This is a genomic window from Streptomyces sp. NPDC057702 (assembly GCF_042799315.1).
GTDB lineage: Bacteria > Actinomycetota > Actinomycetes > Streptomycetales > Streptomycetaceae > Streptomyces.
In genome coordinates, this window is the sequence record NZ_JBHVJC010000006.1 from 1 (window position 1) to 115,343 (window position 115,343).

75 protein-coding genes, 1 tRNA gene and 1 rRNA gene (1 of these 77 running past the window's edge) are annotated in these 115,343 nt (G+C 72.8%); 51 read left to right on the forward strand and 26 right to left on the reverse strand.

Going from position 1 to position 115,343, the window contains the following annotated elements:
• Window positions 1–140 precede the first annotated feature (140 nt).
• The 3 genes from rrf to ACFVFR_RS05795 all read left to right on the forward strand — a co-directional run bounded on the left by rrf (window position 141) and on the right by ACFVFR_RS05795 (window position 1,205).
• Window positions 141–257 (forward strand): 5S ribosomal RNA (gene rrf / locus ACFVFR_RS05785).
• 105 nt (window positions 258–362) lie between these two features.
• The gene (locus ACFVFR_RS05790; RefSeq protein ID WP_383698415.1) at window positions 363–1,061 is read left to right on the forward strand and encodes a DegT/DnrJ/EryC1/StrS family aminotransferase; all 699 of its coding nucleotides are present in this window, start codon (window positions 363–365) and stop codon (window positions 1,059–1,061) included.
• A gap of 71 nt (window positions 1,062–1,132) precedes the next feature.
• Window positions 1,133–1,205 (forward strand) — tRNA-Thr (locus ACFVFR_RS05795).
• A gap of 91 nt (window positions 1,206–1,296) precedes the next feature.
• Here ACFVFR_RS05795 and ACFVFR_RS05800 read toward each other — a convergent pair.
• Window positions 1,297–3,972 (reverse strand): SpoIIE family protein phosphatase, encoded by a 2,676-nt coding sequence (locus ACFVFR_RS05800; protein ID WP_383698416.1) that lies wholly within the window; start codon window positions 3,970–3,972, stop codon window positions 1,297–1,299.
• Window positions 3,973–4,184: 212 nt separating this feature from the next.
• Between ACFVFR_RS05800 and ACFVFR_RS05805 the strand changes: the two genes are divergently transcribed.
• The 9 genes from ACFVFR_RS05805 to ACFVFR_RS05845 all read left to right on the forward strand — a co-directional run bounded on the left by ACFVFR_RS05805 (window position 4,185) and on the right by ACFVFR_RS05845 (window position 19,184).
• On the forward strand, window positions 4,185–9,719 hold the full coding sequence (locus ACFVFR_RS05805; RefSeq protein WP_383698417.1) for a HAMP domain-containing protein: 5,535 nt from the start codon (window positions 4,185–4,187) through the stop codon (window positions 9,717–9,719).
• Between the two features lie 284 nt (window positions 9,720–10,003).
• Window positions 10,004–10,678 (forward strand): two-component system response regulator, encoded by a 675-nt coding sequence (locus ACFVFR_RS05810; protein ID WP_383698418.1) that lies wholly within the window; start codon window positions 10,004–10,006, stop codon window positions 10,676–10,678.
• A gap of 443 nt (window positions 10,679–11,121) precedes the next feature.
• Window positions 11,122–13,953 carry a DNA translocase FtsK gene (locus ACFVFR_RS05815; RefSeq protein ID WP_383698419.1) on the forward strand — a complete coding sequence of 944 codons (2,832 nt, stop codon included), beginning with the start codon at window positions 11,122–11,124 and terminating at the stop codon, window positions 13,951–13,953.
• A gap of 186 nt (window positions 13,954–14,139) precedes the next feature.
• Entirely contained in the window at window positions 14,140–14,937 is a 798-nt protein-coding gene (locus ACFVFR_RS05820) for a helix-turn-helix domain-containing protein (RefSeq protein ID WP_383698589.1), read from the forward strand.
• Between the two features lie 126 nt (window positions 14,938–15,063).
• The gene (gene rimO, locus ACFVFR_RS05825; RefSeq protein ID WP_383698420.1) at window positions 15,064–16,563 is read left to right on the forward strand and encodes a 30S ribosomal protein S12 methylthiotransferase RimO; all 1,500 of its coding nucleotides are present in this window, start codon (window positions 15,064–15,066) and stop codon (window positions 16,561–16,563) included.
• Complete coding sequence (gene pgsA / locus ACFVFR_RS05830; RefSeq protein ID WP_383698421.1) at window positions 16,560–17,222, forward strand: CDP-diacylglycerol--glycerol-3-phosphate 3-phosphatidyltransferase; 663 nt, start codon at window positions 16,560–16,562, stop codon at window positions 17,220–17,222. Before rimO ends, pgsA begins: the two co-directional genes overlap by 4 nt.
• A gap of 215 nt (window positions 17,223–17,437) precedes the next feature.
• Window positions 17,438–17,965 (forward strand): CinA family protein, encoded by a 528-nt coding sequence (locus ACFVFR_RS05835; RefSeq protein WP_383698590.1) that lies wholly within the window; start codon window positions 17,438–17,440, stop codon window positions 17,963–17,965.
• Window positions 17,966–18,074: 109 nt separating this feature from the next.
• Window positions 18,075–18,446, forward strand: coding sequence for a helix-turn-helix domain-containing protein (locus ACFVFR_RS05840; RefSeq protein WP_383698422.1), 372 nt, complete (start codon window positions 18,075–18,077; stop codon window positions 18,444–18,446).
• Between the two features lie 267 nt (window positions 18,447–18,713).
• On the forward strand, window positions 18,714–19,184 hold the full coding sequence (locus ACFVFR_RS05845; RefSeq protein ID WP_383698423.1) for a Dps family protein: 471 nt from the start codon (window positions 18,714–18,716) through the stop codon (window positions 19,182–19,184).
• A gap of 1,778 nt (window positions 19,185–20,962) precedes the next feature.
• Here the strand turns inward: ACFVFR_RS05845 and ACFVFR_RS05850 are convergent.
• Window positions 20,963–21,835 (reverse strand): Fpg/Nei family DNA glycosylase, encoded by an 873-nt coding sequence (locus ACFVFR_RS05850; RefSeq protein WP_383698424.1) that lies wholly within the window; start codon window positions 21,833–21,835, stop codon window positions 20,963–20,965.
• A 1,135-nt stretch (window positions 21,836–22,970) separates the two neighbouring features.
• A complete protein-coding gene (locus ACFVFR_RS05855) occupies window positions 22,971–27,929 on the reverse strand; it encodes a DEAD/DEAH box helicase (protein WP_383698425.1) in 4,959 nt (1,652 codons plus the stop codon).
• A gap of 116 nt (window positions 27,930–28,045) precedes the next feature.
• On the opposite strand from ACFVFR_RS05855, the gene ACFVFR_RS05860 reads away from it, so the two are divergent.
• The 3 genes from ACFVFR_RS05860 to ACFVFR_RS05870 all read left to right on the forward strand — a co-directional run bounded on the left by ACFVFR_RS05860 (window position 28,046) and on the right by ACFVFR_RS05870 (window position 30,308).
• Window positions 28,046–28,882, forward strand: coding sequence for an AraC family transcriptional regulator (locus ACFVFR_RS05860; protein ID WP_383698426.1), 837 nt, complete (start codon window positions 28,046–28,048; stop codon window positions 28,880–28,882).
• A 356-nt stretch (window positions 28,883–29,238) separates the two neighbouring features.
• Window positions 29,239–30,000, forward strand: a complete 762-nt coding sequence (locus ACFVFR_RS05865) for an AzlC family ABC transporter permease (protein WP_383698591.1) — start codon at window positions 29,239–29,241, stop codon at window positions 29,998–30,000.
• Window positions 29,997–30,308: an AzlD domain-containing protein gene (locus tag ACFVFR_RS05870; RefSeq protein WP_383698427.1), complete on the forward strand. Its 312-nt coding sequence runs from the start codon at window positions 29,997–29,999 to the stop codon at window positions 30,306–30,308. The genes ACFVFR_RS05865 and ACFVFR_RS05870 overlap by 4 nt, the downstream gene beginning before the upstream one ends.
• 360 nt (window positions 30,309–30,668) lie before the next feature.
• On the opposite strand, the gene ACFVFR_RS05875 is transcribed toward ACFVFR_RS05870, so the two are convergent.
• Window positions 30,669–31,610, reverse strand: a complete 942-nt coding sequence (locus ACFVFR_RS05875) for a hypothetical protein (RefSeq protein ID WP_383698428.1) — start codon at window positions 31,608–31,610, stop codon at window positions 30,669–30,671.
• A gap of 80 nt (window positions 31,611–31,690) precedes the next feature.
• Between ACFVFR_RS05875 and ACFVFR_RS05880 the strand changes: the two genes are divergently transcribed.
• The 4 genes from ACFVFR_RS05880 (at window position 31,691) to recX (ending at window position 35,454) form a co-directional block, all read left to right on the forward strand.
• The gene (locus ACFVFR_RS05880) at window positions 31,691–31,885 is read left to right on the forward strand and encodes a DUF3046 domain-containing protein (RefSeq protein WP_383698429.1); all 195 of its coding nucleotides are present in this window, start codon (window positions 31,691–31,693) and stop codon (window positions 31,883–31,885) included.
• Window positions 31,886–32,073: 188 nt separating this feature from the next.
• Window positions 32,074–33,366: an AI-2E family transporter gene (locus ACFVFR_RS05885; RefSeq protein ID WP_383698592.1), complete on the forward strand. Its 1,293-nt coding sequence runs from the start codon at window positions 32,074–32,076 to the stop codon at window positions 33,364–33,366.
• A gap of 324 nt (window positions 33,367–33,690) precedes the next feature.
• The gene (gene recA, locus ACFVFR_RS05890; RefSeq protein WP_383698430.1) at window positions 33,691–34,821 is read left to right on the forward strand and encodes a recombinase RecA; all 1,131 of its coding nucleotides are present in this window, start codon (window positions 33,691–33,693) and stop codon (window positions 34,819–34,821) included.
• A 3-nt stretch (window positions 34,822–34,824) separates the two neighbouring features.
• Window positions 34,825–35,454: a recombination regulator RecX gene (recX, locus tag ACFVFR_RS05895; RefSeq protein WP_383698431.1), complete on the forward strand. Its 630-nt coding sequence runs from the start codon at window positions 34,825–34,827 to the stop codon at window positions 35,452–35,454.
• A 151-nt stretch (window positions 35,455–35,605) separates the two neighbouring features.
• Here recX and ACFVFR_RS05900 read toward each other — a convergent pair whose 3' ends face one another.
• The 8 genes from ACFVFR_RS05900 to ACFVFR_RS05935 all read right to left on the reverse strand — a co-directional run bounded on the left by ACFVFR_RS05900 (window position 35,606) and on the right by ACFVFR_RS05935 (window position 43,866).
• A complete protein-coding gene (locus ACFVFR_RS05900) occupies window positions 35,606–36,037 on the reverse strand; it encodes a rhodanese-like domain-containing protein (protein WP_383698432.1) in 432 nt (143 codons plus the stop codon).
• Window positions 36,034–36,573 (reverse strand): cysteine dioxygenase, encoded by a 540-nt coding sequence (locus ACFVFR_RS05905; protein WP_383698593.1) that lies wholly within the window; start codon window positions 36,571–36,573, stop codon window positions 36,034–36,036. The genes ACFVFR_RS05900 and ACFVFR_RS05905 overlap by 4 nt, the downstream gene beginning before the upstream one ends.
• A gap of 228 nt (window positions 36,574–36,801) precedes the next feature.
• Window positions 36,802–36,918, reverse strand: coding sequence for a putative leader peptide (locus ACFVFR_RS05910; protein WP_383698594.1), 117 nt, complete (start codon window positions 36,916–36,918; stop codon window positions 36,802–36,804).
• Between the two features lie 399 nt (window positions 36,919–37,317).
• A complete protein-coding gene (locus ACFVFR_RS05915; RefSeq protein ID WP_383698433.1) occupies window positions 37,318–39,102 on the reverse strand; it encodes an FAD-dependent monooxygenase in 1,785 nt (594 codons plus the stop codon).
• Window positions 39,103–40,465: 1,363 nt separating this feature from the next.
• Entirely contained in the window at window positions 40,466–41,389 is a 924-nt protein-coding gene (locus ACFVFR_RS05920) for an amino acid ABC transporter permease (RefSeq protein ID WP_383698434.1), read from the reverse strand.
• A complete protein-coding gene (locus tag ACFVFR_RS05925; protein WP_383698435.1) occupies window positions 41,386–42,036 on the reverse strand; it encodes an amino acid ABC transporter permease in 651 nt (216 codons plus the stop codon). The genes ACFVFR_RS05920 and ACFVFR_RS05925 overlap by 4 nt, the downstream gene beginning before the upstream one ends.
• Window positions 42,037–42,151: 115 nt before the next feature.
• Complete coding sequence (locus ACFVFR_RS05930; protein ID WP_383698436.1) at window positions 42,152–43,054, reverse strand: glutamate ABC transporter substrate-binding protein; 903 nt, start codon at window positions 43,052–43,054, stop codon at window positions 42,152–42,154.
• A gap of 35 nt (window positions 43,055–43,089) precedes the next feature.
• Window positions 43,090–43,866, reverse strand: a complete 777-nt coding sequence (locus ACFVFR_RS05935) for an amino acid ABC transporter ATP-binding protein (RefSeq protein WP_383698437.1) — start codon at window positions 43,864–43,866, stop codon at window positions 43,090–43,092.
• Window positions 43,867–44,686: 820 nt separating this feature from the next.
• Here ACFVFR_RS05935 and ACFVFR_RS05940 point away from each other — a divergent pair.
• The gene (locus ACFVFR_RS05940; protein WP_383698438.1) at window positions 44,687–45,391 is read left to right on the forward strand and encodes a response regulator transcription factor; all 705 of its coding nucleotides are present in this window, start codon (window positions 44,687–44,689) and stop codon (window positions 45,389–45,391) included.
• 24 nt (window positions 45,392–45,415) lie between these two features.
• Entirely contained in the window at window positions 45,416–46,831 is a 1,416-nt protein-coding gene (locus ACFVFR_RS05945; RefSeq protein WP_383698439.1) for a sensor histidine kinase, read from the forward strand.
• A gap of 13 nt (window positions 46,832–46,844) precedes the next feature.
• Here ACFVFR_RS05945 and ACFVFR_RS05950 read toward each other — a convergent pair whose 3' ends face one another.
• Window positions 46,845–49,880, reverse strand: coding sequence for an alpha-mannosidase (locus tag ACFVFR_RS05950; RefSeq protein ID WP_383698440.1), 3,036 nt, complete (start codon window positions 49,878–49,880; stop codon window positions 46,845–46,847).
• 1,204 nt (window positions 49,881–51,084) lie between these two features.
• Between ACFVFR_RS05950 and ACFVFR_RS05955 the strand changes: the two genes are divergently transcribed.
• Window positions 51,085–52,224 carry an ROK family protein gene (locus tag ACFVFR_RS05955; protein WP_383698441.1) on the forward strand — a complete coding sequence of 380 codons (1,140 nt, stop codon included), beginning with the start codon at window positions 51,085–51,087 and terminating at the stop codon, window positions 52,222–52,224.
• Between the two features lie 61 nt (window positions 52,225–52,285).
• Here ACFVFR_RS05955 and ACFVFR_RS05960 read toward each other — a convergent pair whose 3' ends face one another.
• Entirely contained in the window at window positions 52,286–53,341 is a 1,056-nt protein-coding gene (locus ACFVFR_RS05960) for a TAXI family TRAP transporter solute-binding subunit (RefSeq protein WP_383698442.1), read from the reverse strand.
• Between the two features lie 78 nt (window positions 53,342–53,419).
• Between ACFVFR_RS05960 and miaB the strand changes: the two genes are divergently transcribed.
• A complete protein-coding gene (gene miaB, locus ACFVFR_RS05965; protein ID WP_383698443.1) occupies window positions 53,420–54,910 on the forward strand; it encodes a tRNA (N6-isopentenyl adenosine(37)-C2)-methylthiotransferase MiaB in 1,491 nt (496 codons plus the stop codon).
• A 572-nt stretch (window positions 54,911–55,482) separates the two neighbouring features.
• Entirely contained in the window at window positions 55,483–56,349 is an 867-nt protein-coding gene (locus ACFVFR_RS05970) for a class III extradiol dioxygenase subunit B-like domain-containing protein (protein ID WP_383698444.1), read from the forward strand.
• A gap of 433 nt (window positions 56,350–56,782) precedes the next feature.
• Here ACFVFR_RS05970 and ACFVFR_RS05975 read toward each other — a convergent pair whose 3' ends face one another.
• Window positions 56,783–57,025, reverse strand: coding sequence for an antitoxin (locus tag ACFVFR_RS05975; protein ID WP_383698445.1), 243 nt, complete (start codon window positions 57,023–57,025; stop codon window positions 56,783–56,785).
• A gap of 489 nt (window positions 57,026–57,514) precedes the next feature.
• Here ACFVFR_RS05975 and miaA point away from each other — a divergent pair, with 489 nt between their 5' ends.
• The 5 genes from miaA (at window position 57,515) to hflX (ending at window position 65,883) form a co-directional block, all read left to right on the forward strand.
• Window positions 57,515–58,465, forward strand: a complete 951-nt coding sequence (gene miaA / locus ACFVFR_RS05980) for a tRNA (adenosine(37)-N6)-dimethylallyltransferase MiaA (protein ID WP_383698446.1) — start codon at window positions 57,515–57,517, stop codon at window positions 58,463–58,465.
• A 108-nt stretch (window positions 58,466–58,573) separates the two neighbouring features.
• Complete coding sequence (locus ACFVFR_RS05985; protein WP_383698447.1) at window positions 58,574–59,047, forward strand: hypothetical protein; 474 nt, start codon at window positions 58,574–58,576, stop codon at window positions 59,045–59,047.
• 295 nt (window positions 59,048–59,342) lie between these two features.
• Window positions 59,343–60,278: a diaminopimelate epimerase gene (gene dapF, locus ACFVFR_RS05990; protein ID WP_383698448.1), complete on the forward strand. Its 936-nt coding sequence runs from the start codon at window positions 59,343–59,345 to the stop codon at window positions 60,276–60,278.
• 281 nt (window positions 60,279–60,559) lie between these two features.
• The gene (locus tag ACFVFR_RS05995) at window positions 60,560–63,550 is read left to right on the forward strand and encodes an HD domain-containing protein (protein WP_383698449.1); all 2,991 of its coding nucleotides are present in this window, start codon (window positions 60,560–60,562) and stop codon (window positions 63,548–63,550) included.
• Window positions 63,551–64,359: 809 nt separating this feature from the next.
• Complete coding sequence (hflX, locus tag ACFVFR_RS06000) at window positions 64,360–65,883, forward strand: GTPase HflX (protein ID WP_383698450.1); 1,524 nt, start codon at window positions 64,360–64,362, stop codon at window positions 65,881–65,883.
• 323 nt (window positions 65,884–66,206) lie between these two features.
• Here the strand turns inward: hflX and ACFVFR_RS06005 are convergent, their stop codons facing one another.
• A complete protein-coding gene (locus ACFVFR_RS06005; RefSeq protein WP_383698451.1) occupies window positions 66,207–67,424 on the reverse strand; it encodes a trypsin-like serine peptidase in 1,218 nt (405 codons plus the stop codon).
• A gap of 909 nt (window positions 67,425–68,333) precedes the next feature.
• Here ACFVFR_RS06005 and ACFVFR_RS06010 point away from each other — a divergent pair.
• The 4 genes from ACFVFR_RS06010 to ACFVFR_RS06025 all read left to right on the forward strand — a co-directional run bounded on the left by ACFVFR_RS06010 (window position 68,334) and on the right by ACFVFR_RS06025 (window position 75,922).
• On the forward strand, window positions 68,334–70,808 hold the full coding sequence (locus tag ACFVFR_RS06010) for an IucA/IucC family protein (protein WP_383698452.1): 2,475 nt from the start codon (window positions 68,334–68,336) through the stop codon (window positions 70,806–70,808).
• A 251-nt stretch (window positions 70,809–71,059) separates the two neighbouring features.
• A complete protein-coding gene (locus tag ACFVFR_RS06015; protein ID WP_383698453.1) occupies window positions 71,060–71,926 on the forward strand; it encodes a GNAT family N-acetyltransferase in 867 nt (288 codons plus the stop codon).
• Between the two features lie 181 nt (window positions 71,927–72,107).
• On the forward strand, window positions 72,108–73,826 hold the full coding sequence (locus tag ACFVFR_RS06020) for an IucA/IucC family protein (RefSeq protein ID WP_383698454.1): 1,719 nt from the start codon (window positions 72,108–72,110) through the stop codon (window positions 73,824–73,826).
• Between the two features lie 38 nt (window positions 73,827–73,864).
• Entirely contained in the window at window positions 73,865–75,922 is a 2,058-nt protein-coding gene (locus tag ACFVFR_RS06025) for an ATP-dependent DNA helicase (protein WP_383698455.1), read from the forward strand.
• Window positions 75,923–76,187: 265 nt separating this feature from the next.
• On the opposite strand, the gene lexA is transcribed toward ACFVFR_RS06025, so the two are convergent.
• On the reverse strand, window positions 76,188–76,976 hold the full coding sequence (lexA, locus tag ACFVFR_RS06030; RefSeq protein WP_383698456.1) for a transcriptional repressor LexA: 789 nt from the start codon (window positions 76,974–76,976) through the stop codon (window positions 76,188–76,190).
• Window positions 76,977–77,593: 617 nt separating this feature from the next.
• Between lexA and nrdR the strand changes: the two genes are divergently transcribed.
• The 4 genes from nrdR to ACFVFR_RS06050 all read left to right on the forward strand — a co-directional run bounded on the left by nrdR (window position 77,594) and on the right by ACFVFR_RS06050 (window position 82,735).
• Window positions 77,594–78,055, forward strand: coding sequence for a transcriptional regulator NrdR (gene nrdR / locus ACFVFR_RS06035; protein ID WP_383698457.1), 462 nt, complete (start codon window positions 77,594–77,596; stop codon window positions 78,053–78,055).
• Window positions 78,056–78,167: 112 nt separating this feature from the next.
• Window positions 78,168–81,032, forward strand: coding sequence for a vitamin B12-dependent ribonucleotide reductase (locus ACFVFR_RS06040; protein WP_383698458.1), 2,865 nt, complete (start codon window positions 78,168–78,170; stop codon window positions 81,030–81,032).
• Between the two features lie 227 nt (window positions 81,033–81,259).
• On the forward strand, window positions 81,260–82,096 hold the full coding sequence (locus ACFVFR_RS06045; protein WP_383698459.1) for an arylamine N-acetyltransferase: 837 nt from the start codon (window positions 81,260–81,262) through the stop codon (window positions 82,094–82,096).
• Window positions 82,097–82,129: 33 nt separating this feature from the next.
• On the forward strand, window positions 82,130–82,735 hold the full coding sequence (locus ACFVFR_RS06050; RefSeq protein ID WP_383698460.1) for a YdbC family protein: 606 nt from the start codon (window positions 82,130–82,132) through the stop codon (window positions 82,733–82,735).
• 95 nt (window positions 82,736–82,830) lie between these two features.
• On the opposite strand, the gene ACFVFR_RS06055 is transcribed toward ACFVFR_RS06050, so the two are convergent.
• A complete protein-coding gene (locus ACFVFR_RS06055) occupies window positions 82,831–83,526 on the reverse strand; it encodes a TetR/AcrR family transcriptional regulator C-terminal ligand-binding domain-containing protein (protein ID WP_383698461.1) in 696 nt (231 codons plus the stop codon).
• 110 nt (window positions 83,527–83,636) lie between these two features.
• Between ACFVFR_RS06055 and ACFVFR_RS06060 the strand changes: the two genes are divergently transcribed.
• The 5 genes from ACFVFR_RS06060 to ACFVFR_RS06080 all read left to right on the forward strand — a co-directional run bounded on the left by ACFVFR_RS06060 (window position 83,637) and on the right by ACFVFR_RS06080 (window position 88,815).
• The gene (locus tag ACFVFR_RS06060; RefSeq protein WP_383698462.1) at window positions 83,637–85,250 is read left to right on the forward strand and encodes an ABC-F family ATP-binding cassette domain-containing protein; all 1,614 of its coding nucleotides are present in this window, start codon (window positions 83,637–83,639) and stop codon (window positions 85,248–85,250) included.
• Window positions 85,251–85,328: 78 nt separating this feature from the next.
• Window positions 85,329–86,009 carry a histidine phosphatase family protein gene (locus tag ACFVFR_RS06065; RefSeq protein WP_383698463.1) on the forward strand — a complete coding sequence of 227 codons (681 nt, stop codon included), beginning with the start codon at window positions 85,329–85,331 and terminating at the stop codon, window positions 86,007–86,009.
• Window positions 85,999–86,892: an ADP-ribosylglycohydrolase family protein gene (locus tag ACFVFR_RS06070; RefSeq protein WP_383698464.1), complete on the forward strand. Its 894-nt coding sequence runs from the start codon at window positions 85,999–86,001 to the stop codon at window positions 86,890–86,892. The genes ACFVFR_RS06065 and ACFVFR_RS06070 overlap by 11 nt, the downstream gene beginning before the upstream one ends.
• 523 nt (window positions 86,893–87,415) lie before the next feature.
• Complete coding sequence (locus ACFVFR_RS06075; RefSeq protein ID WP_383698465.1) at window positions 87,416–88,126, forward strand: ribonuclease HII; 711 nt, start codon at window positions 87,416–87,418, stop codon at window positions 88,124–88,126.
• 59 nt (window positions 88,127–88,185) lie between these two features.
• The gene (locus ACFVFR_RS06080; RefSeq protein ID WP_383698466.1) at window positions 88,186–88,815 is read left to right on the forward strand and encodes a hypothetical protein; all 630 of its coding nucleotides are present in this window, start codon (window positions 88,186–88,188) and stop codon (window positions 88,813–88,815) included.
• 189 nt (window positions 88,816–89,004) lie between these two features.
• On the opposite strand, the gene ACFVFR_RS06085 is transcribed toward ACFVFR_RS06080, so the two are convergent.
• Both ACFVFR_RS06085 and ACFVFR_RS06090 read right to left on the reverse strand, forming a co-directional pair.
• Window positions 89,005–89,619 (reverse strand): hypothetical protein, encoded by a 615-nt coding sequence (locus ACFVFR_RS06085; protein WP_383698467.1) that lies wholly within the window; start codon window positions 89,617–89,619, stop codon window positions 89,005–89,007.
• 209 nt (window positions 89,620–89,828) lie between these two features.
• Entirely contained in the window at window positions 89,829–91,994 is a 2,166-nt protein-coding gene (locus tag ACFVFR_RS06090) for a RecQ family ATP-dependent DNA helicase (protein ID WP_383698468.1), read from the reverse strand.
• Window positions 91,995–92,147: 153 nt separating this feature from the next.
• Here ACFVFR_RS06090 and ACFVFR_RS06095 point away from each other — a divergent pair, with 153 nt between their 5' ends.
• The 6 genes from ACFVFR_RS06095 (at window position 92,148) to ACFVFR_RS06120 (ending at window position 101,244) form a co-directional block, all read left to right on the forward strand.
• Window positions 92,148–93,737, forward strand: a complete 1,590-nt coding sequence (locus ACFVFR_RS06095) for a DUF4192 domain-containing protein (RefSeq protein ID WP_383698469.1) — start codon at window positions 92,148–92,150, stop codon at window positions 93,735–93,737.
• Window positions 93,738–94,383: 646 nt separating this feature from the next.
• Window positions 94,384–95,145, forward strand: coding sequence for an NUDIX domain-containing protein (locus ACFVFR_RS06100; protein WP_383698470.1), 762 nt, complete (start codon window positions 94,384–94,386; stop codon window positions 95,143–95,145).
• Between the two features lie 118 nt (window positions 95,146–95,263).
• A complete protein-coding gene (locus ACFVFR_RS06105; RefSeq protein ID WP_383698471.1) occupies window positions 95,264–97,285 on the forward strand; it encodes an ATP-binding cassette domain-containing protein in 2,022 nt (673 codons plus the stop codon).
• 153 nt (window positions 97,286–97,438) lie between these two features.
• The gene (locus tag ACFVFR_RS06110) at window positions 97,439–98,377 is read left to right on the forward strand and encodes a FadR/GntR family transcriptional regulator (protein ID WP_383698472.1); all 939 of its coding nucleotides are present in this window, start codon (window positions 97,439–97,441) and stop codon (window positions 98,375–98,377) included.
• Between the two features lie 352 nt (window positions 98,378–98,729).
• A complete protein-coding gene (locus tag ACFVFR_RS06115) occupies window positions 98,730–100,289 on the forward strand; it encodes an RNA polymerase sigma factor (protein ID WP_383698473.1) in 1,560 nt (519 codons plus the stop codon).
• Between the two features lie 136 nt (window positions 100,290–100,425).
• A complete protein-coding gene (locus ACFVFR_RS06120; protein ID WP_383698474.1) occupies window positions 100,426–101,244 on the forward strand; it encodes a S1 family peptidase in 819 nt (272 codons plus the stop codon).
• Between the two features lie 111 nt (window positions 101,245–101,355).
• On the opposite strand, the gene ACFVFR_RS06125 is transcribed toward ACFVFR_RS06120, so the two are convergent.
• Window positions 101,356–101,586: a hypothetical protein gene (locus tag ACFVFR_RS06125; RefSeq protein ID WP_383698475.1), complete on the reverse strand. Its 231-nt coding sequence runs from the start codon at window positions 101,584–101,586 to the stop codon at window positions 101,356–101,358.
• A 431-nt stretch (window positions 101,587–102,017) separates the two neighbouring features.
• Here ACFVFR_RS06125 and ACFVFR_RS06130 point away from each other — a divergent pair, with 431 nt between their 5' ends.
• A complete protein-coding gene (locus tag ACFVFR_RS06130) occupies window positions 102,018–104,138 on the forward strand; it encodes a type IIA DNA topoisomerase subunit B (protein WP_383698476.1) in 2,121 nt (706 codons plus the stop codon).
• Between the two features lie 246 nt (window positions 104,139–104,384).
• Here the strand turns inward: ACFVFR_RS06130 and ACFVFR_RS06135 are convergent, their stop codons facing one another.
• From ACFVFR_RS06135 to ACFVFR_RS06150, 4 genes are all read right to left on the reverse strand, one after another.
• Window positions 104,385–105,065: a response regulator gene (locus ACFVFR_RS06135; RefSeq protein ID WP_383698477.1), complete on the reverse strand. Its 681-nt coding sequence runs from the start codon at window positions 105,063–105,065 to the stop codon at window positions 104,385–104,387.
• Window positions 105,062–106,654 (reverse strand): ATP-binding protein, encoded by a 1,593-nt coding sequence (locus tag ACFVFR_RS06140; RefSeq protein ID WP_383698478.1) that lies wholly within the window; start codon window positions 106,652–106,654, stop codon window positions 105,062–105,064. Before ACFVFR_RS06140 ends, ACFVFR_RS06135 begins: the two co-directional genes overlap by 4 nt.
• A 254-nt stretch (window positions 106,655–106,908) precedes the next feature.
• The gene (locus ACFVFR_RS06145; RefSeq protein WP_383698479.1) at window positions 106,909–107,967 is read right to left on the reverse strand and encodes a sucrase ferredoxin; all 1,059 of its coding nucleotides are present in this window, start codon (window positions 107,965–107,967) and stop codon (window positions 106,909–106,911) included.
• 255 nt (window positions 107,968–108,222) lie between these two features.
• Window positions 108,223–109,632 carry a citrate/2-methylcitrate synthase gene (locus ACFVFR_RS06150; protein ID WP_383698480.1) on the reverse strand — a complete coding sequence of 470 codons (1,410 nt, stop codon included), beginning with the start codon at window positions 109,630–109,632 and terminating at the stop codon, window positions 108,223–108,225.
• A 126-nt stretch (window positions 109,633–109,758) separates the two neighbouring features.
• Between ACFVFR_RS06150 and ACFVFR_RS06155 the strand changes: the two genes are divergently transcribed.
• Window positions 109,759–110,994: a citrate synthase gene (locus ACFVFR_RS06155; RefSeq protein ID WP_383698481.1), complete on the forward strand. Its 1,236-nt coding sequence runs from the start codon at window positions 109,759–109,761 to the stop codon at window positions 110,992–110,994.
• An 11-nt stretch (window positions 110,995–111,005) separates the two neighbouring features.
• Window positions 111,006–112,217 (forward strand): CobW family GTP-binding protein, encoded by a 1,212-nt coding sequence (locus tag ACFVFR_RS06160; protein ID WP_383698482.1) that lies wholly within the window; start codon window positions 111,006–111,008, stop codon window positions 112,215–112,217.
• 673 nt (window positions 112,218–112,890) lie between these two features.
• Here the strand turns inward: ACFVFR_RS06160 and ACFVFR_RS06165 are convergent.
• Window positions 112,891–115,343, reverse strand: the 3' portion of a protein-coding gene (locus ACFVFR_RS06165) for a DNA topoisomerase (ATP-hydrolyzing) subunit A (RefSeq protein WP_383698483.1). Its footprint extends 1 nt past the window's final position; the window shows 2,453 of its 2,454 coding nt (coding positions 2–2,454); only part of the start codon is in view: it crosses the right edge, with 2 bases visible at window positions 115,342–115,343; the stop codon is at window positions 112,891–112,893.

The window sequence follows — 115,343 nt, forward strand, 5'->3', positions numbered from 1 at the left end:
ATAGGCCAGATATGGAAGCCTCGTGAGGGGTGGAGTTGACTGGTACTAATAGGCCGAGGGCTTGTCCTCAGTTGCTCGCGTTCACTGTGTTGTTCTGAAGTAACGACTGTGTCATGTGTCCGGTTGTTGTTTCGTAGTGTTTCGGTGGTTATTGCGTTAGGGAAACGCCCGGTCTCATTCCGAACCCGGAAGCTAAGCCTTTCAGCGCCGATGGTACTGCAGGGGGGACCCTGTGGGAGAGTAGGACGCCGCCGAACTCCTCTTGTCAGAAGAGCCTTGTTGAGACCCTGGTCTCGACAAGGCTCTTCTGCGTTGTGTTCCAGGCCACTCTGCGTTCATATTTACTGGGCACTATCCCGCGTATGGGGACTCCAGCGGATGAGCTGCGACACGAGTTGACGCGGGTGGGCGTACAGCCCGGCGACGAGGTGATCGTGCCCTCGTACGACGTGTGTGGGACCGCTCACGTGGTGCAGGCCGCCGGGGCGGAGCCAGTGTTCGCCGACATAGATCCGGTGACCTTCTGCCTCGCGCCGGGCGCCGTGGAAGCCGTGGTGAGCGACCGGACCGTCGCCGTCGTGGCCGTTCACACCTTCGGGCACCCGGCCGACATGGCCCGGCTCACCGAACTCGGGCGGCGGCGCGAGATCGCGGTCATCGGACACGGCATGCGCGCGGAGCCGGCCGCCGACATCGCGCGGCGCCAGGACCACGCCCGCTATCTGAGCGCGCGGCTCAAGGGCGTCCTCGCGCCCCAGCCGGCGCGGGCCGTCGCGCACGGGTTCCAGCGGTACGTGGTCCGCGTGCCGGGCAACGGCAGGCCGGATCGGGACGCGTTCGCGCGCGCTCTGCGGGCCCGCGGAATCGAGTGCGACATTCCCGTGCAGACCCCGGTGCACCGTAGTGCCGCCTTTCGCCGTGGCATCTGGCTCGCCGAGACCGAACGGGCCTCGGACGAGTCGCTGGCGCTGCCCGTCGCGGCCGGAATGTCCCGGCGCGAGTTGCAGCGCGTGGTGACCGCCTGCAACGCTCTCGGCGGACTGCTGAGCTCGGCGGTGTGAACCGGGTTCCGGCCTCGCTCACCATGGTCAAAAGCGCTCGTGAGTTCGGGTAAGCTTTTCTCCGTTGCCGCGCCCCAATAGCTCAGTCGGCAGAGCGTCTCCATGGTAAGGAGAAGGTCTACGGTTCGATTCCGTATTGGGGCTCAGAAAAGAGAAGGCCTCCACCTCGCGGTGGGGGCCTTCTCGTGTTTCCGGGCTCGGGACGGGCCGGATGTCCAACGGTTGGTCGCCCGGGTCAGAGGGCGTGGGTTTCGCGTGGGGGCTCGGGGACCCGCATCGCGAGAATGGCCATGTCGTCCGAGGCCGGCTGCGCGGCGAAACGCTCGACCGCGCGCAACACCCGGGCGGCGACCGCACCGGCCGTCAGGCCCGTACACGTGGTGAGGACGTCGATCAGGCCGTCGTCGCCGAGCATGCGGGTGCCCTCGCGGCGTTCGGTGACGCCGTCGGTCACGCACAGCAGCACGTCGCCGGGGTCCAGCGACACCGTCTGCTCGTACAGCTCCAGGTCGTCCATGACGCCGAGGAGCGGCTGTGGCTCCGCCGCGGCCTCCACGTCGCCGCTCTGCCGCAGCCGCAGGGGCAGCGGATGCCCGGCGCAGACCACCTTGAGGGTCGCGCTGCCGTCCTCCTGCGGCCACAACTCGCCGTAGAGCAGGGTCAGGAAGCGGCTACGAGCCCCCTCGTCGAGGATGGCGGCGTTCAGGCGCTCCAGCACGGCGGGGCCGCCGAAGCCCTCGCGAGCCAGCAGGCGCAGCGCGTGACGGGCCAGCCCGGTGACGGCGGCGGCCTCCGGGCCCGTGCCGCACACGTCGCCGATGGCGAAGCCGTAGGCGCCGTCGCGGATGGGGAAGAGGTCGTAGAAGTCGCCGCCGACCTCGTTGCCCTCCCCGGCCGCGCGGTAGATGACCTCCACTTCGACGCCCGGTACGTCGGGCAGCTCCGGGGGCAGCAGGCTGCGCTGGAGGGACTGGCTGATGGCGGTGCGTTCGGAGTACAGGCGGGCGTTGTCCAGGGCGAGGGCCGCGCGCCGGGAGAGGTCCTCGGCCAGCTCCAGGATCTCCTGGCGGAAGTGCTCGTCGGTGGGCTTGCCCAGGGTCAGCATGCCGATGACGCGGTTACGGGCCACCAGCGGCAGGACCACGGTCTCTCCGCCGACCGCGGAGGCGGTGGCCAGGGACGTGCCGGGCCCGGTGGCCGGGCGTACCGAGTCGCCGAGGCCGAGGCTGCGCAGCGAGGTGCGCAGCGCGGCGGCGTGAGCGGCCTCCGCCGGCGCGGTCCACACGCGGGCGCCGGGCGTGGTCACCGGCTCGGGCGGGTCGACCTTGGCCAGCAGTGCCTTGAGGCCGTCGATGCGGTCCTCGTCCTCGTGCAGGACGTACGACAGCTCGGGCTCGGACGCGGGGTCGGCGATGGTGTAGACGGCACACCAGGTGGCCAGGGTGGGGACCGTCATCTGGGCCATCAAGGCCAGCGTCTGGTCGCGGTCCAGGGTCCCGGCGAGCAGGTCGGACGCCTCGACCAGGAAGGAGAGCGAACCGCGACGCAGCCGCTCCAGCTCGGTCAGGCGGGCGGACTCGACGGCCAGGGCGATGCGGTCGGCGGCGAACTGGAGCCGCAGCGCCTCCTCGTTGCTGTACCGGCCGGGGGCCTCGGCGGCGACGCCGAGCGAGCCGGTCAGACGCCCCTCGACCTTGAGCGGGACCGTGACGACCGAGCGCATGCCGGTGTTGCTCAGCAGCGGCACGGCGCCGGGTACGGCGCTGAGGTCCTCGTGGACGGCGGGCATGCGGGCCGAGCCGTAGCGCCCCGAGCCGGCCTCGACGGGCACGCGGGCGAAGCGCTGGCGGGAGGAGGGCAGGCCGGTGGAGGCGCGGACCTCCAGTTCGGTCTCGTCGTCGGTGGCCAGCAGGAGGTAGGCGCTGTCGCCGTCGAGCATGTCCCGGGCCCGCTCCACGGTGCGCTGCAGCAGCCCGTCCAGGTCGTCCGGGGCCGGGGAGCCGATGAACACCTCGAACGCGTCGGTCGCGGTGCCCCGCTCGGAGGCGCTCTGGCGGTCGGAGGCGGCGGCGCGCAGCGGGGTCTGGAGGACGGCGCGCTCGTGGTCGCGCACGAGCAGGCAGACGGTGGAGGGGGCGCCGGCGGTGTCGCGGACGCGCAGGTGCGAGGCGTAGACGGGGATGACGCGGCCGTCGGCGCCCCGGATGCCGTACGAGCCCTCCCAGCGGGAGAGCTGGAGGGCCTCGACGATGCCGGTGCTGGTGCCGGGGGTGTGCGGCCAGGCCGCGAAGTCCGTGAGCTGCTTGCCGGTGACCTGCGCGGGGCCGAAGCCGAAGAGGTCCTGCGCGTCCTCGTTCCAGGAGCTGATGCCGCCCAGGTGATCGATCTGGATGACCGCGACCCGGACTCGGGCGTCGGTGACCGGCAGGGCGCCGATGGGCAGCGCGGGGCCGGCGGAGCGGGTGCCGGCGGGCCGGTCGGGCAGGTCGAGCTGGAACCAGACCTGCTTGTGCGTCGCCGTGTACTCCACGCCCCAACGGGAGGCGAGGGCGGCGCACAACAGGAGCCCGCGCCCGCCCTCGCGATCCGGGCTGCCGAAGTGGACGCCGGCGCTTTGGAGCGGAACCTCGCGCTCGGGGTAGCGATCGCCGACCTCGACGCGGACGCCGGTGTCGGTGCGCATGCACGCGACGTCGGCCGCCGTGCCGGCGTGGACGACCGCGTTGGTCACGAGTTCGCTGGTCAGGACCACGGCGTCGTCGACGACGTCGATGAACCCCCAGCCCTGGAGCGTGTCGCGGACGAAGGCGCGGGCGGAGGCGACCGAGCGGCCGACGGGGTCGAAGCTGGCGGCTGCCCGCGCGGTGATCACAGGTCTCCTCATACGTGTCTCGGCGATCTGCTCACCCATGTCGCAGCGCCCCTCCGATGCCCTAGCCGAATGCCAGGTTACTTACCTTCGCCGTGCGCGCGGATGCCGGTCGCCTGTGATTCCACCCCGAGCGCGTCCCCCACGGTGTGCGATGCTGCCGAACTGTTATGGCCTGGTTGGGCCATGGTGAAACACTGGGAAGGCTCAAAAGAGAGCCCGACGAGGACGGTCGACCCTGCGGGAGGCATACGGTGGAGTCTGGCGCAGCCGCGCGGGGCACGAACACGCGCGCAAAAAGCGGACGTACCCGTGCGAACGGGACGACCGAGGTGGATACGGCAGCCCTGAATCGGCTGCTGACGGCGCTGACCGCCATGCGGGACGGTAACTTCCGCAAGCGTCTGACGGTCTCGGGCGATGGCGTGATGTCCGAGATCGCCGCGGTGTTCAACGAGGTCGCCGACCGCAATCTGCAGCTCACCGGGGAGCTGGCGCGGGTGCGCCGGGTCGTCGGGCGGGAGGGGAAGCTCACCGAGCGGCTGGAGGCGGGCGCCTGCGAGGGCTCCTGGGCGGCGGCGATCGACGCCTCCAACGCCCTGGTCGACGATCTCGTCCGACCGGTGTCCGAGGTGGGGCGGGTGTTGTCCGCGGTCGCCGAGGGCGATCTCCAGCAGCGCATGGACCTGCGTTCGCGGGGCGCGGACGGGTCGGCGCACCCGCTGCGCGGTGAGTTCCTCAAGGTCGGGCGGACCGTCAACGGGCTCGTGGACCAGCTCTCGGCGTTCACCGACGAGGTCACGCGCGTGGCCAGCGAGGTCGGCACGGAGGGCAAGCTCGGCGGTCAGGCCCGGGTGCGCGGCATGTCGGGGTCGTGGAAGGACCTGACCGACTCCGTCAACACGATGGCCTCCCGGCTGACGGCCCAGGTGCGCGACATCGCGCTGGTGACCACGGCGGTCGCCAAGGGCGACCTGTCGCGCAAGGTCACGGTGCACGTGGCCGGGGAGATGCTGGAGCTGAAGAACACCGTCAACACGATGGTGGACCAGCTCTCGTCGTTCGCGTCCGAGGTGACGCGGGTGGCCCGTGAGGTGGGGACGGAAGGGGAGCTCGGCGGCCAGGCCAAGGTGCCGGGCGTGGCCGGGGTCTGGAAGGACCTGACGGACTCCGTCAACCTCATGGCGGGCAACCTGACCGCGCAGGTGCGCGGCATCGCCCAGGTGACCACGGCGGTGGCCAACGGTGACCTGTCGCAGAAGGTCACGGTGAGCGCGCGCGGGGAGATCGCCCAGCTCGCGGACACCATCAACACGATGACCGAGACGCTGCGTACCTTCGCGGGTGAGGTGACCCGGGTGGCCAGCGAGGTCGGCGCCGAGGGGGTGCTGGGCGGTCAGGCGCAGGTGCCGGGCGCGGCGGGGACCTGGAAGGACCTCACCGACTCGGTGAACACCGCCTTCCGCAACGTCACCACGCAGGTGCGGGACATCGCGCAGGTCACGACGGCGGTGGCCAACGGTGACCTGGGGCAGAAGGTCACCGTCGACGTGTACGGCGAGATGCTGGAGCTCAAGAACACCGTCAACACGATGGTCGACCAGCTCTCCTCGTTCGGCGCCGAGGTGACCCGGGTGGCCCGGGAAGTGGGCGTCGAGGGCGAGCTGGGCGGCCAGGCGCAGGTGCCGGGCGCGGCGGGGACCTGGAAGGACCTCACCGACTCGGTCAACACGGCCTTCCGTAACCTCACCGGCCAGGTCCGTAACATCGCGCAGGTCACGACGGCGGTGGCCAACGGCGACCTGTCGCAGAAGATCACGGTCGACGTCTCCGGCGAGATGCTCCAGCTCAAGAACACCGTGAACACCATGGTGGACCAGCTGTCGCTCTTCGCCGACCAGGTCACGCGGATGGCGCGGGACGTGGGTACCGAGGGGCGGCTCGGCGGGCAGGCCCAGGTGGACGGGGTGAGCGGCACCTGGAAGGAGCTGACGGACTCCGTCAACTTCATGGCCGGCAACCTGACGTCGCAGGTGCGCCAGATCGCCCAGGTGACCACGGCGGTGGCGCGCGGTGACCTCTCGCAGAAGATCGACGTGGACGCGCGCGGGGAGATCCTGGAGCTGAAGAACACCATCAACACGATGGTCGACCAGCTCTCGGCCTTCGCCGAGCAGGTGACGCGCGTGGCCCGTGAGGTGGGTACGGACGGCAGGCTGGGCGGCCAGGCGCAGGTGCCGGGCGTGGCCGGGGTCTGGCGTGACCTGACCGACTCGGTGAACGGGATGGCCGGGAACCTGACCGCGCAGGTCCGCAACATCGCGCAGGTGGCCACGGCGGTGGCGCGCGGCGATCTCTCGCAGAAGATCGACGTGGACGCGCGCGGGGAGATCCTGGAGCTGAAGAACACCCTGAACACGATGGTCGACCAGCTCTCCTCGTTCGCCGGGGAGGTCACGCGGGTGGCCCGCGAGGTCGGCACCGAGGGCCGGCTGGGTGGTCAGGCCGAGGTGCAGGGCGTCTCGGGCACGTGGAAGGACCTGACGCAGTCGGTCAACTTCATGGCGAACAACCTGACCTCCCAGGTCCGTAACATCGCCGAGGTGACCACCGCGGTCGCCGAGGGCGACCTGTCGAAGAAGATCACGGTGGACGCCAAGGGCGAGATCCTGGCGCTGGTTACCACGGTCAACACGATGGTGGACCAGCTCTCCTCCTTCGCCGACCAGGTCACCCGGGTGGCGCGCGAGGTGGGTACCGAGGGACAGCTCGGCGGCCAGGCGCGCGTACCGGGTGTGACCGGTATCTGGAAGGACCTGAGCAACAACGTCAACCTGATGGCCAACAACCTGACGATTCAGGTGCGCAACATCTCGCAGGTCTCGGCCGCGGTGGCCAACGGTGACCTGACCAAGAAGGTGACCGTCGAGGCGCGCGGCGAGGTCGCCCAGCTCGCCGACACGGTGAACACCATGGTCACGACGTTGTCCTCGTTCGCGGACGAGGTCACCCGGGTGGCCCGGGAGGTGGGCACCGAGGGTCGGCTCGGGGAGCAGGCACGGGTGCCCGGTGTGGCGGGGACGTGGAAGGACCTGACCGACTCGGTGAACGGGATGGCCGGGAACCTGACCGCGCAGGTCCGCAATATCGCGCAGGTGACCACCGCGATCGCCAAGGGTGACCTGACCAAGAAGATCGACATCGACGCGCGCGGCGAGATCCTGGAACTGAAGACGACCATCAACACGATGGTCGACCAGCTCTCCTCGTTCGCCGAGCAGGTGACGCGGGTGGCCCGCGAGGTGGGAACGGACGGGCAGCTCGGCGGCCAGGCCCGGGTGGACGGCGTCAGCGGCACCTGGCAGGACCTGACCGTCTCGGTGAACGAGATGGCCGGCAACCTCACCCGTCACGTACGGGCCATCGCCGAGGTGGCCACCGCCGTGACCCGCGGTGACCTCAGTCTCAAGATCGACGCTGACGCGGCGGGCGAGATCCTGGAACTCCAGGACAACATCAACACGATGATCGCCAACCTGCGCGAGACCACGCTGGCCAACAAGGAGCAGGACTGGCTCAAGGGCAACCTCGCCCGGATCTCCGGGCTCATGCAGGGCCGGCGGGACATGGAGGACGTGGCGCGGCTCATCATGAGCGAGCTGACGCCGGTCGTGACGGCCCAGCACGGGGCGTTCTTCCTGGCCACGCCCACCGGTGACGCCATCGACGCCACCCAGGACACCGCGGACGGGCCGGGCGCCGGCGCGTACGAGCTGCGGATGATCGGCGGGTACGGCTACGCCAAACACGACATGCCCACCACCTTCGAACCCGGCGACGGGCTGATCGGGACGGCCGCCGAGGAGAAGCGCACCATCCTGATCGAGAACGTCCCGGCCGGGTACCTCAAGATCGGCTCGGGTCTGGGGGAGGCGCCCCCGGCGCAGGTGATCGTGTTGCCGGTGCTCTTCGAGGGACAGGTGCTCGGCGTGATCGAGCTGGCCTCCTTCCAGCCGTTCACCCAGATCCAGAAGGACTTCCTCAACCAGATCGCCGAGATGATCGGCACCAGCGTCAACACCATCAGCGTCAACACCAAGACCGAGGTGCTGCTCAAGCAGTCGCAGGAGCTGACCGAGCAGCTGCGCGAGCGCTCGGCCGAACTGGAGAACCGGCAGAAGGCGCTCCAGTCCTCCAACGCCGAACTGGAGGAGAAGTCGGACCGGTTGGCGCGCCAGAACCGCGACATCGAGGTCAAGAACACCGAGATCGAGGAGGCCCGGCAGGTGCTGGAGGAGCGGGCCGGTCAGCTCGCGGTCTCGATGCGCTACAAGTCCGAGTTCCTGGCCAACATGTCGCACGAGTTGCGTACGCCGCTGAACTCGCTGCTCATCCTGGCCAAGCTGCTGGCCGACAACGCGGACGGCAACCTCTCCCCGAAGCAGGTGGAGTTCGCCGAGACCATCCACGGGGCCGGCTCCGACCTGCTCCAGCTCATCAACGACATCCTCGACCTGTCGAAGGTCGAGGCCGGCAAGATGGACGTGAGCCCCACACGGATCGCGGTGGTCCAGCTCGTGGACTACGTGGAGGCCACCTTCCGCCCGCTCACCGCCGAGAAGGGCCTGGACTTCTCGGTGCGGGTCTCGCCGGAGCTGCCCGCCACGCTCAACACCGACGAGCAGCGCCTGCTCCAGGTGCTGCGCAACCTGCTCTCCAACGCGGTGAAGTTCACCGACAGCGGGGCGGTGGAGCTGGTCATCAGGTCGGCCGGCGCGGAGGTGCCCGACGCCATCCGGGAGCAGCTCCTGGAGCACGGGGCGCTGCGTGACGCCGACGCCGAGATGATCGCCTTCTCCGTGACCGACACCGGCATCGGCATCGCCGCCAGCAAGATGCGGGTCATCTTCGAGGCGTTCAAGCAGGCGGACGGCACGACCAGCCGCAAGTACGGCGGCACCGGCCTCGGACTGTCCATCAGCCGGGAGATCGCCAGGCTGCTCGGCGGCGAGATCCACGCCGACAGCCAGCCCAGCCGAGGCTCCACGTTCACCCTCTACCTGCCGCTGCACCCGGGCGAGCTGCCGCCACAGGGCTACCCGGAGCCGGCGGCCAGCGACATCGCCGCGCTGCCCGCCGAGGTCGCCGCGCCGCTGGCGCTGGAGGCACCGGCCAGCGACGCCGACGTGCCGGGCGAGCAGGGCGCCCAGCGGCCGGCGGGCTCGGCCGGGGACCCGGAGCGGCGCGCGACGGCGCGCCGGGGCGAGCCCGCACAGGCGTCGCGGGGGGCGGATCGGGGCGTGAGGTCGCGGTCACCGCGCCTGGCGCGCGGGGGCGCGAGCCGGCCACCGGCGGAGCCGTGGCTGCTCTCCGGACAGGACCTGGTGGCCGACCCGGGGGGCGGCAACGGGTTCGACGGCGAGAAGGTCCTCATCGTGGACGACGACATCCGCAACGTCTTCGCGCTGACCAGCGTGCTGGAACAGCACGGGCTCCAGGTGCTGTACGCGGAGAACGGGCGCGAGGGCATCGAGGTCCTGGAGCAGCACGACGACGTGGTGCTGGTCCTGATGGACATCATGATGCCCGAGATGGACGGGTACGCCACGACGGCGGCGATCCGTCGGATGCCGCAGTTCGCCGGTCTGCCCATCGTCGCGCTGACCGCGAAGGCGATGAAGGGCGACCGGGAGAAGAGCATCGAGGCCGGTGCGTCCGATTACGTCACGAAGCCGGTGGACACCGATCACTTGCTGACGGTGATGAAGCACTGGATGCGTGTGGAGTGACGGAGAGTACGCGGTAGGGGGCGGCTCCCCGCCGGTTCGTTGACGGACCGTGGCCACATGCGTGGGGAAACGCGGCATTCGGGGAACCTTCTCGTCCTCCGCCGCGTTTCCGCTATGTGCACAGTGACATCGTGGTGACAGGGTGTGGCGAACCGCGGGGTGCGGCTACCATGACCGGCACAAGGGCGGGCGGCGTAAGGGAGTCGTCCCCTGGGGCGGCGCCCGGTGCATCCCCCGGCACTTCGAGCTGGGGGGACCCCATGCCGGGGCGAGGAGGGCGAGGCATGGTGCAGAAGGCCAAGATCCTCCTGGTCGATGACCGGCCGGAGAATCTGCTGGCGTTGGAGGCCATTCTCTCCGCGCTGGACCAGACGCTGGTGCGGGCATCGTCCGGGGAGGAAGCGCTCAAGGCGCTGTTGACGGACGACTTCGCGGTCATCCTGCTGGACGTTCAGATGCCCGGGATGGACGGCTTCGAGACGGCGGCGCACATCAAGCGTCGGGAGCGGACCCGGGACATCCCGATCATCTTCCTCACGGCGATCAACCACGGTCCGCACCACACCTTCCGTGGGTACGCGGCGGGCGCCGTGGACTACATCTCCAAGCCCTTCGATCCGTGGGTGCTGCGCGCGAAGGTCTCGGTCTTCGTCGAGCTGTACATGAAGAACTGTCAGCTGCGTGAGCAGGCGGCCCTGCTGCGGCTCCAGTTGGAGGGCGGCCAGCCGGTCGCCGAGGCCAAGGAGCCGGTGGGCCTGCTCGCCGAGCTCTCCGCGCGGCTGGCGGCCGTCGAGGAGCAGGCCGAGGCGCTGTCCAAGCAGCTCGACGAGTCGGCGGACGCGGCGGCCGTGGCCACGGCCGCCCACCTGGAGCGCAAGCTCACCGGGCTGCGCAGAGCGCTGGACGCCCTGGAGCCGGGCACGGGCAACGGCGCCAGCGCCCTGCCCTCCCCGAGCTGAGCGAGCGACACCCGCCCGGCGCCGTACGCACCGGTCCGGCCTCGCCCACCCGGCGCGCGGCCCGTGGCGTAGAGCGCCTCGCCCGGTGCCCGTCGCCGACACGCCCGCACGCGGCGTAGTCGTCAGGGCGCGTCCCGGCCCCTCGGCGCGCGAGGCCACCTCGGCCGCGCTGTCGCACGCGGCCCCGGGCGAAGTGTGGGAATCCGGCGCGCCGGCCGGCCACCTCGCGTGCGCGCGGAGCACGCAGGAGCTGGCCTCCCCTCAGCTTCGGCCCGCCACGCCGGCTCTGACGCTCCCTCGCCGCCGACCCCCAGGTGCCGCTCCGCCGCCCGGGGCCACCCCGACCCGCCGTCCGGCCCGCTCCGTCGTCCGACGCCCCATCCGTCGCAGGCGAAACCACGGGCGTGCGTGCCCCATACGGCCGACGCGGGTAATCTCGGCGCATGGCTTCTCGTACGTCCGGCAAGGGTTCCCCGAGCGCGGCGGGCACCTCGAAGCAGCCCGCCGGACGCGCCGCGGGAGCCGCGAAGAAGGCGGCTGCCAAACCCGCGAAGAAGGCCGCGCCCAAGAAGGCGCCGGCCAGGAAGTCCACCGCGCCCGCCAAGAAGGCCGCGGCCAAGAAGGTCGCGCCCAAGCCGGCGCCCGCCAACGGACTGCTGCGCATGCTGCGCGCGATCTGGCGGGGGCTGGCGCGCACGGTGGGGGCGATGTTCCGGGGGATAGGGCAGGGCGCGCGCGGCCTCGATCCGGCGCACCGCAAGGACGGGCTGGCGCTGCTGCTGTTCGGGGTGGCGCTCGTGGTGGCGGCGGGCACCTGGTCGAATCTGGACGGGCCGGTCGGCGACCTCGTCGAGATGCTGGTGACGGTCACGTTCGGGCGCCTGGACCTGGTGGTGCCGCTGCTGTTCGCGGTCATGGCCATGCGGCTGTTCCGGCATCCGGAGAAGCCCGAGGCCAACGGGCGCATCGTGATCGGCCTCTCGGCGCTGGTCCTGGGCATCCTGGGACAGGTGCACATCGCGTGCGGCGCGCCGGGCCGGGACGAGGGCACCGAGGCCATGCAGGACGCCGGCGGGCTGATCGGCTGGGCCGCGTCGAAACCGCTGATCTTCACGGTGCGCGAGGCGCTCGCCGTGGCGCTGCTGGTGCTCATCACGATCTTCGGCCTGCTCGTGGTCACCGCGACGCCGGTGAACACGATCCCGCAGCGGGTGCGGCAGCTCATGGTCCGGCTCGGCCTCATCGAGGACCCCGGACCGGGCGCCCACGAGCGGTTCGACCACGCCGAGGGCTTCGACGACGAGGAGTACGACCAGGAGTGGCGGCAGGCGCCCGCGCGGCGCTCGCGGCGGGCGGCGCGCGAGGACGAGGAGGGCGCCTTCGCGGCCGACCCGGAGCGCGCGGAGGAGGTCGCGCTCAGCAAGCGGCGCAAGCCGCGCCGAGCCGCCGCCGTCGCGGACACCGACGCGGTGGAGCCGCCGCAGAGCAGGCCGATGGACGCTGTGGACGTCGCGGCCGCGGCCGCCGCCGCGCTGGACGGGGCGGTGCTGCACGGGGTGCAGCCCTCACCGTTGGTCGCCGGGCTCAGCAGCGGCATCAGTACGGACTCCGGTGCGGACCTGCCGGCCGCGCGGGGCGCCGGCGGCAAGGGCGCCGGCCGAGCGAGCGGGGTCGGGCAGTCGGGCCAGGCCGTGGAGCAGGTGCCCGACCTGACCCGGGCCACGCCCGAACCGACCGACCTGCCCGACCGTCCGGGGGGTCTTCAGCCGCGGGCCGAGCAGTTGCAGCTCTCGGGCGACATCACCTACGCGCTGCCCTCGCTGGACCTGCTGGAGCGGGGCGGCCCCGGCAAGACGCGCAGCGCGGCCAACGACGCCGTGGTGACGTCGCTGACGACGGTGTTCACCGAGTTCAAGGTGGACGCGTCGGTCACCGGCTTCACCCGTGGCCCCACGGTCACCCGCTACGAGGTGGAGCTCGGTCCGGCCGTCAAGGTCGAGCGGATCACGGCGCTGACCAAGAACATCGCGTACGCCGTCGCCAGCCCCGACGTGCGCATCATCAGCCCCATCCCCGGCAAGTCCGCGGTCGGCATCGAGATCCCCAACACCGACCGCGAGATGGTCAACGTCGGTGACGTGCTGCGACTGGCCGACTCCGCCGGGGACGATCACCCGATGCTGGTGGCGCTCGGCAAGGACGTCGAGGGCGGCTACGTCATGGCCAACCTGGCGAAGATGCCGCACGTGCTGGTGGCGGGCGCGACCGGCTCCGGCAAGTCCTCGTGCATCAACTGTCTGATCACCTCGATCATGATGCGGGCCACGCCGGAGGACGTGCGGATGGTGTTGGTGGACCCCAAGCGCGTCGAGCTGACCGCGTACGAGGGCATCCCGCACCTGATCACGCCGATCATCACCAACCCGAAGCGGGCGGCCGAGGCGCTGCAGTGGGTGGTGCGCGAGATGGACCTGCGCTACGACGACCTGGCCGCGTACGGCTTCCGGCACATCGACGACTTCAACGCCGCGGTGCGCTCGGGCAAGGTCAGCCCGCCGGACGGCAGCGAGCGCGAGCTGACGCCCTACCCGTACCTGCTGGTCATCGTGGACGAGCTGGCCGACCTGATGATGGTGGCGCCGCGCGACGTGGAGGACGCGATCGTGCGCATCACCCAGCTCGCGCGGGCGGCGGGCATCCACCTGGTGCTGGCTACCCAGCGGCCGTCGGTGGACGTCGTCACCGGTCTGATCAAGGCGAACGTGCCCTCGCGTCTGGCGTTCGCCACCTCCTCGCTGGCCGACAGCCGGGTCATCCTCGACCAGCCCGGCGCGGAGAAGCTCATCGGCAAGGGCGACGGGCTGTTCCTGCCGATGGGGGCGAACAAGCCGACCCGGATGCAGGGCGCCTTCGTCACGGAGGAGGAGGTGAGCGCCGTCGTCCAGCACTGCAAGGACCAGATGGCGCCGGTCTTTAGGGATGACGTGACCGTGGGCACGGCCAAGAAGAAGGAGATCGACGAGGACATCGGCGACGATCTCGACCTGCTGTGCCAGGCCGCCGAACTGGTGGTCTCCACACAGTTCGGCTCCACCTCGATGTTGCAGCGCAAGCTGCGGGTGGGCTTCGCGAAGGCGGGTCGGCTGATGGACCTGATGGAGTCGCGGAACATCGTGGGCCCCAGCGAGGGCTCCAAGGCGCGCGACGTACTCGTCAAACCGGATGAACTGGACGGAGTGCTGGCGGTGATCCGTGGCGAGGAACACTCGTCATGAGGTTGCGGGCAACCGTTTCCTCTGCTGATACGTCAAGTTGAGGGGGGTGCCGGAAACTCCGCACCGTCGGGACCCGTGCGGCCATTCCGATGGCGTACAAAGTCCGGCCTCCCGCTTGCCCGACCCTTTCGTACCACCCCTAGACTGAACATCCAGCAGGTGGCTACACGCTCGAAAGGCACCCTCGTGTCCATCGGCAACTCCCCCGCAGACGACCGCCCTTCCATCGGACGCGTCCTCCAGCAGGCCCGCATCGGCGCCAAACTGACCGTCGACGAGGTCAGCACCGCCACCCGGGTGCGCATTCCCATCGTGCACGGCATCGAGCAGGACGACTTCTCGCGCTGTGGTGGCGACGTCTACGCCAGGGGGCACATCCGTTCGCTCGCGCGTGCCGTCGGCGTCGACCCGGGCCCGCTGGTCGCCCAGTACGACGAGGAACACGGCGGTCGACCCGAGCCCACCGCCGCCGCGCCGCTCTTCGAGGCCGAGCGCATCCGCTCTGAGCCGCGCCGCCCGAACTGGACCGCGGCGATGGTCGCCGCGATCGTGGCCGTCGTCGGGTTCGTCGGCTTCACGCTGTTCAGCGGGGGCGACGACGGGGCGGGCAGCACCGCGGCCGACGCCACCAAGCCGGCTCCCTCGGGTGACAAGCCCACCCCGACCAAGCCGGCCGACCCCAAGCCCGACCCGTCCGAGAGCGCCGTGGCCGGGGTGCCCGCCAACAAGGTCACGGTCAAGCTCACCGCCGCCGACCGGCAGGCGTGGATCTCCGCCAAGGACCACAACGGGCGGCTGCTGCACGTCGGCGTGCTGGAGCGGGGTGTCTCCAAGACGTTCACCGACGCCAAGCGGATCGACCTGGTGCTCGGTGACGCCGGCGCCGTCAAGCTCTTCGTCAACGGCAAGGAGGTCAGGGACGTCGGCGAGGACGGCCAGGTCCAGCGCCTGAGCTACACCAAGGGAGACCCCGAGGCGGGCTGATCCGGCGGGGTTCGTTTCCGGCATACCCGGAATCGGGGCGAACGGACGCCGCCCCGCGCACATCGGGTGGGTGTCCCGGGTGCCCTTGGCGCGGGGGCAGGCGCCGGAACAAAGTAGTCTGAGCGTATGCCCGAACGCCGTACCGTCGCTCTCGTCACTCTTGGCTGCGCCCGTAACGAGGTGGACTCGGAGGAGCTCGCAGGCCGCTTGGCGGCGGATGGCTGGGAGCTCGTCGAGGAAGCCGCCGAAGCCGATGTCGCCGTCGTCAACACCTGCGGATTCGTCGAAGCCGCCAAGAAGGACTCGGTTGACGCCCTCCTGGAAGCCAACGACCTGAAGGACCACGGCCGCACCCAGGCCGTCGTCGCGGTCGGCTGCATGGCCGAGAGATACGGAAAAGAGCTGGCCGACGCGCTGCCGGAGGCCGACGGCGTACTCGGGTTCGACGACTACGCCGACATCTCCGACCGCCTGCGCACCATCCTGTCCGGCGGCGTCCACGCCTCGCACACCCCCCGCGACCGGCGCAAGCTGCTGCCGATCAGCCCCGCCGAGCGACAGGGCGCCGGGGTCGCGCTGCCCGGACACGGCGCCACCGGAGCCCTAGGCGAGGCGGGACCCCAGGCCGACCTGGCGGACCTGCCCGCGGGCGTGGCCCCCGCCTCCGGGCCGCGCGCCCCCCTCCGCCGCCGCCTGGGCACCAGCCCGGTGGCCTCGGTGAAGCTCGCCTCCGGCTGCGACCGGCGCTGCTCCTTCTGCGCCATCCCCTCCTTCCGTGGCTCGTTCATCTCCCGCCGCCCCGCCGACGTGCTCACCGAGACCCGCTGGCTCGGCGAGCAGGGCGTGAAGGAGATCATGCTGGTCTCCGAGAACAACACCTCCTACGGCAAGGACCTCGGCGACATCCGGCTGCTGGAGACGCTGCTGCCCGAGCTCGCCGCGGTGGACGGCATCGAGCGGGTGCGGGTGAGCTACCTCCAGCCCGCCGAGCTGCGGCCCGGCCTGGTCGACGTCCTCACCTCCACCGACAAGGTCGCGCCCTACTTCGACCTCTCCTTCCAGCACTCCGCGCCCGACGTGCTGCGCGCCATGCGCCGGTTCGGCGACACGGACCGCTTCCTGGAGCTGCTCGGCCAGATCCGGGCCAAGGACCCGCAGGCCGGCGCGCGCTCCAACTTCATCGTCGGCTTCCCCGGCGAGAGCGAGGCCGACCTGGCGGAGCTGGAGCGCTTCATCACCGAGGCCCGCCTGGATGCCATCGGCGTCTTCGGGTACTCGGACGAGGACGGCACCGAGGCGGCCACCTACGACGACAAGCTCGACCCCGAGGTGGTCGCCGAGCGCCTGGAGCACATCTCGCGGCTGGCCGAGGAACTGACGGCGCAGCGCGCCGAGGAGCGCCTGGGCGAGACCGTCCGCGTGCTCGTGGACCGGATCGACGAGCACGACGGCACCGTGGGTCGCGGCGCGCACCAGGCGCCGGAGACCGACGGTCAGACGACCCTGCTCACCGACCGGGAGCTGGTGCCCGGCCAACTGGTGGAGGCCAAGGTGGTCGCGACGGAGGGTGTGGACCTCGTCGCCGAGCCATTGGCCGACGCGTGTTCCGAGGGGGCGGCCAGATGACCGGAGTCCCAGCCTCCGCAACGGGAGGCGCTCGCGCGGCGACGCTCTCCGTCCGCACCGCCGGGCTGTGGAACATCGCCAACATCCTGACCATGGTGCGGCTGGTCCTGGTGCCCGGCTTCGTGCTGCTCATGCTGCACGGCGACGGGTACGACCCGGCCTGGCGCTCCTTCGCCTGGGCGGCGTTCTCGGTGGCGATGATCACCGATCTGTTCGACGGGCAGCTCGCGCGGCGCTACAACCTGGTCACCGACTTCGGGAAGATCGCCGACCCGATAGCGGACAAGGCGATCATGGGCGCGGCGCTGATCTGCCTGTCGGTGCTGTCCGACCTGCCGTGGTGGGTCACCGGCGTGATCCTCTTCCGGGAGATCGGCATCACCCTGATGCGCTTCTGGGTGATCAAGCACGGTGTCATTCCGGCCAGCCGCGGCGGCAAGATGAAGACGCTGGCGCAGGGCACGGCCGTGGGCATGTACATCCTCGCGCTGACCGGCCCGCTGGCCACGCTGCGCTTCTGGGTGATGGCACTGGCCGTGCTGCTCACCGTGGTGACCGGCCTGGACTACGTACGCCAGGCCGTCGTGTTGCGTCGCGCGGGCCTGGCGGCCGAGCGCGCGCGGACGCGGTCGGGGGCGGACCGGGAGACGGTGCGGTGAACCGCGCGGCAAGCCGACCGTGATGATCGCCCGGGGCGGTGACCGCGGTGAGCCAGGCGCGTACGGCGGGCGGTGGGACCTCCACCGCCCGCCGCGCTGTGAAGGGGGAGGGGATCGCTGTGACTGAGGGGGACGCGACGCCGGAGGGGAGCGCGCCACCCGAGGGCGTCGCTCCCGGCGGCGGGGGGTCGTCCGGAGGCGCCGGTGGCGCGGCCGTGGACGGCCCGCGACCGGCGGTGCCCGCGGCCGAGGTGCTGGCCACGCTCGCGGCCCGGGGGCAGAGCGTGGCGGTGGCCGAATCGCTCACCGGTGGGCTGCTCGCCGCGGCCCTGACCGAGGTGCCCGGGGCGTCGCGCTGTTTCCGGGGTGCGATCACGGCCTACGCCACCGAGGTGAAGGCCGCCGTGTTGGGAGTGGACGCGGGGCTGCTGGCCGCGCGGGGAGCGGTGGACGCGGAGGTCGCGGCCCAGATGGCGCGGGGCGTACGGCGCGTCGTCGGCGCCGACTGGGCGCTCGCCACCACCGGCGTCGCCGGGCCCACGCCCCAGGACGGCCAGCCGGTTGGCACCGTCCACATCGCGGTCGCCGGCCCCGACGGGGCGTCGGCGGCGCGGTGTCTCGGGTTGGCTGGAACGCGTGCCGAGATTCGGGCACGCAGCGTCACATCCGCCCTGGAACTGCTGCAGAGCGAATTGATCGAGAATGCGAGGGCACAGGATACGGAACAGGGCGGGGGCATTTGATGTTTGCAGCCCTGAGTGAACACGACATCGCCCCCCGCACGGGCGGAGCCCGAGGCGGTACGGTGGGGCGAGAAGGAACCGGATACGCGGTCCGAGGAGGGAGCCAGCGATGATTCTGCTCCGTCGCCTGCTGGGTGACGTGCTGCGCCGACAGCGTCAGCGCCAGGGCCGGACGCTGCGCGAGGTCTCCTCGTCCGCCCGGGTGTCCCTGGGGTATCTCTCAGAGGTCGAACGAGGACAGAAGGAAGCGTCCTCCGAACTGCTCTCCGCCATCTGTGACGCCTTGGACGTACGGATGTCCCAGGTGATGCGCGAGGTGAGCGACGAGCTGGCGCTGGCCGAGCTCGCGCGGTCCGCCGCGGCGAGCGAGCCCGTGCCGCCGATGCGGCCACGTCTGAACTCCGTTTCGGTGACGTCCGTTCCCGAGGAACGCGTGACCATCAAGGCGCCCACCGAGGCCGTCAACGTGGTCGCCGCCTAGAGGGCCGTCCGTCGGCCGCGCGGTCGCCGCGCACCCGCTGTTCCGTAAGCCCCGTCCGGATCGCCGGACGGGGCTTACGGCGTTCCGCCTCGCGGGCGGGGTGTGGCGCCACGGGGTGGTGGGGCGGGTGTGTGGCAGCGGAGGGGGCGGGTAGACGGGCGTTCCGTTGAAAGAACGGCTCATCGAGGCCATATGCGGCGTATGTCTGGGTACGCGGGAGTGTGGCAGGGTGAGGGAAGGGACCTATCCGTCAAACAGGAGGAATACATGACTGTCGTCAAGAGCTCGTTGCCCGAGACGGACCGCAAGACCGTTGGTGACGCGTTGCAGGGCGCGCTGGTGGACCTGGTGGATCTGTCCCTGGTCGCCAAGCAGGTGCACTGGAACGTGGTGGGCCCCCGGTTCCGCTCCATCCACCTCCAGCTCGACGAGGTGGTGGACACCGCGCGCACGCACACCGACACGGTGGCCGAGCGCGCCTCGGCGATCGGCGTGAGCCCCGACGGCCGGGCGGAGACCGTCGCCAAGACGAGCGGCATCGACACCGTGAAGGACGGTTGGATCAAGGACACCGAGGCCGTGCAGGTCCTGGTGGGGGCGCTGAACGCGGTCATCGCCCGGATGCGCGAGCGCATCGCGGCGACCGACAAGCCGGACCCGGTCTCGCAGGACATCCTGATCGCCGTGACCGCCGACCTGGAGAAGCACGCGTGGATGTTCCAGGCGGAAGCGGGCTGAGCGGGTCGCGTCCAGCCGACTCCGCTGGTCGGCTCGCGTCCGCCGGTCCCCGCGCTGGGGCGAGAGTCCCGGGCGGCGGCCGATGGCCCACTCGACGGGTGGGTGCCGCCCGGGCCGCACCGTCGCCGGTACGGCGTACGTCACGAGGGGTGGGCCGGTGAGGCCCGCGTCCGGCACCGACCGAGGCGTGCGCTCCGCGTGTGATGGGAGAGCGTTGGTGTGGCGGAGGTGACGGGTACGCGACGGTGGGCACATGCCCCGCCCGTACACCGGGCCCCGTGCTCCGCCCCGTGCTCGCTGTGAACCGAAGGCCCCGGTACCGCTCCGTAGCGGTGCCGGGGCCGGCGTGCGTGCGCGAGGAGGCACGGGCGGGCAGGCCCCTCGGGCGAGGGAGCGGGCCGCGCTGACGGGCCGGCGCCGTGTCGGCGGGAGCACGTGATGACGCGGGCAAGGTGATGGGCGGGACGGGGGCCCGGGTGGGGGAACGGCGCGCGGTTTCCGCATGGGACGGGGCCTTCGCGCGAGTGGGTGGCGCCCGTCGGGCGAGTGCGGGCTCTGTGCGGGTGTGGGGCGTCTGGGGGAGCGCGGGGCTTACGGGGTGCGGGTCTGTGAGGGTGCCGTGTGGTGCGGTGTCGTGGGTTCGTTGTGGATGCGGTGGGTGGGGCGGCGGGGGAGACTGGCGCGACAGGACCAGTACGGGAGCGGGACGGGGCGTGGGCCCCGAGCCCGCCGGCGGAAGGTGTCCCGCATGCGAGACGAGGCGATACGCGCCCGACAGGAGCATCCGGCGGCGCGGCCGTACGGGGGATGCCTGACGACGGCCGGTGGCAGCCGGGGGAGCGGGGGCAGTGGGGCGGCGCGGCGGGCGTACGACGCGCTCCCGGGGCGCCGGCATCATCCGTCGGGGAGACAGCGCGGGATCGGGGAGTCGGCGCCGGCCGACGGTGCGTGACCTCGGGCGGCGCGTGGTCGCGCTGCTGCTGAGCGGGGCGTGGGGCTGCGCCGCACTGCACACGGCCGCCGGGCCCGCTTCGACGGGGCCGGTCGAGGCGCTGCTGGTCGCGGGCGGGTGGGGCCTGAGCCTGCTGCCGGTGCACTGTGCTTCGGTGGCCGACCGGTGTGCTTCGGTGGCCGACCGGCGCGGGGGTGGTCAGTCGCGACGGGCGTTTGGCGCCAGGGGGTTCCGCACGATGATGTCGGCCCCAGCGGTGCCACCCACGGAGCCGTCCGTGGAGCTGCCGGTGGAGCCGCCAGGGCAGCCGGCACGGCACGGGGAGGCGGCGGACTTCGTGCGTGGTGGCGCGCGGGTGGATGGTGCGGGTGGTGGGCGAGGCCGCTGGCGGTCGGCGCGCGGGCGTGCGCGGGGTGCGCGGCGGCCCTTCGGGTAGCGGCCGGCGGCGGCACGGGCGCGAGGGGTCTGCCGGGGTGGCCGTGTGCGCGGTGGCGGGCGGCGGCGCTTGGGGTGCCGAGCTTGTGGTGGTCGACGTGCGAGGGGATCGAGGGGTTGGGCTCGTGCGGGTTGGCGGGTTGGCGGGTTGAGGGGTGGGGGCGGTGGGGCCTGGGCTCATCGGTTGTGAGAGGAGGGAGTACGCGGGGCTGCCGTGGAGGCGTGGGCTGGTGGGGATGTGGTGCGGGTGGCCGGCGGGGCGCGGTGGCGGTGGCACGAGGCGGGCATGCCGGCACGCGGTGCGTCGGTGGGCTGGCTGGGTGGCTCCGTCGCCTCGGCCCGGTCCGGCCCGGGGCGGTTGGTGACGGGGCGGGGTGTGGGTGCTGGGGCTTCACCGTGTGGGTTCGGGGGCGGGGCCCGGCTGGCAGCGGGGGCACCAGTAGGTGATACGGGGCACGGCGCCGTCGGAGGCGCGGGGGTCGCCCTGTTCGGCCGCGCGGAGCAGGGTGCCGCAGCGCAGACAGGGGCGGCCCGCGCGGCCGTAGACCCAGAGCCGGCGGTCGGGGTGGTGCTCGGCGGTGGTGATCCGGGCGGGGCGTGACTTGTTGACCTCCAGCAGCTTCTTGGCCAGCGTCATCAGTCGTTGACCGGCGGACGCGTCGAGGTCGGCCACCGGCAGCCACGGGCTCACCCGGAGCAGGAAGCACAGCTCCGCCTTGTACACGTTGCCGATGCCCGCCAGGTTGCGCTGGTCGAGCAGGGCCTCGCCGAGTGGGCGGTGCGGTGTGGCGAGCACGCGCCGCAGGGCCTCGTCCGGGTCCCAGTCCGGGCCCAGCAGGTCGGGGCCGAGGTGGCCGACCACAGTGTCCTCGTCGGCGGTGGCCAGCAGGGCGAGGACGGGCAACCGGTAGCCGACGGCGGTACGGTCGGCCACTCCGAGCACCGCCCTGATCTGGTGCCCCGGGCCGCCCCGCCAGCGCTCCGTGGGGTCGTAGACGTGCCAGGCACCGTCCATCCGCAGGTGCGAATGGAGCGTGAGGCCCCCTTCGACGCGGGCCAGCAGGTGTTTGCCGCGCGGTACGACCTCGCGCACGTGCCGGCCTGTGAGGTCGGTCTCGGGCAGCCGGGGCCGTCGCTGTCCGCGCGCGTCGGGGCGCTGACTGGCACCGGTCGGCGCGCGCAGCTCCCAACGGGTCAGCGGCTTGCCGGCCAGCGCGGCGTGCAGGCGGTGCGCGGTGCGCCAGACGGTGTCTCCCTCGGGCATGAGCCCATGATGCCGCCACGGTGCGGGCGCCGACGCGGCCGGGCGGTGTGTGGACCGGGGCCAGCGGGGTGTGGATGCCAGCGGTGACACCTGGCCCAGGACCGTCGGGCGCGCGCCGCCGGCGCGTCGTACCGTGTGCCCCGCGTCCTTCTCGGGCGACGGTTCGTCGCGACGGGCCTCCTGGCTCCTTCGTGAGGTGAGCGGCGGCCGTACGCCGTGGGCGGGCGTGAGCGCGCGGACGGCATGTGCCGGGCGCGGCTCACGGGGCGCGGGCCGTCGGTGTCGCGCCAGGTACTCGCACGGGCCGCGCCGGCCCGAACCCGGTGTGCGTCCGGACGGGGGCGCCTTCGCGTGAGTGGGCCGGCCGTGAGGTGCCTGCCCCCGCGTACGCCCACGGATGGTTCTGGATCGGGGGTACGGGTGGGCGGGGGCGCGCACCGGGCGGGCCGGGTCCGGCGCATGCGCACGGGTCGGCGGTACGGCGCGGCGCGCAGGGCGCCTGGCCTACGGCGAGGCCGCCGTCGGGCGGCCTCGCCGGCGCCCGGGATACGTGGTGGCCGGTGCTCCGGACGCGTGGTGCTGGCCGCATCGACGTGGGGCCGTCGCCTGGCCCCGTGCTTGCCCCGCTCCGCCTGGCGCCCGTGTCGGCTTCGTGTCCGCTTCCGCCCCCGTGCCCGCTCCCGATCCCGCTCCGTGCTCGTTTCCGAGGCGGTCCGGCGTGCGCGGTCGGGGCCGGGAGCGGGGGCCCGGGGGCCGAGGGGCGGCACGCCGAGTGGGCCGCGTCGGTCGACCCGGGGGTGCGTGGGGCAGCGAACATCGGCGGACGCGGGGCAGCGGCGGGCGCGCGCCTCACCCCATGTCGAGACGTCCCGCGTACCGGGGCGGCCCGTGCCGAGGTAGCGCGTGCGGAGCCGTCCGCTGTCCCCCACCCCTGGCCGAAGTGGCACGCGGCGCCACGCCGTTCGCGGAACGGCGCCCACGGGCAGAGGTCGCGCCCGGCGGCGGGGCCGTCCCCGCTCGCCGGGGACGCGGCCACAGGTGAGGGCGATCGGTCGCCCTGTGGGGGCCGCCGCCCCGCGGGCCCTCCGGTCGCCGACGCCTTCGGGCCGGTCGGGCGGCGCGAGGCACGCGACGGTCAGCGTGGGGAGCGCAGGCGCAGCCCTCGGGGCGTGGCGTGGAAGCCGGCGGCCTCCAGCGCGGCCCCGAACGGCGAGGTCAGCGCGGTGACGCCGTTGACCCGTTCCACCGTGATGGTGCCCAGCGCGCCGGCGCGGGCCGCGGCGGCCAGGGCTTCGAACGCCGGTATCAGCCGGGGGTCGGCGTTCGCCGCGAGATCGTCGGGCGACGCCTCCGCCGCGCGCGGGGGTGGAGCGGAGCGCTCGGGGGAGGGCGCGGGGGCGTCGGCCGTGGTGGGCCACGCGAGGAGGGTCTTGCCGCCGCGCTCCAGGTAGAGCACCAGCGCGCCGTCGACCAGGACGACCATCGAGCCGGCCTTGCGGCCCGGCTTGTGCGTGGCGCCGGGGGGCGGGTCGGGCCAGCCGAGCGCGGCACCGTACGCGTTGGCGGGGTCGGCGGCGGCGAGGACCAGGGCCCGTGGCGCGGCACCCGCCCCCGTTGCGCGCCCCCTGGCGTCGCCGAAGTCCTGACGGAAGGCCGGGTCCAGGGCCGCCCCCTCCGCGCGATCGCGCGCTGTGCCGACCGCGCGGAGCCGGTCCACCGCCCCGTCCATCGCGAACTGCGCGGCCCCCAGCCCCTCCACGACGTAACCACGGCGCGCCTGACCGCTCTCCTCGAAGGCGGCCAACACCCGGTAGGCGGCGGCGAACCCGCCCTCGACGCCCTCCGCCGCCACGGCCCCGCGCGTCACCACGCCGTGCCGGTCGAGCAGCGTGCTGGCCAGCGCGTGGGCCCGGTGCGTGGGCTCGCCCACCCGCTCGGGGACCAGCGACCAGCGCCCCGCCACCGTCGGCGGTCCGCCGAGCGAGGCGGTGGGCCGCGCCACCCGCCCGTACCCGCGCGGGGCCGCCAGCGAGCCGTACCGGCCACGCGGAACCGCGCGCTTGGCGCGGTGCGCGGTGGCCCCCGCCGTGCGTCCGGAGCCGAGGAGGGAGCGCAACGGGGCCACGGTGTCGTTGGTGACACGCCCCGACCACGCGAGGTCCCAGAGCGCGTCGGCGATCTCGGCGTCGGCGCCGGGCGTCGTGGCGGCCAGCCCGGCCGCGCGCACCTGGTCCGCGATCTGCCGGAAGAACAACCCGTACCCGCCAGCGAGGGCGCCGAGCACCGCCTCGTGCAGCGCGGTCAGCTCCAGCGGGCGCGGCTCCGGCAGCAGCAGGGGCGCGGCCTCCGCCAGATAGAGCGTGACCCAACCGTCCTTGCCGGGCAGCGCGCCCGCCCCGGCCCACACCACCTCGCCGGACACGGTCAACTCGTCCAGCAGCGCCGGCGCGTACCCCGCCACCCGGGACGGCAGCACCAGCTTCTCCAGCGCGGAGGCGGGCACGGCGGCGCCCTGCAACTGCTCGATGGCGCGGACCAGGCCGTCCACCCCTCGCAGTCCGGAGCCGCCCACGTGCTGCCACTGCGGCAGGAACGCGGCGAGCGTGGCGGGCGCGACGGGCTCCAGCTCGTGGCGCAGCGCGGCCAGCGACCGGCGCCGCAGGCGGCGCAGGACCGTCGTGTCACACCACTCCTGGCCGATGCCCGACGGGTGGAACTCGCCCCGTACGACCCGGTTGTCGGCGGCCAGCCGGTGCAGCGCGCCGTCCGTGACGGCCGTGCCCAGGCCGAAGCGCGTCGCGGCGTCGGCGGAGGTGAACGGCCCGCGCGTGCGCGCGTACCGGGCCAGGAGGTCGCCCAGCGGGTCCCGAACCGGCTCGGTGAACGCCTCCGGGACGCCGACCGGCAGCGCCGTGCCCAGCGCGTCCCGCAGCCGCCCCGCGTCCTCGACCGCCGCCCAGTGCCACTCGCCCGCGATCCGCACCCGGATGGCGCGGCGGGCGGCCTCCAGGCGCTCCGGCCACGCGGGCTCCGCGCCCCGCTGACGCAACTCCTCGTCGGTGAGCGGCCCCAGCACGCGCAGGGCGTCGGCCACGGCCTCGGCGTCCTTGATCCGCCGGTCGTCGCTGAGCCAGGCCAGCTCGCGCTCCAGCTCGGCCAGCACCTCGGCGTCCAGCAGCTCCCGCAGCTCCGCCTGGCCGAGCAGCTCGGCCAGCAGCCGGGAGTCCAGCGAGAGCGCGGCGGCCCTGCGCTCGGCGAGCGGTGAGTCCCCCTCGTACAGGAACTGCGCGACGTAGCCGAACAGCAGGGAGCGCGCGAACGGGGAGGGTTCGGGCGTGGTCACCTCCACGAGCCGCACCCGGCGCGCCTCGACGTCGCCCATCAGCTCGGTCAGCCCGGGGACGTCGAACACGTCCCGCAGGCACTCGCGCACGGCTTCCAGAACGATCGGGAACGACCCGAACTCGCTGGCCACCTGGAGCAGTTGCGAAGCCCGCTGACGCTGCTGCCACAGCGGCGTGCGCTTGCCGGGACTGCGGCGCGGTAGCAGCAGCGCGCGGGCGGCGCACTCCCGGAAGCGGGCGGCGAACAGCGCCGAGCCCCCCACCTCGTCGGTCACCAGCTGGGCCACCTCACCCTGGTCGAAGGTGACGTCGGCGGCGCCGACGGGGGACTGCTCGCTGTCGAAGGCCGTGCCGTGGTCGGGCGCCGGTCGGGTGCCGGCCGACGGTGCCGTGCCGTCCGCGTCCGCGCCCGCCGGTACCGGCACGTCCAGCAGGTCCAGGCCGAGCAGGTCCGCGTCGGGCAGTCGCAGCACGATGCCGTCGTCGGCGTGCATCACCTGCGCGTCCATGCCGTACCGCTCGGTCAGCCGGGCGCCGAGGGCCAGCGCCCACGGGGCGTGCACCTGCGCGCCGAAGGGGGAGTGGATGACCACGCGCCAGTCGCCCAACTCGTCCCGGAACCGCTCGACCACGATCGTGCGGTCGTCGGGGACGTGACCGCACGCGGCGCGCTGCTCCGCCACGTACGACAGCACGTTGTCCGCCGCCCAGCGGTCCAGGCCGGCGGCGGACAGGCGGTCCCGGGCGGCCTCCGGGGCCAGCGCGCCGACCTCCCGCAGGAAGGCGCCCAGCGCGCGGCCGAGCTCCAGTGGACGCCCGAGCTGGTCGCCCTTCCAGAACGGCAGTCGCCCCGGCACGCCGGGCGCGGGCGTCACCAGCACCCGGTCGCGGGTGATGTCCTCGATCCGCCACGAGGTGGTGCCCAGCGTGAACACGTCGCCCACCCGCGACTCGTACACCATCTCCTCGTCCAGCTCGCCGACCCGCCGCCCGCCGCCCCGGCCCCCCGTACCGCCGGACGGTTCGGCGCCGGCGAGGAAGACCCCGAACAGGCCACGGTCGGGAATCGTGCCGCCGGAGGTGACGGCGAGCCGCTGCGCGCCGGGGCGACCGGTGACCGTGCCGGCGACGCGGTCCCACACCACCCGGGGTCGCAACTCGGCGAAGGCGTCCGACGGATAGCGCCCGGCGAGCATGTCGAGCACCGCCGTGTACGCCGACTCGGGCAACGTCGCGAAGGGCGCCGCCCGGCGCACCACGGCCAGCAGCTCGTCGACGTCCCAGGTGTCCATCGCCGTCATGGCCACCAGCTGCTGCGCCAGGACGTCGAGCGGGTTGGCCGGCACGCGCAGCGCCTCGATCGCGCCCGCCCGCATGCGCTCGGTCACCACCGCCGCCTGTACCAGGTCGCCCCGGTACTTGGGGAAGACGACACCCGTGGAGACGGCGCCCACCTGGTGACCCGCGCGCCCCACCCGCTGGAGCCCGGAGGCGACCGAGGGCGGCGACTCGACCTGCACGACCAGGTCGACGGCGCCCATGTCGATGCCCAGCTCCAGGCTTGAGGTGGCCACCACGGCGGGCAGCCGGCCCGCCTTGAGATCCTCCTCGACCAGGGCCCGCTGCTCCTTGGAGACCGAGCCGTGGTGCGCGCGGGCCAGCACCGGGGGCGCGCCCCTGGCCGCGCCGGACTCGGCCATCACCTCGGCGGGCGCGTGGTGCTCGGGCAGCGGGTCACCGGTGGCCCGCTCGTACGCGATCTCGTTGAGCCGGTTGCACAGTCGCTCGGCCAGCCGGCGGGAGTTGGCGAAGACGATCGTCGAACGGTGCGCCTGCACCAGGTCGACGATCCGCTCCTCCACGTGCGGCCAGATGGAGGGCCGCTCACCCTCCTGCTCCGGCCCCTCGCGCGCGGGCGAGGGGCCCAACTCGCCCAGGTCCTCGACCGGGACGACCACCGACAGGTCGAACTCCTTGCCAGACGGCGGCTGGACGATCTCCACGCGCCGGCTCGGCGACAGGTAGCGCGCGACCTCCTCCACCGGCCGCACGGTCGCGGACAGGCCGATCCGACGCGCCGGGCGCGCCCGTCCGCCCTCGCCCGCCCCGCGCAGGGCGTCCAGCCGCTCCAGGGACAGCGCCAGGTGCGCGCCCCGCTTGGTGCCGGCCACCGCGTGCACCTCGTCGAGGATCACCGTCTCGACGCCGGCCAGCGCCTCCCGCGCGGCGGAGGTCAGCATCAGGAACAGCGACTCGGGCGTGGTGATGAGGATGTCCGGCGGCCGGGTGGCCAGCGCCCGGCGCTCCGCGGCCGGCGTGTCACCGGACCGGATGCCCACCCGGACGTCCGGCTCGGGCAGGCCGCGCCGCACCGCCTCCTGCCGGATGCCGGTCAGCGGGCTGCGCAGGTTCCGCTCCACGTCCACCGCCAGCGCCTTCAGCGGCGACACGTACAGCACACGGCAGCGCTTCTTCGCCTCCGCCGGCGGGGGAGCGCTGGTGAGCTGGTCGATCGCGGCCAGGAAGGCCGCGAGGGTCTTGCCCGAACCCGTCGGCGCGACCACCAACACGTCCGAACCCTCGTGGATGGCCCGCCAGGCACCGGCCTGGGCGGCCGTCGGCGCCGTGAACGCCCCGGTGAACCAGCCCCGGGTGGCCGCCGAGAAACCCTCCAGCGCCGAGCCGCGCGCATGGGCGCCGCCCGGGACCCCGTCCCCCGCCGGCTCACCGCGTCGCTCGTTCCGCACCATGACCCCATCGTGCACCGTACCTCTGACAATCGGCCGAAGTCCCAGGTCACCCGACGTACACAAGAGGGCGGGTGGCCCGCTCGGCGCCCTGAGCGGCCGGTACGCACAATGGGGGCATGAGCGAGCGGGAGCGGGCACGGCACTGGCAGTACGCGGACCTGCCGGGCGTGGACCTGCTCAGTGCCCGCTACATCCGGCACGCGTTCCCCCAGCACGCCCACGACGGCTACGTCATCGGTGCCATCACCGGTGGGATCGAGGAGATGCGGCTGGCCGGCGGCGTGCAGCGGGTCGGCCCCGGCGGCGTCGTCATGATCAACCCCGACGTGGCGCACACGGCGCGCGCGGGCGTCCCCGAGGGCTGGACCTACCACGTGCTCTACCCGGACGCCGACACGGTGGGTGAGATCGCCGCGGAGGTGTCCACCTCACCGGGGGCGACCTGGTTCCGCGAGACGGTCGTGCACGACCCGGAGGGCATGCGGCTCGTCATGGCCGTGCACCGCGCCGCGGAACGGGGCAACGCGCTGGCCGCCGACACACTGCTGCGCGAGGCCGTCGCGCGGCTGCTGCGCGGCCACGGCGGGGCGCTGCCCGCGCGCACCCAGCGCGGGGCCGGCGCCCGGACCGCCGCCCGCGCCAGGGAGATCCTGCAGGCCCGGATGTCCGCCCCGCCCAGCCTCGCGAGCCTGGCCGCGGAACTGGGCACCGGCCCCTTCGCCCTGCTCCGCGCCTTCCGCACCGCGTACGGGATGCCCCCGCACACCTGGCTGACCGACGCCCGCGTACGGCGCGCCCGTCGCCTCCTGGAGGCCGGCACGCCCCCGGCCGAGGCCGCCACCCTGGTCGGCTTCACCGACCAACCACATCTGAGCCGCCACTTCACCCGCATCGTCGGCGTGCCGCCGGGCGCCTACCGAAGAGAGCGATCGGCTCCGCGCGAACCCGCCTGACCGCGACCGCAAGAACGTACAAGACCTCGCCGGTGACCAGCCCGTACGGTGCCGACGTGGTCGAACAAGCAGCACGCGAGGAATGGCGGCCCCCCACGGGGCGCGCGCACCGTACGAGCGACGTGGCCGGCGCCGCGTCCCGACACGCCGACGACGGGGGACGGGGCACGGGGCACGGAGCCCCGGCTACCGCGACGCACGGGGCACGGGGCACGGAGCCCGACGGGGGCACGGGGCCGGACGGGGGGACGAGGCGCCCTGGCACGGAGCACGGGGCGCCCGACCTGGAGCCCGGTGGGGAGGAGACGGGGCCGGCGGGCGCCGACGACCCGGCGACCGACACGGGGCGCGGGGCCGTGGTGCGGGACGCCCTCGGAGTGGGCGTCGCGGTCGGACTGTCCGGCTTCGCCTTCGGGGTGACGTCCGCCGGGGCCGGACTCAGCCTGCCGCAGACGTGCGTCCTCAGCCTGCTGGTGTTCACCGGTGCCTCACAGTTCGCACTCGTCGGAGCCCTGGCCGCCGGCGGGAACCCGCTGACGGCCGCGGCCGGCGCGTTCTTTCTCGGCGTACGCAACGCCTTCTACGGGCTGCGCCTGTCGCAACTCCTGCGGCTGCCCGGCCCCCTGCGGCCCCTGGCCGCGCACTGGGTCATCGACGAGACCGCCGTCGTCGCGCTCGCCCAACGGGACCGACGAGCGGCCCGGCTGGGCTTCGTCGTGACCGGAGCCAGCCTGTACGTGCTGTGGAACCTCACCACGCTGATCGGCGCGCTCGGAGCCGCCGCGCTGGGTGACCCCAACGACTGGGGCCTCGACGCCGCGGGACCAGCGGTCTTCCTCGCCCTGCTCGCCCCGATGCTGCACAGCGCCCTGGAACGGGCCGTGGCCGGCCTCGGGGCCGTTCTCGTCCTGGTCTGCGTGCCGCTGCTGCCCGCCGGAGTGCCGGTGCTGGTGGCGGCGCTCGCCGCACCGATCGTCCTGGCCGTCCACGGCCGCCGCACCGCCCCGGGCGCCCGGCACGACGCTCCGCCGCCGAAGGCCGCCGTCCCCGGGGGCACGCCCGCGACGGCGACAGAAGCCACGGAGCGCCAGGAGACCGTCGAGAAGGAGAGCCGGTGAACACCTGGATCGCCATCGCCGCCACGGCCGCCGGCTGCTACCTGGTCAAGCTGCTTGGCCTCTCCGTGCCCTCGGGCGCCCTGGAGCGCCCCGCCGTCAAGCGGCTGGCCGCCCTGCTGCCCGTGGCGCTGCTGGCCGCCCTGATCGCGCAGCAGACGTTCAGCACGGGGCACGCCCTGGTCGTCGACGCCCGCGCGGCGGGCCTGGGCGCCGCGGCCCTCGCCCTGGTGCTGCGCGCCCCGTTCCTGCTCGTCGTGGCGGTGGCCGTGGCGGTGACGGCACTGGTTCGCGCCGTGGGCGTCGGCTAGGAACCCGCCCGCGTGGCGCGCTCCCGCCCGCACCCGGTCGTGCGCGCCGTGTCCCGGCGCGGCGTGCGAGGGCCGGGGCCGTGCGCCGCGCGGGGTGGGCCCTTCCGTGGCGGCCCCGTGGACCGTGCCGGTGCCGCCTGGCACCCCGTACGCGTGTCGCGTGGACCAGGTCGCGTACGGTCCACGGCCCCGTGTGGCACGCTCCGTGGACCGTGCCGCGCGCGAGCCACCGCTCCGGTCCCGCTGGCCTGCGCGCGCGTCCGCGAGGGGCGCGGGACGACCGTCGCCCCGTATCCGCCCCGCTCCGCCCTGTCGGCCTCGCATGCGGGGCGGCTGTCCTCGCTGCCCGCCGCCCCGCCGTCAGCCGAGTACGCGCCCGTACGCGCGCAGCGTCAGCAGGGCCTCGATGGTCACCATGGGGCGACACTCCAGCGCCGTGCCGGGCGCCCACGGGCGCCAGTTGACGGGCCAGCCACCGTCCTCCTCCTGCGTCGCCGCGAGATGGTCCAGGGAGGCCGACATCTCCGCGTCGGAGAACCACGGGCGGGCGACGGAGCCGGGGCGGCGCGCGAAGTCGTGCGCGAAGTGGTGCTCCCGTGGGGCGTATCCCTCGGGCACCGGATGGTCGGCCGCGGTGTGCGGAGCGAGCACGACCAGGCGCTGCTCGCGGACGCGGGTGCCGATCCGCTCCGCCACCACCGCGGCGCGCTCCCGGTCCGGCACACAGTCCAGGAAGGTGATCGCGGCGGTGACCTCGTACGGGTGCGTGGGCGCCCCGTCCGCCAGCCGCTCCACGGCCGACCAGCAGAAGTCCGTCGCCCGGAACAACCAGGCGTGCCACACGCCGCCCCGGTGCAGGAGCCCGGTGACGGGCCCGGTGGCGAGCAGGTCGCTCGGCGGGTCGTCCACCACGGGAACCCACGGGGCGGCCGGGTACCCGCGCAGCGAGGGGTGCAGCGCGGGCAGGGCGCCGGCCGGAGTGGAGATCTCGGTCAGATACCGGCAGACCTGCTCCATCCGCTGTCCGCCGCACCGACCGATCTCGTCGAGCACCCGCAGGGCGTGCGCGGTGTGCAGGGGCTGGCTGACGGGGCCGCGCAGGTCCGGTTCCAGGGCGTGGCCGTAGCCCCCGTCGTCGTTCAGGTACGCGGCCAGCGCCCGCTCCACGCCGTCGACGGAGCGCTCCAGATCGTGGCGCGTGGACAGGAAGTGGTACGCGAACCTGCGCTGCTCCAGGACGCGGGCGGTGAGCCAGATGAAGCGTTCGGCGCGGGTGAGAGGTGCGGTCGGTGCTGGGTCCATCCCCCGACCGTAGGACCGGAACGAGGAGCCCGGCGCGGGATGCCGTACGGCTGCACTCTCAGGGGCGCGATACTGGGCCTATGCGGTTGACGGTCTTCTGGCAGCGAATGGCGGATCACTTCGGGGCGGGGTACGCCGACTCGTTCGCGCGCGATCACGTGATGTCCGAGTTGGGCGGCCGGACCGTCCACGAGGCCCTGGACGCCGGCTGGAGCGCCAAGGACGTGTGGCGCGGGGTCTGTGTCGCCGTCGACGTCCCGCCCGACAGGCGCTGACGGAGCACGCCGCACGGCTCCGTGAGGGTCCCGGCCCGCTCCCACGGCATCCTCCCGCCGGAGCCACGGAGCCACGGAGCGCGCCTGCTGGTCGCGGACATGACAGGGTCTCGCGAGGGCGCTCCCACCACATGCGCCACACTTGCTCCGTGACAGCGAGAGAAGACACCGTCCAGGACGACGCCCCCATGGGGCCACGCGATGCGGCGGGCGCGCGCATGCCCCGCTGGCTGCCGCGCGCCATGGTGCTCGCCCTGGCCCTGGTGGCCGGTTTCCAGCTCGCGAGCTGGGCCTTCCACGAGCTGACGTCGCTGCTGCTCAACATCCTGATCGCGTTCTTCCTCGCGTTGGCCATCGAGCCCGCGGTGGACTGGATGGCGGCTCGCGGGGTACGTCGCGGGTTGGCCACCGGCCTGGTCTTCCTCGGCATCCTCGTCGGCGCGGCGGGATTCGTCACACTGCTCGGGTCGATGCTCGCCGACCAGGTCGTCACCATGGTCGAGGACTTCCCGAAGTACCTGGACAAGGTGATCAGCTGGGTCAACGGCACCTTCCACACGGAGCTGTCCCGGGTCGAGATACAGGACAGCCTCCTGCACTCCGACTGGCTCCAGAAGTACGTACAGGACAGCGCCAACAACGTGCTGGACGTCTCCGCGCAGGTGCTCGGCGGACTGTTCAAGGTGCTGACCGTGACGCTCTTCGCGTTCTACTTCGCCGCCGACGGCCCGCGCCTGCGCCGCACCCTGTGCTCCGTCCTGCCGCCCCACCGTCAGTCCGAGGTGCTGCGTGCCTGGGAGATCGCGGTGGCCAAGACGGGCGGCTACCTGTACTCCCGTGGCCTGATGGCCCTGATCTCCGCCGTCGCCCACTACGTCCTGCTGGAGATACTGGGCGTGCCCTACGCGCCCGCGCTGGCTCTGTGGGTGGGGCTGATCTCGCAGTTCATCCCCACCATCGGCACCTATCTGGCCGGCGGGTTGCCGATGCTGGTCGCCTTCACCGTCGACCCCTGGTACGCGGTGTGGGTGCTCGGTTTCGTCGTGGTCTACCAGCAGTTCGAGAACTACCTGCTCCAGCCGCGCATCACGGCCAAGACGGTGGACATCCACCCGGCCGTCGCCTTCGGCTCCGTGATCGCCGGGACGGCGCTGCTGGGTGCGGTGGGCGCGCTCATCGCGATCCCGGCGACGGCGACGCTCCAGGCGTTCCTCGGCACGTACATCAAGCGGTACGAGGTGACGGACGAGGCCCGGGTACGGGGCGGCGTCCGCAGGCCACGGAGCGAGTCGCGGCTCGCCCGGGCACGGCGCGCGCTCCGGCGCGCGGACGATCGGCCGGCCCCCGGCGGGTCGGCACCGACCGGGGCGGCTGTCACTCCGGCCACGGAGCCGGCGGGGGTGCCCTCAGGTGCCGCGCCGGCCCCCCGGTCTCCCGAGGCCACGGCGCCCGCGGCGGGCGAGCCCGCACCGGAGGGCTGACCACGGGCGACGCGCGGCGGGGCGAGTGAGGCTGGCCCGCGCCGGCCCGTGGACGGCGCCGTGCCCCGGGTCGAGGCGCTTCCCCTGCCGGGGGCGCGCCCCCGGCCGTACGTCGTTCCGATGTCGCGCATGGCATGCGAAGGCGGGCGGCGCGCAAGGGACGCGCTTGACACCAAAATCGAACATCCATTCTCATGGGGGTGCTGGCTGGCGGTTCTACCCCCGGTTATCCACAGGCGGAGAGGGTGTCCGGGCCGATTGTCAGTGGCAGGCGTTAGCGTCGTGGACGTGAAGCGATCGACTCAAGCAAACCGGGTGGAGCCCATGGCGGCAGGAACTGACCGCGAGAAGGCGTTGGACGCCGCACTCGCACAGATTGAACGGCAATTCGGCAAGGGCGCCGTGATGCGGATGGGCGACCGGCCCAACGACCCCATCGAGGTCATCTCCACCGGGTCGACCGCCCTCGACGTCGCCCTGGGCGTCGGCGGCCTGCCGCGCGGCCGCGTGGTCGAGGTGTACGGACCGGAGTCCTCCGGTAAGACCACGCTCACGCTGCACGCGGTGGCCAACGCCCAGCGGGCGGGTGGCACCGTCGCCTTCGTGGACGCCGAGCACGCCCTGGACCCCGACTACGCGCAGAAGCTCGGCGTGGACACGGACTCCCTGATCCTGTCCCAGCCGGACAACGGCGAGCAGGCGCTGGAGATCGTGGACATGCTGGTCCGCTCCGGCGCGCTCGACCTCATCGTCATCGACTCCGTGGCGGCGCTCGTCCCGCGCGCGGAAATCGAGGGGGAGATGGGTGACTCGCACGTCGGCCTCCAGGCCCGCCTGATGAGCCAGGCCCTCCGTAAGATCACCAGCGCGCTGAACCAGTCCAAGACCACGGCGATCTTCATCAACCAGCTCCGCGAGAAGATCGGCGTCATGTTCGGCTCGCCGGAGACCACGACCGGTGGTCGGGCGCTCAAGTTCTACGCCTCGGTCCGTATCGACATCCGCCGGATCGAGACCCTCAAGGACGGCACCGAGGCGGTCGGTAACCGCACTCGCTGCAAGGTGGTCAAGAACAAGGTCGCCCCGCCCTTCAAGCAGGCCGAGTTCGACATCCTCTACGGCCAGGGCATCAGCCGTGAGGGCGGCCTGATCGACATGGGCGTCGAGCACGGCTTCGTCCGCAAGTCCGGCGCCTGGTACACGTACGAGGGCGACCAGCTCGGCCAGGGCAAGGAGAACGCCCGCAACTTCCTCAAGGACAACCCGGACCTCGCCGACGAGATCGAGAAGAAGATCATGGAGAAGCTCGGTATCGGGGTGAAGCCGGCCGAGCAGAGCCCGGAGCCGGGCGCCGCGCCGGTGACCGCCGCCGAGCCCGCGACCGCCGCGAAGACGGTCGCGCCGCCGGCCGCCAAGACGGCCAAGACCACCAAGGCCGCCGCGGCCAAGAGCTAGCCCATGACCCGGCGAACCGACTGGCCGGACAGCGACGACGCGGGACGACCGGACGGCGACACCCTCAGCCCGTCGAGGGCCGGGCGGAGGGCGTCGCGTGGGGGCCAGCAAGACGCCCCCAGCACCATGGATCCCGGTGAGCAGGCGCGGGCGATCTGCCTTCGCCTGCTCACCGGGACGCCACGCACCCGCGAGCAACTCGCCCAGGCCCTACGCCAGCGCGACATCCCCGACGACGTGGCGGAGGAGGTGCTGTCCCGCTTCGAGGACGTCGGGTTGATCAACGACGCGGCGTTCGCCGAGGCGTGGGTGGAGTCCCGACACCACAGCCGGGGGCTGGCTCGCCGAGCCCTGGCCCGGGAACTGCGCACCAAGGGCGTGGACGCCGCGCTCATCGAGGAGGCGGTGGGCCAGCTCGATCGGGACCAGGAAGAGCGCACCGCCCGCGAGCTGGTGGAGCGCAAGCTGCGCGCCACCCGGGGGCTCGACCGGGACAAGCGCGTCCGACGTCTGGCCGCGATGCTGGCCCGCAAGGGCTACTCCGAGGGCGTGGCTCTCAGGACGGTCCGACGGGTCCTGGAGGAGGAGGGTGAGGACCCGGAGTCGCTGGAGCACCACCTGGCCGACGAGTGACCTGGCGGCACCGGGGCGTACGCCACGCGGCGACCGGGCCGCGAAGCGAGGGACGGCGCCGCGCGGGGTCCCTCTCGGCTTAGACCACGTGGCGAGCCCGGCCAGTAGTCGGTGCGGAGCGGGTAGGTCGCTTGTGCTGGCGGGGTCGGCCCTAGCCCGCGATGGATCGGGCCGGAACCGACGGCTCGTCGACGGGGCGTACGGGCAGGCCCGCCGCGCGCCAGGCCTGGAAGCCGCCGACGACATCGGTGGCCCGGGCCAGCCCGAGCTGTTGGAGGGAGACCGCCGCCAGGCTGGAGGCGTACCCCTCGTTGCAGAGGATCACCGCGTGCAGGTCGTGCCCGGTGACGTCGGGCAGCCGGTGGTCGCCGTGGGGGTCGAGGCGCCACTCCAACTCGTTGCGTTCCACGATCAACGCGCCGGGAATCAGCCCGTCCCGGTCGCGGAGCGTGGCGTACCGGATGTCGATCAGTACGGCGCCGTCCCGCGCCGCCGTGGCGGCCTCATGCGGGGCGAGCCGGTGGAGCTGGGACCGTGCCCGGTCGAGCAGGGTGCCCACGCGCGTGGGCGGGTGTGTGCTCATGCCCACTCCCCGGGGTGCTCGACCTGCTCCAACCGCAGGACGGGGCCCGTGCGGCTGTAGCGCCGCATCAGCGGCAGCGGGGGGTAGTAGGCGTGCACGGAGATCGCGTGCCGCTGGGGCGACAGGTTGAGTACCTGGTGGACGTGGTGCGGACCGAAGGCCCGGCCGTTGCCCTCGGACAGGGTCCGCTGTCGGTCCACGCCTTCGGTGAGTTCCAGCGTCTTCCAGCCCTCGGTGGGCAACTGGGCGGCCAGCGACTGCTCGATCAACTCGCCTTCCGCGGTGGCGAAGGCCCCGTGCGAGCCCCCGTGGTCGTGCCACCCCGTGCCGGTGCCCGGCGGCCAGCCGATCAGCCAGGCCTCACTGCCGCCCGGCCCCTCCAGCCGAGCCCAGGTACGGCCCTCCGGATCGAGCGGGAGGCTGGCGACGAGTTCCGTGTCGGCCGCGACGCGGCGGACGTAGTCGAGGAGTTCGGTGAGCGAGGCGCCGCCGGCGCGGCCCGAGCCGGCCGGCTCCGGGGGCTCGGCCGCGATCAGCGGTGTCGTGGCGGGCGCCGGCGCGACAGCTGGCGGTGTGGCGACGGTCGCGGTGTGCGCGGATGCGGAGCGGGGGCCCGAAGTGGCGGGCGAGGGGCTGACCGTGGCCGGAGCCGCGGTGGTGGGGTGCGCGGCGGTGGCGGGGCCGACTGAGCTGGTTGTCACGGAGACCGTCCTGAGGGCTCGCAAGGGCGCGCGGCGGGCCAGCCACGCGGAAGGGGATGCGGATCAACAGGACGGGCGACACACGCAGCCTGCGTAGCGGAGGAGGTCCATGTGGACCCTCCGCCAAAGGCGCAGGTTGGTGTCAGACATGATTCGGAGTAGACCATTTCCCCCGCCCATGGTCAACAGCGACCGGTTGTGCGACCGCGCACGTCCAGACCGTCGGCCACGCCCGGACGCCGCCGCCCCCGCGCGCCCCCCGACGCGCCTCCCGAGCGATCACGTGGGGCCCTCGCCGCCGTCACCCAGGCACGAACGGTGCGATGCCCGGAGCGCACGGGCGGGGCGGCGACGGCCCCGCCGACGGACAGGGGGTGCGGAGTGGGCGCCGGCGCGTAGACCGCCACACCCGACCCGGGCGCCCCAGACGACGCGCGGGCCTAGGTCGGTGCGCACCCTGCCGAGTGGACACCCGGCAAACCCGGCCCCGGGCCGTGGTACGGCTGTCTCCCGGCGGACCCGTCGGGCCGCGTACGACGTACGGTCACGGGGCCGGTCCGCTCGGGGCCGGGTCCGGTCTCAGGTGGGGCTGGGGGCGGGGGCCTGGAGCAGCCCGCCTCGCGCCGCGTCCGCGCACGCGTACAACTCGGCGGGGCGGACCCCCGCCAGCGCGGCCACCAGGTGACCATCGGGGCGTACCACCAGCACGGTGTGCGCCGCGGCCCCCGGGTAGCCCTCCGTGACCAGGATCTCGGCCCGCATCGGCAGTGCCGCGACGGCCTCGGCGAGGCGGGGCATCAGGCCGGCGCCCACCCAGTGCCGGCGCTCCCACACGCCCGTGCCCGGGGCGACCAGGACCACGAGGAGCGCGCCCCCCAGCCGGTCACGGAGCCGCGCGGGCTGGCCGTCGGGCGCGGTCACCGGTATGTCGGCCACCGGGGCGCCGGGCGCCGTGCCCACCGCCTCGGCGCCCTCCGGGGGCGCCGGCAGCAGGGGACTGCGCGGGTAGGTCGGAGGGGCGCCGAGCTGGCCCAGGCCCGCGTGGCCGTCGGTGAGCAGTGCGTCGTGGTGGCGCACGGAGCCCGGCAACACCGAGCGCCGCACGGCGGACCAGCCGCCCGCCGAGCGGACCTGGGCCAGCGACTGGTCGGCCGCGCGCAGCCGGAGCCCGACGGCCTCGCGTCGCTCGGTCTGGTAGCTGTCCAGCAGCGCGTCGGTCGCTCCGTGGTGCCAGGTGAGGGCCAGCTTCCAGGCGAGGTTGTCGACGTCACGCAGCCCCTCGTCGAGCCCCTGCGTGCCGAGCGCCCCGACCAGGTGCGCGGCGTCCCCGGCGAGGAAGGCCCGACCCACCCGCCAGCGCCTGGCGAGGCGGTGGTGCGCCACGTACACGCCGGTGTCCAGGAGTTCGTAGGGAGGGACAGCGCCACACCAGCCGGCCAGGGTGTCCCGTACTCGGCCGAGCAGGGCCTCGGGCGTGACCAGCTCCCCGCCCGGCGGCAACAGCCAGTCGAGCCGCCAGGCGCCGCCCGGCAACGGACGGGCCGTCACCTCCGCGTCGGCGCCGCGCCACGGTGGCGCCCGGTGCAGCAACCCCTCGCCGGGGTGCGGGAGGTCGGCGCGGAGCGCCGCCACGGCGTGTCGCTCCACCGCCGTCCGGCCGGGGAAGCGCACTCGGAGCAGCTTGCGGACGGTGGAGCGGGGCCCGTCGCAGCCGATGACGTAACTCCCGCGCCACCAGATGCCCTTGCCCGCCGCCCCGGCCTTGGGGTCGGGAGCGCCCGTGGCCGGGCCGTCGGCGGGATCGGCGGGGTCCGTCTCGTCGGCCGGCTCGGTGTCCAGTACGGGGCGGGTGTGGACGCTGACCCCGGTCGCGTCCTGTTCTATGGCGTCCAGCCGACCGCCCGTGGCGATCCGCACCAGGCCGCCCCCGGGCTGCTGGCAGAACGAGGCCAGCGCGGCGCGCAACGAGCGGGTGAGGACGTGCTGGGGGAGGTGCAGCGGCGAGGCGACGCCCGGTGTCTCGCCGAGACCGGTCGCGTCGCGGGGCGGCGCGGGTGGCACCGCTCCGGCGCCGCGCGGGGTCCGAGGGCCGTCGAACGTGACCTGACGCACCGTCTGGCGGCGGCGCACGGTGCGCCACCCGGTCCAGCGCGTCCCGTCGTCGGTGGCGACGGCGCAGCCCAGACGGCTCAGCATCTGGGCGGTGTCGGGCCGCAGCACGGTGGTGCGGGCGGGGCGTTGCTCGTCTATGCGGGGTCGCCCGGTCCCCTCGTCGAGCAGGACGACGGGAACGTCACGACGGGCGAGGGCCAGTGTCAGGGCGAGTCCCACCGGGCCCGCACCGACGACGATCACCGGGTCCACGGCGCGCTTCCCCCGTCCTTGCGGCAGGTAGGAGAACTGACAAGAGGAGCCCGGTACGCGATCACAGAACGTATGCAACCCACTGCGGGTGCCCCCGTCAAGTGACGGCCGGGAGCACGCGGGAGCACGTACGTCCTCGACCCGGCCGAGGATATACGCCCAGTACAGGGCCGGATACGCCAGCGTGCCGACCGGTCGCCGCCCGACCTCACCGGCCCGTCGGGGCGGCGTGCGGCCCCGCCACACGGTGACCGGGCCCAGCGCTCCCCGCCGCTCCGCGTCCCGGTATCGGCTACCCGTCCGCCACGCTCCGTCCGCTCCGTGGCCCCCGCCCGCCGGTCCCCGTCCCGTGACCCCCTGCCCGCTGGTCGCGGCTCGCTGCCACGCTCCGTGCCCGTCACCGCGCGTACCGCCCGCCCGCTCCGTCCTGGCCGGCCCCGTGGCGGGCCGGCCCCGGCTGAGGCCCCGTCGGCGCGGAGCCGGCCGCCCCGCCGGTACTCCGCGCTCCGTATCTCGCGCCCCGTGGCCCCGTACCCGATAGCCCCGCACCCGTTCGACGGGCCTCGCCTCCCGCGCGCCCCAGTTCCGGTCGAACGGATACTCGCCCGTGCCCCGTGCCCCGTGCCCCGTGCCCCGTGCGCGCGGCGTCCCGCGCCCCCGTCCCGCTCGGCACGCTCCGTGTTCTCGTGCCCCGTCTTCCGCGCGGGAGGTGGTGGGGTGCCCGTCTGTCGGGCGGGACGAGGGCTCGCCCGGGCGGGGACAGTCTCGGGGCGCCGCCGTGCTCCCCGCCCCGTTCCACGGGGCGTCGGCAGACTCGCTCCACGAGGCGCCGGCGCTCCGGCTCCGGCCGCCCGCTGACGCGCTTTCCTCGGCCCGGTTCCGCCGCCGTGGCGCCCTCGCTTCGCCCCGTGCGGCCCGCGTGCGCCCGCGTGCCTCCGTGCTTCCACGCTCGCCCGCATGATCGGGCGCCGCCGGCGTGGACAGCCGGGGCGCGGTGGCGAGACCGGCGCCCGCCCCGCCCCGTGGGCCACCCGCGGTGCGCCAACTCCGGTGCGCACCCCGTGGGTCGGCCCCGGCGCTGGCGCGTACGGCCGGCGTGGGCTTCGTGTGTCCGCTTCCACTCCCGGTAGGCGGTTCCCTTCCCCCGGGTCACGCCCGCCCCGCAGCGTCGCACGCCGCTCCGGGGCACCGGCCGCCCGCCCCGTGGCATCTGCCACGGGGCGGGCCGTGGCGCCGTGTCCACATCCCGGACACGGCACCAGCTCCCGGACATGCGCGCGCCCCGTACCCGCCGCCGCTGGGGCGGGGGTACGGGGCGTGACGAGTGCCGCGCGGCGGGCGCCGAACGGGGCCCGCGCGGGGGTCAGTCGGACTTCGGGCCGCTTCCGGGGCCGGAGCCGTCCCGGGGGCCGGGCCCCGCGCCGTGCGAGGGGTCGACGAGGGCGGCGGCACCGCCGGCCGGTACGGCCGCCGGGGCGCCCTTGCGGCTGCGCTTGGTGCTCCGTTCGATCCAGGTGGCCAGCGACGACAGGGCCAGGCACAGCAGGATGTAAATGGAGCCGAAGACGATGACCATCGGGATGAAGGCGTAGACGCCGTTCTCCGGCGGGGTCCGCTCGGCGAACGCCTTGCCGACGTACAGCAACTCCTCGTAGAGGATGATGAAGCCGAGCGAGGTGTCCTTGAGGGTGACCACGAGCTGGCTGATGATCGAGGGCAGCATGGAGCGCACGGCCTGCGGGATCAGGACGCTCGTCATCACCTGGGTCTTGCGCAGCCCGATCGCGTAGGCGGCCTCGCTCTGCCCCTTGGGGACGGCGTTGATGCCGGCGCGGAAGATCTCCGACTGCACCGACCCGTTGTACAGCGTCAGCCCGATGACCAGCGCCCACATCGGCTGGGTGTCGAAGTACGCGTAGTACAACAGGAAGATCATGATCAGCAGGGGCATGGCCCGGAAGAACTCCACGAGCACCGTGGTGGGCCAGCGCACCCACTGGTGGTCGGAGAGGCGCCCGGCGGCCAGCACCGCGCCCAGGACCAGTGAGAAGACCGCCGCGAGCGCGAAGGTCTTCAGCGTGGTGAGCAGACCTTCGAGGATGCGGTCCTGGGTGTTGGCGTACTGGTAGTCGTCCCACAGCCCGGCCTGGAACTGCCCCGTCTCGTCCAGCCGGTAGATGACGAAGCCGATGAGGCCGAGGAGGGCGAGCGTGGAGACGACGCCGTAGAGGCGGTTGCGCCGGCGGGCCTTGGGGCCGGGTACGTCGTAGAGGACACTGGCACTCATCGGGCCACCGCCAACCGGTTCTCCAGCAGCCGGAACAGGCCGCTGAGCGTGAGCGTGATGATCAGGTAGCAGACCGCGATCCAGAGGAAGATCACCAGGATGTCGTAGCCCGCGTCCGCGTTGAGCTCCTTCTGCAGCGCGCCGAGCTCCATGACGTCGAAGCCCGAGGCGATGGCGGAGTTCTTGGTGAGGGCGATGATCAGGCTCCCGACCGGGGGTATCGCCGTGCGCGCCGCCTGCGGCAGCACGATCTGGCTCAGCGTCTGCGTGAAGGTCATGCCGATGCTGCGCGCCGCCTCGGCCTGGCCCACCGGCACCGTGTTGATGCCCGAGCGGACGGCCTCGCAGATGAAGGCGGAGGTGTAGCAGCCGAGGGCCATCACCGCGAGCCAGAAGGAGTCCCAGCCCTTGAGGCCGAGCGCGGGCAGGCCCAGCGTCACGATGAGGAACAGCAGGACCAGGGGCGTGTTGCGCAGCAGCGTCACCCACACGGTGCCGAAGACGCGCAGCGCGGGCACCGGAGACACCCGGAAGCCCGCGATCACGACGCCGAGCACGAGGGCCAACAGGGTGCTGTAGGCCGTCAGTTCGACGGTCTTGAGGAAGCCGTCGCGAAAGGCCGCGAAGTTGTCCGTCAGTACGTTCAAGTCAAGTCTCCGGTGGTCAGCATGGCGGCCGGGGCGTCCGCGCGGCGGGCCCCCGCCCGGGGCCCGGGGCGCGCCGTGGACGCCCGGCCGCTCAGGCGTCAGCCGTCGTGGCGGCTCAGTAGCGGTCGACCTTCGGCGGCGTGGGGGCCGGGATCCCGGACTTGCCCAGCGTGGCGTCGTACGCCTTCTTCCAGTTGCCGTTCTTCTGGCTTGTCTCGATGGCGTTGTTGATCGCCTCGCGCAGCGCCTTGTCGCCCTTCTTGAGGCCGACGCCGTACGGCTCCTCGGAGAACGGCTTGCCGAGCACGCGCAGCCCGTCGTTCTGGGCGGCGTACCCCTTCAGGATGGTGTCGTCGGTGGTGACCGCGTCGACCTGGCCGTTGTTCAGGTCCTGCACGCACAACTGGTAGCCCTGCTGGGCCTTGGCCTTGGCGACCCCGTACTTCTTCTCCTTGATCCGCTTCAGCGGCGTGGAGCCGGTGACGGAGCAGACCTTCTTGCCCTTGATGTCCTCGGGGCTCTTGATGTCGCTGTCCTTGTCGACCAGGAGGTCCTGGCCGGCGAGGTAGTACGGGCCGCCGAAGTCGACCTGCTTCTTGCGCTCGTCGTTGATCGTGTAGGTGCCGACGTAGAAGTCGACGCCCCCGCTGGAGAGCTGCGTCTCACGAGCCTCGGTCGGCACCGTCTTCCACTCGATGTGCTCCTCGTCGAAGCCGAGTTCGGCGGCGATCATGCGGGCGATCTCGACGTCGAAGCCGGAGCGCTTCTTGGTGCTCGGGTCCTCGTACCCCAGGTTGGGCTGGTCCGCCTTGGTGCCGATCTTGATCGTCTTGCCCTTGACCTTCGACCAGACTGGCGAGTCCTTCACGTCCGCCGCGGCGTTGACCTTGTAGGACAGCTTGGGCGTGTCCTTGCCGTCCTTGTCGTCGTCCGGGCTGCCTTCCTTGCCGCACGCCGTCGCCGTCACGGTCAGGGCGATGACGACGGCCGCCGCCGCGGAGGTCTTGCGGAGCTTCATGGTGAATGTCCTTTACGTCGTCGAGCGGGGGGCGGTCAGTGGTGAAGGATCTTCGACAGGAAGTCCTTGGCCCGGTCGCTGCGCGGGTTGCTGAAGAACTGGTCCGGCGTCGCCTGCTCGACGATGCGACCGTCGGCCATGAAGACCACGCGGTTGGCGGCGGAGCGCGCGAAGCCCATCTCGTGGGTGACGACGATCATCGTCATGCCCTCGCGGGCGAGCTGCTGCATCACCTCGAGGACCTCGTTGATCATCTCCGGGTCGAGGGCCGAGGTCGGCTCGTCGAAGAGCATCACCTTCGGGTCCATGGCGAGCGCGCGGGCGATGGCCACGCGCTGCTGTTGGCCGCCGGAGAGCTGGGCGGGGTACTTGTCGGCCTGCGCTCCGACCCCGACCCGGTCGAGCAGGGCCCGCGCCTTGGTCTCGGCGGCCTTCCGGTCGACCTTGCGGACCTTGACCTGTCCCAGTGTCACGTTCTCCAGCACCGTCTTGTGGGCGAAGAGATTGAAGGACTGGAAGACCATGCCCACGTCCGAACGCAGCCGGGCCAGCTCCTTGCCCTCCTGCGGCAGCGGCTTCTCGTCGATGGTGATGCTGCCGGAGTCGATGGTCTCCAGCCGGTTGATCGCGCGGCACAGTGTGGACTTGCCGGACCCGGACGGCCCGATGACGACGACGACTTCGCCACGGGCGATGGTCAGGTCGATGTCCTGGAGCACATGCAGCGCGCCGAAGTGCTTGTTGACTCCTGCCAGCGTGACCAGGTCGCTCGCCACGGCCGTGGCGCCCTCGGTCACCGATACGTCGCTCATCGGCGTCTCGCTCCGTCCTCCTCGGTTGGGAGGGACCCTAATGAGCCGTCACGACCAGCGTCATTACATCTGAGCTGAAATTGAGCATAACGATCCGGCCGCAAAGCGACACTCTGCGTGAACGGGGCGCCCGGCACGATCGCCGCACGGCTGAGGAAACGGCACGGGGCCCATACCGGCTACGTAACGGAAACAAGTGGGTGGCCGCATTCCCTTGACGCGCCCCGCGGGTATCGGCGTTTATGCCGTGTGGCCCCGGTGCGAGGCCACGGTGCACGGCGCCGACGAACGGTGCGGGACGGCGCGAGAAACAGCGAGGGAACACGGGACGGAAGCGATCCGCACGGGGCGCCCGAGGGCGCGCGTGCCGCGCCGCGATGGCGGACGGTGAACGTCCGCGCGTTGCGCGGCGTGGAGCGGGGGAGGCTCGAAGCACCGGCGCACGATGCGCGGGACACGAGCGCGGGAGACGGGGCACCGGACGGGGCACGGTGCCCGGCACGGAGCACGGGGCGGGGAGTACGACGTACGGAGCACGGGGCGCCGGGTGCGCGGGTACGGAGCCACGAGGAGCACGGAGCGCGGTGGACGGAGCGCGGGGCGGACACGGACCTATGAGCGGGCGGCTCCGCGCGCGGGGCGTGCGATGCACGCGGAGCCGAGCGTGGCGCCCTTGGGGGCGCTTCGCACAGGCGGTGCGGCCCCTCGGGCCGAGGACGCCCCGAGACGGCCCGCACGTGCCCCGGCGCATCCCGCGCACGAGGTCAGCGCGTCCCGGCCGGGGCGCGGAACGGAGCACCACCGAGGGAGGGCGGGGCTGATGAGACTGCTGCTGGTCGAGGACGACAACCACGTCGCCGCCGCGCTGTCCGCGGTGCTGGCCCGGCACGGCTTCCAGGTCACGCACGCCCGCAACGGAGAGGAGGCGCTGCGCGCGCTGCTGCCGGGGGAGAGCGACCCGTTCAGCGTGGTCCTGCTCGACCTCGGGCTGCCCGACCAGGACGGGTTCGAGGTGTGCGGACGCATCCGCAAGCTCACCAGCACACCCGTGATCATGGTGACGGCGCGCGCCGACGTCCGCTCCCGCATACACGGGCTCAACCTCGGCGCCGACGACTACGTCGTCAAGCCGTACGACCCGATGGAACTTCTCGCCCGCATCCACGCCGTCAGCCGGCGCACCGTGCCCGCCGACGGGGCGGCCGAGGAGCACCCGGAGGAGCCCACGGGACCGCTGCTGCTCGGCCCCGTCAGCATCGAACTGTCCACACGACAGGTCCGGGTGCACGGCGCGGCCGTCTCCCTCACCCGCAAGGAGTTCGACCTGCTGGCCCTGCTGGCCAAACGCCCGGGGGTGGTCTTCCGGCGCGAGCAGATCATCAGCGATGTGTGGCGCACGAGTTGGGAGGGGACCGGTCGCACCCTTGAGGTGCACGTCGCCTCGCTCCGTTCCAAGCTGCGCATGCCCGCCCTGATCGAGACGGTGCGCGGCGTGGGCTACCGTCTCGTCGCCCCGGCCGTCTGAGCCGGCCCACCCTCGTGGAGCATCGTGCGCACCCGACTCCTCCCGCTGCTGATCGTTTTGATGGCGGGCGTGTTACTGGCCCTCGGCTTCCCCCTGGGCGCCAGCCTGGCGGCGGCGGAACAACAGCGCGTCATCGTGGACCGGATCGACGACACAGCGCGGTTCGCGGCCCTCGCCCAGTACGTCACGGTCCGCCCCGGCCCGCACCCCACGGCCACCGGCGAGGGCGACGAGCGGCAGGACACGCTGCGCGTGGAGCTCACCCGCTACCGCGAGCTGTACGGCATCCGGGTCGGGGTCTTCTACCGCGGGAGGCAGCCGATGGGCGTGGCCCCCGCCGACTGGACCCTGCCCAGGGGCGGCGAGTCGGATCGGGCCTTCAAGGAGGCGATCGCCGGCCGCCGTAGCCACGACCCGGCCCAGGTCTGGCCCTGGCAACGGGGCCGCCTGACGGTCGCCTCGCCCGTGGTGCGCGACGGCGACGTGGTCGCGGTCGTCGTCACCGACTCGCCCACCGGGCAGATGCGTTCGCGCATCCTGCACGGCTGGCTGCTGATCGCCGCCGGGGAGGCGGCGGCCATGCTCCTGGCGGTGGCCGCCGCGGTGCGCCTGACCGGCTGGGTCCTGCGCCCCGTACGCGTCCTGGACGCGGCCACGCACGACATCGCCACGGGGCGGCTGGCCTCCCGGGTCGCGGCCTCCGGCGGCCCGCCCGAGCTGCGGCGACTGGCCCGCTCGTTCAACGAGATGGCCGACCACGTGGTGGAAGTCCTGGAACAGCAACGGGCCTTCGTCGCGGACGCCTCGCACCAGCTGCGCAACCCACTCTCCGCGCTGCTGCTGCGGATCGAGCTGCTGGCCCTGGAACTGCCCGAGGACAACGAGGAGGTCGCCTCCGTCCGCGCCGAGGGCAAGCGGCTGGCCCAGGTCCTCGACGACCTGCTCGACCTGGCGCTGGCCGAACACGCCGCCGCGGACACGCGCCTGACCGACATCGCGGAGGTGACCGCCGAACGGGTCGGCGCCTGGCGCCCCGTAGCCGACCGCGCGGGCCTCACACTCGCCTACACGGGGCCGGGCGGCGCCACCGCGTGGGCCGACCCCGTGGCGCTGTCCAGCGCGTTGGACGCGGTCGTCGACAACGCGCTGAAGTTCACCCCGGACGGCGAACGGGTGGTCGTGGACGTGCGGCCGAACGGCGACACGGTACGCATCACCGTCGCCGACGGCGGCCCCGGCCTGACCACGGAGGAACTGGAGCGCGTCGGCGACCGCTTCTGGCGCAGCAACCGACACCAGAACGTCTCCGGCTCCGGCCTGGGCCTCTCCATCACCCGCGCCCTCCTGGCGGCCGGCGGAGCGAGCATCGCGTACGCGCCGAACAAGCCACACGGGCTGCGCGTGACCATCGACGTCCCCCGCACGGCACCCCAGGAGTGAGCACGGGCGCGGGTCAGCCGCGCGGGCGCAGGCGCAGCGTGAGGATCTGGAACGGGCGCAGGGTGAGTTCCAGTGCGCCCTGGTCCGAGAACGCGCGGTGCGGCGCGTCGGCCAGCGGGCGCTCCAACAGGTCCGTCTCGGTCACCGAGGCGATCGGTACGGAGGTGGTGAGCGCCGTGGTCGCACGGCCCCCGCCCGACTCGTACAGCCGCACGACGATGTCCCCGCCCCGGTCCTCCGCGAGTTTGACGGTCTCCACGACGACCTGGCCACCGGCGGCGGCCACCAGCGGCTCGACGTCCCGGCCGCCGGTGACGGTGCGCTCGGGGAGGTTGATCCGGTGTCCCTCGCGCACCGCGTCGGCCACGGTCGCGCCCGGGGCCAGCGCGTACCGCAGCCGGTGACCGCCGTGGTCGGTCGCCGGGTCCGGGTAGCGCGGGGCACGGAGCAGCGAGAGCCGCACCGTCGTGGTCTGCCCGCCGTCCGCCCGTACGTCGCGGGTGACGTCGTGGCCGTACGTCGAGTCGTTGGTCACCGCCACGCCCCAGCCGGGCTCCTCGACCTGCACCCAACGGTGCGCGCAGATCTCGAACTTGGCCGCCTCCCACGAGGTGTTGGTGTGGGTGGCCCGGAAGACGTGCCCGAACTGTGTCTCGGAGGCGGACCGGTCGGCCTTGACGTCCAGCGGGAAGGCCGCCTTCAGGAACCTCTCCGTCTCCCGCCAGTCCACCTCGGTGTCGATGTCGAGCACCTTGGCCCCCGAACGCAGCTCCAGCCGTTGGACGACGGTGGAGCCCGCGTCGCCGAAGGAGCGCGCGACCACGACGACCGCGCGCTCCTCGGTGGTCTCGACCACACTCAGCTCGTCCACCTCGACCAGGTCGCGAACGGTGTGCCGGTAGAAGTGGTCGACGTCCCAGGCGTCCCACATGTTCGGGAAGTCCGGGTGGATCTGGAGCAGGTTGCCCGCCAGGCCGGGCGCGATGGCCTCGCGGTCGGCCGTCAGGTCGTACGCGGAGACGACCAGACCCCGCGCGTCCACCTCGATCCGCAGCAGCCCGTTGGCGAGCGTGAAGCCGCCGTCCTCGCGCTCGGTGACCGTGACGGGGGCGCCCACCGGCCGCGTCACCGGGGCCGCGCCACCCGCGGGGACGCCGCGCCGGGCGTGGGGCGCGGCGTTGAAGACGATCGCCCGCTCCCCCTCGCCGGCCAGCGCGCCCTGCGCGGCGGCCACCAGCGCCGTCAGCTCGGCGTGCACCCGGGCATAGGTCTCCCGGGCCTCGCGGTGCACCCAGGCGATGGAGGAGCCCGGCAGGATGTCGTGGAACTGGTGCAGCAGCACCGTCTTCCACAGGCGCTCCAGATCCTCGTACGGGTAGGCGAAGCCGGGCACCGTGGTGGCCGCCGTGGCCGCCCACAGCTCGGCCTCGCGCAGCAGCGACTCGCTGTGCCGGTTGCCCTGCTTCGTCTTGGCCTGCGAGGTGTACGTGCCACGGTGCAGCTCCAGGTACAGCTCGCCCGCCCACACCGGCGCGTCGGGGTACTCGTCGCGGGCCGCGGCGAAGAACGCCGAGGGGGGCTCGACCGTCACCCGGGGCGAGCCCTCCAGGTCGCCGACCCGCCGCGCGCGGGCCAGCATCTCGCGGGTGGGGCCACCGCCGCCGTCGCCCCAGCCGAACGGGGCCAGCGACCGGGTGCCGCGCCCCTTCTCCCGGTAGTTGCGGGCCGCGTGGGCCAGTTCGGCGCCGCTGAGGTCGGAGTTGTAGGTGTCGATCGGCGGGAAGTGCGTGAAGACCCGGGTGCCGTCGATGCCCTCCCACCAGAACGTGTGGTGCGGGAACGTGTTGACCTGACTCCAGGAGATCTTCTGCGTCAGGAACCACTCCGAGCCGGAGAGCTTCACCAGCTGCGGCATCGCCGCTGTGTACCCGAACGAGTCCGGCAGCCACACCTCCCGGGTGTCGACGCCGAACTCGTCCAGGAAGAACTTCTTGCCGTACAGGAGCTGGCGGGCCATCGCCTCGCCGCCGACCATGTTGGTGTCGGACTCCACCCACATCCCGCCCACCGGGACGAACTGGCCGCTCTCCACCTTCCGCCGGACCTTCGCGAAGACCTCGGGCCGGTGCTCCTTGATCCAGGCGAGCTGCTGGGCCTGCGACATGGCGAAGACGAACTCGGGGTTCTCGTCCATGAGGTGGACCACGTTGGAGGCCGTACGGGCCACCTTGCGCACCGTCTCGCGGAGCGGCCACAGCCAGGCGGAGTCGATGTGCGCGTGGCCCACGGCGCTGACCCGGTGGGCGGAGGCGTTGGCCGGCGCCGCCAGCACGCCCGCCAGCGCGGCCCTGGCGCGCCGCGCACCGCCGGGCACGTCGGTGAGGTCCAAGGCGTCGAGACAGCGCTCGACGGCGCGCAGTAGCTCGTAACGGCGCGCGTCGTCGGTGGACAGCTGCGTCATGAGGCCGCCGACCACCTCGAGGTCGCACACCAGCTCCCACACCTCGGGTTCGAAGACGGCGAGCTCCATCCGGTTCAGCCGGTACAGCGGTTCGTCACTGGCGGTGAGCCGGTCGCCCTGACGCGTGGGGGCGTGGTCGACCAGGATCGGGTTGGAGGCGGCCTCCACGTACCACTCGACCTCCTCGCCGCCCTCGACCGGCGCCCCGACGCGCACCCACGCGTTGTGCGGGTTGAGCGCCTTCACCGCCTGACCGTCGGCCAGGTACACCAGCCCCTCGCACTGGAAGCCGGGTAGCTGGCGGTCGAACCCCAGGTCCAGAACGGCCTCCACGGTGCGCCCCGCCCAGGCCGCGGGGACCCGTCCGCTCACCTTGAACCAGGTGGTTCCCCACGCCGGGCCCCACTGGTCACCGACGGTCGCTGGTTCGTACGCGGCGGCCAGCCCCTCGGCCACCGGCACCGGTTCGCCGGGGGCCTCCCAGCGCGCGAGGGTCAACGGTTGGGTGGCGCCGTAGACGGCGGGCTGGATGCGCTCGGTGAGCACACGGCGCAGACGGGCTTCGACGATGCTGCGGTCGTCATGCATGGCGGCGGCTCCGATGGTTCGTGGGGCGGAACGGCTGACGGTGTCGCTGGGGCGTGCGCGGTGCGCGTCCGGGGGCCGAGCGCGGTGCCGGCCCCGGCCGTGGGGTGCTCAGGTGGCATTACCACTGATCGACGAAGAAAACCGGGCCGGCACCGTCGAACGCCGCCGCACCCGCCCTGACCACCGGAGCCCCGCGCCGCCCCGTACGGACACCTCGGCGCGTGCGCGCTGACCCGGCGAGGGGAGGGCGCGTTCCGTCGGCCGACGGGCGTGAGGCGGCTCGCGTGGCCGGGGCGACCGTCACGGGGCTACGGGGCCATGGGGCCACGGGGCGCGGGGTGCTGTCGGACGGGGCACGGGGCACGGAGCCGGAGCCCTCCGTGGCGAGCTGGGCGCCCGGCGGCGGCGGACGGAGCGCGGGCCTGGCCCTGGGCGGCGCGGAGGGGGGAAGGCGGGGCGCGGGCTCTGGGCGGAGCGGAGCGGTGGAGCCCGAGCGGCGCACGTCGGGGAGGGGGCCAGCGCGGGCGCGTGAGCGCGCCGGGGCACGTGCCACGGGGCAGGGGCGGCTCCCGTGCCACGAGCCCGGGGCCGGGGCGGTACGGGCTCGATGGCGCCTGGCGAGGCGCGCAGCGGGCGCACACGGGGCCACGGGGCGCCCTGTGTGGCGCGAGGCCGAGCGCGCGGCGCTGGTGTACGGCGCGACGGGGCCCGGAGCGGCGTACGGAGGGTCGGGCGGGCACGTACCACGGGGCGGCGCACGGGGGGTCGGGCGGGCACGTGCCACGGGGCGGCGCACGGGATACGGGGCCGGGTCGGCCGGTCGCGGGAGGTGATCGGCGCCGCCGCCATCCGCCGGTGCCACGGCGCGGCGCGTTGCCGAGGACCGGGTACGGCCCGTTGCCCAGGACCGGGCACGGCCCCGTTCGGCTGAACCCCCGTGGGGTCGGAACCGGTGCGGCGCGAGGTGCGCCGTATCCCCGTGGCGGCGTGACCCGTTCCGTAAGCGGTGCCCACCCCGTGCGAGCACCCGACCGACGGCCCCGGCGCGGGCCGGGATGCGGGAGCGCTCCGGCTCGCGACCACGATCGGGCGGGCCCGAGCCCGCCCGGGCCCGGACGCCCGGCCAGGCGCGGGCCCTGGCGTGGCGGGGCCCCTTCCGCCCGAGCGGCGGTGCCACAGCAGTCCGAACCGAGAGGTAGCCGACATGACCGCAGCCGACGCACGACCGGCCCCCGCCACCCCTGCACACGGGACGGCCGACCGCGCGAGAGGACCGGCGCCAGCCGCCGGCAGCGCCGCGCTGAGCGTGGCCGTCGACATCGGCGGGACCAAGATCGCGGGGGCGTTGGTGGACCGGCGGGGCACGCTGCACGCCACCGCGCGGCGCCCCACCACACGCGCCCCGTTTCCCGCGCGCGGCGCCGGGTGGACCGGCGGCCCCGACGCGGCTGCCGGGCCCCGCGACGCGGCGGCCGAGGCGGTCATGGCCGCCCTGGCCGAGGTGCTGGCCGAACTCGCCCAGGCCCCGCAGTGGTCCCGCGTCACCCGGTGCGCCATCGCCAGCGCCGGACCGGTGGACGCCTCGCGCGGCACCGTCAGCCCCGTCAACATCGCCGCCTGGCGTGACTTCCCGGTCCGCGCCCGTACGCAGAGCCTCCTCGCGCGACACGGGGCGCCGGTGCCCGTCGTGCTCGTCGGCGACGGCGTGGCGATGGCCGCCGCCGAGCACTGGTTGGGCGCGGCCAGCGGCTGCCGCAACGCCCTGTGCATGGTGGTCTCCACCGGCGTCGGCGGCGGCCTGATCCTCGACGGGCGGCTCCGCCCCGGACCTACCGGCAACGCCGGGCACATCGGTCACATCAGCGTCGCGCTGGAGGGCGCCCCGTGCGCCTGCGGTGCACGGGGCTGCGTCGAGGCGATGGCCTCGGGGCCGGCCATCGCCCGTCAGGCCGCCGCGCTGGGGTGGCGTCCGGTCGGCACGGACCACTCGGCGGCGGCGGTCGCCGCCGCCGCGCGCGGTGGCGACCCGGCGGCGCTGGCCGCCTTCGACCACGCGGGGCGAGCCCTGGCCGCGGCCGTCGCCGGCACCGCGACCCTGCTGGAAGTGGAGCGGGCGGTGATCGGCGGCGGGGTGGCCGCGTCCGGAGACGTGCTGTTCGCGCCGCTCCGTCGGCACCTGGGGACGTACGCGGCGTTGTCCTTCGTCCGCGAGGTGACGGTGGTGCCGGCGTCGCTCGGCACGGACGCGGGGCTCGTCGGGGCAGCCGCCGCCGCGTTCGAACTGCTGCCGGACCCCGCGCTGGACGATGTCGAGCCCGCCCGCACGCCGCCCCGTCGCTCCTGAGGTCGCTCCGTCCTCGCCCCCCGGTGCGCGAACTCGGCCACCGCGGCGGGATGCGACGGGGTCAGGGTTTGACCGACCGGTAGTAGTGCTTGGCGCCCTGGTGGAGGTCCAGGGGGTCGGTGTAGATCGCCGTCCGCAGGTCCACCCGTTGCGCCGCGTGCACGGTCTCACCGATCGCGTCGCGGCTGTTGATCACCGTCCGGGTCACGCCCTCCGTCAGCTTCTCGTCCGTGTCGCTGGTCGTCACCAGCAGGTTGGCCACCGCGATGGTCTTGACGGCCTGACCCTTCTGGATGCTGGCGTACGCGTCGGGCGGCATCACGGCGGCCCGGTAGTAGTGCTTGGCGCCGCCGAGCCTGTGCACCCGGTCCACCAGGTCGCCCAGCGGCACGAGCCGGATCGACATACGTTGGGCGAGGTCGACCACGGCGTTGGTGGGCAGGCCGCCGGACCAGAAGAACGCGTCGATCTTCTTCTCCCGCAACATCGTCGTCATCTGGCTGATCCCGACCGGCACCGGCGTCAGGTCCTTCGCCGGGTCGAGCCCCGCCGCCGTCAGCAGCCGACCCGCGATCAGGCTGACCCCGGAGCCGGGCTGCCCGATCGCGACGCGCCTGCCCGCCAGGTCCGCGGTACGACGGATCGTCGAGCCGGCCGGCACGACCAGTTGCATGTAGTCGTCGTACAACCGGGCGCACGCCCGGAGCCGGTGCGCGCCGGCGCCACCCTGGTCGCGATAGGTCGCCACGGCGTCGGCGGTGGCGATCGTGAAGGCGGCTTCCCCCTCCGCGACCCGGCGAATGTTCTGAAGCGACCCCTCACTGGGCTCCAGGCGGACGTTCAACCGCGGCAGGTCCTCCTTGAGGCGGTCCTTGAGGAGCTCGCCGTAGCGCGCGTACACGCCCGTGCGCACCCCCGTCGTGATGGTCACGTTCCCGCTCGGCGAGGACGTGTCCTCAAGCGGCAGCAGCCACCACAGCAGCAGCCCGAGTGCGAGGGTGACCGACACGGCCAGCCGCCACAGCCGCCGGGCCCGCCCGATGCCGGGGCCGCCCACGATGCCGGTGGCGCGGAGTACGGGGCCCGTTCCCGGCCGCTCCGTCAGGGTCTTGAGCATGGGCCGGATACTGCCAGCATTGGACGGTGGAAGGGAGGGGCGGGGGACGGAGCCGAACACGTACCCTGGTCAACTGAGATGAGTGCGAAGACATACGAGGTGCGCACCTACGGGTGCCAGATGAACGTCCACGACTCCGAGCGGCTGTCCGGGCTCCTGGAGGACGCCGGCTATGTGCGGGCGCCCGAAGGGCATGCCGAGGGCGACGCCGACATCGTCGTCTTCAACACCTGCGCGGTGCGGGAGAACGCCGACAACCGGCTCTACGGCAATCTCGGCCGCCTCGCCCCCATGAAGGCGAAGCGGCCGGGCATGCAGATCGCGGTCGGCGGCTGCCTGGCCCAGAAGGACCGCGACACGATCGTCACGAAGGCGCCGTGGGTCGACGTGGTCTTCGGCACGCACAACATCGGCAGTCTGCCGGTGCTCCTGGAGCGCGCGCGGGTCCAGGAGGAGGCGCAGGTCGAGATCGCCGAGTCGCTGGAGGCGTTCCCCTCGACGTTGCCCACGCGTCGCGAGTCCGCCTACGCGGCATGGGTCTCCATCTCGGTCGGCTGCAACAACACCTGCACCTTCTGCATCGTGCCCGCCCTGCGCGGCAAGGAGAAGGACCGCCGGCCCGGCGACATCCTCGCCGAGGTGGAGGCGCTGGTCGCCGAGGGCGTCACCGAGATCACGCTGCTCGGCCAGAACGTCAACGCGTACGGCTCGGACATCGGCGACCGTGAGGCGTTCAGCAAGCTGCTGCGCGCCTGCGGGGCGGTCGAGGGGCTGGAGCGCGTGCGTTTCACCTCGCCGCACCCGCGCGACTTCACGGACGACGTGATCGCCGCCATGGCCGAGACGCCGAACGTCATGCCACAGCTGCACATGCCGCTCCAGTCCGGCTCCGACACGGTGCTCAAGGCCATGCGCCGCTCCTACCGGCAGGAGCGCTTCCTGGGCATCATCGAGAAGGTGCGCGCCGTCATGCCCGACGCGGCGATCTCCACCGACATCATCGTCGGCTTCCCCGGCGAGACCGAGGCCGACTTCGAGCAGACGTTGCACGTCGTGCGGGAGGCGCGGTTCGCCCAGGCGTTCACCTTCCAGTACTCCAAGCGCCCGGGCACCCCGGCCGCCGAGATGGACGACCAGATCCCCAAGGCGGTCGTCCAGGACCGGTACGAGCGTCTGGTCGCCGTCCAGGAGGAGATCAGCTGGGCGGAGAACAAGCGCCAGGTCGGTCGCACCGTGGAGGTGCTGGTCGCCGAGGGCGAGGGGCGCAAGGACGACGCCACCCGCCGCCTCTCCGGCCGGGCCCCCGACAACCGTCTGGTGCACTTCACCCGCCCCGACGAGCCGGTCCGGCCCGGCGACGTGGTCACCGTGGACATCACGTACGCCGCGCCGCACCACCTCCTCGCCGAGGGCACCCCACGGGGCGTACGGCGCACCCGGGCGGGCGACGCGTGGGAGAAGCGCAACGCCGCGCCGGCGAACAAGCCCGCCGGCGTCATGCTCGGCCTGCCCACGGTGGGCGCCCCGGCCCCGCTGCCCGTGGAACCCGGCGGCTGCTCCGCCCGCTGAACCCCGCACGGACGACGCCGGGCCGGCCGTGACCGGCCACGGCGCGTCGGCGGTGCGCGCCGCCGGCCCCGTATCCGCGACCGTGCCGCTCCCCGCCGGGCGCGCGGCACGCGACGGCACACGCCCCCGCCGAGGCATCGTGCGCCAGGGCGGCGCGTCGAGCGGCGTGTGCACCGTGGCCCCGCCCACCCGAGCGGTCCACGCGGGGCACGGGTACCCCGACCGGCCTCCACGGGGCGCTCGGCCCTACGGGCACGGGGCCGCGCGACAGCGCAGGACAGCGGTGATACGCCGCGAACGGCTCGGCGAGCCCCTGTGGGCCGGAACCGACACGGACACGATCCAGGCACGCGCCGAGGCCGAGCGGGGGCGCGTGAAGCGGGGCCCGCGTCCGCTGGGCGCACCGGCACGGCGCTGCCGGCCGGAGAACCCGCCGAGCCCGCGCGTGCCGCACGCACGACGGCTGGCCGCCCCGCGTCGAGAGCTCCGGGAACGGGGGCGCCGGTCCCGCTTCCGCGTGTGCGGGCCCGTCCGGGACTCGTGGCACGGAGCCTGACGTTAGGCTGCCGATCATGCTTGTCGCTGCCGCCGTCTGCCCCTGCCCGCCCCTGCTCGTGCCCGAGGTCGCCGCTGGAGCCGCGCCGGAACTGGCGCCGTTGCGGGACGCCTGCTCGGACGCGGTCAGCGTGCTGGCCGCCGCCCGTTCCGACCGCCTCATCGTCCTGGGCCCGGCCGCCCCGACCACGGACGGCCCGTACGCGCACGACGCCGTCGGCTCGTTCCGTGGCTACGGCGTGGACGTCACGGTGCGACTCGACGGGCACCGCGCGGCGGACGACACCACGGGGCCCGCCGCTGGGGGCGTCGGGGCCGTTACGGCGCGCGCTGCGGAGCCCACCGAGGAACACGGGACACGGGGCGCGGCGCCGCGCACGGACCTGGACCCGGTGGAAGCGGCTCCCGGCCCGGAGCGCGGGGCCGGCCCGGTCACGGAGCGCGCGCTGCCGCTCTCGCTGACCGTCGCCGGCTGGCTGCTGGAGCGTGCCCGCTGGAGCGCCGCCCCCGTGGAGGGCTTCGGCCTCGCCGAGTCGCTGGCCGCCGACCGCTGCACCGCGCTGGGCCGCGAGCTGGCCGGCTCCGCCGACCGGGTGGCCTTCCTGATCTGTGGCGACGGCAGCGCACGCCGCACACTCAAGGCACCCGGCTACCTCGACGAGCGGGCCGCCGCGTGGGACGCGGAGGTGTCCCGCGCACTGGGCGCGGCCGACACCGGGGCGCTGTCGGCACTCGATCCGCACCTGGCCCAGGAGCTCCTCGCGGCGGGCCGCGCCCCGTGGCAGGTGCTCGCCGGCGCGGGAGACGGCGCGGGCCTACGGGGCGAGACGCTGTACGACGAGGCTCCGTACGGCGTCGGCTACTTCGTCACCACCTGGTCGTAGCCGGAGCAGGCTCCCCACCGACCACCCCGCCACCACGCCCCGACACGCAGTCCCCGAAGCCCACGAGCGCCTACGCCACCCGGCGCCACATCCTGGCTGACGGGGCACGGAGCGGCGATCCCGCGGGTACGGGGCAAGTCATCCTGTCGGGGGCACGGGGCACGGGGCACGGGGCACGGGGCACGGGGCACGGGGCACGGGGCACGGGGCACGGGGCACGGGGCACGGGGCACGGGGCGGGCGTTGTGCCGGAGCCACGGGACACGGGGCGGCGTTCGGTGCGGTGCTCCGTGCGGGGCACGGGGCGGGCGGCTCCGGGCGGCGGGCGGGCGTGGCTGGCCCGGCGGGCCCCGCGCGGGGCGGGCGCCGCGGCCCGCCAGGTACGACCACGGCCGCGGAGGCGTGCTCCGCGGCCGTGGTGGACGATCAGGCGTTACCGACCCTGTTGTGGCCCCTTGCCGTCGTCGTCCTTCTGCGCGAGCCGGTCGAGCGCGCCCTTGGCCTTGCCCGCCCCGTTCTCGATCTTGTCGCTGTACTTGCCCTTGGTCTTCTCGTCGACCGTCTTCGCGGCCTTGTCCAGGCCACGCTCGATCTTGTCGCCGTGCTGATTCGCGAGGTCTCCGGCCTTGCCCTTGAGCTGACCGGCCTTCGCCTTGAGATTGTCCAGCAGGCCCATGGGCCACCTTCCCTCGTCGGAGAACTACTGACGGGCGTCTTCCCCGGCTTCGCTGTCCGCAGCCTGCGCGGCGGACTGTTGCTTGGGAATCGTGGCGCCGCCGCCCGCCGCTCCGCCCTCGTCGGCGTCGTCAGCGGTGGAGGCAGCCGCCGCCGAGTCCACCGGTGGCGCGTCACGCTCCTCCGGAGCCGAGGATTCCGCGGCTGATTCCGCGGTCAGGCTACCGTCCTCGTCCGTCCGCTCCGCCGGCACCGGGGCCGCGTTAACCGAGCGCGAAGAACGGCGAAACCTTGAAAAAACACCCATAATCACTCCATAGATTAACCCGTGAGGCGGCGGCCCGGGCGGTACGGGGCGTCCTCTTGCCGCCACTGCCACGATTCGGCTGGCTCGGCGGTGTGCCGAACCCCGCAACGGGCAACGACCACCGCGACCCCCTGTCACGTCGCTCGTTCGAGGAGTAGCCCCCGGGTTTGCGAGACTGGCCCGGTGAACAGTGCAGTCCCCGCTCCGCGGGTCATCGCCGTCGTCGGCCCCACCGCGGCCGGCAAGTCCGATCTCGGGGTCGCCCTGGCCCGACACCTCGGCGGCGAGGTCGTCAACGCCGACTCCATGCAGCTCTACCGTGGTATGGACATCGGCACCGCCAAGCTGCCGGTGGCCGAGTGGCAGGGCGTCCCGCACCGCCTCCTGGACGTCTGGGACGTCACGGAGGCCGCCAGCGTCGCGGAGTACCAACGGCTGGCCCGTGCCGAGATCGACCGACTGCTCGCCGAGGGGCGCACGCCGGTGCTCGTGGGAGGCTCCGGGTTGTACGTACGGGGCGCGATCGACGCCCTGGAGTTCCCCGGCACTGACCCGGTCGTCCGCGCACGGCTGGAGGCGGAGCTGGTCGAGCGGGGCAGCGGGCCGTTGCACGCCAGGCTCGCCGAGGCCGATCCGCGCGCGGGCGCGGCCATCCTGCCCACCAACGGCCGCCGCATCGTCCGTGCCCTGGAGGTCATCGAGATCACCGGCCGCCCCTTCACCGCCAACCTGCCCGATGCCGACTCGGCCGGCGGCGCCGTCTACGACACGGTGCAGATCGGTGTGGACGTCGCCCGCCCGGAGCTGGACGAGCGGATCGCCCGGCGTGTGGACCGCATGTGGGAAGCCGGACTGGTGGACGAGGTGCGCGGCCTGGAGCGCGCGGGGTTGCGCGAGGGGCGCACCGCCTCCCGCGCCCTGGGCTATCAGCAGGTGCTCGCGCTGTTGGCGGGGGAGTGCGACGAAGCGGAGGCACGGGCCGAGACCGTGCGGGCCACGAAGCGCTTCGCGCGCCGCCAGGATTCGTGGTTCCGGCGGGACGCGCGTGTGCACTGGCTCAGTGGCGCCGCCGGCCGCGGCGGGGAACTCCGGGCGCACGCGCTGACGTTGGTCGAACGAGCGGTCACAGCCTGATCACGTGATGGCATCGGGACGCTCCGTGCGTCTTGGAGGCCGCCGCGATCGTGCCATCATCGAGCTTCGATCGTGCCGTGATGTCGAATGTGGGGAGGGCGTACGGCGATGGAGGCCAGCCCTCGCGACACAGCGGAGACGCCGCCACGCGACGAAGCGGAGCCCCTCACGACGGACGACTCCGAGGCGTTGACGCCGGACGGTCCGGACGCGCAGGGGGATGACTCCCCCCTGGAGAAGCCCGCCGAGTCCTTCCGCGACCTGCGTCCGCCCCGGCGGCTGAGGATCTGGCAGATCGCGCCCATCGTCGGGCTCGCCACTCTCGGTTCGTTGATGTTCGCCTTCCCCCTCGCCTTCGAGTTCGGCGACGGCGGTGCGGTGGTGTCCATGCTCGGCCTGTTGCTGAGTTGCTGCGCTGCCGGCTGGGGTCTGATGGCCGCCCGCCGCGTCGGCTACACGTGGCCCGGCCTGCCGCCCCGTGGTTCGGGCCGTAGGGCCGACTGGCGCTACGTCGTCGCCTACGTCGCCCTCGTCGCCCTTCTCGCGGCTCTGGCCATCTGGCGCGTCGCTCGCCTCCGCTGACCCCTCTCCGCCCCGCCCGAACCGCCGCGCACCCCCCGTCACGCGACCCCCCTCGCGCGTGCGCGTGCCCCACACGGCCCGCCACCCCGCTCCGTGCCCCGTGGCTCGCGCCCCGTGTCCGGCGCCGTGCGGGCCGTGATCGCCGCCCCGTGCGGTGGTCCTCCGCGCCCCGTGCCCCATGCCGTCCACACCGCCCGTACGGCCTTCGCCCGCAGCGACGGCGCCCCGCGCCTCGCCCCCCGTGTGGGCGGTCCTCGCGCCGTCGTGGGGGTCGGTGGCGCCGTAGGATCGAAGGATGAGCACCGCAGAGCGGGTTCCGTTCCTCAAGGGGCACGGCACCGAGAACGACTTCGTGATCGTCCCCGACCCGGACAACCGGCTCGACCTGTCGGCGGCGACGGTGGCGCGCGTCTGTGACCGGCGCGCGGGCGTCGGGGGCGACGGGCTGCTGCACGTGGTGCGCTCGGCCGCGCACCCCGAGGCCCGCGCGATGGCCGACGAGGCCGAGTGGTTCATGGACTACCGCAACGGTGACGGCAGCATCGCCGAGATGTGCGGCAACGGCGTACGGGTCTTCGCGCGCTACCTGCGGCACGCCGGGCTGGCCGACGAGGGCGATCTGGCCGTCGCGACCCGAGCGGGCGTGCGCCGGGTGCACATCGCCAAGGCCGCGCCCACCCCCGATGCGCGAGAGGGGGCGGACGCCGGTGGCGCCGTCACGGTCGGGATGGGCCGGTCACTGCTGCCGGACGGGGCGGAGGCACGGGTCACCGTCTCGGTCGGCGAGCGCGCCTGGCCGGCGCTGAACGTCAACATGGGCAACCCGCACGCCGTCGCCTTCGTCGACGACCTCGCCGACGCCGGCAGTCTGCTCGTCGCTCCGGACGTGACGCCCGCCACGGCCTACCCGGACGGCGTCAACGTCGAGTTCGTCGTGGACCGTGGCCCGCGCCACGTCGCCATGCGGGTGCACGAGCGGGGCGTGGGGGAGACCCGGTCCTGTGGCACCGGCGCCTGCGCCGTCATGGTCGCCGCCGCTCGTCGCGACGGCCTGGACCCCGCGGCGCTCGGACACCCCGTCACGTACACCGTCGACGTCCCCGGGGGGCGCCTGACGATCGCCGAGCTCCCGGACGGAAGCGTGGAGATGACGGGGCCCGCCGTGATCGTCGGGGAGGGCACCCTGGAACCGGCGTGGCTCCACGGGGCGCTGGCGAGCGGCACCGCGTAACGCGCGCCACGGGGCGCTGGCGCTGAGGCGACGGGGCCCGCGACGGCAAGGCGTCCCGCCGCGGGCAAACTCACTGCCTTCCCACAACTCCCTATAGGCGAAACATCGGCCCATTCCGCTCGCTCGAATGGGTGATCTGGTTCACGCTCGACGAGAGCGGTTCGGTGGCGCGTGATGGGCTCGGTAGCATCAAGCACCGGCACGGGCGCCCAACTCGGGGCCTGGGGGCCGATCGCCCCGGCAGTCGCTGCCACCGCCGGTCGATGCCGCCGGAGGTGCCCGTGAGCGCAGAGGCCACAAACCCAGCAGAACAGGGTTCGTTCGGCCGAAGGCGTGGCCGCCCGCTCATCGACCTACGTCATCTGCGCAGGTTCGGCCGCGCGGCCCTGCTCGGGCCGGCCCCACGTGGTCGGGTACCGGACGCGATCGAGCACGTGGCCAAGGTGCACCGGGCTCATCACCCCGGGGCGGACCTGGACGTACTGCGCCGGGCGTACGAGCTCGCCGAGTCCTCGCACCGCGGACAGATGCGCAAGAGCGGCGAGCCGTACATCACGCACCCGTTGGCCGTGACGCTCATCCTGGCCGAACTCGGCGCTGAGACCACGACGTTGACCGCCTCGCTGCTGCACGACACGGTCGAGGACACCGAGGTGACGCTCGCTCAGGTGCGGGAGCAGTTCGGTGAGGAGGTCCGCTATCTCGTCGACGGCGTCACGAAGTTGGAGAAGGTCGAGTACGGCGCGGCGGCCGAACCCGAAACGTTTCGCAAGATGCTCGTCGCCACCGGCAACGACGTACGGGTCATGTCGATCAAGCTCGCCGACCGGCTGCACAACATGCGCACCCTGGGCGTGATGCGCCCCGAGAAACAGGCCCGTATCGCGAGCGTCACCCGCGACGTGCTGATCCCCCTGGCCGAACGGCTCGGCGTGCAGGCCCTCAAGACCGAACTGGAGGACCTGGTCTTCGCGATCCTGCACCCCGACGAGTACGCCCGCACGCGCGACCTGGTGGCCGAACACGGCAGCCGCCCCGACCCCCTGGCCGCCACCGCGCGCGGCGTACGCGCGGTGCTGGCCGAGGCGGGCATCGCCGCCGACGTGCTCGTCCGCCCCCGTCACACCGTCTCGGTCTACCGCGTGCGTCGCAAGCGCGGCGAGCTGTCCGGGGCCGACCTGGGGCGGTTGCTGGTGCTCGTCGGGGAGGACGCCGACTGCTACGCCGTCCTCGGCGAGCTGCACACCTGTTTCACGCCGGTCATCTCGGAGTTCAAGGACTTCATCGCCGTACCGAAGTTCAACCTCTACCAGTCGCTGCACACCGCGGTCGCGGGCGCGGACGGCAAGGTGATCGAGGTGCTGATCCGGACCCAGCAGATGCACAAGGTCGCCGAGGCGGGGGTGGTCGCGCTCGGCAACCCGTACGCCGCCGTCGAGGGGCCGGACGGCGCGGGCGACACCGGGGCGGGTGGCGGCGGGGCGCCCGGCCGACCGGCGGAGAGCGTGGACGGGGAGCGGGCCGACCCGACGCGGCCGGGTTGGCTCTCCCGACTGCTGGACTGGCAGCGCGCGGCGGCGGACACGGACACCTTCTGGTCGTCCCTCCGTGACGACCTCGCCCAGGACCGCGAGATCACCGTCTTCGCCGCCGACGGCACCGCCCTCAGCGTTCCCGACGGGGCCAGCTGTGTGGATGCCGTGTACGCCCGGTACGGGGCGGTCGGACACTCCTGCGTGGGGGCCCGCGTCAACGGCCGCCTGGTCACGCTCAGCACCACGCTGCACGACGGGGACAGCGTGGAGTTCCTCATGGCGACCGGGCGTGACGCCGCCTCGTCCGGGCCCTCGCCGGAGTGGCTCACGCACGCGCGCACGCCCGCCGCGCGCATCGCGATCACGCACTGGCTCACGGCGCAGTCCCCGCCGGAGTCCGCCGCCGGCACCCCCGACACGTCGTACGACACGGCGCCCGAGCGGGGCGCACCGGACCCGGCGACCACGGAGCGCGGCGCGGCCGACGACACGGGGCACGAGGCACGGAGCGCGGGGCGCGGGAAACGGGGCGCCGCCCCCATCGAGCGGGGCGCGGGGCACGGGGCGGCGGACACGGAGCCCTCGTCACGAGGCGCCGCCGGGGCACGGGGCGCGGGGCGCGGGGCCGACGAGGCCATGGGCGTAGCCGACGCCGCGCGGCGCGACAGCCCGACAACCTCCGCGACCCCCGGGTTGTGTGACGTCCCCTCACCCGCCACCGCCCCGCACCCGTCGCGAGCCACCGACCCGGCCCCGGAACACGCGCAACACTCGGCCGCGACAGAGGCGAACCCCGGCGCCAGCGACGGCTCGCGGCCCTCGCCGCGCGCCGCCGCCCGGCGGCGACCGGCGGACTCCGGGGACGCGGCCGACACCGCCACCGCGCCCGGCCCGGTCGCCGCCCCGGAAGCGACGGCCACACCCGGCGGTGCCAGCGCCCCGGACACGACCGAGGTGGCCACATCGCGGCCCTCCGCCCCGCCCGGCGACCGGCTCGACGCCGCCGCGCGGCCAGCCCGCCCGTACGGCGCCGACGGGGCAGACCACGATGCGCCGACCGAGGCCGAGCCACGACCGCTCGCCACGGCGGCGCACCAGGTCGACGCGACAGGTGATGACGCCACGGCGCGGACCGGCCCCCCCGCCCGTCTCGCCGTGAGCCCCCCGCCCGCCCCGTCCGACGCCCGTGGCCCCGCCACCGGCCGCCCGTACCCGTCCACGGCCGGCCGTCGGAACCCCACCCCGCCCGCCGGTCCGCGTCGGGGTTCCGGCGTCGTCGTGGACCAGCCCGGCGCGACCGTGCGGCTGGCCGGGTGCTGTACGCCGGTGCCGCCGGACGAGGTGACCGGGTTCGCGGTGCGGGGCCGGGCGGTGACCGTGCACCGGATGTCGTGCCCGGCCGTGGCGCGCATGACCGAGGCCGGGCGGCAGCCTGTCGTGGTGCGCTGGCAGACCGACGCCGAGGAGGTGACGGCCGGCTACCGGGTGACCCTCTGCGCCGAGGCGTTCAGCCGGCCCCACCTGCTCGCCGATCTCACCGAGGTCATCGCCGCGCAGGGCGCGGAGGTCATCTCCGCCGCCGTGGAGCCCCCGCACGAGCAACGCGTCCGCCACACGTACACGCTGCGCCTGCCGGACGCCGGCCGACTGCCGCTCCTGATGCGCGCCATGCGCCAGGTACCGAGCGTGTACGACGTCGTCCGCGCGGGACACGAGCTCGCGGCAGCGGGCCTCTGACCGTCCCCCAAGCCGAGCGATCTTCGCCTCCTCACTACCAGTAACGTTTCGCCACTGTCGGCACCGTGGCGCGTAGCGGGTCGCCGCTGACGCGGTGCCGGGCGGGGCGCGAGCGGCGACCCGGCTGCCAGGGGCGGGTGGCCTCGCCCGACACTCCGGCCAGCGCCCCGTACCGCTTGGGCCGGTCCCGTACCGCTCGGGTTGGACTGAGGCTCGGCGCCGCGCGGCCTGCGGAGGCGAGCCCGCCGGGGACGCCGCGTGCTCCGTGGTGCCCCGGCCCCCGCCGCGCTCGTGGTTGTCCGAATGGCCAGGGCCGCCGGTGCCCGTACGAACACCGCCCCCACACCCCACGCCTCCAAGCGCACCGGACGCCGGATGGCGCGCTGGGAGACGCGCCCCGTCCACGGAGCCGGGATCATCGCCCCGTGCCCCGTGCCCCGTGCCCCGTGCCCCGTGCCCCGTGCCCCGTGCCCCGTGCCCCGTGCCCCGTGCCCCGTGCCCCGTGCCCCGTGCCCCGTGCCGGGTCGGTGGACCGCGCTCGCGCCGTGTGCCCGCGCCGGGGCGCCGCCCCTTCGTGTCCCGGTGCGGCCCGCCGCACCGGCGCCCTCAGCGCGCCGCACGTCACGGGCGCGTGGGTCGCCCGGAGTACGCCGGTTGCGGGGCGTGGACGGAAGGACCCGCCGAAACCCGGGTGACCCTCGCGACGTCGCGTGGGACCATCGTCGTGTCGGCGCGGCAGCGGCTCGGGAATCGTTCGGGCTGGTTGAGCGTTGTCGACACTGACCGTTCTCACACGACGTAAGGATCCAATGACAACCCCTTCCCAGCAGCAGTCGTTCCCCGCCGCGGATTCCTCGGACCGGCAGCGCCTCCCCGAGAACCTTCGGGCCGACGCCCTGATGGAAGAGGACGTTGCCTGGAGCTACGAGATTGACGAGGAGCGCGACGGCGAGCAGTACGACCGCTCCGAGCGGGCCGCGCTGCGTCGCGTGGCGGGCCTGTCCACCGAACTGGAAGACGTCACCGAGGTCGAGTACCGACAGCTGCGACTGGAGCGCGTGGTGCTCGTCGGAGTCTGGACGTCCGGCACGGTCGACGACGCCGAGAACTCCCTGGCGGAGCTCGCGGCGCTGGCCGAGACGGCGGGTGCCCTCGTTCTCGACGGTGTCATCCAGCGCCGCCCCAAGCCCGACCCCGCCACCTACATCGGCTCCGGCAAGGCGCAGGAGCTGCGGGACGTCGTGCTCGAATCGGGCGCGGACACCGTGGTCTGCGACGGTGAGCTCAGCCCCGGCCAGCTCATCCACCTCGAGGACGTCGTCAAGGTCAAGGTCGTCGACCGGACGGCGCTGATCCTCGACATCTTCGCCCAGCACGCCAAGTCGCGTGAGGGCAAGGCCCAGGTCGCGCTCGCGCAGATGCAGTACATGCTGCCGCGGCTGCGCGGTTGGGGTCAGTCGCTGTCCCGTCAGATGGGTGGTGGCGGCGGTGGCGGCATGGCCACCCGTGGCCCCGGTGAGACGAAGATCGAGACCGACCGGCGCCGCATTCGCGAGAAGATGGCGAAGATGCGCCGGGAGATCGCGGAGCTGAAGACCGGCCGCGACATCAAGCGCCAGGAGCGCAAGCGCCACAAGGTGCCCTCCGTCGCGATCGCCGGCTACACCAACGCGGGCAAGTCCTCGCTGCTCAACCGCCTCACCGGCGCGGGTGTCCTGGTGGAGAACGCCCTGTTCGCCACCCTGGACCCGACCGTGCGCCGGGCCGAGTCGCCCAGCGGCCTGCTGTACACCCTCGCCGACACCGTGGGGTTCGTACGACACCTGCCGCACCACCTCGTCGAGGCGTTCCGCTCCACGATGGAGGAGGTCGCGGACGCCGATCTGATCCTGCACGTGGTGGACGGCTCGCACCCGGTGCCCGAGGAGCAGCTGGCGGCCGTGCGCGAGGTGATCCGCGACGTGGGCGCGGTCCACGTTCCCGAGATCGTGGTCGTCAACAAGGCGGACGCGGCCGACCCGGTGGTGCTCCAGCGGCTGCTGCGCATCGAGCCGCGCGCGATCGCCGTCTCGGCCCGCTCCGGGCAGGGCATCGCGGAGCTGTTGGCGTTGGTCGACGCCGAGCTGCCCAGGCCGAGCGTCGAGATCGAGGTGCTGGTGCCCTACACGCGCGGGGCGCTGGTCTCGCGTGTGCACGCCGACGGCGAGGTGATCTCCGAGGAGCACACGTCGGAGGGCACGCTGCTCAAGGCGCGTGTGCACGCGGAACTGGCGGCGGAACTCCAGCCGTATCTGCCGGTGGGATCCACCGACGCCTCGGCGATCACCGCCTGACCCCGACCGTCGTGCCCGGCGGCCGACGTTCGCGCGCCGACCGCGCCGTCGCGCACGCCGTGCGTCGCGTGACCGCAGCCGCTGGCCGGGTACGCGATAGCAGGGCGTACGCCTGACGCGCCAAGGGCCCGCCCCCCTCCACGGTGTCCGTGGGGCGGGGGCGGGCCCTCTGCTGTCGTGCCGCACGCGCGCCCGTCTCGGGCGCGGTTCCGTTGGGGCGGCGCGGCCGTGTCCACGCGCCGGCCGGACCGGCCCCGCGTGACCGCCGTCAGGCCGCCCGTGCCGGGCGCGCGCCCCAGGGCGCGCGCCCGGCGTTCCTTGGCTCAGCGGTTGGCGAACTTCTTGCTCACCGCGTTGTAGACGCCCTTCGCCTCGTCGCCCAGGTGCGGCCCGGCCAGCCAGGTCGCGTTGGCCGGGCCGATCGAGGTGTTGGACACCAGCGCCGGCTGACCGTCCTGGCCCGTGGCGACCCAACCACCGCCGGACGACCCCGCGGTCATCCGGCAGCCGATGCGGTACATAGTCGGCTGAGTGGCGTCCAGCGAGAGCCGCCCCGGCTTGTCGCTGCACTGGTGCAGCGACTGGCCGTCGAACGGTGCGGCAGCCGGGTAGCCGGTGGCCGTCATGTCCTCCATGGACTTCACGGCCGGAGCGTCGAACTCCACCGGCAGCGCCCCGCCGACGGTCTCCTCCAGCGACTTCCCGCTGCCGTCCTCCGGCTTGACCTTCAACACGGCGAAGTCGTACGGCGCGCCCTGACCGCCGACCTTGGCGCCCCGCTCGATCCACTGGTCGGAGGTCTGCGCCCACTCGGCCCACCACAGGCCCTTGGGCGCTATCTGCTCCTTGGGGGCGTTCTCCAGCTCCGCCACCGACAGGCCGCTGTCGTTGTACGAGGGCACGAACATGACATTGCGGTACCAACCGCCGCCCTTGCCCGCGTGCACACAGTGGCCAGCGGTCCAGACCATGTTGGACTTGCCGGGGTTCGCCGGGTCCTTCACCACGGTCGCGGAGCAGACCATCGAGCCTTCGGGGCCGTCGAAGAAGACCTTCCCCGCCTCCGGCGCGTTCGCGCTGTACGGGGTCCGCACCTGCCGTGCGTCCACCGGCTGCGGCTCGGGGTCGGTCACGCCCTGGTCGTCGGCGATGTCGTCCTCAACCGGCTGGTCGGGCTCCTCGGCGTCCTTCATCCGGTCCGGGTCCCACAGGTCCTCGATGATCGGGTTGATGAACTCGCCCGCCTCGCGCAGCCACTCCTTGTCGAAGTTCTTCCAGGCCCCGTCCTTCCACTTGTCCAGGTCGAGCCCGAGGTCCTTGAGCTTGTCGTTGAGGTCGCTCGGCAGCGCCAGGTCGTTCGACCCCTTCTCCGTGGACGCGGTCGGCGCGGAGGCGCCCTCGTTGTCCGAGGAGCCACAGGCGGCGACGGTCAGCGCCAGCGTGGCGGCGAGCGCCGCGGTGGCCAGCACGGACGAGGAGCTCCGGGCGCGCGGGCGCCGCCTGGCGCGCTGGCGAGAGCTGGACGGACGCGTGGATGGCATGGGCGGAACTCCCCCTGGAATGTTCGGGCTGCTCGGTAAAGCGACAAGCGATCTGGATCTGTCATGTACCGCCCTGGCGGAGGGCGGCTCCCCACTATGCCGGTGCCGCGTACGACGGCCGAACGCGGGTCCCCGGTTCCGCCACGCCAGGGAACTGCCACGGAGCCGTGATTCGTCGTCCGCCGCGTCGTTGGTCCCTACGGCGCGCCCAGCCCCCACCCGCGACGGCCTGACGACGACCGACAGACGGCGCCGTGCTCCGGGGTTTGACCGGCCGGGCCGCGCGGGCGGCTGTACGCAGCCGGATACGGGCGCTAGCGAGAGGAAACCGGTGCCGTGGCCACGTTCGAGGCTCCACGCCAGCCGCTGTCCACCACGCCGGCTGGCGTCGTACCACCCCCCGCGACGCCAGGGCACACCGCGCCGTCGGGGGTCGGGCCGACCTTCGCGCCGTCCGCCGCCGCGCCCCGCCCCCGGTCCGTCCGCCGCCGACACCGCGCGCACCCCGCTCTCCAGGACTGGCTCCACGACCGGCCTCACGGCGCGAACGGGGCGGGCCCCGCCCCGGAGTTCTCCGCCCGCGGCAGTCGCGTTCCGGGCCGTGTGCGGAGCCACACCGGGCCGGCGCGGGCACCGCGCGCCCAACCCGAGGGCCCCGCGCCCGTACCACCCTGGCCCAGGCGCACACCCGCGCCCCGACCCCCCGCCGTGGCACGTCACCCAGCACCCCCACCTCGCCCCGACGGGCCGGCCGGGCCAGCCGTCCGGCGGCCGCTCCGGGTGGCCCACGACGGCGCGTGGGCCCCGTCGGTGCGCGGGCCGTGACGGTGCGCCGAACCAGCCCCCACCGTGATGCCCGGCCGTACGCGCCATCCCGCACGGCCAGCCAATGAAGGAGGAAGGCGCCCCGTGGACCGTAGCCCCACCCCCCACGCCGCACACCGCACGGACGCGGTTTCCGGAGCCGACGCGTTGTCGAGCACCCTCGCCCCGTCGGTCCCCGAACAGGTTCGCCGCGGTCAGGAGACCCCGGTCGGCGAGGGCACCGCTCACCCGCCCACTCCTGACCCACTGGACCACCCCGACCCGCACACGGCGGCCGACGCGGCGACCACCGAGAACCTGCTGCGGTGCTGGGCGCGCGAGACGAACACGGCCCCGCCCGAGGGTGGGGTGCTGCGGCTCTCGCTCGTGTCCAGCGGCGTCGTGCTTCTGGTCCCCGCGCCCTACTGGTCGCCGACCGGCTGGCACCGTTTCGGACACCCGCGCCTGGCGGGCGCCCCCGTCGACGCCCCGGCTATCGACGCGCCCACCCTGGCCGCGCTGCTGAGCCGCGAGGCCGCCTACGGCACGGCGCGACGCGACGCCACCCCCCGCGAGGACGGCACCCCAGGCGTCAACCCGGGCGAGGTGGTCGACGCCGCCCCGTACGACGCCGCGCGGTACGCCGAGAGCCCAGCCGGCCCGGGCGAGGCGGCCGGCGACGCCGACGGCCGGTGGGACTCGGGACGTGCCGGCGGCGCTGCGACGGCCCCCGACGGACGCTTCGCGCCGACCGAGGAGGGCGTGTATCCGATCGAGGGCGCGCGGGGCAGCGCGTACGGAGGCGACGGCGCACTCCCGGGCACGTACGGAGCTGACGGCGTGCGCGGCGGCTACGGAGCGGGCGAGGGGCTGGCGCCCCGCACGGACACCGCTGGCGCCGGGCGGGCGGCGACGCACGGCGGGGGAGCCAGGGCGCCGTACGGGGCCGGGCACGGCGCGGCGGACGGTGCCGGACGCGTGGCGGGGCGCGCCGCCGGCCCCGGCGCGGGAGACGGGGCCAGGCGCGGCGGCGCGGGGGAGGGGCTCGGCGCCCATGGCCCCGGCTCGGCCGAGGACGGGGCGGGGGCCCCCGTGTCGCCGGGGCCGGTGGGCGCGGGCGGCGCCGAGCTCGTGGGACGCGTCGCGGACTCCGTGCGGCGCACCGCCGTCTTCCTCGCCGACCGCCGGGCCGCCCCAGATGACCCCGACGCGGGTGGCGCCTTCCTCGCCGGCGAGCAGTCGCTGCTGTTCGGCCATCCGCTGCACCCGACGCCCAAGAGCCGCGAGGCACTCTCCGAGGCCGAGGCCCGCACGTATTCGCCCGAACTGCGCGGCTCCTTCCCCCTGCACTGGCTCGGGGTGCGGCCCTCAGTGCTCGCCCGCGACTCGGCCTGGACCGAGCGGGGCCGCACCGTACCCGCTGACCGCCTCGTGGCCGCGATCGCCCCGGGGATGCCGGTACCGCCCGACGGCATGGTTCCGCTGCCGCTCCACCCGTGGCAGGCGCAGGAGATCCGGCACCGTGACGCGGTGCGGGCCCTCGTCGACGCCGGACTGGTACGCGATCTGGGGCCCGGCGGTGAGCTCTGGCACCCCACCTCCTCGGTACGCACCGTCTACCACCCCGCCGGGCGCGCCATGCTGAAGCTCTCGCTCGGGTTGCGCATCACCAACTCCCGGCGCGAGAACCTCCGCAAGGAACTGCTGCGTGGCGTCGAGGCCCACCGCTTGTTGCGTAGCGGGCTGGCCCGGGAGTGGCGGGCCGCGTGCCCCGGCTTCGACGTCGTGCGCGACCCCGCCTGGCTCGCCGTCGACGGACTCGACGGCGAGCCGGTGCCCGGCGTGGACGTGATCATCCGGCACAACCCCATCGGCGTCACCGACGACGTGGTGTGCGTGGCGGGGCTCGTCTCGCCACGCCCCTGGCCCGGCCAGCGGGCGCCGCGCTCGCGACTCGCCCACCTGGTGACCCGGCTCGCCGCCCGCACCGGGCGCCCCCTCGGCGCCGTGTCGACGGAGTGGTTCCTGCGCTACCTGCACACCGTCGTCCGGCCGATCCTGTGGCTGGACGGCAGGGCGGGTGTCGCGCTCGAAGCCCACCAGCAGAACACGCTGGTGCTCCTTGACGGGGACGGCTGGCCCGCCGGCGGGCGCTACCGCGACAACCAGGGGTATTACTACCGCGAGTCGCGGCGCACGGAGCTCCACCGCCGGCTGCCTGGCCTCGGCGCGCACAGCGACACGTTCGTCACCGACGCCGTCGCCGACGAGCGCTTCGCGTACTACCTGGGCGTCAACAACGTGCTCGGCCTCATCGGCGCGTTCGGCGCCCAGCGGCTCGGTGACGAGCGCCTCCTCCTCGCCGCCTTCCGCCGCTTCCTGGGCGAGGCGTCCCGCCAGCCGGTGGCATGCCGCTCCTCGCTGCCCGCCCGTCTGCTCGACGCGCCCACGCTGCGGTGCAAGGCCAACCTTCTCACCCGGCTGCACGGTCTGGACGAACTGATCGGGCCGGTGGACACCCAGTCCGTCTACGTCACCATCGCCAACCCCGTCGCCCCGTCCACCACCTGTTCTCCGTGAAGCCGAGAGCCGCCATGAGACCCACCGACCCCCCGCCCGGCGCCACCGATCCCACCGCCCCTGGCGGCGGACCGAGCGCCGGCCCCACGCCTGCCCCCTCCACGCCGCAACGCGCGCGCGGTGGCCGCCGCCCGACGCGACGCCTCGCCCCACCGCGAGGCACCGGTCCGACCGCCAGCCAGGGCCCGCCGGCCGCACCCCGCTCCGCACCACGCCGCACCGGAGCAGTCGGTGCGGACGGTGCCGACGACGTGCGAGCGCGGCTCACGGAACTCCCGACCCCCGGCCGCGCCGCTGACACCCGTGTCGCCCCGGGCGGGAGCGGGGGAGGCGTCGACGCTGATCCCGCCCACGACCAGGCCTCCCGGCCGACCGCCCGCCACGACGCTGCGGGCTCCGCCCCCACGGCTCCCACGTCCGACGGCGTCGCGTCGGCCTCCCGGAGCACGGCCGCCCGCGCCGCGCCCCCACCCGAACCGGCGTGCGCCCCGCCAGCGCCCCGTGTCGCCGGACGCCCCCACCCGCCGCCGTCCCCCGCGCGCGCGGCCAGCCCGCTCGGCGACCTCGCGCGCTGGGGACCAGCCACCACCCCCTGCGGCACCTTCCGACTCGTCCCCGTCTCCCTCTCCCGCGACCTGCCCCGCATCACACGCTGGATGAACGATCCGTCCGTGGCCGCCTTCTGGGAGCTCGCCGGGCCCGACCAGACCACCGAGCGGCACCTGCGGGCACAGCTCGACGGAGACGGACGCAGCCTGCCCTGCCTCGGCGTCCTCGACGGCGTACCCGTCAGCTACTGGGAGGTCTACCGCGCCGACCTGGACCCGCTCGCCCAGCACTACCCGGCGCGCCCCCACGACATCGGGCTGCACCTGCTCATCGGCGGCGTGGCCGACCGGGGTCGGGGCATCGGCACGTCCCTGCTCCGCGCGGTCGCCGACCTGGTCCTTGACCACCGACCCGACTGTGGCCGCGTGATCGCCGAGCCCGACCTGCGCAACACCCCTTCCATCGCGGCCTTCCTCGGCGCCGGGTACCGCTTCAGCGCCGAGGTGTCCCTTCCCGACAAGAGCGCGGCCCTGATGGTCCGGGACCGGGCGCTACGCCACCTCCTGTGACCTCGGCACCAAGGAGCTCACCTTGCGATCCTCACCCCAGCCCCCACCTCCGTCGCGGCCCCCGCGCCCCCACCGCCGCCTCCCCGGGGCCAGACCCCCGCACCCGTCGCCGCCCGCCCAGCCCCCCACGACCGCGACGGCCGACGTCTGGCGGCACGCCGGCCGCCGCATGCTGGCCAAGATGCTCGCCGAGTTCGCCTACGAGGACGTCCTCACCCCCGAACACGACACGGAGGCCCCTGACGAGCCCGGCGCCCGCCCCGGGGAGCGGGCGTACCGGCTCCCCGAGGTCGGTGGCGTGACCTACCGCTTCCGCGCCCGCCGTGGCGCGTACGGCCACTGGACCATCGACCCCACGTCGCTCACTCCCGGTACCGATCCGCTGCGCTTCCTCGCCCTGGCCCACGACGAACTCCTCGGCCTCAGCGGCGACACCACCGGGCACCTGATCCGCGAACTCACCGCCACCCTGGCCGCCGACGTCCACCTCGACACCGAGGCCCTGACCGCCGCCGACCTCGCCGACCTGGACTACGCCGACCTCGAAGGCCACCAGACCGGCCACCCCTGGCTCGTGGCCAACAAGGGCCGCCTCGGCTTCTCGGCGGCCGACGCCGCCCAGTGGGCACCCGAAGCCCGCCGCGCTCACCTCCTCCCCTGGCTGGCCGTCCGACGCGGCCTGGCCCACTACCGGGGCGTGCCCGCGCTGGCCACCCCCGACCAGCTCTACCGCGAGGAACTCGACGCCCCCACGCGTGCCACCTTCCACCGCACCCTCACCGAGCACGGCCGGGACCCGGCCGACTACCTGCTGCTCCCCGTCCACCCCTGGCAGTGGGACGAGGTGATCGCCCCCCTCTTCGCCCCGCAACTCGCCGACGGCAGCATCATCCCCCTGCCCACTGACAACGCCCGCCGACTGCCCCAACAGTCCATCCGGACCTTCCTCAACGTCAGCCGGCCCGAGGCGCGCACCGTCAAGCTGCCCCTCTCCGTCCTCAACACCCTGGTCTGGCGTGGGCTCCCCACCGAACGCACGCTCGCGGCGCCGGCCGTGACCGCCTGGGTGCACGCGCTGCGCGACGGCGATCCGTTTCTACGCGACGAGACCCGGGTCATCCTGCTCGGCGAGACCGCGTCCGTCACCGTCGAGCACCCGCTGTACGACCGCCTGCCCGGAGTGCCCTACCAGTACAAGGAGTTGCTGGGGTGCATCTGGCGGGAGCCACTGGCGCCGCAGCTCGAACCGGGGGAGCGCGCGCGAACCCTCGCCGCGCTGTTGCACACCGATGCGCGGGGGCGCGCCTTCACCGCCGAGCTCGTCGCACGCTCCGGACTCACGCCGAGCACCTGGTTGCGCCGCCTGTTCGCCGCACTCCTGCCGCCGTTACTGCGATTCCTCTACCGCTACGGCACCGTGTTCTCCCCGCACGGGGAGAACACGGTCGTGGTCTTCGACGAGCGTGACGTGCCTGTCCGCCTCGCGATCAAGGACTTCGTCGACGACATCAACGTCAGCGCCCAGCCACTGCCGGAGCACGCCACCATGAGTGATGACGTGCGAGGTGTGCTGCTCAGCGAGCCGCCCGGGTTCCTGACCCAGTTCATCCACTCCGGCCTGTTCGTCGGCGTCTTCCGCTACCTGGCACCGCTGTGCGAGGAGCAACTGGGCGTTCCCGAGGCGCGGTTCTGGTCCCTGGTGCGCAAGGAGATCCTGCGCCACCACCGGCGCTTCCCGGACCTCGCGCCCCGCTTCGCCCTGTTCGACCTGCTCACCCCCACCATCGAGCGGTTGTGCCTGAACCGGAACCGGCTGCACCTGGACGGTTACCGGGACAGCCCCGACCGCCCACACGCCGCCGTGCACGGCCGCGTACCCAACCCGTTGCACGGTGGATGACCGGCACTGTCAGTGGCGCCCCGTAGGCTGGCGTTCCTATGACTCCTTCGCCTTCACCGTCTCTCACCGACCTGCTGCACGCCGCTGTGACCGCCGTCGGCGGCACGGAGCGTCCCGGGCAGGTCAGCATGGCCACCGCCGTCGCCGAGGCCATCGGCGCCACCCGGTTCCTCGACCAGGACGACGGTGGCGGTGAGGCGGCGGGCGAACACACGCATCTGCTCGTCCAGGCGGGCACGGGCACGGGCAAGTCCCTCGGCTACCTGGTGCCGGCCATCGCGCGCGGCGAGCGCGTGGTGATCGCCACCGCGACGCTGGCGCTCCAGCGCCAGCTCGTGGAGCGCGACCTGCCGCGCACGGTCGACGCGCTGCACCCGCTGCTGCGCCGCCGTCCCGAGTTCGCGATGCTCAAGGGGCGGTCCAACTACCTGTGCCTGCACCGGCTGCACGAGGGCGTGCCGCACGAGGAGGAGGACGGGCTCTTCGACCCGTTCGAGGCCGCCACGCCGCTCCCGGGCCAGGCCGCCAGCCGACTGGGCAAGGACCTGCTGCGGCTGCGCGACTGGGCGGACGAGACGGAGACCGGTGACCGTGACGACATGACGCCCGGCGTCTCCGACCGCGCCTGGGGACAGGTCTCCGTCTCCTCGCGGGAGTGCCTGGGCGCGTCGAAGTGCGCGTACGGCGCGGAGTGCTTCGCCGAGGCGGCCCGCGAGCGCGCCAAGCTCTCGGACGTGATCGTCACCAACCACGCCCTGCTCGCCATCGACGCCATCGAGGGCGCCCCCGTGCTGCCCCCGCACGAGGTGTTGATCATCGACGAGGCGCACGAGCTGGTCTCCCGGGTCACCGGGGCCGCGACCGGCGAGCTGACCCCGGGCCAGGTCAACCGTGCCGTGCGACGCTCCGCGAAGCTCGCGAACGAGAAGGCGGCGGATGCCCTGCAGACGGCCGCCGAGAGCTTCGAGCGGCTGATGGAGCTGGCCCTGCCCGGCCGCCTGGAGACGATCCCCGAGGACCTCGGGTACGCCCTGATGGCGCTGCGCGACGCGGCCCGCACGGTGATCTCGGCCATCGGGAGCACCCGGGACAAGTCGGTGCAGGACGAGGACGCTGTCCGCAAGCAGGCGCTGGCCTCGGTGGAGAACGTACACGCGGTCGCGGAACGGCTCGTGGAGGGTTCCGAGTACGACGTGGTGTGGTGCGAGCGGCACGATCGCTTCGGCGCCTCGCTACGCGTCGCCCCCATGTCCGTCTCGGGGCTGCTGCGCGAGAAGCTCTTCAGCGAGCGTTCGGTGGTACTCACCTCGGCCACCCTCAAGCTCGGCGGCGACTTCAACGGCGTGGGCGCCTCGCTCGGCCTCGCCCCCGAGGGCATGGCGGAGAAGGCCGGCGCCGACGACCCGACCATGCCGCGCTGGAAGGGTCTGGACGTCGGTTCACCGTTCGACTACCGGAAGCAGGGCATCCTCTACGTCGCCCAGCACCTGGCGCAGCCCGGCCGCGAGGCCGGGCGGGCCGACATGCTCGACGAGCTGACCGAACTCGTCGAGGCGGCCGGCGGGCGCACGCTGGGGCTCTTCTCGTCCATGCGGGCCGCGCAGACCGCGGCCGAGGAGCTGCGCGGGCGCCTCGACCAGCCGATCCTGCTGCAGGGCGAGGAGACGCTGGGCGAGTTGATCCGCACCTTCGCGGCCGATCCGCGCACGTGCCTGTTCGGCACGCTGTCCCTGTGGCAGGGCGTGGACGTGCCGGGGGCGAGCTGCCAGCTCGTGGTCATGGACCGCATCCCCTTCCCACGCCCCGACGATCCGCTGATGAGCGCCCGGCAGAAGGCGGTCGAGGAGGCCGGCGGTAACGGCTTCATGGCGGTCGCGGCCACGCACGCGGCGCTGCTGATGGCCCAGGGAGCCGGCCGGCTCGTCCGCGCGTCGGGGGACCGCGGCGTGGTGGCGGTGCTGGACCCCCGGCTCGCCAAGGCCCGGTACGGAAGCTTCCTGCGGGCCTCGATGCCGGGCTTTTGGTACACCACCGACCGGAACCAGGCCCGCCGCTCCCTCGCCGCCATCGACGCTGCGGCCAAGGCCAGCGAGTAGATCGGCCGGCAACGCGATCGGGTGCGAGCCGCGAGCCCGGGAAGGGATCGCGACTCGCACCCGATCAGCACACGCGGTACGTGCTCTGGGCTCTCAGGACGCGCGGGACGCGCGGGACGCGCACTCGCCCACGCGTCTCGCCCGGGGCGCTTCCACCTACTCGGCCGATCACGATGCGCCGCTGGCGCGTGGAGTGCGGGGAGAAGTCGAAGAGAGGCAGCCCCGGAACCGGCGCAGTGGTTCCGGGGCCGGTCGTGAGAGGCGGTCAGACGCGGCGCAGCACCGCGACGACCTTGCCGAGAATCGTTGCCTCGTCACCGGGGATCGGTTGGTACGCGGCGTTGTGCGGGAGCAGCCAGACATGGCCGTCCTCGCGCTTGAACCGCTTGACCGTGGCTTCGCCGTCCAGCATCGCGGCCACGATGTCCCCGTTCTCGGCGACCGGCTGCCGGCGGACGGTAACCCAGTCCCCGTCGCAGATGGCCGCCTCGACCATGGAGTCGCCGACCACCTTGAGGACGAACAGCTCACCGTCGCCGACGAGTTGGCGGGGGAGCGGGAAGACGTCCTCGACCGACTCCTCGGCGAGGATCGGCCCGCCGGCGGCGATCCGTCCCACGAGCGGCACGTACGAGGCCGCCGGCTTACCCGCCGTGTCCGCCGGCGGGGTGGCGCTGGGCTGGTCGGAACCGCGTACCTCGTACGCGCGCGGCCGGTGCGGGTCGCGGCGTAGGAACCCCTTGCGCTCGAGGGCCATGAGCTGGTGGGCGACGGACGAGGTGCTGGAGAGCCCCACGGCCTGCCCGATCTCGCGCATGGACGGCGGATAACCCCGCCGCTGAACGGAGTCGCGAATCACCTCGATGACGCGCCGCTGCCGATCGGTCAGCCCCGAGCTGTCCGCGCGAATTCCCGGAGGTCGGCCAGGTAGCGAGCGGGCTGGCCGCTGCCCCTCTGGATGTGTGATGGCGTCATTCATCGTGTGTGCCGATTCGAGTCGGTTCCGGGAGCGGTCCTGGGCGGTGATGGTCGCGCTGTCGGCGGTGGTGGTCACGTCGGCCCCTCTCGATATGTTCTCCCTAGTTAGCCAACGGTAGTTGCTTTCGAAAGGTTGCGCCAAACACACGTTCGAGTGAAAATCCGCAGATTAGCTGACCTGATCGCAAGGCTTCGTGTATGCGGCGGGAGGGATTCGGGCCATCACGGTACCGCTCGGCGTCCGGACGGACCGGCGTGGGGCGGTTCGCGCCGACGGGCTTCGCGCCGCGCCTTCCCGGCTACCGTACGTAATCGAAAGGGGTCTCGATCGGGCGTCCGCGGTGCCCCGCGGAGGGTGGCGCACGCGTCGTCGCCGGGTCGGCCTCTCTCGGGCGGGACGCGGCGCGTCCAGTGTGCCAGTCGCGCCCCCGTGGCTCCACGGCCGCCGCCCTTCCCGTACCCTCGTGGCTGCCGCTGTGCTGTGACACGCCACGCCGGAGGTTGACGATCCGCCACCAGATCTAGTGGTTTGATGGTCACCGGCCGCCCATAGGTTGTGGTCCCGGGTGAATCATCACCGGAGTCTTCGCCTATGCTTGGGCCGCAGTCGACAGGCCCGCCAACGGGCCCGTCAAGCGCTATTGACGCTGGGATTCGTGCGCCGTTTTTCAGGGCGGGAAGGGTGAGGACGTCATGCACTGCCCTTTCTGTAGGCACCCTGACAGTCGCGTGGTCGACAGTCGCACTACCGATGACGGCTGCTCGATCCGCAGGCGCCGGCAGTGTCCCGACTGCTCCCGCCGGTTCACCACCGTGGAGACGGCGTCACTCATGGTGATCAAGCGCAGTGGGGTCACCGAGCCCTTCCGGCGCGACAAGGTCATCTCCGGAGTGCGCAAGGCGTGTCAGGGGCGCCCCGTGACTGAGGACGCCCTCGCTCAGCTCGGCCAGCGCGTCGAGGAGGCGGTCCGTGCCACCGGAAGCGCCGAGCTGACCACGCACGACGTCGGGCTGGCCATACTCGGGCCGCTCCGCGAACTGGACCTCGTCGCGTACCTGCGCTTCGCCAGCGTTTACCAGGCCTTCGAGTCGCTTGAGGACTTCGAGGCCGCAGTCGCGGAGTTGCGCGCCGGGGCGACCCGCGCCGCCGACTAGCGATCACACGAAGACGTGCCCGGGACGCTTCGCGTGCCCGGGCGACAGACAGGCATCGCGCCATGGAACAAACTGGCGTAATTGGGCGTTTTGCCCGTATCAGGGAGGCGGAATGACAGAGACGACGAGCGGTACGGCACGAGGTTCCCGTTCCAAGGGAAACAAGGCCACCAAGGGCTTGCGTATCGAGCGCGTCCACACCGCCCCCGGCGTGCACCCGTACGACGAGGTTGTGTGGGAGCGCCGGGACGTCGTCATGACCAACTGGCGCGACGGCTCGATCAACTTCGAGCAGCGTGGCGTCGAGTTCCCCGACTCCTGGTCCGTGAACGCGGTCAACATCGTCACCAGCAAGTACTTCCGCGGCGCGGTCGGTTCCCCCGGCCGCGAGTCGAGCCTGCGGCAGCTCATCGACCGCGTGGTCTCCACGTACCGCAAGGCCGGCGAGACCCACGGCTACTTCGCGTCCCCGGCCGACGCCGAGATCTTCGACCACGAGCTGACGTACGCCCTGCTCCACCAGGTGTTCTCCTTCAACTCGCCGGTCTGGTTCAACGTGGGGACCAAGCAGCCGCAGCAGGTCAGCGCCTGTTTCATCCTCTCCGTCGACGACTCCATGGAGTCGATCCTCGACTGGTACAAGGAAGAGGGGATGATCTTCAAGGGCGGTTCCGGGGCCGGTCTGAACCTCTCCCGCATCCGTTCCAGCAGGGAGCTGCTGTCCTCCGGCGGCAACGCCTCGGGCCCCGTCTCCTTCATGCGTGGCGCGGACGCCTCCGCGGGAACGATCAAGTCGGGCGGCGCCACCCGCCGCGCGGCCAAGATGGTCGTCCTGGACGTGGACCACCCGGACGTCGAGGCGTTCATCGAGACCAAGGTCAAGGAGGAGGAGAAGGTCCGCGCGCTGCGCGACGCCGGGTTCGACATGGACCTGGGTGGCGACGACATCACCTCCGTCCAGTACCAGAACGCCAACAACTCGGTCCGGGTCAACGACGAGTTCATGCGCGCCGTCGAGGCCGGCAGCTCGTTCGGGCTGCGTGCCCGCATGACCGGTGAGGTCATCGACGAGGTCGACGCCAAGGGCCTGTTCCGCAAGATGGCCGAGGCCGCCTGGGCCTGCGCCGACCCGGGCATCCAGTACGACGACACCATCAACCACTGGCACACCTCGCCGGAGTCGGGTCGCATCACCGCCTCCAACCCGTGCAGCGAGTACATGCACCTGGACAACTCCTCGTGCAACCTCGCCTCGCTCAACCTCATGAAGTTCCTGCGCGACGACGACGCGGGCAACCAGTCGTTCGACGCCGAGCGCTTCGCGAAGGTCGTCGAGCTCGTCATCACCGCGATGGACATCTCCATCTGCTTCGCCGACTTTCCCACCGAGAAGATCGGTGAGACGACGCGGGCCTTCCGCCAGCTCGGCATCGGCTACGCCAACCTCGGCGCCCTGCTCATGGCCACCGGTCACGCCTACGACAGCGACGGCGGTCGCGCCCTGGCCGGCGCCATCACCTCGCTGATGACCGGCACCTCCTACCGCCGCTCCGCGGAGCTGGCCGCCGTGGTCGGTCCGTACGAGGGGTACGCCCGCAACGCCGACGCCCACAAGCGCGTCATGAAGCAGCACTCGGACGCCAACGGTGCCGCCAAGCGCATGGACGACCTGGACTCGCCGGTGTGGGCCGCGGCGACCGAGGCATGGCAGGACGTCGTTCGGCTCGGGGACAAGCACGGCTTCCGCAACGCCCAGGCGTCGGTGCTCGCGCCCACCGGCACCATCGGCCTGATGATGGACTGCGACACCACGGGCGTCGAGCCCGACCTGGCGCTCGTCAAGTTCAAGAAGCTGGTCGGCGGCGGCTCCATGCAGATCGTGAACAACACGGTCCCCAAGGCGCTGAAGCGCCTCGGCTACCAGCCGGAGCAGGTCGAGGCGATCGTCGGCCACATCGCCGAGCACGGCAACGTGGTGGACGCCCCGGGGCTGCGACACGAGCACTACGAGGTGTTCGACTGCGCGATGGGCGAGCGGGCCATCTCGGCCATGGGACACGTGCGGATGATGGCGGCGGCCCAGCCCTTCCTCTCCGGCGCGATCTCCAAGACCGTGAACCTCCCCGAGTCGGCCACGGTCGAAGAGGTCGAGGAGGTGTACTACGAAGGGTGGAAGCTCGGTCTGAAGGCGCTGGCGATCTACCGCGACAACTGCAAGGTCGGCCAGCCGCTGTCGGCCAAGAAGAAGGAAGAGAAGGCTCAGGCCGAGCCGGAGCCGGAGAAGGTCGTCGAGTACCGGCCGGTCCGAAACCGCCTGCCCAAGGGGCGCCCCGGCATCACCACCTCCTTCACGGTCGGCGGCGCCGAGGGCTACATGACGGCCAACTCCTACCCGGACGACGGGCTGGGCGAGGTCTTCCTGAAGATGTCCAAGCAGGGTTCGACCCTCGCGGGCATGATGGACGCGTTCTCGATCGCCGTCTCGGTCGGCCTGCAGTACGGGGTGCCGCTGGAGACCTACGTCTCGAAGTTCACCAACATGCGCTTCGAGCCGGCGGGGATGACCGACGACCCGGACGTACGGATGGCGCAGTCGATCGTCGACTACATCTTCCGCCGCCTGGCGCTCGACTTCCTGCCGTTCGAGACGCGCTCCGCGCTCGGCATCCACTCGGCCGACGAGCGTCAGCGCCACCTGGACACCGGCTCGTACGAGGCGAGTGACGACGAGGTCGACGTCGAAGGACTGGCTCAGTCGGCCCCGCGTCAGCTGGCGGCCCCGAAGGCGGCCGAGCGCAAGCCCGAGGTGACGGCCGTGCCGGCGCCCAAGCAGGCGCACAACTCCACGGAACTGGTGGAGATGCAGCTCGGGCTCAACGCGGACGCCCCGCTGTGCTTCTCGTGTGGCACCAAGATGCGCCGTGCGGGGAGCTGCTACCTGTGCGAGGGCTGCGGCTCGACGAGCGGCTGCAGCTAACCGCGTGATCGCGCGGGGAGCTGGCGGCGCCGAGCGCCGCACAGGCTGAGGGCGCGCACGCCTGACGTGGCGGGGACCGGTGGTGCACCGGCTCCCGCCACGTCTACGTGTGGAGACAGTCGCTCGGGTCACCGCCATCGGGGCCCCCGGTGGCATTTGACACGATGGTCGCCTCGCGGGGTGGGAGAAGTCGGCCGTGCGGCCGGACGTGCGGAGAGGGAGAGCCCGTGAGTGAGTCCGTCTGGGGCGGCGACCGGTTGGACCTGGGGGCGTACCTGGCGCGCGTCGGCCTCGCCGCCACGGACGGGTTCGCCGTGGACCTGGAGACTCTGAGAGCTCTGCACCGGGCTCATGTGGCGGCCTTCCCCTTCGAGAACCTGGAAATCCTGCTCGGGCGGCCCGTCCCGCTGGACGTCGAGGCACTCCAGGCCAAGATGGTCCGACAGCGGCGTGGCGGTTACTGCTACGAGCAGAACCTGTTGTTCGCCGCGGTCCTGGAACGGCTGGGTTTCACGGTCACGGGTCTCGGCGCGCGCGTGCGCATGGGGTCCGACAAGCTGCGCGCCGAGACGCACATGCTGCTGCGTGTCTCGATACGGGGCTCGGACTGGATCGCGGACGTCGGCTTTGGCGGCGAGGGCCTCCTTGAACCGCTGCCGTGGACGGACGGTGTCGAGTGCCAACAGGGGGACTGGACCTTCGGACTGGTCGGCGAGCCGGCGGGGGTGTGGTCGCTGCGGTCGCTGCACCCCGATGGCTGGTTCGACCTGTACGCCTTCACCACGGAGGAGCGCTTCCCGGTCGACTACGAGGTGCGCAACCACTACATCGCCACTCATGAGCGCTCTCCCTTCGTTTGCCGCCCGGTGGTGCAGCAGACCGAGTCCAGCGCGCGCCGTAATCTCGTCGGCGCGCGACTGTCCGTCGCGCGCCCCGACGGCACGGCGGAGGAACGCGAGGTCGCGGCAGCGGAGCTGGTGGATGTGCTGCTCAGTGAGTTCGGCATCGAACTGTGTGACGTCGACGGGGAGAAGCTTGTCCGGGGGTATGCCTCCGGTTCGTGACGGCGATGGTCGTGTGGGCCGTACGATGATGCGGTGCTGGTCAAGTGGATTCGTTGCTCCGTGATGGACCGACCCGGGTTCGAGCGCGGTCAGCGGAAATGGGCGGGGTTGCTCGGCGAGCCGGGCTTCCGTGGGCAGGGCGGCGGGTGGAGTCGTACGCGCCCGGACGTGGCGCACATCTTCGGGTTCTGGGAGAGCCGCGCGTTCTACGACTCCTTCATGGCGCGTTCGCACGACCGCCTGGCCGCAGGTCAGACGGGAACGTATACGGACATGCAAGTGCTGCTCTTTGAGCGGCAGTTCGACGTCAAGGTGGGATTCGAACCCCGCTTCAGCGATGTGGACGTGGCCCGCGTCGCCCACTGCCAGGTGCACGAGGAGCGCGTGGAGCACTTCACCCTGATGCAGGAGAAGGTCTGGAACCCGGCGATGGCGGGATCACCCGGCATGCTCCGGGGTGTATTCGGCCAGGCTCCCGGCCACGAGTTCCTCGTGCTGTCCCTGTGGAACTCGGCGGCTGAACACGGCAAGTACCGACAGGAGCGAGTGCGACGGCTCGGGGCCCGGGCCGAAGTGGACACGGACATCGCCGCGCTGGCGGGAGACGTGGTGGCGGTGGAGCCGTCCTGGACCGTGTGACCGGCGCGGATGGTGTTGTCGCCTGAGGAGGCGTAGCGGCCGTCGACGCTCGACGCGCAGGGCGGGGCGCACACCGGGGTGTCACCGTCCTCACCTCACTCCTTCGTCGGGGTCGCCCGTGGGGCCCGTGTGGTCGAGATGGTCCCAACCGGAGGCGTGGTGCCGACCGAATCGGCGCCGGTTATGTACGCCCCGGCCCTGACGGCGGCCAGTGTGGCGAGGGCGCTCTGCCGTGCGTGTGTCGCGTCGATCGGCTCCCGGGTCACGAAGACCCGGAAGAACAGAGGGGCGCAGACGGCGCGGGCGACGGCCCCCGCGTCCGTCCCGGAGGGGGCCTCGCCCCGCTCGACGGCCCGGCTGATCAGCGGGCCACACCGGTCGAAGCGTTCGCGGTAGAAGTCCCGCAGCCCTTGCGCGGCGCGCTCCGACTGGAACGCCGCCGCGACGAAGGCGGAAGGCGCGGCAGCTCGCGTGCGGTCACCGAACGTGGCCGTGACCTCGTCGGCCAGCGCGCTCAGGTCGCCTTCGAGGCTGCCCGTGTTCGGCGGAGCCCAGGAATCCTCTCCCGCGAGATCGAGCACGTCCACGATGAGCCCGTCGACGCCACCCCAGCGTCGGTAGAGCGTCGTCTTGTGTACTCCGGAGCGCTCCGCCACGTACTCGATGGTCAGGCCCGGGTAGCCGTGGTCGGCCAGGCCGGTGAGGACGGCGTCACGGACGGCCGCCCGGGTGCGCGCGGTCCGCCCGCCGGGGCGCACGGTTCCAGGTGAGTTGCCGGAGTCCCGAGTCATGCGCAACCCCCGTTGCGTTAGTTGGGTGACCGTGTCATGCTGACTGTAACGCAACTTCAGATGCATTTAAAGCCCGGATGTCTTCCATCCGAGGAGAACTTGGGGGCCACTTGCCTACGCAGATCTCGCTGCGCGATGTCACCGTCACCCGCGGGGATCGACTGCTGCTCGACGACGTGTCGTTCGCCGCGCGGCCCGGTGAGCGTGTCGGCATCGTGGGGGAGAACGGTGCGGGGAAATCCACGCTTCTGCGCTTGATCGCTGGCGTGGACCACCCCGACGAGGGCGATGTCGTGGTCGTCGCCGACGGTGGGGTCGGGTACCTGGCGCAAGCTCCCGAACTGCCCCAGGACCGCACAGTGGCGGACGCCATCGACCGGGCCCTGGAGGAACTGCGGCATATGGAACGGCGACTGCGCACGCTGGAGAGCGCGCTCGGCGACGCCACTCGCGAGGAGTTGGAGGAGTACGGGGAGCTGCTCACCGTGTTCGAGGCTCGTGGGGGATACGAGGCCGAGGTCCGAGTGGACAAGGCCCTGCGAGCCCTGGGGCTCGCGCACCTCGGTCGCGACCGGCGACTCGGTGGGCTCTCCGGCGGTGAGCAGGCCCGCCTCGGGTTGGCCTGTCTGATCGCCGCGGCACCCGAGGTCATGCTTCTCGACGAACCCACCAACCACCTCGACGCCAGGGCTCTGACCTGGCTGGAGGACGCCCTTCGAGCCCACCCGGGCACCGTGCTCGCGATCTCCCACGACCGCGTGTTCCTGGAACGCGTGGCCACCGCGATCGTGGAAGTGGACGGTGATCGTCGTGCTCTGGTGCGCTACGGCGACGGGTATCAGGGATTCGTCGCCGAGCGAGCCGCTGCCCGCCACCGCTGGGAGCAGGCTTACGAGCAGTGGTGCGCGGACGTCGCCGCACTGTCGGAAGCCGCCGTCACCACCGCTCCCCGCGTGGCGTACGGACGGGCGAGGAAGGACGGCAACAAGATGGCCTACGGCCGGGACAAGGGCCGCGTCCAGGCCTCGGTCTCCAGCCGGGTGCGCAACACGCAGGAGCGGCTGCGACGGCTCCAGGCGGACCCGGTGACCAGGCCGCCCGATCCGCTGCGGTTCGCCGCGCGGCCGGCACGTGGGTCCGCCGGCGGGGAGCTCGTCTCCCTGGACGCGATACGGGTGGCGGACCGACTGTCGGTGCCCACGTTGTCGGTGCGAGCCGGACAGCGTCTGCTGATCCACGGCGAGAACGGGGCAGGCAAGTCCACACTGCTCCGAGTCATGGCCGGTGTGATCCAGCCGGATGACGGGCAGGTCCGCCGGCGAGGCAGCATCGGCTACCTCGCCCAGGAGATACCGGTGAGCATTCCCGCGGAACGCTTGCTGGCCGTGTTCGGACGAGGGCTGCCGGGTGGATCTGACGAACACACTGAGCGGCTGCTGTCCTTCGGGTTGTTCCGTGAACGCGATCTGCACGTCCCGGTGGGCTCGCTCTCGGTCGGGCAGCGCCGCCGCCTGGCTCTTGCCAGGCTCCTCGCCAGGCCGATGGATCTGCTGCTACTCGACGAGCCGACCAACCATCTGGCGCTGGGGCTGGTCGAAGACCTGGAAGCCGCTCTCGCTCGATGGCAGGGAGCCCTGGTCGTGGTCACCCACGATCGGTTGCTGCGTGCTCGATTCGCGGGTGACCACCGTGAGCTGAGCGAAGGACGTCTCCTCGCCTGCTGAGCGCACGCCGCGCTTCTCGGGGTAGCGCTGCGGATGCTCGTGACGACGGCACGTGGCGGGCCGATCTAGGGTGGCGGCATGGCACAGCCCCAGCGCATCGTCCTCATCCGGCACGGCGAGTCCGAGGGAAACGTTGACGACACCGTCTACGAGAGGGAGCCCGATCACGCGCTGGCCCTCACGTCGAAGGGCCAGCGGCAGGCCGTCGAGGCGGGCGCGGCGCTACAGGAGGCCTTCGGCGACGAACTGATCTCCGCGTACGTCTCCCCGTACCGCCGCACCCACGAGACGTTCCACCTGCTGGGCCTCGACCCTTCACGTACCCGGGTGCGGGAAGAACCGAGGTTGCGCGAGCAGGACTGGGGCAACTGGCAGGATCGCGAGGACGTCCGGAAGCAGAAGGCGTACCGCGACGCGTACGGCCACTTCTTCTACCGATTCGCGCAGGGGGAATCCGGTGCCGACGTGTACGACCGGGTCGGCGCCTTCCTGGAAAGCCTGTGGCGCAGTTTCGAAGATCCCGACCACCCGCGAAACGTCCTGCTCGTGACCCACGGATTGACCATGCGCCTGTTCTGCATGCGCTGGTTCCACTGGAGTGTGGCGGAGTTCGAATCGCTTTCCAATCCAGGAAACGCCGAGTACCGCACCCTGCTGCTCCACGACGACGGACGGTACCGCCTGGACCGACCGTTCGAGCGCTGGTGCACCCCAGAGCCCTATCCCCTACCGGTTAGAGTTCGCTGCGATGACCGCTGACCGCTTCCAACGCGCCCACGCGAGCCTGCGTGGTCTGGCCGTGGGCGACGCCCTCGGTTCCCAGTTCTTCGTGCCCGCCAACTACTCCTCCCTGCAAGCACGTGCGCTGCCGCCCGGCCCCTGGCAGTGGACCGACGACACCGAGATGGCGTGCTCCGTACTCGCCGTCCTGGCAGCGCACGGCCGCATCGACCAGGACGCGCTCGCCGCCTCGTTCGCCGAACACCACGACTTCGACCGCGGTTACGGGCCAGCGGTCAACCGCATGCTGCGACTGGTGCGAGAAGGCGCGGACTGGCGCGAGATGGCAGCGGGCCTCTTTAACGGCCAGGGCTCATGGGGCAACGGCGCTGCCATGCGTATCGCGCCCCTGGGCGCGTGGTACGCGGGCGACGCCGAGCAGGCGACGCACCAGGCGGAGATCTCCGCCTACACCACGCACCAACACCGAGAGGCGGTAGCCGGGGCGATGGCGGTAGCGGCGGCAGCGGCACTGGTCGCCGCGCCGGGCGGCCCCGGAGAGCCGAAGCGGCTACTGGACGACGTGGTGGCACTGGTGCCACGCAGCGCGGTCCAGGCTGGCCTACGTCGCGCCCGCGACATGCTCGACTTCGCCGATCCGGTCACCGTCGCCGCCGTACTCGGTTGCGGACGTCGTACGAGCGCGCACGATACGGTCCCCTTCGCGCTGTGGGCGGCGGCCGGCAATCTCACCTCCTTCGAGCACGCGTTCTGGACGACCGCGCAGGCGGGCGGCGACGTGGACACCACCTGCGCGATCGTCGGTGGCGTTCTCGCCGGTCGTTCGCAGGGCGCTCCGCCGGCCGACTGGCAGGAACGCACCGAGGCGCTCCCCGAATGGGCGTTGGGCCCGGCACGCTGAGCAGGTCCCTTGCCACGCTCACGGCGTTCGCGCGGTCGGGTGGCGCGCGTGAGGGTCGCTCGCCTGGCTCGCACGTCGGCTGCCTGCCGCGGCCCCCGGCCGACGCCAAAGGCATCTCACGCGATCGCGCCGCCGCGCGGCCCTGACCCGCCGATCGCCGCCGGCGTATTGCCTCAGGTGGTGTCGTCAGCACAGGGAACGTTTCTCGTGGTGTGACGCCGCTCGCCAGAGGCGACACGGTCCAAGGCGACACCCGGCGTGTTCGACGCCGACCCCGATCAGGTGGCTGGCCTCAGCGTCCGGCCCCCGAGAGCGCGACGCAGGGCGACCACCAAGCCGAGGCGCGCGGTGACGCGAGCTGATGGCATCGCGGTCGCCGGCGGCTTCCCTCGTGGTGCACTACTCCTAGGCACCCCGAGGGAGCCTGTCGGCATGGGGGACCGAGAAGAACGCGGCCCCCGCAGGACATCTTCCGTTCCGGGTGTACGGCTCGTCACCCGGGCGGCGTAGTCTTAGCACCGCCATGCCCTACGAACCGCCCACTCATACCGTCGAGCGCTCGCTACGCGCCACGACCGGAGCCAAGGTCGTCGCCGGAGTCGACGAGGTCGGCCGCGGAGCGTGGGCGGGACCGGTCACCGTCTGCGCCGCCGTGACCGGGCTGCGTCGGCCGCCCGCCGGGCTCACCGACTCCAAGCTCCTGACACGCGCGCGTCGCACCACGCTCGCCGCCGAGCTGACGACCTGGGTCGCGGCTCATGCCCTCGGTCACTCCTCGCCGGACGAGATCGACGAGCTGGGCATGACCGCGGCGCTACGCCTGGCCGCGACCCGCGCCCTGGACGCGCTGCCCGTGCGTCCCGACGCGGTGATCCTCGACGGCAAGCACGACTACCTCGGTGCACCCTGGCGCGTACGCACGGTGATCAAAGGCGATCAGTCGTGTATCGCGGTCGCCGCGGCCTCCGTATTGGCCAAGGTGCGGCGAGACGCGATGATGGCGGAACTGGGCGCCGAGTGCGCGGAGTTCTGCTTCCAGGACAACGCGGGCTATCCGTCGCCTACGCACCGTGCCGCCCTGAAGGAGTTGGGCCCCACCTCGCACCATCGACTGTCGTGGGCCTACCTGGACGCACTGCCGCGCTGGCAACACCTCAAACGAAGCCGAGTCGTCCCAGAAAGCATCGACTTGGAGGCCGAAGGCCAGCTCGGCTTCGACTTCACCGAGGCCTGAGCCGTCCCAACTGACCACCCGCTGACGCTCTCTGCGTCGGCGTTTGATAGACATCACATATGCCTCTCAGCCCCGAGGAGCCTCAGATTCACGAGAGTGTCCCGGGTCCCCGCGTAGCGCCGACTTCCGGCCGCGCCGCGCCGACCCCCCGTCCTGTTCCCGGTCCCCGGCCCGCGCCGATGCGGCCTGGCCGTCCTGGGCCGAACCGAGGCCCGGTGGCCCCGGCGCAGCGCACGCCGGTGGATTCCGCGCGGCCCGCGCCCGGTCCCGCCACCCCCTCTGTCCCGTCCAAGGCGTCGGCCACGCCGCAGATCCAGCTCATTCCCGCCTCGGAGCAGGGGGCGCTGGACGCTGCGGACGAAGCTGTCGACCTGTTGCTTGAGTCCGGTCGTGGCCCCAACGACGTGTTGGTGCTCACGACAGGTGACCCGCACCCGTGGGCCGCACACGAGCTGTCCTTCGGTGAGGCGTCGTACTGGGCCCAGTACGACGCGGGTGACGACGTCTTCTACGCCGCCGCCGACGCGGGCCGCGCCGCCGGGCGACCGGTGGTGATCGTGGCCGTCAACGGTGGGGCAGACGAGGACATAGCCCGGCTGCTGCCCCAGGCGATGACGCGTGCCAGTGTGTTGCTGATCGTCTGCGGGGACCCGCAGCGGATCAACACCATGCTGACCGCGAGCGTCTGACCTCATCGGCCAAGCGGTCGCCAACAGCTCCGCCGTACCCGAGCCGGGTGCACTCTCGACGAGAGGGCATCCGGCTATCGGCCGTCTCCTCGCGCTACGTGTAGCCCGGCGACGACTCATGCGAGAGCGTCGTCAGGGGGCAATGAGCCATCAGCGACATCAGCATGCCCCGCACTCTGGGGGAGGGAGTCAGCACGCAGCCGAGTGCCGTACGTTGTCGGTACCGCCACCGGTCCCCGGGGCTCCCGCTCCCTGGTCAGGAGCCGTCTCCTCCGGTATGAGCGTGTCGCTTCGCGAGCCGGCGTACGGTCGTCGCCCGCTACGCCCCTCGCCCAGTACCTGCCAGCCGTCCGGCGTCATGGTGATGTACGCGCCACAGCGCAGACCGTGCAGCGTGCACGCGTCGCGCAATCCCCACATCCACGCGCCATCTTCCTCGGTCCAGCCTCCCTCGCCCTCGCGGCAGTACAGGAGAACCGCGGTCCGTACCGGGCTGCGCAGGCGCAGGTCGTGCGGGATGATCCGCCGCAGCCGTGCCAGCAGCCCGTTCCGCAGCTCCCACCCGTCCGCGTCACCCGCGTGTTGCCGAAAGGAGGCGCTGGCCGCCAGGCGACCGTCCTGCTGGAGAACGCCGACCACCGCCGTGGATGGTGTGGGCGCGTGACGGGCGTACAGGCCGCTGACCAGTTCGCGCGGGTTGGAGAGCAGCGGAATGCCGGCAGCGGACCACTCGGCCGACTCGAGTATGCGTCCCAGACGGTGGGAGGGGTCGGACGCGGGGGGCGGGGCGAAACCGAAAGCCACAGTCCTCCCTTCGTTTGTGGCCCGAAGCGGGCAGCGAGCACGGCTCTCACCGCGGAAGCGTCGAGCCTTGGAGGCGACACGACCGAACAGCCATCGCAATTCTCGCGGTCGCGCGGGGTGGCGGCAATCAACCGCCGGCGAGAGCGACCGCTATCCAGCCATATGTCTCCCATATTTCTGCTTGGGGGCGTCGCTCGCTGCGTCTCTCGTCACCCCTGCACCGCGAGAACCAGCGGAAACACCGCGCTTGCACCGGCCTGGCGTAGGAGTCGGGCCGCTATCGCGAGCGTCCAGCCGGTGTCGGTGTAGTCGTCGACGACAAGGACGGGTCCTCCGGACACCGCGAGGGCCTGCGCGAGCGCGGGCGGAACGGTCAGCGCTCCATCCAACGCCCGCAACCGCTGGGCGCTGTTGGTGCGGGGAACGCGTGTGTCGACTCCGTCATCCCGGTAGGTGACGGTGCCGAGCAGCGGCATCCGACCGACCGCCGCGATCCGCTCGCCGAGAGAATGGATCAGCTGGGGCCTGCTCCGGGAGGCAAGGGTGACCACGCCCACGGGGCGACCGGGCGCGTCGGGCGCGCCAGATGCCCAACCTCCTGGCCCCTTCGCCCAGTCGGCGAGGACGGTGACGACGGCGTCGGCCACGTCGGTGGGCACCTCGCCATCCGGCGCCTGAGGCGCGAGCAGGGGGCGGAGGCGGTTGCCCCACCCGATATCGGACAGCCGGCCAAGGGCTCGACCAGGGGCGGCTTGCTCTCCCGTCGCGATCCTGCCCTTGAGGTTGACGCCGATGGCCGGCAGGCCCGTGGGCCACATGCGGCGCGGCTCGACCACCACCCCCGGCCTGTCCAGCTCGCCCTGTGCCATCCGGAGCGCGGCGGGGGAGACCTCGGCGGAGAACCTCGCCCCCGCACAGTTGTCACAACGACCACAGGGCCGCGCGTCCTCGTCGTCCAGTTGTCGGCGCAGGAACTCCATGCGGCACTCTGTCGTGGAGGCATACGTGCGCATCGCCTGCTGTTCGGACTCACGCTGTCGCGCCACCCAGGCGTACCGTTCGGCGTCGTAGACCCACGACCGGCCCGTGGCGGTCCATCCCCCGCGTACTCGGTGTACCGCGCCATCCACGTCGAGCACCTTGAGCATGATTTCCAACCGAGAGCGGCGCAGTTCTACCTGTGGCTCCAGGGCGGGGAGGGACAGCGGGCGGTCGGCCCCGGCCAGCACATCGAGGGTGCGGCGCACCTGCTCTTCCGTGGGGAAGGCCAGTGAGGCGAAGTACTTCCAGATCGCCTCGTCCTCGCGACCGGGCAGGAGAAGCACTTCCGCGTGTGCGACCCCACGCCCCGCGCGACCCACCTGTTGGTAGTAGGCGATGGGCGACGCGGGCGAACCCAGGTGCACCACGAAGCCGAGATCGGGCTTGTCGAACCCCATGCCCAACGCGGACGTGGCCACCAGCGCCTTGACCCGGTTGGCCAGAAGATCGGCCTCGGCCGCACGCCGGTCCGCGTCCTCCGTCTTGCCCGAATACGAGGCCACGCTGTGCCCGCACCGACGCAGGTAGGTGGTCACCTCGTCCGCCGCGGCCACGGTGAGGGTGTAGATGATGCCCGAGCCCGGCAGTTCGTCGAGACGGTCAGCGAGCCATGCCAGGCGATGCGCCGCGTCCGGGAGGTTCACCACGCCAAGACTCAGGCTCTCCCGGTCCAGCGACCCCCGTAGTACCAGGGCCTCCGTCGAGTCCTCTCCGGTACCCAACTGTTCGGCGACATCAGCGGTGACGCGGGCGTTGGCCGTCGCAGTGGTGGCGAGTACCGGCACCGCCGGCGGCAGGTCGGCCAGCATGGTGCGAAGGCGTCGGTAGTCCGGGCGGAAGTCATGGCCCCAGTCGGAGATGCAGTGCGCCTCGTCGACGACCAGCAGTCCTGTGGACGCGGTGAGCTTGGGCAGTACCTGATCACGAAAGTCCGGATTGTTGAGACGCTCGGGGCTTACCAGGAGCACATCCACCGTGCCCGCCGCGACCTCCTCCTGGACGGCGTCCCACTCCTCGGTGTTGGCGGAGTTGATCATGCGCGCTCGAATTCCCGCGCGCTCGGCGGCTTCGACCTGGTTACGCATCAGGGCCAGAAGAGGCGACACGATCACGGTGGGCCCGCTGCCACGCTCCCTCAGCAGCGCGGTCGCCACGAAGTAGACCGCGGACTTGCCCCAGCCGGTGCGCTGCACGACCAGCGCCCTTCGGTGGTCGGCCACCAGCGCCTCGATGGCGCGCCACTGGTCTTCCCGCAGCCGGGCCTCGCCCGTCCGGTCGCCGACGAGACGGGCGAGGACGCGGTCGGCTGAGACGCGGAGTTCGTCGTTGGTCATGCCCCCATGCAACCCGATCCCACTGACATCGCGCGAATGCGTCGCACGACCTGTGGATAACTCTCATGGCATTTCAATTAGTGTGAAAATATTTCAATCTATAAGTTATCCACAGGTCTGGTGCGATCTTGCCGATCAGGCGAATCTCGTGCCATGACGAACCGCAACGAGCCCGCTGGCTCCTCCGACTCCGCTCGCCCGCACCACCCCGCGCTCGTGTTCGACCCGGAGCAGGTCACGCTCCGAAGCCCGGCCGAGTTGGCCGACGCTCTTCCGTACCTGCTGGGCTTTCACCCCACCGACAGCGTGGTCATGGTCGCGCTGCTCGGCGGGCGGGGCCGCTTCGGCGCCAGGCTGCGGCTGGGAATCCCCAGCACACGACAGGACTGGCCACACGTGTGCGACCAGCTCGCCGAATGCCTGATCACGGGGAGTCGTGAGCGCGGGCACCAGGTCACCGGCGTCGTGCTCTTCCTCTGCCAAGAACCCGGTGAGGGTGCCAGTGGACACGAGGTGATGGAGCGACTCCGCCCGCTCGCGCAACGGCTGCGCACCGCATGTGGAGAGCTTGAGGCCCCCGTCTTCGAGGCACTCTGCCTTTCCGGCGGCAGGTTCTGGTCGTACTGCTGCCCCGACCAGCGCTGCTGCTCCTCGGAGGGGACACCGCTGATGCTGCCCGGAACATCCACGATGGCCGCCGCCGCCACGTACGCGGGCATTCAGATCCGAGGCTCACTGCGGCAGATGGAGGCCCGATTGGCGCCTCTGCCCGCTTCCCGCCTGCCCCAGCAGGAATCGGCGCTGGACAAGGCCGCCAGCTCGCTGGTGCCCAAGATGTTCGGAGACTCCGCCCTCGCCGTACGCCACCGCACTGTGGGCTTGATCAGGCAAGCCCTTGACCGCTTCGAGCGGGCGGCGTCCGTCTCCGGGCGCTCGGCGGCGGACGCCCGCGATGATGACCTCCTGGCGCAGGACGAGGCGGCCGAGATCATCATCGGTCTGCAGGACCGTGCCACGCGAGACCGGGCGGCGGAGTGGATGGAAGGGCCCGAAGCGGAGTCCGCGCTGAGGCTGTGGCGCGCCCTCGCCCGCCGTTGTGTCGGGGCATACGAGGAGTACGCGGCCGCGCCGCTCGCTCTGGCCGGCTGGGTCGCCTGGTCGCTGGGTGACGAGCCCGAGGCGCGGGTGGCTCTCAGCCAGGCCCTGCACGCTGATCCCGAGTACGTCTTCGCGCGGCTGTTGCACCAGGCATGCAATGAGGGGACTGACCCCGAGCTGCTGCGCGAATCGCTACGGCAAGAGCACGCCGGGCGCCTGGCGGACACCGCCCTGGGGAGCGCGGTCCAGGAGGAGCTGTGCCGGCTCGACGAGAAGAAGGGCCGACAGGTCGTATCGCGCCAGCGCGGATCGAAGACCGCGACGCGATGCACGGACCGGCGGGGACGTGCGACCGAGACGTCGCGGCGGAAGGGCGACACGAAGCCCGCTCCCGCGACGGAGGAGAGCGGGGATCAGAGCCTTTCTCTTCCCACACAGGATGCCCCCGTCGCGCACGACGCGGAGAAGCCGTCCTCGCCCCTTCGGCCCATGGTGCCCCGCCAGCGTCGACGGAGTGCGCTCATGCGTCCGAGCAAGGGGACCAGGCCGGCCACCCGAGGCGACGCGGGTGAGTCGCGCGGGCCGGCCGGCAGGCCCCGGGCACCTCGTCGCGGCGGGCCACGTGACACAAACGGTCAGGGCTAAACCCGCTGCGTCAAGCGAACCAACCATCCGCGCACGCTGCGCGGTGATACGGACACGGGAGCTCGAGGGGCTCGCCCCGGGGGACACGCGCTCGCGAGGCTTGCGCCTGAGTGCTCTGGGAGGGTCTGGCGGGCGGGGTGAGCTACTCGCGGCGATGCCGGCGCCGCGAGCGAGGTGGAACCGGAAGGTGGCGAGCTCCGCCCGCTGGCGACGGCGGGCGGAGGCCTGTGGAGCGGTAGCCGTCGCGTCCGTCTCGGGTATCGCCGATACCCGAACGACGTGGGAAGTGGGTGGCGGCGCCCTTGCGGACGTTTGGGGAGGGTCGCGATCGCGGCCCTGGTCGCTGGTGCGCAGTGCCGTTGGATGGCGTTGATCGGCGTTCGCGGATGGCTGGAGGCCGGGAGCGGGGCCAGCCCCGGGATTGAGGTGGGGCCAGTCGGGCTGACTCGGAGCGGAAGGGGTGTGCTGGGAGCGAAGCGGGCAACGGCGGCGGGGCGATGGTTCACGGAGGTTGGGAGGCGTCGATGGGCGGGTGGCGAGGCGCGGCATCGTGGGTGGTGCGGAGAACGCGTGCGATCGCGAAGTGGATTGCGGCAAGGCACCACAGCACCCTTTTTATCGTCAGGCAGACGACTATGATCCCCTCATGCCCTACGACCCGTCGGCCTTTCCGCCCTTCGCCGTCACCGTCGACCTGGTCGTGCTCACCGTGCGACAGCACGCGCTCTGCGCACTCGCCGTCCGCCGTGGGGAGCAGCCCTACCAGGGGCGTTGGGCTCTGCCCGGTGGCTTCGTACGCGCGGATGAGGACCTGTCAGGCGCCGCCGCGCGCGAGCTCATCGAGGAGACCGGCCTCCTCGCACACGACCCGACGCTCCCGGCTCCGCCGAACTCCGCGCATCTGGAGCAGTTGGCCACGTACGGGGACCCCAAGCGTGACCCTCGGATGCGGGTGGTCAGTGTCGCGCACCTCGCGCTCGCTCCCGACCTCCCGGCCCCGCGCGCGGGCGGTGACGCGCACAGTGCCCGCTGGGCGCCTGTCGAGTCTCTACTCGCGCAGGAGGACGCCTTCGGCCGCGACGCCGGCCACAGCGAACCACTCGCCTTCGACCACGCTCGCATCCTCGCGGATGGCGTCGAGCGGGCCCGCTCGAAGATCGAGTACTCCTCGCTCGCCACCGCGTTCTGCCCGCGCGAGTTCACCGTTGGCGAGCTGCGCCGCGTCTACGAAGCGGTCTGGGGGGTGGCGCTCGATCCGCGCAACTTCCATCGGAAGGTCACGGGCACGCCCGGCTTCCTGGTGCCCACCGGAGGTACGACAACGCGCCAGGGCGGTCGGCCAGCCCAGTTGTTCCGGGCTGGTGGCGCGACGCTGCTCAATCCGCCGATGTTGCGTCCCGAGGTGTGACACAGCGGCGTTGCATAGGTTGCGTATGCGGAAAAGGTGGGACAGATGGGGTTACGGTGCTGCGGTAGCCCCTCACCCCACGTGCCGCAGTGCGGTCTCATGCCTCGCGAGAGAAGCCATGATCCAGGCCATCGGGCTGACCAGTGCCCCCCGCCGCAACCAGCCGCCCGTCGTCGATGACCTCACCTTCGAGGCGCGTCCCGGACGTGTCACCGTCCTGTTCGGAACGGCGGGGGCGGGGAAGACCACCGCGTTGCGTCTGTTGTTGCAACTGGAGTCCGGGCGCGGTCTGGCTCTCTTCCGAGGTCGTCCCCTGCACCGCGTGCCGCACCCGGCGCGCGAGGTCGGTGTGGTTCTCGGTGATGCCCCGGGCCACCCCGCGCGTACCGCGCGTCGGCACCTCGCCATGCTCGCCGCCGCGGCCGGAGTGCCCGTGCGCCGAGCGGACGAGGTGCTGGACCTCGTGGGCCTGAGCGGCCTCGCCGAGCAGCGAATCGGCGACTACTCGCGCGGGATGGACCGCCGACTCGGTCTCGCCGTGGCCCTCCTCGGCGACCCGCACGCGCTGGTCCTCGACGAGCCCGTGCGTGACCTGTCGCCGCGCGAGACCGCCTGGCTGTACGGCCTGTTGCGTGGCTATGCCGACCAGGGGGGAGCCGTGCTCGTGGCGGCGAGCGAGCCCTGGGGCCTGGATCGCTTCGCCGACCAGGTGATCAGTATCGAGAGCGGGCGGTTGGCGGCCGATCAGGCCGTCGCCGAGTTCGCCCGTACCCGGTTGCGACCACGGGTCGCGGTGCGTTCCCCGTTCGCCGACCGCCTCGCGGCCCTCCTCACACAGGAGGCGCGTGCGGCCGGCGAGCGCATCGAGGTGGTGCGCGAGGGGGGTGGTCGCATCACGGTGTACGGCAGCAGTTGCGCGACTGTCGGAGAGATCGCCTACCGCAACGGCATCCTCGTTCACCAGCTCGCGGACGAGGTCAGTGACGCGAGTCAGGTTGTTCCGGTCGGCCGAGCCGTTGTTCGTCGCAACCTCTCCGTCCCGCCTCCCGGGCACGCCGCGCGCCTGGCCCACGTCGGCGTGGCGCCGGCGAGCGGCGCCCTCCTGACGGTGGGCTCACCCGGCTCCACGCCGGCCGGCGCGGTGGAAGCGCCGGTCCGCGATGTCCAGCCCAGCGGAGTTGTCGTGGCCGGCCGGGGTTGGTGGGTCGGTTCCGGTGGCGCCAGGGGAGCGGCCGGCTTCGCGGACGCGTCACCCCGGCCCACGCCGGGGAAGGGGGCGGAGCCCGGGACGCGCGCGGCATCCGCCTCCCGAGCCCTCGCGCTCAGGCGCCTGCCGCCGCCCGGGCCGGCCTGGCCCGTGCGCTACGAGTTGCGCCGCGTGACCGGTGTGAGCACGGCCTGGTACGTGACGGCCGCGACGCTCGTCGCCTCCCTGCTCGCTGGTGTGCTGTTGGCCCGTACGGGAGATGCGGCGGCGGCTCGACTGTTCAGCGGGTGGCCGAGTGTGTCGCCCCTGCCGCCCGTGGCCGTGGGGGTGGGGTTGCTCGGTGCGCTCGCCTTCGGGCAGGAGTACCGCTACCCCGCCTTGGCCCCCACCCAGGGAGCCACGCCACGAAGGCTCGCCCTGCTCGCCGCGAAGTTGCTGGTGTGGTCGTGCGGTGCGGCGCTGTTGGCGGTGATCGTCGTGCTCGTCAACGGGGCGGCGCTGTGGCTGCTGTACGGCGCGGACACGGCCAGGCCGCCCGCCGACTGGCCCGCCCTGCTGGGCTGCTGGTGCGCGCTGGCGATCGGCTGCGCGTGGGTGGGGCTGCTGGCCGCGGCGGTGCTTCGGTCCACCGTGCTGGGGTTCGGGGCGGCCATGGCCGTACCGCTGGTCGCGCTCACCTGGGTGCGGCCCGCGGTCGACGAGCCGTCCGCGAGGTCGCTGGCGGGCATGTCCGACCGGATGCGTGCCGCGACGCTCGTCGAGTGGCCGTCTGTGCCTGACCGGGGCGTGGCGCTGGCGGGGCGTCTGATCGAAGAGCCCGCCGGACACGTGATGGTGCTCTCGATTTCCGTACTGTTGTGCGCTTATGTGTTCACGGCGCTGCGCGGTCGACCGCGCTCCGGCCGCGCCGTCCGGTGGCAGCGGGCGAAATGAGAGGTAGCGGCCGATGTGTGGTCGCCCAAGCCCCCGACCAGGGCATACGGGATCGCGCTCGCCGGCGCAGGAACTGTGCGCAACTTCCCACAGCGCGCTCACTTCTGTCCGATTGAACGTCAATTATGAGGTAATGGGCGATCACCCTTTCGTGTGCTTTTCACCAAAGACCTTAAGGGCCCTCGGAGCGTCGCCGACAAAGGATGCGTGAGTACCCTTGCGCACACCACCACGACCGCGGCTCGCCCCGCCGATTCCGGCCTCGCAGGCTCGGGCGAGCTTGACCGTTACCCCTACGCCGAGGCCCCCGGCGCCGAACGCGCCGCCCTCCCCGCCTGGGACGCGGACACGGAGCTCGGCCGCGTGGGCAGGCGCTCGACCGGCAACCGTGGCCGCGGCCTGCACGGCCAACTCGTCCAACAACTCGGGCAGATGATCGTCTCCGGCGACCTGGGCGCCGATCGTCCACTGGTTCCCGAGGAGATCGGGCAGCGATTCGAGGTCTCGCGCACGGTCGTGCGCGAATCGCTGCGCGTGCTGGAGGCCAAGGGCCTGGTCAGCGCCCGGCCGAACGTCGGTACCCGAGTCCGCCCGGTCAGTGACTGGAATCTGCTCGACCCCGACATCATCGAGTGGCGGGCGTTCGGGCCGCAGCGCGATGACCAGCGCCGAGAGCTGTGCCAGTTGCGCTGGACTATCGAACCGCTGGCCGCGCGACTCGCCGCGGGCAACGGTCGCGAGGAGGGCAAGGAGCGACTGGCCGAGGTCGTCGAGATCATGAGTCACGCGCTGGGACAGGGTGACGCGCTGACCTTCTCGCGAGCGGACGCCGAGTTCCACGCGGTGCTGCTCCAGGTCGCGGGCAACCGCATGCTGGAACACCTGGCCGGCATCGTCGCCTCCGCGCTCCAGGTTTCCGGTGGCCCGATCACCGGCTGTGACCGCCCCACGGAGGCGAGTGTCGGGCAGCACCGCAGGATCGTCGACGCGGTGAGTTCCGGTGACGGCGCCGGGGCGGAGACCGCCATGGCTCAACTGCTCATGGTGCATCCCGAGGTCGACCGAGTCGTCCCCGCGCCGCGTGAACACTGACCTCATCCCCCGGCGGGATTGACCCCGCCGTCCGGGTGTGATGGCGTCGCCGAACCTCGCCCGGCTGGCCGGGGCGGACCTCGGGTTCGGCGACGCGGCGGTTTCTGCCCGCTTTTGTGCGACTCCGGATCGTTATGTGGTGTGACTCGGGCCACGACGATTGGGCGTAACGCTCTTTGAGGCAGCGCGATGACTAAAGAGGTGGCAGCCGAGGAGGGAATACGGATGTCGTTCGCGACGCTGTGGTCCTCTGCGCCTCCACCCGCGCCGTCGGTTCATCCTTGCCGGCGGTCGTCGGCTCCGGTCTACGGACGGAGCCGGAAGCCGTTTCCATCGTTCCGAGAGGTTGTTCGTGTCGGCCAGCACATCCCGTACGCTCCCGTCGGAGATCGCCGAGTCCGAGTCTGTCATGGCGCTCATCGAGCGGGGAAAGGCTGAGGGGCAGATCGCCGGCGACGATGTGCGTCGGGCCTTCGAGGCTGACCAGATTCCGCCAACCCAGTGGAAGAATGTTCTGCGCAGCCTCAACCAGGTCCTCGACGAGGAGGGTGTGACGCTGATGGTCAGTGCCGCAGAGGCGCCCAAGCGCACCCGCAAGAGCGTCGCAGCGAAGAGCCCCGCCAAGCGCACCGCCACCAAGACCGTCGCGGCCAAGACGGTCGCCGCCAAGAAGACCACCACCGCCGCGACCGCCTCGGCGGCCACGGCCGACGACCGGGTGGGCGCGGACGCCGAGACGGCCCCCGCGAAGAAGGCCGCGGCGAAGAAGGCCGCGACCAAGAAGGCGGTGGCGAAGAAGGCGCCTGCCAAGAAGACCGCCACGAAGAAGACCGCGTCCAAGAAGGACGCCGACGAGCTCCTCGACGGCGACGAGCCCATCGAGGAGCCGCAGGCCCCGGCGGGCAAGGCCGACGGAGGTGAGGGCGAGCCCGAGAACCAGGGCTTCGTGCTCTCCGACGACGACGAGGACGACGCGCCGGCCCAGCAGGTCGCCGCGGCGGGCGCCACGGCCGACCCCGTCAAGGACTACCTGAAGCAGATCGGCAAGGTCCCCCTCCTCAACGCCGAGCAGGAGGTCGAACTCGCCAAGCGGATCGAGGCGGGCCTGTTCGCCGAGGACAAGCTGGCCAACTCCGACAAGCTCGCCCCCAAGCTCAAGCGCGAGCTGGAGATCATCGCGGAGGACGGCCGGCGGGCCAAGAACCACCTCCTGGAGGCCAACCTCCGTCTGGTGGTCTCGCTGGCCAAGCGCTACACCGGCCGTGGAATGCTCTTCCTCGACCTCATCCAGGAGGGCAACCTCGGCCTGATCCGCGCGGTCGAGAAGTTCGACTACACCAAGGGCTACAAGTTCTCCACGTACGCGACCTGGTGGATTCGGCAGGCCATCACCCGCGCCATGGCCGACCAGGCCCGCACCATCCGTATCCCGGTGCACATGGTCGAGGTCATCAACAAGCTCGCCCGCGTCCAGCGGCAGATGCTCCAGGACCTGGGCCGCGAGCCCACCCCGGAGGAGCTGGCCAAGGAGCTCGACATGACCCCGGAGAAGGTCATCGAGGTCCAGAAGTACGGGCGCGAGCCGATCTCGCTGCACACGCCGCTGGGCGAGGACGGCGACAGCGAGTTCGGTGACCTGATCGAGGACTCCGAGGCGGTCGTGCCGGCCGACGCGGTCAGCTTCACGCTGCTGCAGGAGCAGTTGCACTCCGTTCTGGACACGCTCAGCGAGCGGGAGGCCGGCGTGGTGTCCATGCGCTTCGGCCTCACCGACGGTCAGCCGAAGACGCTGGACGAGATCGGCAAGGTCTACGGCGTGACGCGTGAGCGTATCCGTCAGATCGAGTCGAAGACCATGTCGAAGCTGCGTCACCCGTCTCGCTCCCAGGTGCTTCGGGACTACCTGGACTGATCAACAGCCGTACGCTGCACGTTTGCGGGCCGGGGCCTCCTCGTGAGGTCCCGGCCCGTGTGCTGTCCGGATGCGGGGCGCGCCCGTCTGGGTGACGCTGAGCGCACAGATCGCTCCGCTTGGTCAGGAGGCCCGCATGCGTACCCTGCTCTCTTCGCTGTCCACCCCCTTGCTCGCGGCGTTGGTGGCGGTGCCGACCGTGGCGGGGCCAGCCGCCGCGGGCGGTGTGGTCATCGGTGGCCGGCCGGTCCAGGCCGAGGACGCGCCCTGGGCCGTGGCGCTCGGCAGTCGGGACCGGTTCGGTGAGGTGCGCTCGGGCCAGTTCTGTGGCGGCGTGCTCGTCTCCCCTACGACGGTGATCACGGCGGCCCACTGCATGAGTCGTGAGGTGCTGGGCGTGGACCGGGAGTCGGTGGGGGATCTGCGGGCCATCGTGGGCCGTGGCGATCTGCGCGGCGACCTCGGGGAGGAGGTCCCACTCCGGCAGGTGTGGGTCAACCCCGACTTCGACCCGGCGACGAACGCGGAGGACGTGGCGGTGCTGACGCTCGACCGGGCGCAGCCCGCGGAGCGGGTGATCCCCATGGCGCAGGAGGGCGACGCGGCGTATCGGCCGGGCACCACCGCGAAGGTCTACGGCTGGGGGGACACCACGGGGAGGGGCGACTACGCGGCGCGGCTCATGGCGTCCGAGGTGAAGATGCTCGACGACAAGCGCTGCGCGGACGCGTATCCGGGGACCGAGGAGGGAACCTATCTGGCCCGCTCGATGGTGTGTGCCGGCGAGCCCGAAGGGGGGCGGGACGCCTGCCAGGGCGACAGCGGCGGTCCGCTGGTGGCCCAGGGACGGCTGGTCGGGCTGGTTTCCTGGGGCAGCGGCTGCGCCAAGCCGAACAGCCCAGGGGTCTACACACGGATCTCAGCGGTGATTCCGCTGGTGGAGGGGCGCGAGTGAGGTCGGCACCGGGAGTGTGCTGACCGGGAGACGAGGAGGGCGGTCCCCCCGCTTGGGGGTGACCGCCCGTCGCCGGCTGGGCCGGTCCTCGCTCGTCGTGGATGCGATGTGTCAGCGTTCCTCATCGGACGCGGACGCCGGGGCGGCGGTCAGCCGCTCGGTCTCGTCCTGTATTTCCGCGGCGATCTTCTTGAGTTCTGGCTCAAACTTGCGCCCGTGGTGGGCACAGAAGAGCAGTTCGCCACCGCTTGTCAGCACGACGCGCAGATATGCCTGGGCGCCGCAACGATCGCAGCGGTCAGCGGCCGTCAGCGGGCTCGCGGGGGTCAGAACAGTAGTCACGTCGCCTCTTCTCTAGCTCGACGAGCTGTCGTACCAGGGTCAACATCCAACCAGGCCGAAAACGTTCCCGTTCGTGGCTTTCTCTCGAAATTTCTTTCCGAGTCGGCTGGATGATGACGGTTGGCGGCGAATGAGCCGTATTTCGGTGGCTTACGGTTTCACGTCGCTTGTCGGTCTTGTCCCGCCGGCTGGGTTGCCGGGTTGTTCATCAGGACGTGCCCGGAGCCTAAATGGTTCATGCCTCCTTGGGAACGTGATGTGCGCGTCACCCCATCGAGGGATCGAACGTACGAGCGACTCTCGACTAGCATGGGCGTTCTCACGGGTGGCTGCACAAAGGCTCTACCAGGCCTCTGTACGCTTCTGACGGCGCCCAGCCCATTCATGAGCCCGGCCGAGGGCCAGTTGAAATTCAGCGAGGAGCGAACCGCGTGACCGCCGAGATGTCTGTGCCGTCCACTGCGCTGCTGACCGGAGCAGACCGAGGCGGCTCCAACTACACCGCGCGGCACCTGCTCGTCCTTGAGGGGCTGGAAGCGGTGCGTAAGCGCCCCGGCATGTACATCGGCTCCACGGACAGCCGCGGCCTGATGCACTGCCTCTGGGAGATCATCGACAACTCCGTGGACGAGGCGCTCGGCGGCTACTGCGACCGGATCGAGGTCATCCTGCACGAGGACGGCTCGGTGGAGGTCAGGGACAACGGGCGGGGCATTCCGGTCGACGTCGAGCCCAAGACCGGGCTGTCGGGCGTCGAGGTCGTGATGACCAAGCTGCACGCGGGCGGCAAGTTCGGCGGCGGCTCGTACGCGGCCTCGGGCGGTCTGCACGGCGTCGGTGCCTCCGTGGTCAACGCCCTCTCCGCGCGGCTGGACGTCGAGGTGGACCGTGGAGCGGCCACGCACTCCATCAGCTTCCGCCGCGGTGTCCCCGGGATCTTCACCGAGTCGGGCCCGGACGCGCCCTTCGATCCGGCGAACGGGCTGCTCAAGGGCAAGCGCGTGCCGAAGGCGCGGACCGGGACGCGGGTCCGTTACTGGGCGGATCGGCAGATCTTCCTCAAGGACGCGAAGCTCTCCCTGGACACGCTGCACGCGCGGGCGCGGCAGACGGCCTTCCTCGTGCCGGGCCTGACGTTGATCGTGCGGGACGAGCGGGGCGTCGAGGAGGACAAGCCGGTCGAGGAGACCTTCCGCTACGACGGCGGGATCAGCGAGTTCTGCGAGTACCTCGCGCAGGACAAGGCCGTCTGCGACACCGTGCGGCTGTCGGGGCAGGGCAGTTTCAAGGAGACTGTCCCCGTACTCGACGAGCGGGGGCACATGACACCCACCGAGGTCACGCGCGACCTCGGCGTCGACATCGCGCTGCGCTGGGGCACCGGCTACGACGCCACCGTGAAGTCGTTCGTCAACATCATCGCTACCCCCAAGGGCGGCACGCACGTCTCCGGGTTCGAGCGGTCGCTCACCAAGACCATCAACGAGGCGTTGCGGTCGGCCAAGGTCCTGCGCGTCTCCGAGGACGACGTGGTCAAGGACGACGCGATGGAGGGGCTGACCGCGGTGGTCACGGTCCGCCTCGCCGAGCCCCAGTTCGAGGGACAGACCAAGGAGGTCCTCGGCACCTCGGCGGCGTCCCGGGTGGTGGCCACCGTGGTCTCCAAGGAGCTGAAGGCGTTCTTCGGCTCGCCCAAGCGGGACGTCAAGCAGCAGGCCAGGGCCGTGCTGGACAAGATCGTCGCGGCGGCGCGGACCAGGATCGCGGCGCGACAGCACAAGGACGCGCAGCGTCGCAAGACGGCCCTGGAGTCGTCCTCGCTGCCCGCCAAGCTCGCCGACTGTCGCAGCGACGCGGTCGATCGCAGCGAGCTGTTCATCGTCGAGGGCGACTCGGCGCTCGGTACGGCCAAGCTCGCCCGCAACTCCGAGTTCCAGGCGCTGCTGCCGATTCGCGGCAAGATCCTCAACGTGCAGAAGTCGTCCATCACGGACATGCTCAAGAACGCCGAGTGCGGCGCGATCATCCAGGTCATAGGGGCGGGCTCGGGGCGTACCTTCGACATCGACCAGGCGCGGTACGGCAAGGTCATCTTCCTGGCCGACGCCGATGTGGACGGGGCGCACATCCGCTGTCTGCTGCTCACGCTCTTCCAGCGCTACATGCGTCCCATGGTCGAGCAGGGGCGGGTCTTCTCCGCGGTGCCGCCGCTGCACCGGGTCGAGCTGACCCAGCCCAAGAAGGGCCAGGACAAGTACCTGTACACGTACTCCGACGACGAGCTGCGTCAGACGTTGCTGGAGCTGGAGCGCAAGAAGATCCGCTACAAGGACGGTATCCAGCGCTACAAGGGCCTGGGGGAGATGGACGCCGACCAGCTCGCCGAGACCACCATGGACCCCCGTCACCGCACGCTGCGGCGGATCAACATCAGCGACCTGGAGGCCGCCGAGCGGGCCTTCGACCTGCTGATGGGCAACGAGGTGGCGCCGCGTAAGGAGTTCATCACCAGCTCGGCCGCGACGCTGGACCGGTCGCGGATCGACGCCTAGACGCGGCAGCCGCCAGCGGGTGGCACCGGGGCGCGGGTGTTCCGGGCCGCCGGCCTCCGGGCTGCGCCGCGCCCGGGGCACCGCTCCCGGGTGGCCCGCGGGCCTGGAAGGCCGCTGGCGGGGCTGGCGGGCCCGTTCCGGACTTGGAGGGCCGGAGCGACGCCGCTGGGGCGGCTAGGCGGCACGAGGGGGCGCCAGGGGGCGTGTGGCGCGGTGTGGACGGCGCGGCGTGTGTGGGCGTGGCGGCTAGGGGGCGCGCCAGAGGTAGCGGTGTTCGGGGCGGCCGGTCTCGCCGTAGCGCAGGCTCAGGCGGACGCGCCCGGCTCGTTCCAGCAGCTTCAGGTAGCGCTGGGCGGTCTGTCTGCTCAGCTGTGAGCGGTCGGCCACCTCCTGGGCGGACAGGGGGCCGTCGGCGCCGCGCAGGACCTGACGTACGAGGTCCGCGGTGAGCGGGGAGTGGCCCTTGGGGAGCGCGGTGGGACCGCTCGACGCGCCGCCCAGGGCCCCGAAGATGCGGTCGACCTGATCCTGTCCGGCCTCGTCGTCGCTGGCCAGGGCGCGCCGCAGGGCGGCGTAACCGTCGAGCTTGGCGCGCAGGCCGGCGAAGGTGAAGGGCTTGACGAGGTACTGGAGGGCTCCGTGGCGCATGGCGGCCTGGACGGTGGCGATGTCGCGCGCGGCCGTCACCATGATCACGTCAGTGTGGTGGCCGAGTTGGCGCAGTCGGGCCACCAGGGCCAGACCGGTCTCGTCGGGGAGGTAGTGGTCGAGGAGGACGAGGTCCACGTGTGAGCGCTCGAGGCAGGCCAGGGCCTCGGTGGCCGTGTGTGCGCGGCCGACCACGGTGAAGCCGGGCGTCCTCGTGACGTAGGCGGCGTTGATCTCGGCCACGCGGACGTCGTCGTCCACGACCAGTACGTCGATCATCGGGGCTCCTCGGTGAGTGCGTCCGGCAGGATGATGGTGAACTCGGCGCCGCCGGCGGCGGGCGCCGCGACGCGGGCGCTGCCGCCCTGGCGCTCGGCGAGTCGGCGGACGAGCGCGAGCCCGATGCCGCGCTTGCCGTGGGCCGGCGGCGCCTTGGTGGACCAACCTTCGGTGAAGACCAGTTCGCGCTGGTCGGCGGGAATGCCGGGACCGGTGTCGGTGACGCGGACCAGGACCGTGTCGCCCTCCGCGCACAGCTCGACCTCCACCCAGGGGTCCTCCGCGCCGGGGGCCGCGTCGAGCGCGTTGTCGACCAGGTTGCCCACGATGGTGACCAGCCCCGGTGGGTCCACCACGCGGTCGGGCAGCCAGGTGTCCGGGGAGACCCGCAGGGACACGCCGCGCTCGGTGGCGACGGTGGCCTTGCCGACCAGCAGGGCGGCCAGCAGCGCGTCGTGTACGCGCTCGGTGACCTGTTCGGCCGTGACCCGGTGGACGCCCACGGCCTCGGTGATGAACTCGGCGGCCTCCTCGTGCAGACCGAGTTCCAGCAGGCCGAGCAGGGTGTGCAGGCGGTTGGCGTGTTCGTGGTCCTGGGCGCGCAGGGCGTCGATCAGGCCACGGGTGCCGTCCAGTTCGCGGCCGAGCCGTTCGAGTTCGGTGCGGTCGCGGAGGGTGGCGACGGCGCCACCGTCGTCGGTGGGCATGCGGTTGGCGACGAGCACCCGCCCGTTGCTGACGGTCAGCAGGTCGGCGCCGGTGACGCGGCCGGCCAGGACGTCGGTGGTACGGCCGGGCGGGAGTGCCTGGTCCACGGGCTGTCCGGTGGCCTCGGGGGTGAGGTCGAGCAGGCGCTGGGCCTCGTCGTTGGCCAGTCGGATCCGGCCCTGGGCGTCGAGGGCCAGGACGCCCTCGCGGATGCCGTGCAACATGGCCTCGCGTTCGGCCAGCAGCGCGGAGATGTCCGAGAACGCGAGGTCGTGGGTGCGGCGTTGGAGTCTGCGGGCCACCAGGTAGGCGGCGATCGCGCCGACCGCGAGGGCGCCGCCGGCGTAGGCCAGGAGCCCCGGCACGGCCGAAAGGAGTCGGTCGCGGACGTTCTCGTACGCGATGCCGACCGAGACGGCGCCGATGACGCGGCCGTTCGCGTCGCGCAGCGGCACCTTGCCGCGCGCGGAGCGGCCCAGGGTGCCGTGGTCGATCTCCATCAGTTCGCGCCCGCCGAGCACCTCGCTGGGGTCGGTGGAGACCCGTTTGCCGATCTCCTCCGGTGAGGTGTGGGACCAGCGCACGCCCCGCCGGTCCATGATCACGACGTACTCGGCGCCGGTGGAGCGCCGGATGGCCTCCGCCTCGGCCTGGATCGGACCGCGCGCCGACGGCCGGCCCGTCAGCAACGCCTCGTCGAGGTGTGGCCGGGTGGCGGTGGTCTGGGCGATGGCCAGCGCGCGGCGCATGGCCTGGTCGTCCAACTGGGAGTTGAGTGGGGCGAGGAAGAGGCCGGTGGCCAGGGCCGTGACGCCGGTGGCGATGGCCAACTGCATCAGCAGCACCTGTGAGAAGACACGTCGGGGCCACCCGATCCGCATCCGTCCGCCTCCGTTCCGTCCCCCGTCGCCACCGCGACCAGCCGTGGCTCGTGCCGGTGGAACCGTCCCCTCCGGCCCGTTCACGGGGACGAACGTACGGGGGCGCGGGTGCCGGTGCCGTGCTCTGTGAGGTTTTGGTTGTCCGTTCTAGCGTGAGCAAAAGAAGCAGAACAGAGTAGGGGGGCGAATTCCCCGGGCCCGCCGCCGTGTGCGGCGGGGCGGGCGCGGTGCGGCGGTGCGACGAGGGGCGGACGCTAGCGGGCCGGACGGGGCGCGGCCGGCAGGGGGACGAGGGAGACCACCTCGAGTCGGGACGGGGTGGCGAGCGCGGCGCCACAGCTCTCGGGGCGGGGCGGGTCCGCGGCGAGCTGGGCGAGTGTGACCCGCCAGGCGCGCCCGTCGTCGTGGGCGACCGTGGCGGCCCAGCCCCCGGGGGGTGCGCCGTCGGCCGTGGCCGGTACGGGGAGGGTGGCGTGCCCGGTCACGTCGGCGACCGCCACCACCTCGACGACGGTGAGCGCGTCGGCCCGGTCCTCGCCGGTGTGTCGGCGTACGGCGAGGTCGGCGGCCTGGCCGGGGCGGTCCCACGCGGAGCGGCCCCGGGCTCCGTCGACGGCGATCCGGCCCCGCCGCGCGGAGGCCAGCACCTCCTTGACGGAGTGGGCGGTGGCCCGGCCGTAGGCGTATCCGTACGGGAGCACGAGCAGGGTGGGCGAGAAGCGGTGGCCACCGATGTGGGTGATCTCCCAGACCTCGGTCGCGCTGGCCGCCAGTTCGGCGGCGAGCGGCCGGCCGAGCAGGGCACAGCAGCGGTCGCGCTTGCCGTTGGTACACACGAGGGCGAGGGGGTCACCTTCGTACGGGCTCCAGCGCGCGGGCGCCACAGGGGCGTCCGGGAGCGTGGCGGGGGGCGCTGACGGCGCGAACGGGCGCTGGGTGGCGGGTGGCAGCGCGCGCACGTCGCCGGCTCCGAGGGCCGCGAAGTCCAGTGTGAGCAGCGTCGCCGGGTCGGTGACGTGTGTGGTGCGCATCCAGGACCGGCCGGGCATGGTGTGCGCGGCGATCACGCGCTGTCGGGTCGGTCGGCGACGGTCGGCGTGCCGGCCGGGCCGGCGGATGAGGGCGACGCGTACGCCGGTGTCCTCGGCGGCCCGCTCCAGCGCGCGCCCGACCTCGGGGTCGAGGTGGCTGGCGGTGAGGGCCTTGGCACCCCAGGGGCCGCTCTGCTCGATCAGGAGCCAGGTACGGGCAGCGGCGGCGGTGCCCGCGAGGGGCTCGGCCAGCTCCCGTGAACTGGTCGCACAGGTGCTCACGCAGGTGAGCCTAACTTGATCTGTGGCCGGAACCGTCCGGGATGCCCCGAGTGCCGCTCACTCCGTGAACACCGGGAGCCCGACGCTGCGCGGGGCGCGGCGGTGACGGGGGCGGTGGCGCCGGTTCCGCCACCGCCCCCGTCACCCGTTACGCCGTACGGGGCGCGCGGCGGGCGCGTCTGGGCGCGCCGCGTGCGCCGTGGGCGCGCCGGCCCGCCGTGGGTCCGACCCGAAAGCGCTGGTGGCGCCGGGTGGTCAGGGCACCGGCTGCGGCGGCCGGGGGCCCCGGTAGTGACCACGCGGGCGCATCCGCAGGGGGCGTTCGGCGTACTCCTCCAGGGCGTGGGCGACCCAGCCCGCCACGCGGGCCAGGGCGAACACCGTCTCGCCGGCCTCCGGTGGCATTCCGGTCGAGACGGTCAGGACGGCGAGCGCGAGGTCCACGTTGGCGTGCGGGGTGGTGTGGCGTGCGGCGGTGGCCGCCACCTCGCGCGCGGTGGCCAGCGCGTCCGTCGCGGCCGGCACCTCCGCCAGCAGGGCGAAGAGCACCTGGGCGCGCGGGTCGTGCGCCGGGTAGAGCGGGTGCCCGAACCCGGGGACCCGGCCGCCGGCGCGCAACTGGTCCGCCACCACCGCCGCCGCGCTGCCACGGTCCAGCGCCTCGGCCAGCATGCGGTGCGCCAGGCCGCTGGCCGCGCCGTGCAGGGGTCCGTCCGCCGCCCCGAGCCCGGCGGAGACGGCGGCGTAGGGGTGGGCCCGTGCCGAGGCGGCGACCCGCACGGCCAGGGTGGAGGCGGCCAGGTCGTGGTCGATGAGCAGGACGAGCGCGGTCTGGAGCACGCGCAGCGCGGCCGGGTCCACGGGGTGCGGCGAGAGCCGCCGCCACAGGTGCTCGGCGACGCTGGGGGGCGGCGGGGCGTCGGCGACCGCGCCGGCCGGGCGCGTGGCGCCGTGCCGCGCGCTCCCGGGAGCTTCGGGAGCCCCGGCCCCGTCGGCCGGGCCGTGGAGGTGGGGCGGCCGGGGGGTGTGGTGGGCGTGCGCCGGCGGTTCGCACTGCCCCGGCGCGTACGGCAGGGCGTCCGCCAGGGTGGCGATCAGGGTGCGCGCGCTGGCCAGCACCGTCGCCTCGCCGAGGTCGAAGCGCAGCGGGTCGGCGGCCGCGGCGGCGATGGCGGCGACCCGCAGCCGGTCCGTCGGGCCGCTGTGCGCGGGCAGCGCCGCCACGGCACGCCGGGCGGCGGCACGGGTCTCGGGCGGCGCGGTGAACCGCGTGCCGGGCCGCATCCGGCCGGTCCACAGCCACTCGGCCGTCTCCTCGTAGCCGTACCGGCGCGCGAGCGCGGCGGCGTCCACGCCCCGGTAGAAGTGACCGTCCGGCTCGATGAGGGTGATGGCGGTGCGTACCACCGCCTCGCCCGGGGACGCGGTCGTCGGCGGCTGGGTCGGCGCCTCGCGGCGCCCCCGCCGGGCCAGCGCCGCCACCTCCTCGGCGTCGAAGGTGGACCCGCGTGCGCCGGGCGCGCGCCGACTGGTGAGCTGGCCACGACTGACGTAGGCGTACACCGTCTCGGGTTTGACGCCGAGCGCCTGGGCCGCTTCGCGTGTGGTCAGCCGTCGCTCGCCACGGTCGGCTGGTGGTTCGGGGTCCCGTTCGGTGTCCGCCATGGGCCCACCGTATCCATGCCGACGGTCGACTCCATATGTTGACTCGTGGCCTCTCAATCAATATTGACAGCTCGATCATGTGTACTGGACAGTCAAGTCAACATGAGGTGAGCAGAGGAGCCGCAGATGCCGATCCAGGAAACCGAAGCGACCGCCCGAGAGCCGCGGCCGCCGCAGGTCACGGGCGAGGGCCAGCACCCGCGACGCACGGCGGAGGGCGCCGGTCCGATCGACGTCCCGCGCGGGCTCGCCGGGGTCGTGGTCACCGACACCGCGCTCGGTGACGTGCGCGGGCGCGAGGGCTTCTACCACTACCGCCAGTACTCCGCCGTCGAGCTCGCCGAGAGCCGCACCTTCGAGGACGTGTGGCACCTGATGTTCCACGGGGAGCTGCCGGACGCGCCCCAGCGCGCCGCGTTCGCCGCGCGGACCGCGCCGCTGCGCCGACTGCCCGAGACGGTGCGGGCCGCGCTGCCCGGCATCGCCCGCGCGAGCGGCCCCTCGGGCCCGCTCGCCGGCCTGCGCACCGCGCTCTCCCTGTGGGGCGCGTCCACGCGGCTGCGCCCGCTGTACGACATCGACGCCGAGCGCCGGCGCGCGGACGCGCTGGCGGCGTGCGCCGTCGTCCCCACGGTGCTCACCGCGTTGCACCGGCTCGGCGAGGGCCTGGAGCCGATCGAGCCGCGCGACGACCTGCCGTACGCCGCCAACTACCTGTACATGCTGAGCGGCGTCGAGCCGGACCCGGCGCGCGCCCACGCCGTCGAGCGCTATCTGATCTCCACCATCGACCACGGGTTCAACGCCTCGACCTTCACCGCCCGCGTGATCGCCTCGACCGGGGCCGACCTCGCCGCCTGCCTGGTCGGCGCGGTCGGCGCGCTCTCGGGCCCGCTGCACGGCGGCGCGCCCAGCCGGGCCCTGGACACGCTCGACGCCATCGGCACCCCCGACCGGATCGACGGCTGGATCAGGGAGCGGGTGCGCGCGGGGGAGCGGATCATGGGCTTCGGGCACCCCGTCTACCGGACCGAGGACCCGCGTTCGCGGATGCTGCGGGAGGTCGCCCAGAGCTTCGGTGGCCCGTTGGTGGACTTCGCCGTCGAGGTGGAGGGGCAGGTGGAGGCGATCCTGGCGGAGCTCAAGCCGGGGCGTGAGCTGCACACCAACGTCGAGTTCTACGCCGGCGTCGTCATGGAGCTGTGCGGGCTGCCGCGCACCATGTTCACGCCGACCTTCGCCGCGGCCCGGGTGGTCGGCTGGAGCGCCAATATCCTGGAGCAGGCGGAGGACTCGAAGATCATCCGCCCGGCGGCTCGCTACGCGGGCCCGCCACCGCCGCAGCCCGTGCCCGCCGTGTGAGAGGTCCCCCGTTGAGTGAGCAGCAGATCCCGGTCATCGTCCTGGCGGGCTTCCTGGGGTCGGGCAAGACCACGTTGCTCAACCACCTGCTCAGGCACAGTGCCGACACCCGGATCGGCGTCATCGTCAACGACTTCGGCTCCATCGAGATCGATGCCATGAGCGTGTCGGGGCAGGTGGGTTCGACCGTCTCGCTCGGCAACGGGTGTCTGTGCTGCGCGGTGGACGTCAGCGAACTCGACGGCTATCTGGACACGCTGACCGCGCCGGCCGCCCGCCTGGATGTCATCGTCATCGAGGCGAGCGGGCTGGCCGAGCCGCAGGAGCTGGTGCGCATGGTGCTGGCCAGCGACAACCGGCGCGTGGTCTACGGAGGGCTGGTCGAGGTCGCCGACGCGGCCGAGTTCGCGGCCACCCGGGAGCGTCACCCGGAGATCGACCGCCACCTGACCATCGCCGATTTGATCGTGCTGAACAAGGCCGACCGGGTCGGCGCGGCCGACCTGGCGACCCTCGGGGAGACCCTGACGGAGCTGAGCGCGGGCACCGCGGTCGTCACGGCCGAGCACGGCCGCGTCGACCCCGAGCTGCTGTTCGCGTGCCGGCCCCGGGACGAGAGCGCGCCGCGTCAGCTCTCCTTCGAGGACCTCCGCGACGCGTTGGGGCACGGCGGCGACGCCCATGGCGACCACCCGCACGCGCGGTACGAGAGCCTCGCGTTCACCTCGCCGACGCCGCTGGACCCGCGCCGCCTGATGGACTTCCTCGACTCCCGCCCCGTGGGCCTCTACCGCATCAAGGGATATGTCGACTTCGGGGCCGGCGACCGGCGCAACCGGTACGTGCTGCACGCCGTCGGGCGGTTCCTGCGCTTCTACCCCGAGCCCTGGCCGGCGGGTGAGCCCCGGCTGACCCAACTCGTCCTCATCGGCTCGGGAATCGACGCCTCCGCGCTGCACGAGCGGCTCGCGGCCTGCCGGGTGGACGAGGCGGCGGACCCGGCCGCGACGGCGGACGCCGACGCGGTGGCCGAGGTCCCGACGGGGATCGCGGCCCCGTCGCCGGCCCGCGCCCCGCTGCCCGCGCAGCACGCCGCGCGACCCGCCGAGCCCCGGCCCGTGGGCGCCGCGCCGGCCGCGTCGGGGGAGGCGACCGTGGCCCGGGACATGTGGGGCGTGCTGCGGTACGTCCAGCACCAGGACCGCGAGCAGGACGAGGAGTAGCCCCGGCCCGGGCCGCGCCCCACGGGCGACTCCCGGAGCGCATCGCGTACGGCGCGTACGGCGCACGCCGTGCCAGCACCTGTGAGGGGGCGGCTCGCGCCGCGCCCCGGCCCCCGACCACGTCGCCGGCCGGCCCGCCGACCCGTCTCCCCGCACCCGCCCGGGTGCCTTCTCGGGCGTGCCGCCTCGGGTGCGCCGCGCGGTCGCGTCCGGCAGACCGGAACCCGTCACCCCGTCCGTCGCGTACCGCACAGGTCGCCCCCCGCCCGCGTACCGCACGGGACGGCGCGCGGTGTGAGCCCGCCCGAGCGTGGCACCCACTCCCACCGCGCCTCCGGCCCGGCGCCGCATGCCGCCGACATCGCATGCCGCTGACACCGCTGAGCGCGCCGCGCGCCCGGCCGGACCGGCCGCACCGTCGGCGAGCCCGGGGCGCGCGGCGCGCCCCGCCTTTGACCGGCCCCGTGTGGCCGGCGCCGCGCCAGGCGCCACCCGGACGGCGTTCCCGCTGGGGCGCACGCCGCTTCGGGCGTACCGCCTCGGGCCCATCTCGCCCCGACGCACGCCACCTCAGGCGCGGTCAGCCCGGCGCGCACACCGCGCCCGGACGCACAACCCCTCGGGCGTGCGCCGTCGCGCCCACCTCGCGGCGCGCCCCGCCTCGGGGCGACCTCTACGTCGCCGGGCCCGCGATGGCCGCGACCGGTTGGGCCAGGGGGATGCCGGAACCGTCTCGGCGCGGGTCGGGCTCGGGCAGCGGGACCGCCGTCCCCGTGCTGCTGGCCGCCCGGGGTGGAGCGGCCCCCGCCCAGGCCGTGACCAGGCAGTCCTCGCCCTTGAGGAACCGCTGACAGCGCACGCCGCCGGTGGCCCGGCCCTTGCGCGGGTACTGGTCGAACGGGGTGAGCTTGGCCGTTTGCATCGCGCCGTCGAGCGTGTCCCGGGCCCCGGCCACCGTGAAGACCACCGCGTCCCCGGCCGGGTCCACCGCGCCGAAGGAGAGGGCCCTGGCGTCGGCGGCCAGCTTCACCCCCGCCATGCCGCCCGCCGCCCGGCCCTGCGGGCGTACCTGCGACGCGGGGTAACGCAGCAGTTGGGCGTCGCTGGTGATGAAGACCAGGTCCTCCTCGCCGGTGCGCAACTCGGCGGCGCCGACGATCTCGTCGCCCGCGCGGAGCGTGATGACCTCCAACTCCTCCTTGTTCGACGGATAGTCGGGCACCACCCGCTTGACCACCCCCTGCGCGGTGCCCAGCGCCAGGCCCGGCGAGGACTCGTCGAGCGTGGTCAGGCACACCACGCGCTCGCCGTCGGCCAGCGAGACGAACTCCGTGAGCGGCGCCCCGCCCGCGACGTTGGGCGCCGACGCGGTGTCCGGCAGGGTCGGCAGGTCGACGACCGCGATCCGCAGCAGACGCCCGGTCGAGGTCACCACGCCCACGTCGGCGCGCGCCGTTGCCGGGATCGAGGAGACGATCACGTCGTGCTTGGCGCGGCGGGTCGCGTCGTCCACCACCGGCGGCTCGCCGGTGGCCGTGCGGGCCAGCAGCCCCGTGGAGGACAGCAGCACCCGGCACGGGTCGTCGGGGACCTCCAGGGGCACCGCCGCCACCGGGGCGCCGGCCGACTCCAGGAGCACCGTGCGCCGGTCGGTGCTGAACTTCTTGGCCACCGTCGCCAGTTCGCTCGACACCAGCTTCCGCAGCTCCGCGTCGGACTCCAGGATGCGGGACAGCTCGGCGATCTCCCGCGTGAGCCGGTCCCGCTCCGCCTCCAGCTCGATCCGGTCGAAGCGGGTCAGCCGGCGCAGCGGGGTATCCAGGATGTACTGCGTCTGGACGTCCGACAGCGAGAACCGGGCCATCAGCGATTCCTTGGCCTGCGCCGCGTTCTCGCTGGAGCGGATGACGCGGATGACCTCGTCGATGTCGAGCAGCGCCGTGAGCAGGCCCTCGACCAGGTGCAGCCGGTCCTGCCGCTTCCTGCGCCGGAACTCGCTGCGCCGCCGCACCACCTCGAAGCGGTGGTCCAGATAGACCTCGAGGAGTTCCTTGAGACCGAGCGTGAGCGGCTGGCCGTCCACCAGGGCGACGTTGTTGATGCCGAAGGACTCCTCCATCGGCGTCAGCTTGAACAGCTGCTCAAGGACGGCCTCGGGGTTGAAGCCGTTCTTGATCTCGATGACCAGCCGCAGCCCGTGCTCGCGGTCGGTGAGGTCCTTGACGTCGGCGATGCCCTGCAGCTTCTTCGCCCCGACCAGGTCCTTGATCTTGGCGATGACCTTCTCCGGGCCGACCGCGAACGGCAGCTCCGTCACGACCAGGCCCTTGCGGCGCGGCGTCACGTTGTCCACCGACACCGTCGCGCGGATCTTGAAGGTGCCGCGACCGGTCTGGTACGCGTCCCGCACGCCCCCCAGGCCGACGATGCGACCGCCGGTGGGCAGGTCGGGGCCGGGCACGAAGCGCATCAGCGTGTCCAGGTCCGCGCCCGGGTGCCGGATCAGGTGCCGGGCGGCGGCGATGACCTCGCCGAGGTTGTGCGGCGGCATGTTCGTCGCCATGCCGACCGCGATCCCCGACGAGCCGTTGACCAGCAGGTTCGGATAAGCGGCCGGGAGCGCGACGGGCTCCTGCTCGCTGCCGTCGTAGTTGGGGCTGAAGTCGACCGTGTCCTCGTCGATGGACTCGGTCATCAGCGACGTGGCCGAGGCCATCCGACACTCGGTGTACCGCATCGCGGCGGGCGGGTCGTCGTTGCCCAGCGAGCCGAAGTTGCCGTGCCCGTCCACCAGCGGCAGTCGCATCGAGAACGGCTGGGCCATGCGCACCAGCGCGTCGTAGATGGACGCGTCACCGTGCGGGTGCAGCTTGCCCATCACCTCGCCGACGACCCGGGCGCACTTGACGTACCCCCGCTCGGGGCGCAACCCCATGTCGTTCATCTGGTAGAGGATGCGGCGGTGCACCGGCTTGAGGCCGTCCCTGGCGTCGGGCAGCGCGCGGGAGTAGATGACCGAGTAGGCGTATTCGAGGAAGGAGCCCTGCATCTCATCGACGACGTCGATGTCGAGGATGCGCTCCTCGAAATCCTCCGGTGGCGGGGTCTTCGTGCTGCGGCGGGCCA

Bases quoted from the DNA above. Each gene is read 5' to 3' on its own strand.
- ACFVFR_RS05790 (WP_383698415.1), top strand. From the start codon at position 363: ATGGGGACTCCAGCGGATGAGCTGCGACACGAGTTGACGCGGGTGGGC.
- ACFVFR_RS05800 (WP_383698416.1), bottom strand. From the start codon at position 3,972: ATGGGTGAGCAGATCGCCGAGACACGTATGAGGAGACCTGTGATCACC.
- ACFVFR_RS05810 (WP_383698418.1), top strand. From the start codon at position 10,004: ATGGTGCAGAAGGCCAAGATCCTCCTGGTCGATGACCGGCCGGAGAAT.
- ACFVFR_RS05815 (WP_383698419.1), top strand. From the start codon at position 11,122: ATGGCTTCTCGTACGTCCGGCAAGGGTTCCCCGAGCGCGGCGGGCACC.
- rimO (WP_383698420.1), top strand. From the start codon at position 15,064: ATGCCCGAACGCCGTACCGTCGCTCTCGTCACTCTTGGCTGCGCCCGT.
- pgsA (WP_383698421.1), top strand. From the start codon at position 16,560: ATGACCGGAGTCCCAGCCTCCGCAACGGGAGGCGCTCGCGCGGCGACG.
- ACFVFR_RS05840 (WP_383698422.1), top strand. From the start codon at position 18,075: ATGATTCTGCTCCGTCGCCTGCTGGGTGACGTGCTGCGCCGACAGCGT.
- ACFVFR_RS05845 (WP_383698423.1), top strand. From the start codon at position 18,714: ATGACTGTCGTCAAGAGCTCGTTGCCCGAGACGGACCGCAAGACCGTT.
- ACFVFR_RS05850 (WP_383698424.1), bottom strand. From the start codon at position 21,835: ATGCCCGAGGGAGACACCGTCTGGCGCACCGCGCACCGCCTGCACGCC.
- ACFVFR_RS05855 (WP_383698425.1), bottom strand. From the start codon at position 27,929: ATGGTGCGGAACGAGCGACGCGGTGAGCCGGCGGGGGACGGGGTCCCG.
- ACFVFR_RS05860 (WP_383698426.1), top strand. From the start codon at position 28,046: ATGAGCGAGCGGGAGCGGGCACGGCACTGGCAGTACGCGGACCTGCCG.
- ACFVFR_RS05875 (WP_383698428.1), bottom strand. From the start codon at position 31,610: ATGGACCCAGCACCGACCGCACCTCTCACCCGCGCCGAACGCTTCATC.
- ACFVFR_RS05880 (WP_383698429.1), top strand. From the start codon at position 31,691: ATGCGGTTGACGGTCTTCTGGCAGCGAATGGCGGATCACTTCGGGGCG.
- ACFVFR_RS05885 (WP_383698592.1), top strand. From the start codon at position 32,074: ATGGGGCCACGCGATGCGGCGGGCGCGCGCATGCCCCGCTGGCTGCCG.
- recA (WP_383698430.1), top strand. From the start codon at position 33,691: ATGGCGGCAGGAACTGACCGCGAGAAGGCGTTGGACGCCGCACTCGCA.
- recX (WP_383698431.1), top strand. From the start codon at position 34,825: ATGACCCGGCGAACCGACTGGCCGGACAGCGACGACGCGGGACGACCG.
- ACFVFR_RS05900 (WP_383698432.1), bottom strand. From the start codon at position 36,037: ATGAGCACACACCCGCCCACGCGCGTGGGCACCCTGCTCGACCGGGCA.
- ACFVFR_RS05910 (WP_383698594.1), bottom strand. From the start codon at position 36,918: ATGGGCGGGGGAAATGGTCTACTCCGAATCATGTCTGACACCAACCTG.
- ACFVFR_RS05920 (WP_383698434.1), bottom strand. From the start codon at position 41,389: ATGAGTGCCAGTGTCCTCTACGACGTACCCGGCCCCAAGGCCCGCCGG.
- ACFVFR_RS05930 (WP_383698436.1), bottom strand. From the start codon at position 43,054: ATGAAGCTCCGCAAGACCTCCGCGGCGGCGGCCGTCGTCATCGCCCTG.
- ACFVFR_RS05935 (WP_383698437.1), bottom strand. From the start codon at position 43,866: ATGAGCGACGTATCGGTGACCGAGGGCGCCACGGCCGTGGCGAGCGAC.
- ACFVFR_RS05940 (WP_383698438.1), top strand. From the start codon at position 44,687: ATGAGACTGCTGCTGGTCGAGGACGACAACCACGTCGCCGCCGCGCTG.
- ACFVFR_RS05950 (WP_383698440.1), bottom strand. From the start codon at position 49,880: ATGCATGACGACCGCAGCATCGTCGAAGCCCGTCTGCGCCGTGTGCTC.
- ACFVFR_RS05955 (WP_383698441.1), top strand. From the start codon at position 51,085: ATGACCGCAGCCGACGCACGACCGGCCCCCGCCACCCCTGCACACGGG.
- ACFVFR_RS05960 (WP_383698442.1), bottom strand. From the start codon at position 53,341: ATGCTCAAGACCCTGACGGAGCGGCCGGGAACGGGCCCCGTACTCCGC.
- miaB (WP_383698443.1), top strand. From the start codon at position 53,420: ATGAGTGCGAAGACATACGAGGTGCGCACCTACGGGTGCCAGATGAAC.
- ACFVFR_RS05970 (WP_383698444.1), top strand. From the start codon at position 55,483: ATGCTTGTCGCTGCCGCCGTCTGCCCCTGCCCGCCCCTGCTCGTGCCC.
- ACFVFR_RS05975 (WP_383698445.1), bottom strand. From the start codon at position 57,025: ATGGGCCTGCTGGACAATCTCAAGGCGAAGGCCGGTCAGCTCAAGGGC.
- ACFVFR_RS05985 (WP_383698447.1), top strand. From the start codon at position 58,574: ATGGAGGCCAGCCCTCGCGACACAGCGGAGACGCCGCCACGCGACGAA.
- dapF (WP_383698448.1), top strand. From the start codon at position 59,343: ATGAGCACCGCAGAGCGGGTTCCGTTCCTCAAGGGGCACGGCACCGAG.
- hflX (WP_383698450.1), top strand. From the start codon at position 64,360: ATGACAACCCCTTCCCAGCAGCAGTCGTTCCCCGCCGCGGATTCCTCG.
- ACFVFR_RS06005 (WP_383698451.1), bottom strand. From the start codon at position 67,424: ATGCCATCCACGCGTCCGTCCAGCTCTCGCCAGCGCGCCAGGCGGCGC.
- ACFVFR_RS06020 (WP_383698454.1), top strand. From the start codon at position 72,108: ATGCTCGCCGAGTTCGCCTACGAGGACGTCCTCACCCCCGAACACGAC.
- ACFVFR_RS06025 (WP_383698455.1), top strand. From the start codon at position 73,865: ATGACTCCTTCGCCTTCACCGTCTCTCACCGACCTGCTGCACGCCGCT.
- nrdR (WP_383698457.1), top strand. From the start codon at position 77,594: ATGCACTGCCCTTTCTGTAGGCACCCTGACAGTCGCGTGGTCGACAGT.
- ACFVFR_RS06040 (WP_383698458.1), top strand. From the start codon at position 78,168: ATGACAGAGACGACGAGCGGTACGGCACGAGGTTCCCGTTCCAAGGGA.
- ACFVFR_RS06055 (WP_383698461.1), bottom strand. From the start codon at position 83,526: ATGACTCGGGACTCCGGCAACTCACCTGGAACCGTGCGCCCCGGCGGG.
- ACFVFR_RS06065 (WP_383698463.1), top strand. From the start codon at position 85,329: ATGGCACAGCCCCAGCGCATCGTCCTCATCCGGCACGGCGAGTCCGAG.
- ACFVFR_RS06070 (WP_383698464.1), top strand. From the start codon at position 85,999: ATGACCGCTGACCGCTTCCAACGCGCCCACGCGAGCCTGCGTGGTCTG.
- ACFVFR_RS06075 (WP_383698465.1), top strand. From the start codon at position 87,416: ATGCCCTACGAACCGCCCACTCATACCGTCGAGCGCTCGCTACGCGCC.
- ACFVFR_RS06080 (WP_383698466.1), top strand. From the start codon at position 88,186: ATGCCTCTCAGCCCCGAGGAGCCTCAGATTCACGAGAGTGTCCCGGGT.
- ACFVFR_RS06090 (WP_383698468.1), bottom strand. From the start codon at position 91,994: ATGACCAACGACGAACTCCGCGTCTCAGCCGACCGCGTCCTCGCCCGT.
- ACFVFR_RS06095 (WP_383698469.1), top strand. From the start codon at position 92,148: ATGACGAACCGCAACGAGCCCGCTGGCTCCTCCGACTCCGCTCGCCCG.
- ACFVFR_RS06100 (WP_383698470.1), top strand. From the start codon at position 94,384: ATGCCCTACGACCCGTCGGCCTTTCCGCCCTTCGCCGTCACCGTCGAC.
- ACFVFR_RS06105 (WP_383698471.1), top strand. From the start codon at position 95,264: ATGATCCAGGCCATCGGGCTGACCAGTGCCCCCCGCCGCAACCAGCCG.
- ACFVFR_RS06120 (WP_383698474.1), top strand. From the start codon at position 100,426: ATGCGTACCCTGCTCTCTTCGCTGTCCACCCCCTTGCTCGCGGCGTTG.
- ACFVFR_RS06135 (WP_383698477.1), bottom strand. From the start codon at position 105,065: ATGATCGACGTACTGGTCGTGGACGACGACGTCCGCGTGGCCGAGATC.
- ACFVFR_RS06140 (WP_383698478.1), bottom strand. From the start codon at position 106,654: ATGCGGATCGGGTGGCCCCGACGTGTCTTCTCACAGGTGCTGCTGATG.
- ACFVFR_RS06150 (WP_383698480.1), bottom strand. From the start codon at position 109,632: ATGGCGGACACCGAACGGGACCCCGAACCACCAGCCGACCGTGGCGAG.
- ACFVFR_RS06155 (WP_383698481.1), top strand. From the start codon at position 109,759: ATGCCGATCCAGGAAACCGAAGCGACCGCCCGAGAGCCGCGGCCGCCG.